94 protein-coding genes and 1 tRNA gene (2 of these 95 only partly in view) are annotated in these 115,343 nt (G+C 69.2%); 56 read left to right on the top strand and 39 right to left on the bottom strand.

Translation table 11 applies throughout. The annotated features are described in order from the left end of the window. A protein-coding gene (locus H4281_RS19895; protein WP_182892431.1) for a nuclease crosses the window boundary here: on the top strand, positions 1-261 show its 3' portion. Its footprint begins 615 nt before the window's first position; 261 of the gene's 876 nt are visible here — the last part of the coding sequence; its start codon lies off the left edge, out of view; the stop codon is at positions 259-261. On the opposite strand, the gene H4281_RS19890 is transcribed toward H4281_RS19895, so the two are convergent. Together H4281_RS19890 and H4281_RS19885 are read right to left on the bottom strand one after the other, a co-directional pair. Further along, entirely contained in the window at positions 221-1,390 is a 1,170-nt protein-coding gene (locus H4281_RS19890) for a GyrI-like domain-containing protein (protein WP_182892430.1), read from the bottom strand. The genes H4281_RS19895 and H4281_RS19890 overlap by 41 nt on opposite strands. A 10-nt stretch (positions 1,391-1,400) precedes the next feature. Next, the gene (locus H4281_RS19885) at positions 1,401-2,138 is read right to left on the bottom strand and encodes a phosphotransferase family protein (RefSeq protein WP_182892429.1); all 738 of its coding nucleotides are present in this window, start codon (positions 2,136-2,138) and stop codon (positions 1,401-1,403) included. Between the two features lie 282 nt (positions 2,139-2,420). Here H4281_RS19885 and H4281_RS19880 point away from each other — a divergent pair, with 282 nt between their 5' ends. Continuing rightward, complete coding sequence (locus H4281_RS19880) at positions 2,421-5,180, top strand: BTAD domain-containing putative transcriptional regulator (RefSeq protein WP_182892428.1); 2,760 nt, start codon at positions 2,421-2,423, stop codon at positions 5,178-5,180. Here H4281_RS19880 and H4281_RS19875 read toward each other — a convergent pair. Continuing rightward, positions 5,177-5,701 carry a M15 family metallopeptidase gene (locus H4281_RS19875; protein ID WP_220507467.1) on the bottom strand — a complete coding sequence of 175 codons (525 nt, stop codon included), beginning with the start codon at positions 5,699-5,701 and terminating at the stop codon, positions 5,177-5,179. The two genes, H4281_RS19880 and H4281_RS19875, sit on opposite strands and share 4 nt — an antisense overlap. A gap of 88 nt (positions 5,702-5,789) precedes the next feature. Here H4281_RS19875 and H4281_RS19870 point away from each other — a divergent pair, with 88 nt between their 5' ends. Together H4281_RS19870 and H4281_RS19865 are read left to right on the top strand one after the other, a co-directional pair. Further along, entirely contained in the window at positions 5,790-6,464 is a 675-nt protein-coding gene (locus H4281_RS19870; protein ID WP_182892426.1) for a response regulator transcription factor, read from the top strand. Continuing rightward, positions 6,461-7,573, top strand: a complete 1,113-nt coding sequence (locus H4281_RS19865) for a sensor histidine kinase (protein WP_182892425.1) — start codon at positions 6,461-6,463, stop codon at positions 7,571-7,573. Before H4281_RS19870 ends, H4281_RS19865 begins: the two co-directional genes overlap by 4 nt. Here H4281_RS19865 and H4281_RS19860 read toward each other — a convergent pair. Genes H4281_RS19860 through H4281_RS19845 form a run of 4 tightly spaced genes read right to left on the bottom strand, consistent with a single transcriptional unit; the run spans position 7,523 to position 11,274 of the window. Beyond that, positions 7,523-8,620 (bottom strand): UDP-N-acetylglucosamine--N-acetylmuramyl-(pentapeptide) pyrophosphoryl-undecaprenol N-acetylglucosamine transferase, encoded by a 1,098-nt coding sequence (locus H4281_RS19860; RefSeq protein WP_182892424.1) that lies wholly within the window; start codon positions 8,618-8,620, stop codon positions 7,523-7,525. The two genes, H4281_RS19865 and H4281_RS19860, sit on opposite strands and share 51 nt — an antisense overlap. After that, entirely contained in the window at positions 8,620-9,228 is a 609-nt protein-coding gene (gene vanX / locus H4281_RS19855) for a D-Ala-D-Ala dipeptidase VanX (RefSeq protein ID WP_182892423.1), read from the bottom strand. The genes H4281_RS19860 and vanX overlap by 1 nt, the downstream gene beginning before the upstream one ends. Further along, positions 9,225-10,262, bottom strand: a complete 1,038-nt coding sequence (gene vanA, locus H4281_RS19850) for a D-alanine--(R)-lactate ligase (RefSeq protein ID WP_182892422.1) — start codon at positions 10,260-10,262, stop codon at positions 9,225-9,227. The genes vanX and vanA overlap by 4 nt, the downstream gene beginning before the upstream one ends. Continuing rightward, the gene (locus H4281_RS19845) at positions 10,255-11,274 is read right to left on the bottom strand and encodes a D-isomer specific 2-hydroxyacid dehydrogenase family protein (protein WP_182892421.1); all 1,020 of its coding nucleotides are present in this window, start codon (positions 11,272-11,274) and stop codon (positions 10,255-10,257) included. The genes vanA and H4281_RS19845 overlap by 8 nt, the downstream gene beginning before the upstream one ends. Before the next feature lie 341 nt (positions 11,275-11,615). Between H4281_RS19845 and H4281_RS45630 the strand changes: the two genes are divergently transcribed. The 6 genes from H4281_RS45630 (at position 11,616) to H4281_RS19815 (ending at position 21,076) form a co-directional block, all read left to right on the top strand. After that, positions 11,616-15,425, top strand: coding sequence for a tetratricopeptide repeat protein (locus tag H4281_RS45630; RefSeq protein WP_182892420.1), 3,810 nt, complete (start codon positions 11,616-11,618; stop codon positions 15,423-15,425). Positions 15,426-15,583: 158 nt separating this feature from the next. After that, entirely contained in the window at positions 15,584-16,558 is a 975-nt protein-coding gene (locus tag H4281_RS19835; protein WP_182892419.1) for a hypothetical protein, read from the top strand. Positions 16,559-16,690: 132 nt separating this feature from the next. Beyond that, the gene (locus H4281_RS19830; RefSeq protein ID WP_182892418.1) at positions 16,691-17,767 is read left to right on the top strand and encodes a hypothetical protein; all 1,077 of its coding nucleotides are present in this window, start codon (positions 16,691-16,693) and stop codon (positions 17,765-17,767) included. Beyond that, positions 17,767-18,906 carry a toxic anion resistance protein gene (locus H4281_RS19825; protein WP_182892417.1) on the top strand — a complete coding sequence of 380 codons (1,140 nt, stop codon included), beginning with the start codon at positions 17,767-17,769 and terminating at the stop codon, positions 18,904-18,906. Before H4281_RS19830 ends, H4281_RS19825 begins: the two co-directional genes overlap by 1 nt. Then, on the top strand, positions 18,903-20,513 hold the full coding sequence (locus H4281_RS19820; RefSeq protein WP_182892416.1) for a vWA domain-containing protein: 1,611 nt from the start codon (positions 18,903-18,905) through the stop codon (positions 20,511-20,513). The genes H4281_RS19825 and H4281_RS19820 overlap by 4 nt, the downstream gene beginning before the upstream one ends. Beyond that, positions 20,510-21,076: a hypothetical protein gene (locus tag H4281_RS19815; RefSeq protein ID WP_182892415.1), complete on the top strand. Its 567-nt coding sequence runs from the start codon at positions 20,510-20,512 to the stop codon at positions 21,074-21,076. Before H4281_RS19820 ends, H4281_RS19815 begins: the two co-directional genes overlap by 4 nt. Here the strand turns inward: H4281_RS19815 and H4281_RS19810 are convergent. The 5 genes from H4281_RS19810 to H4281_RS19790 all read right to left on the bottom strand — a co-directional run bounded on the left by H4281_RS19810 (position 21,030) and on the right by H4281_RS19790 (position 26,325). Then, positions 21,030-23,204: an AfsR/SARP family transcriptional regulator gene (locus tag H4281_RS19810; RefSeq protein WP_220507466.1), complete on the bottom strand. Its 2,175-nt coding sequence runs from the start codon at positions 23,202-23,204 to the stop codon at positions 21,030-21,032. The genes H4281_RS19815 and H4281_RS19810 overlap by 47 nt on opposite strands. Positions 23,205-23,382: 178 nt before the next feature. Then, positions 23,383-23,778 carry a hypothetical protein gene (locus H4281_RS19805; protein WP_182892413.1) on the bottom strand — a complete coding sequence of 132 codons (396 nt, stop codon included), beginning with the start codon at positions 23,776-23,778 and terminating at the stop codon, positions 23,383-23,385. Between the two features lie 134 nt (positions 23,779-23,912). After that, complete coding sequence (locus H4281_RS19800) at positions 23,913-24,569, bottom strand: response regulator (protein WP_182892412.1); 657 nt, start codon at positions 24,567-24,569, stop codon at positions 23,913-23,915. Then, complete coding sequence (locus tag H4281_RS19795) at positions 24,566-25,720, bottom strand: sensor histidine kinase (RefSeq protein WP_182892411.1); 1,155 nt, start codon at positions 25,718-25,720, stop codon at positions 24,566-24,568. The genes H4281_RS19800 and H4281_RS19795 overlap by 4 nt, the downstream gene beginning before the upstream one ends. Further along, positions 25,717-26,325, bottom strand: coding sequence for a DUF1453 family protein (locus tag H4281_RS19790; RefSeq protein WP_182892410.1), 609 nt, complete (start codon positions 26,323-26,325; stop codon positions 25,717-25,719). Before H4281_RS19790 ends, H4281_RS19795 begins: the two co-directional genes overlap by 4 nt. A gap of 223 nt (positions 26,326-26,548) precedes the next feature. Between H4281_RS19790 and H4281_RS19785 the strand changes: the two genes are divergently transcribed. Continuing rightward, positions 26,549-27,172 (top strand): VC0807 family protein, encoded by a 624-nt coding sequence (locus H4281_RS19785; RefSeq protein WP_182892409.1) that lies wholly within the window; start codon positions 26,549-26,551, stop codon positions 27,170-27,172. Here H4281_RS19785 and H4281_RS19780 read toward each other — a convergent pair. Then, the gene (locus tag H4281_RS19780) at positions 27,157-27,603 is read right to left on the bottom strand and encodes a MarR family winged helix-turn-helix transcriptional regulator (protein ID WP_182892408.1); all 447 of its coding nucleotides are present in this window, start codon (positions 27,601-27,603) and stop codon (positions 27,157-27,159) included. The two genes, H4281_RS19785 and H4281_RS19780, sit on opposite strands and share 16 nt — an antisense overlap. 47 nt (positions 27,604-27,650) lie before the next feature. On the opposite strand from H4281_RS19780, the gene H4281_RS19775 reads away from it, so the two are divergent. Further along, the gene (locus H4281_RS19775) at positions 27,651-28,106 is read left to right on the top strand and encodes a nitroreductase family deazaflavin-dependent oxidoreductase (protein ID WP_182892407.1); all 456 of its coding nucleotides are present in this window, start codon (positions 27,651-27,653) and stop codon (positions 28,104-28,106) included. After that, positions 28,103-29,290 (top strand): FAD-dependent oxidoreductase, encoded by a 1,188-nt coding sequence (locus H4281_RS19770; protein WP_182892406.1) that lies wholly within the window; start codon positions 28,103-28,105, stop codon positions 29,288-29,290. The genes H4281_RS19775 and H4281_RS19770 overlap by 4 nt, the downstream gene beginning before the upstream one ends. Here the strand turns inward: H4281_RS19770 and H4281_RS19765 are convergent. From H4281_RS19765 to H4281_RS19755, 3 genes are read right to left on the bottom strand one after another with little or no spacing between them, the layout of a single operon-like run. Next, complete coding sequence (locus H4281_RS19765; protein ID WP_182892405.1) at positions 29,257-29,865, bottom strand: CPBP family intramembrane glutamic endopeptidase; 609 nt, start codon at positions 29,863-29,865, stop codon at positions 29,257-29,259. The two genes, H4281_RS19770 and H4281_RS19765, sit on opposite strands and share 34 nt — an antisense overlap. Beyond that, complete coding sequence (locus H4281_RS19760) at positions 29,862-30,758, bottom strand: NAD(P)H-binding protein (RefSeq protein WP_182892404.1); 897 nt, start codon at positions 30,756-30,758, stop codon at positions 29,862-29,864. Before H4281_RS19760 ends, H4281_RS19765 begins: the two co-directional genes overlap by 4 nt. Before the next feature lie 37 nt (positions 30,759-30,795). Beyond that, on the bottom strand, positions 30,796-31,254 hold the full coding sequence (locus H4281_RS19755; RefSeq protein WP_182892403.1) for a MarR family winged helix-turn-helix transcriptional regulator: 459 nt from the start codon (positions 31,252-31,254) through the stop codon (positions 30,796-30,798). Positions 31,255-31,311: 57 nt separating this feature from the next. Between H4281_RS19755 and H4281_RS19750 the strand changes: the two genes are divergently transcribed. The 5 genes from H4281_RS19750 (at position 31,312) to H4281_RS19730 (ending at position 35,414) form a co-directional block, all read left to right on the top strand. Further along, positions 31,312-31,659 carry a hypothetical protein gene (locus H4281_RS19750; protein WP_182892402.1) on the top strand — a complete coding sequence of 116 codons (348 nt, stop codon included), beginning with the start codon at positions 31,312-31,314 and terminating at the stop codon, positions 31,657-31,659. A gap of 73 nt (positions 31,660-31,732) precedes the next feature. Continuing rightward, positions 31,733-32,647, top strand: a complete 915-nt coding sequence (locus H4281_RS19745) for a 3-oxoacyl-[acyl-carrier-protein] synthase III C-terminal domain-containing protein (RefSeq protein WP_237598249.1) — start codon at positions 31,733-31,735, stop codon at positions 32,645-32,647. Positions 32,648-32,659: 12 nt separating this feature from the next. Further along, positions 32,660-33,946 (top strand): type III PLP-dependent enzyme, encoded by a 1,287-nt coding sequence (locus H4281_RS19740; protein ID WP_182892400.1) that lies wholly within the window; start codon positions 32,660-32,662, stop codon positions 33,944-33,946. Further along, the gene (locus H4281_RS19735; RefSeq protein ID WP_182892399.1) at positions 33,946-34,728 is read left to right on the top strand and encodes a beta-ketoacyl-[acyl-carrier-protein] synthase family protein; all 783 of its coding nucleotides are present in this window, start codon (positions 33,946-33,948) and stop codon (positions 34,726-34,728) included. The genes H4281_RS19740 and H4281_RS19735 overlap by 1 nt, the downstream gene beginning before the upstream one ends. A 41-nt stretch (positions 34,729-34,769) precedes the next feature. Then, positions 34,770-35,414: a LuxR C-terminal-related transcriptional regulator gene (locus H4281_RS19730; protein ID WP_182892398.1), complete on the top strand. Its 645-nt coding sequence runs from the start codon at positions 34,770-34,772 to the stop codon at positions 35,412-35,414. Between the two features lie 69 nt (positions 35,415-35,483). Here H4281_RS19730 and H4281_RS19725 read toward each other — a convergent pair whose 3' ends face one another. After that, a complete protein-coding gene (locus H4281_RS19725; protein ID WP_182892397.1) occupies positions 35,484-36,764 on the bottom strand; it encodes a sensor histidine kinase in 1,281 nt (426 codons plus the stop codon). Between the two features lie 138 nt (positions 36,765-36,902). On the opposite strand from H4281_RS19725, the gene H4281_RS19720 reads away from it, so the two are divergent. The 11 genes from H4281_RS19720 to H4281_RS19670 all read left to right on the top strand — a co-directional run bounded on the left by H4281_RS19720 (position 36,903) and on the right by H4281_RS19670 (position 56,754). Then, a complete protein-coding gene (locus tag H4281_RS19720; RefSeq protein WP_182892396.1) occupies positions 36,903-37,700 on the top strand; it encodes an ABC transporter ATP-binding protein in 798 nt (265 codons plus the stop codon). After that, the gene (locus H4281_RS19715) at positions 37,700-40,273 is read left to right on the top strand and encodes an ABC transporter permease (protein ID WP_182892395.1); all 2,574 of its coding nucleotides are present in this window, start codon (positions 37,700-37,702) and stop codon (positions 40,271-40,273) included. The genes H4281_RS19720 and H4281_RS19715 overlap by 1 nt, the downstream gene beginning before the upstream one ends. A 91-nt stretch (positions 40,274-40,364) precedes the next feature. Further along, on the top strand, positions 40,365-42,041 hold the full coding sequence (locus tag H4281_RS19710) for a phytoene desaturase family protein (RefSeq protein WP_182892394.1): 1,677 nt from the start codon (positions 40,365-40,367) through the stop codon (positions 42,039-42,041). Between the two features lie 25 nt (positions 42,042-42,066). Next, positions 42,067-42,354 carry an acyl carrier protein gene (locus tag H4281_RS19705; protein WP_182892393.1) on the top strand — a complete coding sequence of 96 codons (288 nt, stop codon included), beginning with the start codon at positions 42,067-42,069 and terminating at the stop codon, positions 42,352-42,354. Next, positions 42,347-42,907: a DUF2786 domain-containing protein gene (locus H4281_RS19700; RefSeq protein WP_182892392.1), complete on the top strand. Its 561-nt coding sequence runs from the start codon at positions 42,347-42,349 to the stop codon at positions 42,905-42,907. The genes H4281_RS19705 and H4281_RS19700 overlap by 8 nt, the downstream gene beginning before the upstream one ends. After that, on the top strand, positions 42,904-44,124 hold the full coding sequence (locus H4281_RS19695; RefSeq protein ID WP_182892391.1) for an acyl-CoA dehydrogenase family protein: 1,221 nt from the start codon (positions 42,904-42,906) through the stop codon (positions 44,122-44,124). The genes H4281_RS19700 and H4281_RS19695 overlap by 4 nt, the downstream gene beginning before the upstream one ends. After that, complete coding sequence (gene sbnA / locus H4281_RS19690; protein WP_182892390.1) at positions 44,115-45,095, top strand: 2,3-diaminopropionate biosynthesis protein SbnA; 981 nt, start codon at positions 44,115-44,117, stop codon at positions 45,093-45,095. The genes H4281_RS19695 and sbnA (H4281_RS19690) overlap by 10 nt, the downstream gene beginning before the upstream one ends. Continuing rightward, positions 45,092-54,769 carry a non-ribosomal peptide synthetase gene (locus H4281_RS19685; protein WP_182892389.1) on the top strand — a complete coding sequence of 3,226 codons (9,678 nt, stop codon included), beginning with the start codon at positions 45,092-45,094 and terminating at the stop codon, positions 54,767-54,769. Before sbnA (H4281_RS19690) ends, H4281_RS19685 begins: the two co-directional genes overlap by 4 nt. Positions 54,770-54,774: 5 nt before the next feature. Then, a complete protein-coding gene (locus tag H4281_RS19680) occupies positions 54,775-55,575 on the top strand; it encodes an ABC transporter permease (protein WP_182892597.1) in 801 nt (266 codons plus the stop codon). A gap of 17 nt (positions 55,576-55,592) precedes the next feature. Then, positions 55,593-55,796 (top strand): MbtH family protein, encoded by a 204-nt coding sequence (locus tag H4281_RS19675; RefSeq protein ID WP_182892388.1) that lies wholly within the window; start codon positions 55,593-55,595, stop codon positions 55,794-55,796. A 1-nt stretch (position 55,797) separates the two neighbouring features. Continuing rightward, a complete protein-coding gene (locus H4281_RS19670; protein WP_182892387.1) occupies positions 55,798-56,754 on the top strand; it encodes an ATP-binding cassette domain-containing protein in 957 nt (318 codons plus the stop codon). A 9-nt stretch (positions 56,755-56,763) separates the two neighbouring features. Here H4281_RS19670 and H4281_RS19665 read toward each other — a convergent pair whose 3' ends face one another. From H4281_RS19665 to H4281_RS19620, 10 genes are all read right to left on the bottom strand, one after another. Continuing rightward, positions 56,764-58,062, bottom strand: coding sequence for an MMPL family transporter (locus tag H4281_RS19665; protein ID WP_182892386.1), 1,299 nt, complete (start codon positions 58,060-58,062; stop codon positions 56,764-56,766). A gap of 119 nt (positions 58,063-58,181) precedes the next feature. Then, positions 58,182-59,159 carry a 2,3-diaminopropionate biosynthesis protein SbnA gene (sbnA, locus tag H4281_RS19660; RefSeq protein ID WP_182892385.1) on the bottom strand — a complete coding sequence of 326 codons (978 nt, stop codon included), beginning with the start codon at positions 59,157-59,159 and terminating at the stop codon, positions 58,182-58,184. After that, complete coding sequence (gene sbnB / locus H4281_RS19655; protein ID WP_182892384.1) at positions 59,159-60,196, bottom strand: 2,3-diaminopropionate biosynthesis protein SbnB; 1,038 nt, start codon at positions 60,194-60,196, stop codon at positions 59,159-59,161. Before sbnB ends, sbnA (H4281_RS19660) begins: the two co-directional genes overlap by 1 nt. A gap of 38 nt (positions 60,197-60,234) precedes the next feature. Next, on the bottom strand, positions 60,235-61,605 hold the full coding sequence (locus H4281_RS19650) for a preATP grasp domain-containing protein (RefSeq protein ID WP_182892383.1): 1,371 nt from the start codon (positions 61,603-61,605) through the stop codon (positions 60,235-60,237). Between the two features lie 70 nt (positions 61,606-61,675). Continuing rightward, a complete protein-coding gene (locus tag H4281_RS19645) occupies positions 61,676-62,410 on the bottom strand; it encodes a beta-ketoacyl-ACP reductase (RefSeq protein WP_182892382.1) in 735 nt (244 codons plus the stop codon). Then, a complete protein-coding gene (locus H4281_RS19640) occupies positions 62,407-63,483 on the bottom strand; it encodes a beta-ketoacyl synthase N-terminal-like domain-containing protein (RefSeq protein WP_182892381.1) in 1,077 nt (358 codons plus the stop codon). Before H4281_RS19640 ends, H4281_RS19645 begins: the two co-directional genes overlap by 4 nt. Beyond that, complete coding sequence (locus tag H4281_RS19635; RefSeq protein WP_182892380.1) at positions 63,480-64,727, bottom strand: beta-ketoacyl-[acyl-carrier-protein] synthase family protein; 1,248 nt, start codon at positions 64,725-64,727, stop codon at positions 63,480-63,482. Before H4281_RS19635 ends, H4281_RS19640 begins: the two co-directional genes overlap by 4 nt. 5 nt (positions 64,728-64,732) lie before the next feature. Next, positions 64,733-64,984 carry an acyl carrier protein gene (locus H4281_RS19630; RefSeq protein ID WP_037812007.1) on the bottom strand — a complete coding sequence of 84 codons (252 nt, stop codon included), beginning with the start codon at positions 64,982-64,984 and terminating at the stop codon, positions 64,733-64,735. A 171-nt stretch (positions 64,985-65,155) separates the two neighbouring features. Then, a complete protein-coding gene (locus H4281_RS19625) occupies positions 65,156-65,908 on the bottom strand; it encodes an AfsR/SARP family transcriptional regulator (protein ID WP_182892379.1) in 753 nt (250 codons plus the stop codon). A 1,605-nt stretch (positions 65,909-67,513) separates the two neighbouring features. Beyond that, positions 67,514-67,586 (bottom strand) — tRNA-Ala (locus H4281_RS19620). An 846-nt stretch (positions 67,587-68,432) separates the two neighbouring features. Between H4281_RS19620 and H4281_RS19615 the strand changes: the two genes are divergently transcribed. From H4281_RS19615 to H4281_RS19605, 3 genes are all read left to right on the top strand, one after another. Next, positions 68,433-70,112: a pectate lyase-like domain-containing protein gene (locus tag H4281_RS19615; protein WP_512698990.1), complete on the top strand. Its 1,680-nt coding sequence runs from the start codon at positions 68,433-68,435 to the stop codon at positions 70,110-70,112. A gap of 108 nt (positions 70,113-70,220) precedes the next feature. Continuing rightward, a complete protein-coding gene (locus H4281_RS19610; RefSeq protein WP_182892377.1) occupies positions 70,221-71,873 on the top strand; it encodes an NAD(P)/FAD-dependent oxidoreductase in 1,653 nt (550 codons plus the stop codon). Next, positions 71,870-73,297, top strand: a complete 1,428-nt coding sequence (locus H4281_RS19605) for an ATP-binding protein (protein WP_182892376.1) — start codon at positions 71,870-71,872, stop codon at positions 73,295-73,297. The genes H4281_RS19610 and H4281_RS19605 overlap by 4 nt, the downstream gene beginning before the upstream one ends. Positions 73,298-73,597: 300 nt before the next feature. Here H4281_RS19605 and H4281_RS19600 read toward each other — a convergent pair whose 3' ends face one another. Beyond that, positions 73,598-74,101: a DUF2993 domain-containing protein gene (locus H4281_RS19600; protein ID WP_312872142.1), complete on the bottom strand. Its 504-nt coding sequence runs from the start codon at positions 74,099-74,101 to the stop codon at positions 73,598-73,600. 1,040 nt (positions 74,102-75,141) lie between these two features. Between H4281_RS19600 and H4281_RS19595 the strand changes: the two genes are divergently transcribed. Genes H4281_RS19595 through H4281_RS19585 form a run of 3 tightly spaced genes read left to right on the top strand, consistent with a single transcriptional unit; the run spans position 75,142 to position 77,126 of the window. Beyond that, the gene (locus tag H4281_RS19595; RefSeq protein ID WP_182892375.1) at positions 75,142-75,765 is read left to right on the top strand and encodes a pentapeptide repeat-containing protein; all 624 of its coding nucleotides are present in this window, start codon (positions 75,142-75,144) and stop codon (positions 75,763-75,765) included. Between the two features lie 48 nt (positions 75,766-75,813). Further along, the gene (locus H4281_RS19590) at positions 75,814-76,413 is read left to right on the top strand and encodes a sulfite oxidase-like oxidoreductase (protein ID WP_182892374.1); all 600 of its coding nucleotides are present in this window, start codon (positions 75,814-75,816) and stop codon (positions 76,411-76,413) included. After that, positions 76,383-77,126 (top strand): ferredoxin reductase, encoded by a 744-nt coding sequence (locus H4281_RS19585; RefSeq protein WP_182892373.1) that lies wholly within the window; start codon positions 76,383-76,385, stop codon positions 77,124-77,126. Before H4281_RS19590 ends, H4281_RS19585 begins: the two co-directional genes overlap by 31 nt. Before the next feature lie 13 nt (positions 77,127-77,139). Here the strand turns inward: H4281_RS19585 and H4281_RS19580 are convergent, their stop codons facing one another. Further along, the gene (locus tag H4281_RS19580) at positions 77,140-79,812 is read right to left on the bottom strand and encodes a helix-turn-helix transcriptional regulator (protein WP_182892372.1); all 2,673 of its coding nucleotides are present in this window, start codon (positions 79,810-79,812) and stop codon (positions 77,140-77,142) included. Continuing rightward, positions 79,809-80,951 (bottom strand): Hsp70 family protein, encoded by a 1,143-nt coding sequence (locus tag H4281_RS19575; RefSeq protein WP_182892371.1) that lies wholly within the window; start codon positions 80,949-80,951, stop codon positions 79,809-79,811. The genes H4281_RS19580 and H4281_RS19575 overlap by 4 nt, the downstream gene beginning before the upstream one ends. Before the next feature lie 304 nt (positions 80,952-81,255). Between H4281_RS19575 and H4281_RS19570 the strand changes: the two genes are divergently transcribed. From H4281_RS19570 to H4281_RS45215, 4 genes are all read left to right on the top strand, one after another. Next, entirely contained in the window at positions 81,256-82,602 is a 1,347-nt protein-coding gene (locus tag H4281_RS19570; RefSeq protein WP_220507464.1) for an IniB N-terminal domain-containing protein, read from the top strand. Between the two features lie 97 nt (positions 82,603-82,699). After that, entirely contained in the window at positions 82,700-84,472 is a 1,773-nt protein-coding gene (locus tag H4281_RS19565) for a dynamin family protein (protein ID WP_182892369.1), read from the top strand. 542 nt (positions 84,473-85,014) lie between these two features. Then, positions 85,015-86,214: a GTPase gene (locus tag H4281_RS19560; RefSeq protein WP_182892368.1), complete on the top strand. Its 1,200-nt coding sequence runs from the start codon at positions 85,015-85,017 to the stop codon at positions 86,212-86,214. A gap of 203 nt (positions 86,215-86,417) precedes the next feature. Continuing rightward, positions 86,418-86,525, top strand: coding sequence for a capsid/nuclear shuttle family protein (locus H4281_RS45215; protein WP_220507463.1), 108 nt, complete (start codon positions 86,418-86,420; stop codon positions 86,523-86,525). Between the two features lie 233 nt (positions 86,526-86,758). Here the strand turns inward: H4281_RS45215 and H4281_RS19555 are convergent, their stop codons facing one another. Further along, on the bottom strand, positions 86,759-87,145 hold the full coding sequence (locus H4281_RS19555; RefSeq protein WP_182892367.1) for a pyridoxamine 5'-phosphate oxidase family protein: 387 nt from the start codon (positions 87,143-87,145) through the stop codon (positions 86,759-86,761). Positions 87,146-87,244: 99 nt separating this feature from the next. On the opposite strand from H4281_RS19555, the gene H4281_RS19550 reads away from it, so the two are divergent. The 5 genes from H4281_RS19550 to H4281_RS19530 are packed head-to-tail and all read left to right on the top strand — an operon-like array spanning position 87,245 to position 92,440. Further along, positions 87,245-88,192 carry an ABC transporter substrate-binding protein gene (locus tag H4281_RS19550; protein WP_182892366.1) on the top strand — a complete coding sequence of 316 codons (948 nt, stop codon included), beginning with the start codon at positions 87,245-87,247 and terminating at the stop codon, positions 88,190-88,192. Further along, positions 88,179-89,072 carry an amino acid ABC transporter permease gene (locus H4281_RS19545; RefSeq protein ID WP_182892365.1) on the top strand — a complete coding sequence of 298 codons (894 nt, stop codon included), beginning with the start codon at positions 88,179-88,181 and terminating at the stop codon, positions 89,070-89,072. The genes H4281_RS19550 and H4281_RS19545 overlap by 14 nt, the downstream gene beginning before the upstream one ends. Then, on the top strand, positions 89,065-89,832 hold the full coding sequence (locus H4281_RS19540) for an amino acid ABC transporter ATP-binding protein (protein WP_304504539.1): 768 nt from the start codon (positions 89,065-89,067) through the stop codon (positions 89,830-89,832). Before H4281_RS19545 ends, H4281_RS19540 begins: the two co-directional genes overlap by 8 nt. Further along, positions 89,829-91,553, top strand: coding sequence for an aminotransferase class V-fold PLP-dependent enzyme (locus tag H4281_RS19535; RefSeq protein ID WP_182892364.1), 1,725 nt, complete (start codon positions 89,829-89,831; stop codon positions 91,551-91,553). Before H4281_RS19540 ends, H4281_RS19535 begins: the two co-directional genes overlap by 4 nt. Next, positions 91,553-92,440: an aminoglycoside phosphotransferase family protein gene (locus H4281_RS19530; RefSeq protein WP_182892363.1), complete on the top strand. Its 888-nt coding sequence runs from the start codon at positions 91,553-91,555 to the stop codon at positions 92,438-92,440. Before H4281_RS19535 ends, H4281_RS19530 begins: the two co-directional genes overlap by 1 nt. Here the strand turns inward: H4281_RS19530 and H4281_RS19525 are convergent. Then, complete coding sequence (locus H4281_RS19525; RefSeq protein WP_182892362.1) at positions 92,400-93,566, bottom strand: macrolide family glycosyltransferase; 1,167 nt, start codon at positions 93,564-93,566, stop codon at positions 92,400-92,402. The two genes, H4281_RS19530 and H4281_RS19525, sit on opposite strands and share 41 nt — an antisense overlap. A 285-nt stretch (positions 93,567-93,851) precedes the next feature. On the opposite strand from H4281_RS19525, the gene H4281_RS19520 reads away from it, so the two are divergent. The 6 genes from H4281_RS19520 to H4281_RS19495 all read left to right on the top strand — a co-directional run bounded on the left by H4281_RS19520 (position 93,852) and on the right by H4281_RS19495 (position 99,010). Next, on the top strand, positions 93,852-94,754 hold the full coding sequence (locus tag H4281_RS19520; RefSeq protein ID WP_182892361.1) for an ABC transporter ATP-binding protein: 903 nt from the start codon (positions 93,852-93,854) through the stop codon (positions 94,752-94,754). Next, entirely contained in the window at positions 94,751-95,485 is a 735-nt protein-coding gene (locus H4281_RS19515; protein WP_182892360.1) for an ABC transporter permease, read from the top strand. Before H4281_RS19520 ends, H4281_RS19515 begins: the two co-directional genes overlap by 4 nt. 54 nt (positions 95,486-95,539) lie before the next feature. Continuing rightward, positions 95,540-96,187 carry a hypothetical protein gene (locus tag H4281_RS19510; protein ID WP_182892359.1) on the top strand — a complete coding sequence of 216 codons (648 nt, stop codon included), beginning with the start codon at positions 95,540-95,542 and terminating at the stop codon, positions 96,185-96,187. After that, positions 96,180-96,485, top strand: a complete 306-nt coding sequence (locus H4281_RS19505; protein ID WP_116205832.1) for a winged helix-turn-helix domain-containing protein — start codon at positions 96,180-96,182, stop codon at positions 96,483-96,485. Before H4281_RS19510 ends, H4281_RS19505 begins: the two co-directional genes overlap by 8 nt. A gap of 1 nt (position 96,486) precedes the next feature. After that, on the top strand, positions 96,487-97,806 hold the full coding sequence (locus H4281_RS19500) for a DNA polymerase IV (RefSeq protein ID WP_182892358.1): 1,320 nt from the start codon (positions 96,487-96,489) through the stop codon (positions 97,804-97,806). Between the two features lie 79 nt (positions 97,807-97,885). Next, positions 97,886-99,010 (top strand): CapA family protein, encoded by a 1,125-nt coding sequence (locus tag H4281_RS19495; RefSeq protein ID WP_370648243.1) that lies wholly within the window; start codon positions 97,886-97,888, stop codon positions 99,008-99,010. 229 nt (positions 99,011-99,239) lie between these two features. Here the strand turns inward: H4281_RS19495 and H4281_RS19490 are convergent, their stop codons facing one another. Both H4281_RS19490 and H4281_RS19485 read right to left on the bottom strand, forming a co-directional pair. Further along, a complete protein-coding gene (locus tag H4281_RS19490) occupies positions 99,240-100,262 on the bottom strand; it encodes a family 2 encapsulin nanocompartment cargo protein polyprenyl transferase (RefSeq protein ID WP_182892356.1) in 1,023 nt (340 codons plus the stop codon). Then, positions 100,259-100,549 (bottom strand): hypothetical protein, encoded by a 291-nt coding sequence (locus tag H4281_RS19485; RefSeq protein ID WP_182892355.1) that lies wholly within the window; start codon positions 100,547-100,549, stop codon positions 100,259-100,261. Before H4281_RS19485 ends, H4281_RS19490 begins: the two co-directional genes overlap by 4 nt. Before the next feature lie 230 nt (positions 100,550-100,779). Here H4281_RS19485 and H4281_RS19480 point away from each other — a divergent pair, with 230 nt between their 5' ends. The 3 genes from H4281_RS19480 (at position 100,780) to H4281_RS19470 (ending at position 104,466) form a co-directional block, all read left to right on the top strand. Then, a complete protein-coding gene (locus H4281_RS19480; RefSeq protein ID WP_182892354.1) occupies positions 100,780-101,541 on the top strand; it encodes a bestrophin-like domain in 762 nt (253 codons plus the stop codon). Positions 101,542-101,544: 3 nt separating this feature from the next. Next, positions 101,545-102,810 (top strand): DUF6923 family protein, encoded by a 1,266-nt coding sequence (locus tag H4281_RS19475; protein WP_182892353.1) that lies wholly within the window; start codon positions 101,545-101,547, stop codon positions 102,808-102,810. Positions 102,811-102,900: 90 nt separating this feature from the next. After that, positions 102,901-104,466 carry an esterase-like activity of phytase family protein gene (locus tag H4281_RS19470; RefSeq protein ID WP_182892352.1) on the top strand — a complete coding sequence of 522 codons (1,566 nt, stop codon included), beginning with the start codon at positions 102,901-102,903 and terminating at the stop codon, positions 104,464-104,466. Positions 104,467-104,472: 6 nt separating this feature from the next. Here H4281_RS19470 and H4281_RS19465 read toward each other — a convergent pair whose 3' ends face one another. Together H4281_RS19465 and H4281_RS19460 are read right to left on the bottom strand one after the other, a co-directional pair. Then, entirely contained in the window at positions 104,473-105,486 is a 1,014-nt protein-coding gene (locus tag H4281_RS19465; protein WP_182892351.1) for an autoinducer 2 ABC transporter substrate-binding protein, read from the bottom strand. 98 nt (positions 105,487-105,584) lie between these two features. Beyond that, positions 105,585-106,889, bottom strand: coding sequence for an alpha/beta hydrolase (locus H4281_RS19460; protein ID WP_182892350.1), 1,305 nt, complete (start codon positions 106,887-106,889; stop codon positions 105,585-105,587). 122 nt (positions 106,890-107,011) lie between these two features. Between H4281_RS19460 and H4281_RS19455 the strand changes: the two genes are divergently transcribed. Continuing rightward, positions 107,012-107,470, top strand: a complete 459-nt coding sequence (locus H4281_RS19455; RefSeq protein WP_182892349.1) for a DUF4396 domain-containing protein — start codon at positions 107,012-107,014, stop codon at positions 107,468-107,470. Positions 107,471-107,474: 4 nt separating this feature from the next. Here the strand turns inward: H4281_RS19455 and H4281_RS19450 are convergent, their stop codons facing one another. Then, a complete protein-coding gene (locus H4281_RS19450) occupies positions 107,475-108,149 on the bottom strand; it encodes a DUF8814 domain-containing protein (RefSeq protein ID WP_312872141.1) in 675 nt (224 codons plus the stop codon). A 154-nt stretch (positions 108,150-108,303) separates the two neighbouring features. Next, positions 108,304-111,180, bottom strand: coding sequence for an AfsR/SARP family transcriptional regulator (locus H4281_RS19445; RefSeq protein ID WP_182892347.1), 2,877 nt, complete (start codon positions 111,178-111,180; stop codon positions 108,304-108,306). A gap of 705 nt (positions 111,181-111,885) precedes the next feature. On the opposite strand from H4281_RS19445, the gene H4281_RS19440 reads away from it, so the two are divergent. Then, positions 111,886-113,865: a S53 family peptidase gene (locus H4281_RS19440; RefSeq protein ID WP_182892346.1), complete on the top strand. Its 1,980-nt coding sequence runs from the start codon at positions 111,886-111,888 to the stop codon at positions 113,863-113,865. A gap of 53 nt (positions 113,866-113,918) precedes the next feature. Here H4281_RS19440 and H4281_RS19435 read toward each other — a convergent pair whose 3' ends face one another. Further along, entirely contained in the window at positions 113,919-115,139 is a 1,221-nt protein-coding gene (locus tag H4281_RS19435; RefSeq protein ID WP_182892345.1) for an MFS transporter, read from the bottom strand. Between the two features lie 102 nt (positions 115,140-115,241). Here H4281_RS19435 and H4281_RS19430 point away from each other — a divergent pair, with 102 nt between their 5' ends. Further along, positions 115,242-115,343: the start of a purine-cytosine permease family protein gene (locus tag H4281_RS19430; protein ID WP_182892344.1), read on the top strand. 1,272 nt of this gene lie beyond the right edge of the window; 102 of the gene's 1,374 nt are visible here — the first part of the coding sequence; the start codon lies at positions 115,242-115,244; the stop codon falls past the right edge of the window.

Raw genomic sequence — 115,343 nt, 5'->3', positions numbered from 1 at the left:
CGGCTGACCAGTCGCGCCCAATTGCGCGACGACGTGGTGCTGTTGCCGAAACTGTTCCGCCGTTTGGTCGATTACCTGAGCCTCGACGAAACCGACGGGGTCTCGCTCGCCGGGTTCGCGGACTACGTCGACACCCGCAACGATCGGCTTTTCACCATCCCCGACGGGCACGCGACGGAACTCCACACGCTCCTGTCCGTCCGGCGGCAGACGCTGAAGCTCACGACTCCGCCGGAGCGGATCGTGTTCGAAGAGGCTTGACCGGCTGCCGCAGAACGGTCTTCAGCTTCTCGGGCGCGGTGCGGCGCGGGTCGCTCAGGTAGACCTCGTGGTGGTCGCCGTTGAAGGTCAGGTCGTGCTCGGGCAGGTATTCGTCGTGGAGCCGGTGCAGGGTGGGCGTTTCGTCGTCGTACGAGCCGAGGTGCAGGATCTGGACGCTCGTGCCCTCGGTCAGCGTGCGCAGCTGAACTCGGGCGAGCGCGGGGTTGTCCTTCTTCTTCGCGACGCTTTCGGCGGCTTCGCGGACCATCTCCTCGGTGACCCAATCCGGCTGATTGATCATCATCGTCCAGTCCCACTTCGCCTTTTCCCGCGTGAGGAAGACGGTGGGGTCGTCGGCGCGCCACAGCCCTTCGAGCGGTCCGACGACGAAGTCCCGGCCGAGGGTTTTCTTGCTGGCGAACTTCACCGAGTACGCGATTCCGTACAGCGCTTCGACCGCGTGCGTGTACTCCGGCGCCGTGTTCGGGTCGCCGTGGCCGTCGACGGCGAGATACTGAAGCGCGGGTACGTCCACGACGGTGAAGTCCTTTGAAGGCGGCGCGTACAACGTGCGGTGGGCCTTCTTGACGTCGTACTTCTCCATCGCGGTCTCCTTGCTGAGGACGCTCTCGGTCCAGGTGAGGTCGGCCGTGAGCATCGCTTCGCTGTAGTCGAAGATCGCCGCCGCGGCGTCGGGCAGGGGTTCTTGGCGGGTGCGCGTCGCCCGCACCTCGGCGAGTTGTTCGCGTACCGCGGTGAGCCGCGCGGTCAGTCCGGAATGCACGTCTGCGTCCGGCAGGCCTGGGCTGTTGGCCATGGCGATGAGGACGCGCGCGTGGACCGGCGTGAGGGTGGTGAGCGCTTCACGGGTGGCGTCCGCGCAAAGTTCGACGCCGGACGGCGTGGCTTGGAAGGTCGCGCGCGATTTCCCGGAGCGCGGGCCGCCGGTGGCTTCGATCAGGCCGCGTTTGGCCAGTTTGTCGAGGACGTAATAGATCGAGGAGAAACCGAGCGCGGTCCAGGCGCGGATGCCGCGTTCCTCGATCACCCGCTCCAGTTCGTAGCCGTGCCGGGGCTGCTCGACGAGCAGGCCGAGGACGGTCAGTTCGGCGTCGGTGAGGGCAGGCACGCCAGCTATTCTAGTACTGGAATAGCTGTGCCTCCAAGACCGCGACCTCCGGAGCCGGGTCGAAGCCGTGGCCGATCAGCCAATGGACCACCCGGAGGCTGCGCAGCGACCACCACGCGCGGAGTGCGTCGAGGTCGACGTCTGTGCCATAGCCGGCCAGGACGTCGGAGAGGTGTTCCTGGTGGGCGAGCGTCAGGGCGGCGAGGTCGAAGAGGGCGTCGCCCTGGGCGGCCTCGGACCAGTCGAGGATGCCGGTGACCTCGTCGCCTTCGACGAAGACGTGGGCCACCTGCAGATCGCCATGGGTGAACACCGGGGTCCACGGCCGCAGCGCCGCCTTGGCGATCTGGTGGTTGCGGGTGACCAGGCCGGCGGGGAGGGCGTCGTTCGCGATCAGCCACGCGCATTCGCGGTCGAGGTCGGCGGCGAGTTCGTCGGGGTTCCAGCCGGGGGACGGCGGCAGCGGCGCCTCGTGCAGTTTCCGGGCGGCGGCTCCCGCGGCGGCCCAGGCTTCCGAGGACGCGGCCGACGGTGTGCCGGGGCGGCCGAGTTCGCGTCCGCGCAGGGCGGCGAGCGCCAGCACGGGCGGTTTCCGCCACCGGATCTCCGGCGTCGGGACCGGGGCCAGCGCCATCGCCGCGACCTCGGCGTCGGCGCGCGCCTGATCGGTGTCGACCTTCAGGAACACGTCGCCGACGCGCAGGGTCGCGCGTTCGTGGTGGGCGACGATGATTTCGACTTCCTCCATGGCCGCGATTGTCACGAAGACGATCACTCGCGTCGCCCGGTTTTTTCCGGCGAACGGCGGCGAGTACCCCCAGCACCCACCCCTCCCCAGAGGATGTCCGCCCGGCCCCACCGCGTCGGCCCGCAGGCCGGCGACCAGGTCCCCACCTCGGGGGCCGGACGTGGTTCCCACCCTGCCCGGAGCCGTCCCCAAGCTGTCCCCGGTCTGTCCTTTCGGCATCCCCGGTGCCGGTGACCTGCGCGGGTATGCTCGGACCCCGGAGCGGAGGAGGGGAATCGCGGAATGGATTTTCGCGTGCTCGGAGCGCTGGAAATCCAGACCGGAGCCGATCGGGTGACGGTGCCCGGCGCGCGCCACCGCCGCGTGCTGGCCTGTTTGCTGCTGTCGCCGAACTCGGTCGTCCCGCTGCCGAAGCTGATCGAGGCGACGTGGGACGGCGAGCCGCCCGCGACGGCCACGAAGCAGATCCAGAACTGTGTCTCGGTGCTCCGAGAGCGGCTCGGCGATGCCAAACAACAGCTCATCGTCACCGACGGCTCGGGCTACCGGATCGCGGTCGATCATCGGCAAGTCGACTGGCTTCGGTTTGCCGACGCCGTTGCCGCCGCCCGCCAGTCGGCGGAGGCCGGAGCGCTGGCCGAGGGGGTCGAGAAAGTCCGGTCGGCGTTGCGGCTGTGGCGCGGTCCGGTGCTGGACGGGCTGGACGCCGCGGCGCTCGCCGGGCGTGCGGCGCGGCTGGAGGAACAGCGGCTCGACGCGGTGGAGCTGTGCATCGACTGGCAGCTGAAACTCGGGCAGCACCGCGAGGTCGTGGACGAGCTGGGGGCGATCGTCGAGGAGCATCCGCTGCGGGAACGGCCGTACGCGCAGCTGATGCTCGCCCTGGATCGCAGTGGTCGGCAGGCGGACGCGCTCGCGGTGTTTCAGCGGTTGCGGACCCAGCTCGCCGAGGAACTCGGGGTCGATCCCGGCGCTGAGGTGCGCCGGTTGCACGAGCAGATCCTGCGCGGCGAGACGGAACAGCCGGCGGTCGCGGAGCCGGTTCGGGCGGAGCGGCCGTCGAGCCAGCTCGATCGGGCGGCCGAGGAACTCGCGGCGGCGATCGTCCGCCAGTGGACCGCGGAGACCGAGATCCGTTCGCTGCACCGTCCGGAACCGGTGCCGCTGACCTGGACGAGCACCGAACGTCCGGTGGCCGCGGCCGCGCCCGCGGTGCTCGGCCGGCCCGGCGATCCGGACCGGCTGACGTTCAGCGGCGATCTCACCGACGTCGTCGCGAAGTTCCGGCAGGTCCCGGCGCGGCAACTGGTCGTGCTCGGCGAACCGGGCGCGGGGAAGTCGGTGCTGGCCATCCTGCTCACGCTCGGGCTGCTGGCCGACCCGCCGCCGGGCGAACCGGTGCCGGTGCTGCTGCCGCTGTCGTCGTGGAATCCGCGCGAGGAACACCTGCACGGCTGGCTGGCCCGGCGGCTGGCCGAGGAGTATCCGGGCCTGGCCAACACCGGCGCGTACGGAAAGGGCGCGGCGCTGCGGCTGGTGCTCGAAGGCCGGATCATCCCGGTGCTCGACGGTCTCGACGAGCTGGCTCCCGGACTGCACACCGCCGCGATCGACGCGCTGGACCAAGCCGTCTCCGGAGGCCGTCCGCTCGTGGTGACCTGCCGCAGCACCGAGTACGAGGCCGCGGTCGAGCAGTCCGGGACCTTTCTGTCGCGCGCGGCGGTGGTGGAGATCGAACCGGTCGAGACCGAGGACGCGATCGACTTCCTCACCGCACGGCAGCGCTTCGGCGAAACCCGCTGGGATCCGGTCGTCCGGCAGTTGCGGCGGCAGCCGGAAAGCCCGCTGGCGCAGGCTCTTCGCACGCCGCTGATGGTCGATCTGGCCAGGACGGCGTACGCGCATCCCTCGACTGATCCCGGCGAACTCTGCGACCCGACAAGGTTTCCCGACCGCGCGGCGATCGAGGGACATCTGCTCGACGAGTACCTGCCCGTGGTCTACACCTCGCGGCCGGCCCCGCCCGCCCGGCTCGACCGGCCGACCCGCCCGCGCGATTACCCGGCGGAGCAGGCGCAACGCTGGCTGAGCTTCTTCGCCCGGCAGCTGGAACGCGACCAGAGCCGCGACCTCGCGTGGTGGCAGTTGGATCGTGCGGTGCCGAGGCTGGTCCTGGGGCTCTGCCTCGGCTTGCCGCCTGCGTTGCTGTTCGCGCTGACCGGCTGGATCGCCGCGGGTCCGGTGATCGGGGCGATCTACGGGCTGTCGTTCGCGGTGGCCGGTTGCGTAACGCATACGGTCGGCAGCCGGCCGGGCCCGTTGCGGGTGGAGGCGCGGTTCCGCGGGACCGCGGGCCGTTTCCTGCGCCGGTTCGCGGTCGGGGTGCTGATCGGGGTGTGCCTCGGACTGGCGTGGTCGCTGTCGGCCGGGGTGATCGCCCTGCTCGCGGTGGTGTTCGGACTGGCGATCGGGGTGCACGTCTGGCTGGACACGCCGCTCGAGGCGAGCCGGGTGTCGAGTCCGGCGAGCGTGCTGCGCAACGACCGTGCCGCGACGCTGTCGTTCACCTTGTCCTTCATCGTTTCGCTGGGCTTGTTCTACGGGATGGCGTTCGCCTTCACGAAGGAAACGCGGTTCCTCGGCGTCTTCAACGACCATTACGACCTGGCGCTGGCCTTCGCCGGCGGGCTGGCGTCGGCGTTGCTGGGCCGGTTTTTGGTGCGGAGTCCGGGAAGCCTCGCTTACGGCCTCGCTGGCGTGCTCATCGGCGGCCAGGTCTTCTCGCGGGCGTCGAGCACGGCGCAGGCGGTGGCGGCCGGTGTGGTGTTCGGGTTGGCCGTGGGGCTGAGTGTGTGGATCGCGCGGGCTTGGGGCGCCTACACGTTCAGCCGGTTGTGGCTGGCCTCGCGGAAGCGGATCCCGTTGGATCTGATGGGTTTCCTCGACGACGCGCATCGTCGTGGTGTGCTGCGTCAGGTCGGTGAGGTGTACCAGTTCCGGCACGCGCGGTTGCAGGAACGGCTAGCGGCGGATCCGGCTTAACGCTGCAATCTCGGGTCCTGCGAAGGGTCGGCGTACATCGGCGGGCAGCCCTGGTCGATGGCCTCCGGACGCAGTTCGTAGTGCCACGGTTCGTTGCGGTAGATCTGGCACAGTCCATACGCGGCACCGTGTTCCGACAGCCACGCCGTCGCTTCGGAGGGGCCGAGGTCGATCGCGTTCCCCAGGACGTGCGCGGACCGGTCGGCGGTGGCTACCCAGCGGGCGGCTTCCTGTTCCGAGCCGTACTTGGCGATCGCCTTGTGCCGAAGCTGATTCTGGTACGCCGGGGAACGCCAGCCGCTGTTGACGCGGAACTCGACGCCGTCGTTCGCGGCGTCCTTCGCCGCCCGGCGCAGCGCCTCCAGGAACACCGGGTCGAGATTGGCCACGGCGGGAATCTCGGCGAACACTGTCGTGCCGGACGGGACGGCTCCGTCGGCCTCGCTGAGCGCGCCACGACGGCGAAGCACGCGGCGGACGGTTCGCCGGAAGGGACTTCGTGCTGATTCGCTGCGGGTCATGGCGTTCAGCCAAGGCGAACCGGTGTTGCCGGCGCGTACGCGGTTTCGGATATGCCAGCGATACGCGCCTGCTCGTAGCATCGAGATCATGCGTGTGCTGATCGTCGAGGACGAGCCCTACCTGGCCGAGGCCATCCGGGACGGGCTGCGCCTGGAGGCGATCGCCGCCGACCTCGCCGGGGACGGGGACACCGCGCTGGAAATGCTGAGCGTCAACGCGTACGACATGGCGGTGCTCGACCGGGACATTCCCGGGCCCTCAGGCGACGAGATCGCGAAACGCGTCGTCGCGTCCGGCAGCGGCATGCCGATCCTGATGCTCACCGCCGCCGACCGGCTCGACGACAAGGTCTCCGGTTTCGAACTCGGCGCCGACGACTACCTCACCAAACCGTTCGAGCTGCGGGAACTCGTGCTCCGGCTGCGCGCGCTCGACCGCAGGCGCGCGCACAACCGGCCGCCGGTGCGCGAAATCGCGGGACTGAAGCTCGACCCGTTCCGCCGCGAGGTCTACCGGGACGGCCGGTACGTCGCGCTGACCCGGAAACAGTTCGCCGTCCTCGAGGTGCTCGTCGCGGCCGAGGGCGGGGTGGTCAGCGCCGAGGAACTGCTCGAACGGGCCTGGGACGAGAACGCGGACCCGTTCACCAACGCCGTCCGCATCACGGTTTCGGCGCTGCGCAAACGGCTCGGCGAACCGTGGCTGGTCGCGACCGTCCCCGGGGTCGGCTACCGGATCGACGACGGGGCGGAACGCGGATGATCCGCGAGCCGGGGATGAGCGTCCGGCTCAAACTGACCCTCAGCTACGCCGGATTCCTCATGCTGGCCGGGACGCTGCTGCTCGGCGCGGTGGGCTTCTTCCTGCTGGACTACCAGGACCGGGCGCTGGAGGTCATGCCGGTGGTGATGGCCCCGTCCGGCCGCGACCTGATCAAGGATTTCGCGCCGGACGCGGCCGTCGTGATGCTGCTCCTGCTGATGTTCGGCCTGCTGGGCGGCTGGATCCTCGCCGGGCGCATGCTCGCCCCGCTGAACCGGATCACCGCCGCGACCCGGCAGGCCGCGACCGGCTCGCTCGCCCACCGGATCGAATTGGAAGGCCGCGACGACGAGTTCCGCGAACTCGCCGACAGCTTCGACGCCATGCTCGCCCGCCTCGACGCGCACGTCGCCGAACAGCGGAGATTCGCCGCCAACGCCTCGCACGAACTGCGCACCCCGCTGGCGATCACGCAGAGCCTGCTCGAAGTCGCCCGCGACGACCCGGAATGCGATATCGACGAGCTTCATGAGCGTCTGCGCGTCGTGAACACACGGGCGATCGAACTCACCGAAGCCTTGCTGCTGCTCAGCCGCGCGGATCAGCGTTCGTTCACCCGGGAGCCCGTCGACCTGTCGCTGCTGGCGGAAGAAGCCGCCGAGACGTTGCTTCCCCTTGCCGAGAAGCACGGCGTGACCATTGAGACCTCCGGTGATGTCACTGCCGTGCACGGGTCTCGGGCACTGCTGCTGCAACTGACGACGAATCTGCTGCACAACGCCATCGTCCACAACCTGCCGGAAGGCGGGACCGTGCGGCTCCGCACCACCGCCTCCGCGACGTCGAGCACGCTCACGGTGGAAAACACCGGGGAGGAAGTCAGCCCGGAGCGGATCTGGACGTTCACCGAGCCGTTCCAGCGCGGCACCGAGCGGATCCGCCGCGATCATGCTGGGGTCGGGCTGGGGCTGGCGATCGTGAAGAGTCTCGCGCGGGCGCATGACGGGACGCTTTCTCTCGCGCCGGGTGCCGCGGGCGGGCTTCGGGTGACGGTGCGGCTACCTGGCGGGTCGACGTCGTTCGGCGATCGTCAGGACGTGCCGCGCTAGGACGGTGTCCGCGTTGGGCGCACCGGTCGCGGAGGCGCGGGCGGACATCGCAGCTAGGCGGACCGGGTCGGTGAGGATCGGGAGGAGGGTGGTTTCGATCCAGGTCGGGGTGAGGTCGGCGTCGTTGACGAGCAGTGCGCCGCCTGCCGCGACGATCGGTCCGGCGTTCAGCCGTTGCTCGCCGCCGCGGTCGGGCAGCGGGACGAACGCGGCGGGGAGGCCGACTGCGGCCAGTTCGGCGCAGGTCATCGCGCCGGAACGGCAGATCGCGAAGTCGGCGGCGGCGTAGGCGTGCTGCATTTCGTCGACGAATGGCAGGACGACATACGACGGGTCTTCCGCTTCGACGGTGTGCCGCGGGCCGGTGATGTGCAGGACTTGCACCCCGGCCGCGCGTAGTGCGGCTGCTGCGCCGGAGGCGGCGGCGTTGATCGTGGTGGCGCCTTGCGAACCGCCGGTGACCAGCAGGACCGGGTCGTCGGGGTTGAGGCCGAACCGGCGTCGGGCTGCTTCGCGGGTTGCGGGACGGTCGAGTCCGGTGATCGCCGGGCGCAGCGGGATGCCGATCGCGGTGCCGTGTTTCAGCCGGACGTCCGGGGAGGCGGTGTACACGTGCGGCGTCAAAAGCGCGGCCATTCGGTTGGCTGCTCCCGGGCGGATGTTCGCCTCGTGGATGACGATCGGCAGCCGTCGCTGGCGGGCGGCCAAGCAGGCCGGGGCGGCGACGTAGCCGCCGAAGCCCACGACGACGTCTGCCCGCACCTGGTCGAGGATCGTCCCGGCGGTCCGGATCGACTCGCGCAGCCGGGACGGGATGTGCAGAAGGGCGCGGGTCGCCTTGCGCGGCAACGGGACTGGCGGGATGAGTTCCAGCGGGTAGCCGCGAGCGGGGATCAGCACCGTGTCCAGACCGCGGACGGTGCCGAGCGCGGTGATCTCCGCGGCAGGCTCCAACCGCCGTAGCGCGTCGGCGAAGTTCATCGCCGGTTCGATGTGCCCGGCCGAATGGCCTCCGGCGACGACCACGCGTGGTGCTCTGATGTCCATCAGGCGACAAGGAAGTCGAAGTACGTGTCCGGATAAGGCTCGTCCTTCAGCGTGTAGTGCCACCACTCGGACTCGTAGGCGGCGAAACCGCAGTCCTCCATGATGGAACGCAGGTGCTGCCGGTTCGCCGTCTCGGCTGCGGTAATGCCTGGCGCGCCGTGGTGCGAGACGGCGTCCATCAGGTCGAAGCCGCCGCCCATGGGGACGAGTTCGCCGGTGTCCAGGCGGTACAGGGTCAAATCCGCTGTGCTGCCTCGGGTGTGGCCGGATTTGGTTGCCACGTAACCGTTTTCGAACATCTCCGCACGGTCGAGGTGCGGGTAGTGCTGGCGCTTCTTCCGGCCGTCTTCCGGCTGTTTCGCCCAGCGCAAGAAGCAGTTCACGGCGCGCTGCGGCCGGTAGCCGTCCCAGATCAGCAGGCCGAAACCCAGTGTCGCGGCTTTCTCCCGCGCACTTCGCAGCGCGTCGCACAAGGCGTGGGTGCCGACGATCCGGTTCGCCAGGTAGCCGTCCACCGGTTTGCCGGTGAAGTTGTCCCAGGTGGCGTACTTGGCGTCCCAGCGGATCCCGGGCACGGCCTCGTCCAGGAAGGCGAAACCGGGCTTCATCGGGGCGTCCCGGCCAGCGCGAGCGACACCATCCGGTCGAGCATTTCGGAGAACGAGAGCCCGGCCGCCGCCATCATCCGCGGGTACCGGCTGTAGGAGGTCAAGCCGGGGAAAGTGTTGACCTCGTTGAGCATGGCGGTGCCGTCTTCGAGCAGGAACAGGTCGACGCGGGCGAGTCCCTGGCAGCCGAGCGCGCGGTAGACGGTCCGCGCGGTCGCCTGGACACGGGCGCGCGATTCCGCCGGGATGTCCGCGGGGACGAGGATGGTCGAGTTCTCGGAGCCGCTTTCCGGGTTCTCCTCCTGGTGGATCTTGAAGAACCCGTGCGACAGCCGGATCTGGTCGGGCTCGCCGACGATCAGGTCCGCGCCGTTGCCCAAGACCGCACATCCGACCTCGCTGCCCTCGACCGCTTCCTCGATCAGCAATTTGGAGTCGAACCGCGCCGCCTCCGCGATCGCACCCGGCAGATCTTCCTCGCGCGAGACCTTGGTGACGCCGAACGACGAACCGGACCGGGCCGGTTTCACGAAGACGGGGTAGGAGAACTTGCTCGCGTCGACGTCCTCGTCCGCGGTGCCGGCCCAGAAATTCGGCGTCGCGACACCCGCGCTGCCGACGACCAGGTACGCGAGGGATTTGTCCATGCACAGCGCGGAACTTTGCACGTCACAGCCCGCGTACGGGATTCCGGACAGTTCGAGCAGACCCTGCATCGCGCCGTCCTCGCCGAGCTTGCCGTGCAGCACCGGCAGCACCACGTCCAGCCGGACCGGCTCGTACTCGCCCTGCTCCTCGACAAGCAACCCGCGGACGCTCCGGTCCGGCGACAGCATCGCCGGGCGACCGCTGTCTTCCCATGCTTCGCCGGGGCCGTCGCACAGCTTCCACGCGCCGTCCTTGGTGATCCCGACCCAGTACGGTTCGTATTTTTCCGGGTCGAGGTTTTTCGCGACCTCTCGCGCGGATTTGACCGAGACGGGGTGTTCCTCGGAGATTCCGCCGAAGACGACGCCGACCTTGAGTTTAGCCATGGTTTGTCCAGCTTTCGAAATTCAGGCAGTTGAGGAGACTGTTTTCCACCGCGTCGCGCAACGCGTGGTCGGTGTGGTACGCGGTGTGCGGGCTGATCAGGACGTTCGGCAGCTTCTGCAGCCGCGCCAGATTCGTGTTCTCGAGGGGTTCGCGGCGGCAGTCGGCGTAGAACATCCCTTCCTCCCCTTCGAGGACGTCCAATGCCGCGCCGCCCAGCCTGCCGCTTTCCAGCGCCGACAGCAGGGCTTCGGTGTCGATCAGCCCGCCGCGGCCGGTGTTGACGACGATCGCGCCGGGTTTCATCTGCTCGATCCGGCGCTGGTCCAGGAGACGGCGGGTTTCGGGGGTGAGCGGGGTGTGCAGCGTGACGATGTCGCTCTGCCGCAGCAAATCGTCGAGGGGAACGTAATCGGCCGACGTCCGGGGGCGGAGATCGTAAGCCAGCTTCTGCCCGCCGAAACCCCACAGCCGGTCGATGACCGCCGCGCCGATCCGGCCGGTTCCGATGACGCCCACGGTGAGGTCGCGCAGTTCTTTGCCTGGCGTAGGGCTCAATCGGTAATCGTGCGCGTCCGTCCGGCGGATGAGGGATTTCGCGTTGCGGATCGCCATCAGCATCAACATGAGCGTGTAATCGGCGACGCTGTCGGGCGAGTACGCGACGTTTCCCACCGAGATCCCGAGCTTCTCGGCGTACGCGACGTCGAGATGATTGCAGCCGATGCTCCGCGTGGAGAGATACTGGACGCCGATCTCGCTGAGCGCGTGCAAGGTGTCATTGGTGATGCGCGTTTTGTGACTGATGCTGACACATCGATTCCCGGCGGCGAGTTCGACCGTGGCTTCGGACAACGCCGCCGAGGTGACAGTCGGTGTCACCCCCAACCGGGACACCGCCTCCTCGACCAGGGCGGCTTCGTCGGGCCCGCAGCCGTAGATCGTGATCCCGGCCGCCGGAACCAGCGATCGGACCCGAGGGCCCGCGGCGCGTGCCGGTTCGCGGTAGGTCATGGCTGCCAGTCAAGGCAGCGGCATGTTGCCAGCACGTATGCGGTTTCCGATACACGGACGATATGCGGCACCGGGGCGAGGGAAAACCGCACTGGAGACGGTGGTTCTCGGCGTGATGGCGAGAAATCCGGGAGCTGCACCACTGTTTTCGCATCGCAGGGGCTCCGACGCGGCCTTCCTGGCGCTCGGGTGCGATGGCGGGGAACTCTTGTACATCGGCAACGAGCCGTGCGACCGTTGAGCGGACGGAGCGATCTGCCCGGACTGTGCCGGTCGCCCGTGGTGGCGGGCCGGTGGCGGCTCTGGGGGCGAGAAGGGCGGACGCGCAGGGGAGATCGGCAGTGACGGCGGTCGTGGCAGTGCATGTCCCGCGCCGGGCGGTTCTGGACGTCGTGTTCGTCCATGGGCTGGACGGCGATGCCCGCGCGTCGTGGCGCTGCGGCGGCGACGGCACGTTCTGGCCGCGGTGGCTCGCCGCCGACCTCGCGGGCGTCGCTGTCTGGACCCTGGGGTACGACGCCTGGTCCAGCGGATGGCGCGGCCAGTCGATGCCGGTGCCAGACCGTGCGGTCAACCTGATGGCGCAGTTGCAGAACGCGGGCCTCGGCGAGCGTCCGTTGTGCTTTGTCACGCACAGCATGGGCGGCCTGCTGGTCAAGGAGATCCTGCTGCACGCGGCGGAGAGCCGGACCGATTTCGCGTGCTTCGCCGCCGCGGCGAGGGGCGTCGTCTTCCTGGGCACGCCGCACACCGGATCCGGGCTGACCCGGGCGGTGGACGCGCTGGGCGTGCTGTACCGGGGCACGCCCGCGGTCGAAGACCTGCGCCGCAACAGCGCGTACCTGCGGCAGCTCAACGACCGGTACCGGGATTGGGCGGACGAGACCGGGATCGCCAATCTGGTGTTCTTCGAAACGCGCCTGACGCGGCGGGTCCGGGTGGTGGACGAGGCGTCGGCCAATCCGGGCCTGCCGAGGGTCCGGCCGATTCCGGTGGACGCGGACCACGTCGGCATCTGCAAGCCCGCGGACCGCGCTTCGCTCGTCTACGGGCAGGTCAAGCGGTTCGTCCTCGGTCTCCTGCCCGGCCGAGGGAACGGCCAGGCGCCGCCGGCGGCGGTGCACCGGACGATCCTCGTCGCCGACGTCGAAGGGTTCAGCGACCGGAGCCGGACCAACCGGAACCAGCTGTCCGTCCGGGACACGATGTACCAGACCCTGCGCCGGGCGTTCCGGAAAGCCGGCATCCCCTGGGAGGCGTGCTACCACGAGGACCGCGGCGACGGGGTGCTCGTGCTCGCCCCGCCGGAGGTGCCGAAAGCGGCCTTCGCCGAAGCGCTTCCCAGCGCGATCGTCGAGACGCTGGAAGTGCACAACCGGGTCGCCGACGCGGGGGAAGAGATCCGGTTGCGGCTCGCGGTGCACGGCGGCGAGGTCCACTATGACCAGCACGGCGTGACCTCGAACGCGGTCGTGCTCGCGTTCCGGCTGGTCGAGTCGGCGGCGTTGAAGTCCGTGCTGGCCGGGTCCTCGAGTGTTCTCGCGATGATGGTTTCGCCGTGGTTCTTCGACGAGGTCGTGCGGCACAGCCAAGGCAGCCGTGCGGAGACCTGGCGGCCCTTTCCGGTGTCGCTCAAGGGAAGCGAGACGACCGGCTGGACGAGCCTGCCCGGCGACCCGTGGCCGGCCGGGGAGCCGCCGGCCGTCGCCGAGCCCGCTGACCAGCCGGTCCCGCACTCGTCGCCGCGAGCCGACCGGGAAGACGGATGCGTTCAGCTGGCGAAACGGACGCTTCCCCGCGACGCTCCCGCGTTCACCGGCCGGACCGCGGAGCTGGAGAACGTGCTCAAGGAGATCACCGACGCGGTCCATCCCGGCTGCATGGTCGCCATCCACGCGATCGACGGGATGGCCGGGGTCGGGAAAACCGCGCTCGCCGTGCACGCCGGACACCTTCTCGCGGAACGGTTTCCGGACGGTCAGCTGTTCCTGCGGCTGCACGGGCACACCCCCGGCGAACGGCCCGTGGGACCGGCGGACGCGCTCGCGTCGCTGCTGACCATGATCGGCGTGACTGTGCGGCAGATGCCCGCCGGGCTCGACGCCAGGGCGGCGCTGTGGCGGGATCGGCTGGCGGACAAACAGGTGTTGCTGATCCTGGACGACGCGCTGAGCCACCAGCAGGTCGAACCGTTGCTGCCCGCGGCTGCCGGAGCACTGGTGATCATCACCAGCCGCCGCAGGCTCACTGCCCTCGACGGGGCGGTTTCGGTCGCGCTGGACGTCCTGCCCGCCGAGGAAGCGTCCGCGTTGTTCGTGCGATTGTCCGGCCGGTCCGTCCGGCCCGAGGAGAGCGAAGCCGTCGAACGGGTGGTGCGCCTGTGCGGTTGGCTGCCGTTGGCGGTGACCCTGTTGGCGGGACGGCTGCGCAGCCGTCCACAGTGGACTGTCAAGGACCTGGCCGACGAACTGGATTCGACGCACGACCGGCTGGGCAGGCTGCGGGCCGAGGACATCGAGGTAGCCGCGGCCTTCGACCTGTCCTACCGCGAACTCGGCCCCGGCCAGCAGCGGTTCTTCCGCCGCATCGGGCTGCACCCCGGCCCGGAACTGGACGCGCACGCGACCGCGGCGATGGCCGACCTCCCGGTGGCCGAGGCCGGCGCGCACCTCGGGGCCCTCTACGACGACCACATGCTCGAAGAGCCCGCCTTCGACCGCTACCGGATGCACGACCTGATCCGCGAGTACTCCCGGAACCTCAGCAACGCCGACGACCCGCAGGAGACCGAACGGGCCGTCTGCAGGCTGTTCGACTACTACTGCGACACGGCTGCCGACGCGGCCGCGCACATCGCCAAGGACGTCACCACCGACGGCCTCCGCGAAGCCCGCTCACCCCGGCGACGGACGGCGCGCGGCACCCGGGTGGGCAGCAGCATCGAGGCTTGGCGATGGATGCGCGTCGAGGCGGTGAACCTGCTGGCCTGCGCGGACCACGCGATCCGGCATGGCTGGCATCACCACGTCGTTGACCTGTCGGCGTGCCTGGCCAAGTTTCTCTACGTCGCCGGGCCATGGGACCGGGCGTTGCGGCTGCACCAGTCCGCGGTGCGCGCGGCGGAACACAACGGCGACGAGGCAGCTCGGGCGCATGCGTTGAACCATTTGGGAGGTGTGCAACGACGCATCGGCGATTACACCTCCGCGGCGACCTCGCACGCGGCAGCCCTGGAGAGTTACACCGCACTGAGAGACGAGGCGGGGCAGGCCGCCGCGCTCGGTCAACTCGGCGCGGTCCGGCGCTGTCTCGACGACTACCCCGGTGCGGCCGAAGCTTTCCAGCGTGCGCTCGCCATGCTGCTGAAGCTCGGTGACCGCAGCGGGGAAGCCCACGCCCGCAACGAACTCGGCATCCTGTATCTGGTCAGCGGCGACTACCGGGCCGCGGTCGGCTCGCACGAGCACGCGCTCAGCATTTACGAGGAACTGGACGACCTCTTAGGGCAGGCGGACGCCTGGAACGAGCTGGGCGTCGCACGGCGGGCGATCGGCGATCTCCCCGGTGCGGTCGACGCGAACACCCGCGCGGTCGGGGGCTTCCGCAGGCTCGGCGACGGCTTCCACGAATCGTTCGCGCTGAACAGCCTCGCCGTCGCCTGGCGGATGATCGGCGAACCGCGGAAAGCGGTCGACGCGCACCACGAGGCGCTGGCCATCTCCCGCTCGCTGGGCGACCGGCTGGGCGAAGGATTCGGGCTCAACGAACTCGGTGCGGCCCTGCGTCTGGTCGGGGAGCTCGAGGCCGCGGACCAGTGCCATGCCGAGGCGCTGGACATCTTCACCGAGCTGGGCAACCAGCTCGGCAAGGCCGAGACGCTCAACCACATGGGCGCGCTGCTGCTGGCGACCGGGCAGGTGGGGGAGGCGGGCGCGCGGTATCGGAGTGCGCTGCCGTTGGCCCGTGAGGTGAACAGCCCGCTGGAAGAGGCCCAGGCGCTGGCGGGGCTCGGCCGGTGCGCGGTTTCGCGAGGCGATCAGGACGGCGCGCGAGAGTGTTTGCGTGCCGCGCTGGAGATCTTCGAGCGCATCGGCTCGTCGGAAGCGGAGCCGGTCCGGGACTTTCTCCGCCTCGACCTCAACCCGAGCTGAGCAGCCACGCTGGTCCTCGTGACGGTGTACGAGCTGGAAGAGGACGCCGCTTGATTTCTCCGGCCGGACCGGCGGGTTCGCGCGGAGACGTCGGCGGGAGCGGCGGCTCGCGGGAAACGCGGTGGAGCGAGCGGACGTCGGGATGGTCGGATACCGCGGTGAACGAGCGAGAGCGGAAGAACGCGGCGCGGCGGGCGGCGGTCTTGGCTCTGCCGGCCGTCCAGGCCTGGCATCACTCGCGAATCGTGCCGCCGCGGCAGGGGGACGTGCGGATTTCGGAGTCGATCGGGCCGTTCGGTGAGTTGATGGCGGTGTGGTCGGCTCCGGCGGATCGCACGGCGAGGTTTTCGGAGGTGCGTCCGGTGCGGGTGACTGTGCACGTGCCGGAGATGGCGGTCGCCGCGCGGATTGCTGATCTCCGGCTGGCGCATCCGTCGGTGCAGCCGCTGCCGGAGGGCCGTGTGCTGCTGGTCGACGCGCGGTGCGCCTGGCGGTCCGAAGGGCCGGACCGCAATGCGGTCGTCTACGACTGCGACGGCGAGGCAGTAGCCGAGCAGACTTTCGGTGACGGCATCGACCACGTGCAAGCCACCCGGAACGGCGAGATCTGGGTCGGCTACTTCGATGAAGGCGTCCTCGGCTCGCACGGCTGGGGAGTCGATGGCGCCGCGCCTCCCGTCGGCCGGAGCGGGCTGGTCCGGTTCTCCGCCGACTTGACCGAGCAATGGCGTTACCCCGATTCCGCGCGGCTGGTGTGGGGCCGCATCTTGGACTGCTACGCCCTCAACGTCGACGGCGAGACCGCGTGGGCGTGCTTCTACACCGAATGGCCCATCGTCCGGATCCACGACGGCAGTGTGACCGGCTGGCACAACGAAATCCGCGGTGCCGCCGCCTTGGCAGTGCGTGGTTCCCGGCTGGCGTTGTACGGCGGTTACGAGCCCGTCCGGGATCGGCTGGTCGCCGGGGTTCTGGGCGACAATGAGTTCCGCGTGACCGGGGAGTACCGGCTCGTCCTGCCGGACGGCGGGGAAGTCCCGCGCGAGGCCCGGGTTTTCGGGCGGGGCGCGGACTTGCACATCGTGACCCGGCACGACTGGTACCGGCTCAGTCTCGAAGACCTTCCCGCGTAAGAAAATCCCCGCCGCCGCGGCCATCCCGTCACCGCGCCACCGGAACCCCGGGTGTTCATCGACCGTTCACGCCGAAACTCCCGTGCGGCGCGTCAAAAGATGAAGGATTCGAGGTGACGTGGGGGAGGGTTCGTGAAGCGCCGGTTGTCGATCGGGCTGGCTGTGGTTTTGGTGCTCGCCGTGGCGGGAGTGGTCGTCTGGGGGCGTTCCGGCGGCGACCAGGCGGGCGGCGGCGGGCTGACCGTCGTGCGCGGGGTGATCGGGTCGGAGAAGCAGGCCTTCTTCACTGATCAGCGCGTGGTGGACGCGTTCGCCAAGCAGGGGCTGAAGGTCGAGGTCGACACCGCGGGGTCGCGCCAGATCGCCACGACCGTCGACCTCGCGAAGTACGAGTTCGCGTTCCCGTCGTCCTCGCCGGCCGCGCAGAAGATCCAGCGCGACAAGAAGGTCACGACGGTTTACACGCCGTTCCAGTCGCCGATGGCGGTCGCGACGTTCGAACCGATCGTGCAGCTGCTGAGCGGCAACGGCGTGGTGCACAAGGGCGCGGGCGACTACCAGGTGCTCGACATCGCGAAGTACCTCCAGCTCGCGGGCACCCGCTGGGACCAGTTGCCGAACAACACGGCCTATCCGGTGCGCAAGAACGTCCTCGTGACCACAACCGATCCGCGCGAGTCGAATTCCGCGGCGATGTACCTGTCCATCGTTTCGTTCGTGGCCAACGGCAACAACGTCGTCTCCGGCCCGGACCAGGAGGCGAAGGCCCTGCCGCAGGTCGCGAAGTTGTTCCTGGACCAGGGGTACACGCAGAACAGCACCGAGGGACCGTTCGAGGACTACCTGTCCGCGGGCATGGGCAAGACGCCGCTCGCGTTGATCTACGAATCGCAGTACGTCGACCGGGTGCTGCGGAGGGACGGTTCGATCCGTCCGGACATGCGGATGCTTTACCCGGCGCCGACGGTGTATTCCAAGCATACCCTGGTTCCGTTCTCCGCCAACGGAAACAAGGTCGGCCAGCTGCTGTCGACGGATCCGGAACTCGGCAAACTCGCCGCCGCGTTCGGGTTCCGCACGACGAATCCGCAGGTGTTCCGCGAGGTTGCCGCGCAGGCCAAGGTGCCGGGCGACCTCGTCGACGCCGTCGAGCCGCCGAGTTTCGAGACGCTGGAGCGGATGCTCGACGCGATCCAGAAACAGTACTGATGGACGAATTCACCCTCACCCCGCCGGAGCCGGTGGCGGCGGTCCCCGCGGAACGTGCTGCGGGGCTTATCGTGCTCGGCGACGATACGAGAGCGCAGATCTCCGAGCGGGCGGACGAATTCGCCGCGCGGCTCGAAGCGCTGGACGTCAAGTCTCCCGAATTCACGGCGTTGCTGGACGAAATCCTCGCGGTCGGCGAGGCGGACATGCGCACGGCGGCGACGGTCGCGGGGACGATGCTCGACCGCTCGGCCAAGGCGCTCGACGCCGCTCGTTCACCGCACCAGGAAGTGACGGCGAGCTTGACCGAGTTGCGCGCTACGGTCGCGGGACTCGATCCGGCGAAGCTGCCGGTCACCGGCCGTAAACTGCTCGGGATCTTCCCCGCCGCAGCCAGTGCGAAGCGGGCGCTCGACCGGTACCGGGCGGCGAATGAGCCGGTGAACGCGCTGGTCCGCGAGTTGCGCGTGCGGCAGGACGTGCTGCGACGCGACAACGCGGCGATCAAAGGCGAGCGTGAGCGGCTTTGGGCGACGCTCGGCAAGCTGGCTGAAGCGGCCGCGTTCGCGGAGGCGGTCGACGGGGCGATCGATCGGCAGGCGGGCGTCTTCGACCTCACGGATCCCGCGCACGCCAACGCTTTGCGGGCCGATTTGCTGTATCCGATTCGTCAGCGGCACCAGGATGTGCTCACGCAGCTGGCGGTGAGCGCGCAGGGATATCTCGCGCTGGATCTGGTGCGGCGGACCAATGACGAGCTGATTCGCGGCGTCGAGCGGGCAGCGACCACGACGGTTTCCGCGCTGCGCGTCGCGATGTTGGTGAGTGCCGCGTTGGCGAACCAGCGGGACGTACTCGATGAGGTCAACGCGTTGCAGGCGACCACGAACGGGCTGCTTCGGGCGAACGCGGAGCTGTTGCGGTCGCAGAGCGAGGAGATCCGCAAGGCTTCGAGTGATCCGGCGGTCGCGGCGGACACGCTGCGCGAGTCGTTCGACCGGATTTACGCGGCGTTCGACGCGATCGACGGGTTCAAGGCCGAAGCGGTGTCGCATATGGCGTCCACTGTGGATTCTCTGTCCGGGGAGTTGCGCCGCGCGGAAGATCGGCTGCGCCGGTCGCACGAGGGGGAGCTGTGAGGAAACTCGGCGTACTGGCGCTGGCCGCGGTGCTGCTGGCTGGCTGTTCGTCGGCCGGATCGACTGACCCGGGCCAGCCCTCGGCGGACACCTTGCGGGTGTTCGCGGGCAGCGAGCTGGCCGATTTGCAACCGGTGCTCGACGAAGCCGCGAAGGCGACCGGGGTACGGGTCAAATTCACTTTCACCGGCACGCTGGAGGGCGCGGACGCGCTCGCGAAGGGCAGTGTCGACGGCAAATACGACGCGGTGTGGTTCTCCTCGAACCGTTATCCCGCAGGAATTCCCGAAGCGAACAAGCGGCTCGGCAACCAGGCGAAGATCATGCGTTCGCCGGTCGTGCTGGGGCTCTCGGCACCGGTCGCGCAGCGGCTCGGGTGGGACAAGAAGGCACCCACCTGGGGCGACATCGCCGTGGCGGCGGGAAAGAAGGAGTTCAGCTACGGGATGACCGACCCGTCGGCGTCGAACTCGGGTTTCTCCGCGCTCGTCGGGGTCGCTTCGGCGCTCGCCGGTGCGGGCGCGGCTGTCGACGCGAAGCAGGTCGAGGCCGTAACGCCGCAGCTCACACAATTCTTCAGCGCGCAGCAAATGTCGGCGGGCTCGTCGGGCTGGCTGTCCGACGCGTTCCAGCGGCGCGCGAGCGGCCAGGATCCGGGGCAGAAGGTCGACGGGCTGGTCAACTACGAGTCCGTGCTGCTGTCATTGAACGCCTCGGGCAAGCTGCCCCAGCCGCTGACGCTGATCTACCCGACGGACGGCGTCGTCACCGCCGACTACCCGCTCACCCTGCTCAACGGTGCGAGCGACACTGCCCGTGCGGCACACCAGAAGCTCTCGGACTACCTCCGGACGCCCGATGCGCAACGCAAGATCATGACCACCACGCAACGTCGTCCGGCCGTCCCCGGCGTGCAACTCGGGCAGCAGTTCGCTTCGCACGACCTGGTGGAGCTGCCGTTCCCCGCCACGCAGCAAGCCGTCGACGCGTTGCTTTCGGCCTACTTCAGCAAGATCCGCCGCCCTTCGCGCACGCTGTACCTGCTGGACACGTCGGGGTCGATGCGGGACGGCCGGATCGAGGCGCTGCGTTCGGCGTTGACCGGACTCACTGGTGCGGACAGTTCGCTGGTCGGCCGTTATCGGCAGTTCCGCAGCCGGGAAGAAGTCACCATGCTGCCGTTCAGCACGCAGCCCGGGACCCCGGCGACGTTCACCGTCCCCGCGCAGTATCCGCAGCCCGAACTGGCGAAGATCAAGGACTACGTAAGCGGCCTGACCGCGAACGGCGGCACGGCCATCTACGACACTCTCCAGCACGGCTATCAGGTGCTGGAGCCGCTGGTGGCGAAGGACCCGGACCGCTTCAACTCGATCGTGCTGATGACCGACGGCCAGAACGAGAGCGGCTCGGACCTCGCCGCGTTCAAGGCGGCGTTCGGCTCGCTGCCGCCCGCGATGCGGCAGATCCCGGTCTTCACGGTCCTGTTCGGCGAGGGCAGCGGCGACGAACTCGGCCAGGTCGCCGCGCTGACCGGCGGGAAGGTCTTCGACGCCAGGAACGTGCAGCTGGCCAGCGTGTTCCAGGAGATTCGCGGGTACCAATGAGGCGCTGGTTCTCCTCCACCAAGAACATCTTCGGCTGCGTCGGCGCGCTGGTCGGGCTGCTGCTGTACGTGCTCGGCGTGATCGGCCCGTTGTGGCTGATGTTCGTGGTGCTGGCCGTGCTGTACGCGGCGGGCGCGCTGCTCGGCCCGCCGGAGAAGGTGCGGCTCGTCGTGGACCCGTCGGTGGAGGCGGCCGAGGTTCGCTCGTCGCTGGCTGAGCTGGTGCGGACGGCCTCCGGACGTCTCCCGGAGTCCACTGTGGACTCCGTGCGGCGGGTGGCGGAGATGCTGTCGGATCTGCTGGCGGATCCTGTCCGGTTGGCGGCGAGCCCGGAGGTGCAGCATCGGGTGTTGTTGCTGGCGCGGACGGATTTGCCGCTGTCGGTGCAGACGTATCTCAATCTTCCGAAGTGGTTCGCGACGCATCGGTCGGAGGCAGGGCAGGAGTTGGCGACGCAGCTGGGTCTGATCGAGCGTCGGGCGCATCAGTTGGCGGAGGAGTACTACGCGACAGAGGTCAACCGGCAGAAGGACCAGACGCGCTACCTCGGCGAGGAGTCGTAGCGAGATCAGCCGGGGCCTGCCACCGCGCGAGACGGTCGTAGAGGCGCGACAGCCGGGCGTGGAAGGTCTCCAACGCCCAGGCCAGCTTCCAGCCAGCCGGGTTGAGCGTCGTCGCGGTGTGCTGGGCGGCGAGCAGACAGGCGTGTTCGGTGTTGCACCAAGCCAGCGCCGCCAGCGCGTCGGGCAGGGGATGGGGGAGGACGTCCGGCGCGGGCGGGTCGAGCGGGACTGAGTCCTGCCGCGGGTTCAGGAGCCGGTCGGCGGCGTGGGCGGTGTGCGTGTAGAAGTACAGGATTCGCTGCAGCGCCGCGTCGCGGGTGTCTTCGGTGAGGGTGTGCTGGGCGGTGTCGCCGGCGTAGAGGCGCACCAGGTCGTGCATCCGGTATCGGCCCGGAACGTGTTGCTGCACCAGGGAAGCGATCTCCAGTTCGCGCAACACCGTGCGCAACTGGGCGGCCGGGAACGCCGCCAGAGCTTCGGCGGCGGCGAGGCTGATGTCGGGACCGGGCGCGACGCCCAGCAAGCTGAACAGGCGCGTCGCCTGCGGGCTGAGGGCACGCACTGACCACGACAGCACCGCGCGCAGATTCACGCGCAGGCCACCGGCGTTCAAGCCGTCCAGGCGGGCCGAGGCGTCGCGAAGTTCTTCGGCGAGCACGGCCAGCGGGAACGTCGGGTGGTGCTGGGCGCGCGCGGCCACGATGCGCACGGCCAGCGGCAAACCCGTGCACATCGTGAGCAGGTCGGCGACCGTGTCGGGTTCGGCGGCCAAGCGGTCTGGGCCGAGGTGCCCGGCGAGCAGTTCGCGAGCGTCGGGGTCGGGGAGTACGTCCAGGTTGAGCAGGTGCACGCCGTACAGCGCGGCGAGGCCGACCAGGTGGCGGCGGCTGGTGATCAGGACCGCGCAGGTCGGAGTGCCCGGCAGCAGGGGCGTGACCTGGTCGATGTCGCGGGCGTTGTCCAGCAGGAGCAGCATCCGCTTCCCGGCGAGCAGGCTGCGGTACAACCCGATCTGCGCTTCGAGGTCGGCGGGGATCGCGCAGGAGGCGACGCCGAGGGCGTCCAGGAAGCCGCGGATCGCCTCGGCGGCGGACATCGGCTGTCCGGCAGGATCGAAACCGTGCAGGTCGACGTGCAGTTGCCCGTCGGGGAAGCGGCCGAGCCGCTGGTGTGCCCAGTGCAGCGCCAGCCAGGTTTTGCCGATTCCGCCGGTGCCGCCGATCGCGACGGTTCCCGCCAGGTCCATGTGCCGGTCCAGGTGGACGAGTTCGGCGCTGCGGCCTGCGAACAGCCGGGGCGGGCACGGCAGTTGCCGGGGGACTGGCGGCCGCGTCGCGGGTTCCGGTGCGGGCGCGGCCAATGCGGGGTCGGCGGCGAGGATCTGCTCGTGCAGCCGGCGCAGCGGACGGCTGGGGTCGGTGCCGAGTTCGTCGGCAAGAACCCGTTGCAGGCGGTGGTAATGCTGCAACGCCTCGGCTTGGCGGCGGCTTCGGTAGAGGGCCAGCAGGTACTGTCCGGCGAGGCGTTCGTCGAACGGGTGGCTCGCGGTGCCGGCGGCGAGTTCGGCGAGCAGTTCGGCGTGTTTGCCTTGGCGCAGCCGGATGTCGGTCAGATCCAGCCGGGCGGTTCGCTGGCGGGCGGTGAGCGCGGCACGCAGCGCGCACAGCCACGGGATGTCGGCCGCGGCGGCGAGGTCCGAGAAAGGTTTGCCCTGCCACAACGACAGCGCCTGTTCCAGTGCGGCCGCGGCACGGGTATCCGCCTCGTCCGGATTGTGGTGCTGCGCGGCGCGGGCTTGGGCCAGCAGCGCGTGGAAGCGGTGCAGGTCGATCGCGTCCGGTTCCACGGAAAGCCGGTAACCGCAGCCGTCGCGGGTGAGCGCGACCTCCGGAACCGGAGCGAGCGCCCTGCGCAGCAACGGAATGTTGTGCTGCACCGCCCGGCGCGGCTGCCGGGGGAGCGCGCCGTCGGGCCAGACGCGGTCGATGAGCTCGTCCATCGCGACCGTCTGGTTGGCCTCGATCAGCAGCACCGCCGCCATGCAGCGCAATTGCGGATGGCCCAGTTCGATCGCGCGGTCGTCCACCGTCACGCCAACTGGGCCGAGCAGACGGAACCGTACCGTCATCGTGATCACCCGTGAGCCGGTCGCCGGACCAGGACATGCTGTGTCTAGCGGCCTTCGCCGGGGCCGGGCAACGGCCGGGGCGGATCTGCGGCACTACGGCCGAGCAGTTTCGGCCAAGCGGACCGGAAACACGTCCGGGGGCGGCCCGCCGGATGGCCGCCCCCGGACGTTTTCCGCGCTAAGCCAAGGCTTCCCAGTTAATGGTCCGCAACGGGACGCCCGGGCACGAAAGAACGAAACGGTAAGTGTTGCCCGCGAACATGACCGGGCCGTTGATCCGGGCATTGTTCGAGCAGATGAGGTAAACCCGCATCACCCCGACCCGGACCGAACAGCTGACCGCGACGTCGTGGAACGGAGCACGCGAGAAATAGTTGCAGTTGAACACCGGCGGTGTGGTGTTCGGAGCGGCGAGCGCGGCCGCTGAGCTGAGGGTTCCGGTCTGCGTGCTGTCCGCCGGGGCCGCGGTGGCGACGCTCGCGCCCGCGAACAAGGCGGCGATTGTCAGTGCGATGGCGATGAACGGCTTGGCCGCTCTTCGGGAAAGGGAATCCGGACCAGTGAATCGGAGCATGGTGAATATTCCTTCGCGCCTGGGCGGCACCTCGGACGGTGCGCCTCGCGCACCATGCTGTCCGGTCGCGGCGTCGCGGATGCGGCACCGATGCGTCATCGCGGAAAGCGCGAAGAATCCTTGCCGTGCCTGAGTTATCGCTGACGCTGGCCGTTCTGATAGTTGAGTGCGTAGCGGACCGCGTCGGCACGAGAGTGGAAACCGGCTTTGGCGAAAAGGTTGTTGATGTGGGTTTTCACCGTGGCCTCGCTGATGACCAACGCGGCCGCGATTTCCGGATTGCGCAGGCCGTCGCCGATCAGGCCGAGGATCTCCCGTTCACGTGCGGTCAGCGCCAGATCCGGTTCCGCGGGCCGGGCCGGTTTGGCGGCCAGCGCGAGCAGCCGCCGCTGCACCTCGGGCGCGAGCACGGTCTGGCCCTGCGCCGCGGTGCGCACGGCGTGCAGGATCGTGGTGCGGTCCGCTTCTTTGGTCAGGTACCCGCTCGCGCCCGCCTGCAGCGCGGCCAGGATCGATTCGTCGTCGTCGAACGTGGTGAGCACGAGAACGGTGGTGTCCGGCTGGGTTTCGCGGATCTTGGCGGTCGCGCCTACCCCGTCCAGGACCGGCATGTTGAGGTCCATCAGCACGACGTCCGGACGGTGTTCCTGCGCCGACTTCACCGCTTCCGCGCCGTTGGTCGCGGTCGCGACGACGTTGACGTCCTCGGCGAGGTCGAGCATGACCGCGAGCGCTTCGCGGACAGTCGCCTGGTCGTCGGCGACGACGAGGGTGATCGGGCGGTCGGTCATCGAGGCAGCTCCAGTTCCACGGTCCAGCCGTCGCCGGCCGGGCCTGCTCGCAGGGTGCCGCCGAGCAGGGCGGCCCGTTCGCGCATCCCGACGAGCCCGACCCCGGACCCGCCGGCCAGTTCGGCGCGCAGCGGTTCGGTCGCGGGCCCGTTGTGCACGGTCAGCCTGACATGATCGGCCGCGAAGGCCAGCCGGAGGCTGCGAGCCGCGCCCGGCGCGTACTTGGCCGCGTTGGTCATCGCCTCCTGCGCCGCCCGGACCATCGTGTGCGTGGTCTCCGGGCCGACCGCGCCGGCTTCGCCCTCGACCACGAACTCGGCCGACGCGTGGTCGGCGAGTTGGCACAACGTCTCAGACAGCGGCAAGGTGTCTTCGCGCAGCGCGTGCACCGCGCGGCGGGTCTCGCTGATCGAGTCGACGGCGATGGCGCGGGCCTTGCGCACCGCGGCGGCTGCCTCGTCGTCGCGGCCGCTGTCGCGCAGTGCGTCGGCCATGTCCAATTGCAGGGCGATCCCGGAGAGCGAATGACCGAGGACGTCGTGAATCTCGCGCGCGATGCGGCCGCGTTCGACGAGTGCTGCCTCGCGGGCTTCGGACTCGCGGGCGCGCTGCGCTGATTCGGCGGCGAGCTGGGCGTTGCGGATGGCGTCGAGACGGTCGTGGTGCGAGATGCCGACCGCGACCGGCAGGCCCACGGTCAGCGGTACCCACACCGGCCACACCGGGAAGCCCGGCGACAGCTCTCCGACCGTCCAGGTCGCGGCGACCGCGATGACCGCTCCGGCGACCGCGATGGTCACCGCGGCCCGGCGGGACGCGAGCTTGATTCCCGAGGCGGACGCGGCGACGAACGGGAACATCGCGGCGAACGTTCCGTGCGCCAGCGGCAGGAGCAGCGCGCCGAACAGCATGTACGCGCCCATCACGGTGATCTGCCGGTTCTCGGCGATCCGGGCCCAGGGCAGCAGCGAGACGATCCCGGCGACCGACACGAGGACGAACAGCGCCAAGGCCAATGGCCGGTACGCGATGGTCGCGTCCGGCCATTGAACCGCGGTGCAGGCGATCGCGGTGAGGACGAGGAGGGGCTGGATCAGGTCGTCCCGGTGCTGCCCGAGACGGGACAGCGACCGCTGGTCCGGCGTGCTCATGGGACCAGGTTCCTCCTCGTCTGGCCGGCGTCGTGCGCGGACTGAGTGTTCCACTCGGCGGGGCGGCCGGTGAGGTTGCGCTGGATGTTGTCCAGCATCGGCGAGGTCTTGCCCGGCGCGCCGTCGCTGCCCTGGGTCCACATGACCTGGTGCCCGGCGCGCAGTGCGCGGTAGAGCACGACCAGCCCCTCGGCGAGGATGCCGGCTCCGATGGTGAGCAGCATGCTGTTGGAGACGCCGCCCGCGTCCTGCGGGTCGAACGCGTCGAGCGCGAGGTTCACGCCGATCTTGACCACGATGTTCGCCACCCACAGCCCGACGGTGACCGGCGTGTAGCGGACGAAGGCGGTGCCGTCGCGCCGGGAAATCCGGACGCTGACCCCGCGCAGGACGCCGAGTACGACGCTGATCGCCGCGGTCCCGACGAGGAAGACCAGCGAGGCAGCGGTCTTCACCTCGCCGGACACCGTGCTGAGGCCGACGACGGACAGGATCGCGGGCAGGATGAGCATCTGCTTGGCCTGCGCGGGTTCGCCGATCAGCCGCCGCACCATCAGGTAGCCGACCGCCGCCACGATCAGGACGATTTCCACGGGACCGCTCATGGGTTGTTCCTGCCTTTCGAGTTCGTTCCGATGCCGAGAAAACTACGGCGGAACGGCGGCGGAGTCGTGAGGTGCGCGGCGTATCCGCGGGTGGAGAAATCCCTCCACCCGGCCCTGGATTTCTCCACCCGGGATACGCCCTCGGCCGCAAGACGGCGGCGGGCGGCGACCGTAGCGTTTTCCGTGCGAATCCCAGCAACCAAGCCAAATCGGGGAGTACGGCATGACCACGCACGCCCGCACGATGATCACCACGCTGTTCCTGGACGTCGGCCTGTCCGTCGTCGCCTACTTCGCCGCCAACCTGCTCGGTGCGAGCGCGTACGTGTCGCTGCTGATCGGCACGATCGTCGCCGGAGTGCGGACGGTCTGGGTCGCGGTGGCGCAGCGGCGGCTCGACCTCTTTTCGTCATTCCTCATGCTGCTTTTCGGCCTCGGCCTCGGGCTGAGCTTCCTCACCGGCGACCCGCGAATGCTGTTGGCGAAGGAATCGGTGACCACCTTCTGCGCGGGCGTGGCTCTGATCGGCAGCTGCGTGCTCAACCGGCCGCTCGCGTACTACGCGGCACGACGCTTCGCGCAGCAGGCCGGCGGCGAGCAGCAGCGCGAATTCGAGGCCGCCGCGGGCGACGCGACATTGCGGCGGCGGTGGTATCAGGTCTCGTTGGTGTGGGGCGTCGGGTTGACCGCCGATTCCGTGCTTCGCATCGTGGGCGTCTACACGCTGCCGTTCGACACGGCGGCGGCTTGTTCGCAGGCGTTGATGGTCGTCGCGTTCGCGGGGTTGATCGGGTGGACGCTGCTGACCCGGCGGCGGGGCGAGCAGGCGGTTCAGCGTCCGTCGTAGTTGCGCATCGCCGCCGCGACGTCGTCGAGGAAGGACAGGACGACCGGGACGTGTTCGGGCTCGAGCCGGTCGGTGATGGTTTCGATTTCGCCGAGCAGCGGACCCAGCGCGTTCCGGACGTCCTCGCGGGCGTGGCCGGTGGCTTCGAGGTGAACCCGGCGCCGGTCGGCCGGATCGGCGTGGCGGGCCAGGTGCCCGGCGGCGGCGAGCCGGTCGACCAGCACGGTCGCGGACGCCGAGGTGATGCCGAGCCGGTTGCCCAGTTCGCCGGGCCCGAGCGGCTCCGGACTGGAGACGACCTGGTCGAGGGCCTGCACGTCGGTGACCCGAAGCGACAGCTTGCGCGCCAGCGCCGCCTGCATGCCCCGGCCAGCCTGCAACAGCCGCCGCACCGCCAGGGAGATCTCCCGCGCCGCCTCCTTGTCCGCCACGGCCGAATATTAGCTAGAAATTCTAGTCGTGGGCTACACTAGGGCATATGGCTAGAAAATCTAGCGAATTGGCCCAGGTCAACGCCGGGATGGCGCGGAAGCTGCTCGCCGCCGAGCCGGATCCGGTCCCGGAGGGCGGTTACGGGCTTCGCGTGCTCGAAACGACCGGACGCCGCAGCGGCGAGGCCCGGCAGACGCCGCTCGGGGTGCTCCTGCTCGGCGGCACCCGCTACCTGGTTTCGCCGGATGCGAACCGCGACTGGGTGCGCAACCTCGTCGCGACTCCGCAGTGCCGCGTTCGGGCGGGCGGGGTCGACGAAAACGTTTGCGCACAGCCGGTCGACGGCGCCGACGCGGTGTCGGTGATCTCGGCTTACCTGAACGCGGTGCGGGCGCCATGGGCGCTCGCCGCGTTCCCCGTCGGTCCCGCCGCGTCCGCGGCCGAAATCGCGGCGCGGCTGGATTCGCTCGCGGTGTTCCGGCTCGAACCGGGGGCGAAATGACGGACGTGGTCGTCGTGGGCGGCGGGCCCGGCGGGATGATGCTCGCCTACCTGCTCGGCCGCGCCGGAATCCCGGTCACGCTGCTGGAGGCGCACCAGGACTTCGACCGCGACTTCCGCGGCGATTCGCTGCACCCCTACACCCTCGAACTGCTCGACCGCCTCGGCCTGGCCGACCGGCTGCTCGCCCTTCCGCACCACAAAGCGCGGTTCTTCCGCTTCCACACTCCGGCCGGGTCGATCACCACCGCCGACTACGGCAAGCTCTCCTCGCCGTACAACTACGTCGCCCTGATGCCGCAGGCGCACTTCCTTGGCTTCCTCGCCGCCGAAACCGCCGCCCTGCCGAGCGCGAGCGTGCGCACCGGAGCCAAAGTCGTCGACCTGAACCGCGACGACGACGGCCGGATCACCGGTGTCCGCTACCGCGACGACACCGGAACCCACGACCAGCCCGCCGCGCTCGTGGTCGGCGCGGACGGCCGTTTTTCCCGGATCCGCCGCCTGGCGGACGCTCCCGCCCGCTCCCTCGGCGCGACCACCGACCTGCTGTGGTTCCGGCTGCCGCACCGTCCCGATGACCCGCCGGACGCCGACGTCGACCTCTTCTTCGGACGGCACCACTACGTCGGCCTGCTCGCCGGGACCAGCGGCTGGCAGGTGGGATACAGCCTGCCCAAGGGCGGCTACGCCGAAGCCCGCGAACAGGGCGTCGGCCCGATCCGGACATTCCTCGCCGAGCAGGTGCCGTGGCTGGCCGACCGGGCCGAGTTGCTGACCGATTTCGGCCAGACGACCCTGCTGTCGGTCGACATCTCCCGGGTGGAGCGCTGGTGGCGGCCGGGTCTGCTGCTCATCGGCGACGCCGCGCACGTGATCTCGCCGGTCGGCGGCAACGGAATCCTCATGGCGGTCCAGGACGCCGTCACCGCGGCCAATCACCTCGTGCGGGATTTGTCCGACGCCGCCCTCGCGCGGATTCAAGCCGAACGCGAACCCGCGATCCGGCAGGTGCAGGCACAGCAGGTCCGGCTGGAACAACGGGCCGCTCGCGCGAGGGAGCGCGGTCGTCCGGCCGCTCCTCCGTATCGGTTGCTGCGCCTGCTCACCGGCATCCCGGGCGCCCGCGCCCGCGCCGCCCGGGCCAACGCCTACGGACCTGCTGCGCCCGTGCTGGAATCCTGAGGCGGGAAAAGCCGGGGCAGGAAGCCGATCATCAACGCGGACCAGGTCACGTGCGTCAGCAATGGTGCTTGCACGCCGCCGCCCCGACGGCGCTGCAGCGTGAAGAGCGTTCCCATGGTCGCTGACGCCAGCACCAATGCCGGATTCCGCGTTGCCGTCGTCGAGAGCACGTACAGCGCGGTCGATTCTCGCGCCCCGAACGCGTCGTAAAGCGCGCCGCGGAAGAAAACCTCTTCGGCGGCGCCGGTTACGAGCGCGGTTGTCACGACCGTCGGCGTCGAACCGTGATGGGCGTGGCCGAGCACGCCGGTGATTGCCCGGCGCAGCAACGGAATCCGGCGAGCGACCAGCGCGCAGCCGTAAAACACCCCGAACGCGCCCGCGCCCGCCAATACCGGCTGCACGACGCCGGTGCGACCCCGTGGCACCGGCCCGGCCGCGCGCGCTCCGGCGAACCAGGTCGCCGCGACCGACGCGGTCAGCGCGTGAAACCGGCGCGACCCCGGCTTGCTCGCCAAGGACGCGCCGAGCAGCCCGGAACCCGCCGCGGTCACCGCCGTCAGGAACGCCTTCACCTGGTCCGCCGTTGCCGCGCTCGTTCGCCCAGTGCTTGCAGCACGGCGTCGTTGTAGCTCGTCGGCTCGAATTCGACGATGCGGCGGATCGCGTCGTCGCGGACGACGACCTCGTTGCCCATCGAGTCGATCAGCGCGCGGCCGGTCGTGGCGTCGATGTCGGTGACCAGCGAAAGCCAGTAGGACGACAGCCGGGGCGTGAGCAGCGGGACCGGCACGATCGCCAGCATCCTGCCCTCGATCACCGCGACACGCTGGAGCATGTCCCGGTAGGTCAGCACTTCGGGGCCGCCGATGTCGAACGTCCGGCCCTCGGTCTCGGGATGCTCCAGCACGCCGGCCAGGTAGCGGACGACGTCGGCGAGCGCGATCGGCTGCGTGCGCGTGCTGACCCAGCGCGGGGTGATCATCGCGGGCAGGCGTTCGACGAGCTGGCGGGTCAGCTCCCACGACGTCCCGCCGTGCCCGATGACGATCCCCGCGCGCAGCACGGTCACCGGCACCCCGGTCTCCGCGAGCAGCCGTTCGACCTCGCGCCGGCTGGCCAGATGCGCGGACAGCGAGTCGGCGTCGTCGCCCAGACCGCCGAGGTAGACGATCCGGCGCACTCCCGCTTCCGCCGCGGCGCGGGCGAACGCGCGGGCCGCGTTGGCGTCGCGCTTCTGGAAATCGGTGCTGTCCAGGGAATGCACCAGGTAGTAGGCGGCTTCGACGTTCTTGAGCGCGTCCCGCAAGGAACCGATGTCGGCGACATCGCCGTAGACCGGCTCCCCGGCGCCGCGGTACTGCTCGGGACGGCGGGTCATGGCGAGCACGTCGTGCCCGGCGTCTTTCAGCGCCGGGCACAACCGTTTGCCGACGAACCCCGAGGCCCCGGCGACCAGTACGCGCATGCTTGCGACGGTAGCCGGGAGAGCGGAATTCCGCTGATCACCGCGGCCCGGGGCGCTGCCGGTCCGTCATGAGCCCTTCCATCAGCCGCGCGAGCGCCTCGTCCAGCTGGCCGCCGAGCCGAGCGCCGAGCCGAGCGGCCAGTTCGGCGTCGACGGCCGCCGCGCGCGAACCCGTCTCGGCCAGCAGGGATTTCCCCGCCTCGGTGACGGTGAGGATGTGCTTGCGCCGGTTGGCCGGGTCCCGCTGCCGCTCGATGAGGTCGCGCTGCTCCAGCTGGTCGGCCAGCCGGACGACCAGGCTGGGGCTCACCCGCATGAGCCGGGCGATGTCGTCCTGGGTCCGGGCGAAGCCCTGGTCGACCATGGCGAGCGTCCCGAGATGCTTGGGCGTCAGCCCGCTTTCGCGCAGGTGCTCGGCGAAGTCGTTGGCCAGGTCGGTGCCGAGCACCATGAGCCGGAAGGCCGAGGTCTCGGGCAAAGAGCTGTCGGTCGCCACGCCGGTACTCTATCATCCGTGAACAGTTCAAACTGTAAATAGTTTATGAGTGAGGTAATGATGATCGTCTTGGCGGTGGCCAATGCCGTGCTCGCGGCGGTCAGCGTTGTTTTCGCGGTGGTGGCGGCAGTGCGACCGGCGGCGTTGAGCCACAGCGAGGTGCCGACGGACGGCGAGAAGTTCTACGGATGGATGTACGCGGTCAGAGCCGTGCCGCTGGGCTGTGCGGCCGCGGTCGTGCCGCTGATCTGGTCTGGACCAGTCTGCGCGGTGGTCCTGATCGCGGCCGCGGTCGCGCAGGCAGGCGACGTCGCAATCGGGGTGACCCGGCGGGAACGGGGCATGATCGCGGGAAGTTCCGTGGTGGGCGCAGTGCATGTGCTCACCGCTGTCGTGCTGTGCTGAGCGAAGCGGGCTGAAAGCCGCGCGTCAGCGTCACGTCAGTGCCGGTTGGGACGCTGTCGGGGTGACGTGCCTGATGTCTGTGTCCAGTTACCTGCCCGCCGCGGTGCCGATCGCGACGCTGCAGGACGCGCTCGGCCTCACCGACGCCCAGTTGCGCAGGCTGCATCGCATCTACGGGTTGTCCGAGGTTTGCCGGTCGCCCGAGTCCGAGGCCGAGATGCTGCTCGGCGCGGTCGCGAAGCTCGACGGGTTCGCCGGAGTCGAGGAACGCGTCCGCTATGTGCTGCGGCCGAAAACGGTGCCCGCGGCCTCGCCGTTTCCGTTCGATCCGCTGGCCGAGGTGCAGCAGCGGCTGGGACTCCGGAACGCACTGGCTTTCACGGTTGCTGATCACGCGTGCGCGTCCGGGCTGCTGGCCCTCGACCTCGCCGGCGCGCTGCTCGAACAGGACGGCGACCCGGACGCGCTGGCGTTGATTCTCGCAGGGGAGAAGGCGTTCACCCCGGCCGCGCAGATCATCCCGGACGTCGCGGTGATGGGCGAGGGGACCGCTGCGGTGCTGGTCGCCCCTGGCGGGCAACGGGATCGGCTGCTCGGCTACGCGACGACGACGCTCGGCGGCCCGGGCGGCGAGGTCATCACGAACGAAGAGCAGAACAAGGTCTTCCGGCAGATTTATCCGGACGCGCTGGGCGACGTCACCCGCGCCGCGCTCGAAGCCGCCGGGTGCGCGGCGAGCGATCTCGCGCTCGTCCTTCCGCACAACGTCAACAAGGTTTCGTGGATCCGCGCGGCGGAGGCGATGGACGTGCCGCGGAAACGGATCTTCCTCGGCAACGTCCCGCGCACCGGCCATTGCTTCTGCGCGGACCCGTTTCTCAACTACCACACCGCGTCCCGGCTCGGCCTGCTGAACCCGGGCGAGCGCTACCTGATGGTTTCGGTCGGCCTCGGCTCGACGTTTTCCGCGATGGTCTTCGAACACTAGGAGCAGAACCTGATGAGTACGGAACTCGAGATCGAGGGCGTCGGGATCACCGAGCTGGCGGACCGTTACGGCACCCCGCTGTTCGTGTACGACGGCGGCGAGCTGGCCGGCCGGATGTCCCGGCTGCGCCGCGAACTGCACGACAGCATGGAAGTCTTCTTCTCGCTGAAGTCGAACCCGAACGTGTCGATTCTGGCTGTGCTGCACGACAATGGGGCCCGCGCAGAAGTGTCGAGCCTCGCCGAACTGCGCACCGCGCGCCGTGCCGGAGTCGAGCCGCGCGACATCATCTTCCTGGGCCCGGGCAAGAGCAAGGCGGAACTCGAAGCCTGCCTGGACGAGGACATCGCGGCGATCGTCTGCGAATCCTTCGGGGAACTGGCGTTGATCGACCAGCTCGCTGCGGCGCGCGGAGTGCGGGCGCGGGTGGCGTTGCGGGTCAATCCGAGCTTCGCGGTCAAGGGCTCCGGGCTGACGATGGGCGGGAAGCCGCGCCAGTTCGGCATTGACGAGGAACAGCTGTTCGCCGCCGAGGACCTGGTTTCCCGGCACGCGAACGTGAAGATCATGGGCGTCCAGGTCTACATGGGCACGCGCATCCTCAGCGAGGAATCGGTGGTGGAGAACACCACGCGCATCTTCGCACTGGCCGAGCAGCTGTCCGCACGGCTGGGCTTCGGGCTCGACCTCGTCGACGTCGGCGGCGGGCTGGGCGTGGCGTACTTCGACGGGGAACGCGACCTCGACCTCGATCTGCTGACCTCGCGGCTGAACCCGGTGATCGACGAGTTCGCCACGCGGCATCCGGACACGCGGCTCGTGATGGAGCTGGGCCGCTACCTCACCGCGATGAGCGGCACTTACGTCGTGCGCGTCCGCTACGTCAAAACCTCGCTGGGACAGAATTTCGCGGTCGCCGACGGCGGCACCAACCACCACATGGCCGCGGTCGGCATCGGCTCCTACGTCAAGCGTGATTTCCCGATGCGGCTGCTCAACCGGATCGACGAACCGGCCACCGAAACCTGGCAGATCACCGGCCCGCTGTGCACCCCGAACGACGTGCTGGGCAAGAAAGTCCCGCTGCCGCCCGTCCGGCCGGGCGACCTGATCGGCGTGGAACGCTCCGGCGCCTACGGTCCGAGCGCGTCGCCGGTGCTGTTCCTCAGCCACGGCTATCCCGCCGAAGTGTTGATCCACGATGGACAGTCCTATGTGATCAGTGAACGGGACCAGCCGGAGGACCTGTTGCGCCGCCAGCACCTGCACCGGCTTCCGGTTCCCGCGGTGGAGGGCTGATGTTCAGTGCCGGCGCTCCTGTGGCGGCCACGCGCACCTCGCCGTTCGCCGTGTTGCCGATGGGGCTGAAAACCGTGCTGCACCGGCGATTCGAGTCCGGCGCCGACCGGCTCGACGGCCCGATCATGACGCGGTACTTCACCGATCTGGCCGCCGGACACGACGTCGGCTACTCGCCGGACCTGGTCGCTCAGGCGCAGGGCAACACGTTCATTTCCCTGGCCCGGGAATTGCTGCACGGCCAGGTGCGCGAGCCGATCGACCTGGTCGTCGTCGCCCACGACGGCCCCGATTTCGACCCGCGGCTGTCCGCTCCGGTCAATCTGACCGCGGTGCTGCCGGGCGGCCCGATGACGTACTCGGTTTCCGGACAAGGGCCGCTCGCCGGATTCCTCGCCCTGCGGGTGGCCGCCGGCTACGTGCGCCGGAAGCCGATGCACCGCGTGCTGATCCTCGTCATGGAGCAGCGAGGAATGCCGTACGCCGGAGTACGCCCGCCAGCGGACGCGGCGACCGCGCTGCTGTTCGAGTCCGGGACCGGTTCCACTCGCGTCGCGGTGCTGCCCGGAATCGACCCGGCCGCCGCCCGGGCCGAGGCCGATCGGCTCGCGCCAGCCGACCGTTACGGACCAGGTTTGACCGGCGGACCGGTCACCGAAGGACGCTCCGCCACCGCCCTGTGGGCCGGACCGCCCGCGGTGCTCGCCGATTACGACCCGATTCGCGGAACTCTGGGAATTTGCGCCTTCGCCCGGGAAAGCGAGCCGTCCGCGCCCCTATAATCAGGAGCGGAACTGCCGCGGCGAAGAAAAGGTGAAGCTCTGTGCGCGTGGTCATCGGCGAAGACCAGTTCCTGCTCCGCGACGGGCTGGTCCGGCTGCTCGAAGCGCACGGGATGACGATCGTCGCGGCGCTCGACAACGGGCCGGATCTGCTGAACGCGCTGGTCACGGAGAAGCCGGACGTCGGTGTGGTCGACATCCGGCTTCCGCCGTCGTTCACCGACGAGGGCCTGCGCGCGGCGATCGAGGCGCGCCGCCAGGTGCCCGGGCTGCCGGTGCTGGTGCTGTCGCAGTACGTCGAACGCTTGTACGTCAACGAATTGCTGGCCGACGGCGCGGGCGCGGTCGGCTACCAGCTCAAGGACCGGGTGCTCGACGGCGACCATTTCGTCGATGTGCTGCGCGGGGTCGCGGCGGGCAACACCATGATGGATCCCGAGGTGGTGTCGCGGCTGTTCACGCACAACACGCGCGACCGTGCGCTGGAAAGCCTCACCCCGCGGGAAAACGACGTGCTCCGGCTGATCGCCGAGGGACGGTCCAACAGCAACATCGCCGCCGAGCTGTTCGTCACCGAGAAGGCGGTGTCCAAGCACATCAACAACATCCTGGCCAAACTGCAGCTGCCGGTGTCGGAGGACAGCAACCGCCGGGTGCAGGCGGTGCTCGCCTACCTGCGCCACTGAGCACTCAGCCTGCCGGCCGCAGGGGTGCTTTCACGCACCGGCAAGCCCGGGGAATCCGGGCGGACGCGTTCAGCCGACCGGGCGGCAGGGGATTTCGATGACCACCGAGGTCGGCCCGCCGAGGGGGCTGAGCACGGTGAGGAATCCGTCCAGCGGCGCGAGCCTGCGTTCGAGTTCCCGCAGGCCGGTGCCCTTGGCCGGGTCCGCGCCGCCCTTGCCGTAGTCGGTGACCGTGATGGACAGCCGTCCGCCGGAATGGTGCACGTCGATTTTCCCGGAATCCGCGCCGGAATGCTTCATCGCGTTGTTGAGCACCTCGGAAACGGTGAAATACGCGGCCGTCTCGACGGCGGGCGCGAATCGGCCGGGAAGGTCGACGGTGGTCTCCATCTCGAGCGCCGACTCCATCCCGAGTTCGCGGACCGCGTCGGCGAGACCGCGGTCGACCAGTACCGGCGGCTGGATCCCGCGCACCAGATCACGCAGTTCCTGCAGTGCTTTCACCGAACTCGCCTTGGCCTCTTCCAGCAGGCTCTTCGCGGCTTCCGGCTGCCGTTCGGCGAGTTTGGCCGCCGCGTCGAGCGTCATCCCCATCGCGACGAGGCGGGCTTGCGCGCCGTCGTGCAGATTGCGTTCGATCCGGCGCAGTTCGAGCGCCTGGTGGCCGACCGCGTCGTCGCGCGTGGTGGTGAGGTGCTGGACGCGCTGGGCGAGGACCGTGCTTTCGGACGGGGAAAGGAATTTGGCCGCCAGCGCCGCGTGCAGTTTCAGCAGGTGCGGGGCGGCCCACAGGACGAGCGGGAAATGCAGCAGGCCCAGCACGACCGCGATCCAGGCGACGGCCGGGTTGTCCACCGGCAGCGCCACATACCAATCGCCGAGCCACAAATCGTCCAGAACCGGGTAGAGCAACGGCATCAGCAGGCCGCGCACGCCGTCGGCCACGAGGGCGAGCGGGGCCAGCGTGAGCAGGCAGCCGATCGTGCAGTCCACCAGCAGCCAGGCCGTGTCCCGCCAGGTGGCACGGTCGGCGAGCAACCGCGCGAACACCTGAAAGAACCGGGTTCCCTCGGGCAGCGGGAGGTACGGTTCCGGCACCTCCCGTCCGGTCCAGGCGCCGTGCAGTTTCCGCTGCAGATTGGCGACCGCGCGGACGGCGTAGACCACCGGCGGGATCAGGAACACCCCGACGCCGACGCCCAGCAGGGAAGCGGCGCAGGCCAGCAGCGCGAAAAGCACCACCTCGACCGGTGCGAGCAGGCCCAGCGCGGTGCTGTGCAGCACGGCGCGGCCGCCCCGCGCGAACCAGGGCTTCGGCGCCGCCGGCTCGCGGGCATCGGTGGAGGGCATGTCCCGATTATGTGCTGTTCCGGGCTTTCCCGGCAGGGGTGCTAGGACCCGTCCGGATCGAAGAGTTAGCACCATCGGAATCCGGCGCCGGCGCTCGTAGCTTTCTTCCATAGCCCGACGCGCCTGGGAGAGTGACCGATGTACCAGTCCGGACAGTCAAGCACGGATGCGGTGACGCTCCGCTCCGTCACCAAGTTCTACGGAGGGAACCGGGCCCGCGTCGTCGCACTCGACGGGATCTCGGTTTCGTTCGCGCGCGGGAGTTTCACCGCGGTGATGGGACCGTCCGGTTCGGGCAAGAGCACGCTGCTGCACTGCGCGGCGGGGCTCGACCAGCCGGATTCGGGCACGGTCGTGCTGGCCGGCCAGGACCTCGGCCGGCTCGACGAGGCGCAGCTGACCCGGATGCGCCGCGACCACATCGGGTTCATTTTCCAGCAGTTCAACCTGCTGCCGTCGCTCGACGTAGTCGACAACGTCACGCTTCCGCTGCGGCTGGCCGGCAAACGGGCCGATCCGGCGCTGGTGAACCGGATCATCGAGCAGGTCGGGCTCGGCGGACGGCGCGGGCACCGCCCCGGTGAGTTGTCCGGCGGCCAACAGCAGCGCGTGGCGATCGCCCGCGCGCTGGTCAGCCGTCCGCATGTGACCTTCGCCGACGAGCCGACCGGTGCGCTGGACACGACGTCGGCGAGCGAGATCCTGGATCTGCTGCGCACCGCGGTACGGGCCGAGGGGCAGACCATCGTGATGGTGACGCACGATCCGGTCGCCGCGTCCTACGCCGACCGGGTGCTGTTCCTCGCCGACGGGCAGTTCGCCGGCGAGTTGCACGAACCGACCGTGGACGAGGTCGCGCGCGGGCTGACCGCGTTGAGCTCACGCACGACGCGGCTCGGCCGCGACGGCCGGAACACCGTCGGGACGGTGCGCTGATGCTGCGCCTTGCCCTGAGCACGCTCCGGTTCCGCAAGGCCGGATTCACCGCGACGTTCGTCGCGCTGCTCGTCGGCACCGCGATCGTGATGGCGTGCGGCGGGCTCATGCAGACCGGGATCTCGCCGCGGGTGCCGCCGCAGCGGCTGGCCGAGGCCCCGGTGGTGGTCGCGGGCGACCAGCACTACAACCTGCCGCCGACGAACCCGGGCACCGAGGACGAGGACCACGAGTCCGCGACCTTGCCCGAACGGGTGCGTCTTGACGCGTCGCTCGGGGCCAAGATCGCGGCCGTTCCCGGCGTCGCGAAGGTCATTCCCGACGTGTCGATCCCGGCGACGCTGCCCGCGGATCCCGACGTGAAGCTGGTGCGCGGCACCGCGTTGGGTCACGACTGGGCGACCGCCGAGCTGGCCCCGTATTCGCTCACCGACGGGCGGGCTCCGCAGCACAGCGGCGAAGTCGTGCTCGACCAGTCGACGGCCTCCGCCACCGGAGTCGCCTCGGGTGGTTCGGTGCAGATTGCCGTGCGCGGCGGCGTTCGGTCCTTCCACGTGGTCGGAATCGCGGTCGCGAGCGGGAAAATGGCGTCTGACGCGGTGTTCTTCTCCCACGAAGACGCTCTCGCGCTGACGCCCGCGAACGGGCAGGTCGACACGTTCGGCGTGCTTCCCGCCGCGGGCACGGACCCGGCCGCGTTGAGCACTCAGATCGGGAACGCGGTGCGGGACCAGCACGCGGTCGCGCTGACCGGCGTGGCACGCGGGACGGCCGAGTTCGCGCAGGCGAGCGACGGCGGCGAAATCCTGGTGATCCTGGCCGCGGTGTTCGGCGGGCTGGCCGTGCAGGTCGCGTTGTTCGTGGTGGCCAGCACGCTGGGCCTGTCGGTGCAGCAACGCCGGCGCGAGGTCGCACTGCTGCGTGCGGTGGGTGCCACGCCGAAGCAGGTCAGCCGCATGATCACCGCGGAATCGATGGTGATCGGCGTGCTTGCGACGGTTTTGGCGGCCTTCCCGGGTGAATTGCTGGGGAATTGGCTGTTCGACCGGCTGTCCGGATTCGGCGTCTTCGAACCGGTGCTGGCGTATCACCAGGACTGGATTCCGACCGCGGCGGGCGTTCTCGTCGGCCTGCTGTCCGCGTGGGGCGCGGGTTTCGTCGCGGCGCGGTACGCCGGGCGGACGCGTCCGGTGGAGGCGATGCAGGAACTGGTCTCGCCGAAGCGCTGGCTGACGTCGTTCCGGCTCTGGTGGGGCATCGGCAGCCTGGTCGGCGGCGTGGCGCTGGCGTACCTGACGATCACCGTGATGGACGGGCCGCTCGCGGCCAGCACGGCCGGACCGGCGGTCACGCTCGTCGCGGCGGCGGTCGCGCTCTTCGCGCCGGGGATCACCCGGGCGATGGTCGCGGTGCTGCGGATTCCGGTACGGGCGGTGAGCGGGCTGTCCGGCTATCTCGCGATGGCCAACGCCCGGGTGCGCTGGCTGCCGATGTCCGGTGCGGTCGTGCCGGTCATGCTCGCCACGACGCTGGCCGTGTTCATGCTCTATTTCCAGACCACGCAGGTGGAATCGGCGAAGCAGAAGTACGCGTCGAACCTCTCGGCGGACGCGGTGGTCACGTCGTCGACCGGCGACGTCAGCACCGGGTTGCTCGGCAAGGTCCGGTCGCTGCCCGGGGTCGGGACCGCGTCGGCGTACGTGACCAGCAAGGGCTACAACGAGAAGCCGTCGGACTCGAGCCAGGACGAGGACGGGCTCGCGCTGACCGGGGTCACCGGTGACGCGGTCGCGAAGACCAGGGCGTCCGAGGTCGCGACCGGCTCGCTGGACGCTTTGCAGGGCAACACCATCGCGCTTCCGGTCGACAACGCGACTCGGCTGCACGCGAAGGTCGGCGACGAGATCGGACTGCGGCTCGGCGACGGTGCGCAGGTGCGGTTGCGGGTAGTGGCGACCCTGCGGTCCGCTCCGTCCTTCGCGACGGCGTTGATGCCTGCGGGCACGCTTGCTCCGCACACAACCGACGGGATCGCTTCGCAGGTGCTCGTCACCGCGGCGGCGGGCACGAGCGTCTCGGAGCTGATGAGCACGCTCGACGGGATGGCGCAGGCTTCGCCAGGGGTGCAGGTCGCGAACCGGGACACGCTCACCGCCAAGTTCGTGCAGGAACAGGAAGCGAACGCCTGGGTCAATTACCTCGTGGTCGGCATGATCCTGCTCTACGCGGCGATCTCGGTGGTGAACACGCTCGTGCTCTCGACCGCGCACCGGCGGCGCGAGTTCGGCCTGCAACGGCTGGCCGGGTCGAGCCGGAGCCAGGTGCTCGGCGTGATGGCCGTGGAGGGGATGGTCGTCGCGATCATCGGCGTCGTGCTGGGCACCGCCGTGTCGCTCGCGATGCTGGTCCCGTTCAGCCAGGCCGTGTCCGACAGCTGGCTGCCGTATGGTCCATTGTGGATTTATGCGGTGGTGGTCTTGCTCGCGGTCGTGGTAAGCATGGTCGCCACGCTCTTCCCGACGTGGCTCGCGGTCCGGGGGAAGACCTCGATCGCCATGCTCTCTCCTGAATAGGTGACCCCTGGGCGGCCGCCCGCCGCTGACTGCCCCCAGCTGTCAGCGCGCGGTCAGCCCGGGGTCACCGCCCCGCCGTAGCGTCACCGGCATGAGTCCGAACGAGGCGGGAAGCTCCTCCTGGGACGCGATCGTGATCGGGTCCGGGATCGGCGGCCTCGTCTGCGCCGGCTACCTCGCCGCCTTCGGCCGCCGGGTCCTGGTGCTCGAACAGCACGACGTGGCGGGCGGCAACTGCCACATGTTCCGGCGGCGGCGCGCGTACGAGTTCGACATCGGCGTGCACTACCTCGGCGACTGCGGGCCCGGCGGGCTGCTTCCGTCGCTGCTGGCCGGGCTGGGCGTCGGCGACCGGGTGCGGTTCCGCCGCCTCGACCCGGACGGTTTCGACCGGATCGTGCTGCCGGGCGTGCGCTTCGACGTGCCCGAAGGCTGGTCCCGATACGGGGATCGGCTGCTCGAAACCTTTCCGGCCGAAGCCGCGGGACTTCAGGAGTACCTGTCGATCTGCGGCGAGATCGCCGCGTCGGCCCGGTATTCGGCGAGCGCCCGGCCGGTCTTGGGCGGTTCGCCCGCGGTGGTGCGCTGGAGCCGCCGCGGCCTGAGCCGTCTTTTTGACCATTGTGGACTGTCCGCGGCCGCTCGCACGGTGTTGGCCGCGCAGTCGGGCAACTATGCTTCGTCGCCCGCGAACACCGTTGTCGCGGCGCACATTCGCATGCTCGACGACTACCTGACCGGCGGCGCGTACTACCCCGAGGGCGGCGGTCAGATGCTGGCCGCCGCGCTGGTTGAACAGCTCGAAACGCACGGCGGCCAGCTGCGCACCAAATCGCGCGCCGCACGGATCCTGATCGAGCACGGTCGCGCGGCCGGTGTCGAGCTGACCGACGGCGAGGTGCTGCGCGCGCCGCTCGTGGTGTCCAATGCGGACTACCGACGCACCGTGCTGGAGCTGTGTGGCGGCCGGGAAAACTTCCCCGAAGGCGTTGTCCGGCGCACCGAAGACGCGGTCATGCGGCTGCCGCTGGTCACCAGTTATGCGGTCGTGGCAGCGGAACTGCCCGAAGCGTCCGAGGCCAACATCTGGTACTGGCCGAGCGGCGACGTCGAAAGTGCTTACGCCCGAACGGAAGCGGGTCAGTTCGACGAGCTGCCATTCGTGTTCATCTCGTCCGCGTCGCACAAAGACCCCGGCAACACGGCGGTCTGTCCGCCCGGACACACGAACCTCCAGATCATGACCGCATGCCCGCCCGGCTACGCACCGTGGGGCGTGCCCGACGGACCTGCATCCGGGCTCCGCTACCGGCGCGTGGCCGAATACCGTGCGGCCAAAGAGAAACTCGCCGCCTGCTTGCTCGACCGCGCCGAAGAGGTGCTCGGCCCGTTCCGGGACCGCATCGTCTACCTCGAATCGGCCACCCCGCTCACGCAGGAGCGCTACACGCTGGCCACCGGCGGCGCCGCGTACGGACTCCAGTCCTGGGGCCCGCACGGCCGGCGACCGGACGTGCGGACCGCGGTCGAAGGACTGTTCGTCGCCGGACAGGACGTCCACGGCGGGGGAGTCGTCGGCGCCGCGGTCGGCGGTGCGCAGTGCGCCGAAGCGATTCTCGACCGGCCGGTCCTGGCCGAAGCGTACGACGGCGCGGTCTTCGCCGACCGCGCCCTGCTGCCCGAACGCGGCCACGACTGGGATCCGCTGCGGATTTCCCGCGGCCAGGCCCGCCGCGACGCCCGCGGATTCGCTCCGACGGCGCGCTGAACCCCGTGTAAGGAGAAGGAGAGCCATGACTGAGACAGTCCAGACCACCGAGACCGCGCAGACCCTGACCGAGGACCGCGTCGTCGAAGGCATCACCGGCGCACTGGGCGCGGTGCTCGAACGGGACGTCGCCGACCTGTCCGAGGACACCCGGCTGTCCGACGCCGGCCTCGATTCGACCGGTGTGCTGGAGCTGCTGATGCAGCTCGAGGACACGTTCGGCATCGAGTTCGACACCGAGAACCTGGAGATGCAGCACTTCGAATCGGTGCGTTCGCTCGCCGCGTTCGTCATCGCGGAAATCCGTGCCTGACCCGGTGCCGGGGCAGCAGTGCCGGCGCGTCGCCCGCGAGCAGGGCGTCGCGCCCGCGCTCAAGCTGCTGCGGACGACGCGCCGGAACAACGCGATCGGGGCGGTGCCGGCGGGAGACCTGCCCGCCGGGACGGAGCTCCTGCGGGAAGCGGATCTTCCCGGCGGCGCGGTCGCGTTCGCCCGGGGCCTGCCGGGCGCGCCCGCGGGTCTGGACCTGGTGTGGATGCGGCTGGGGCTTTCCCAAGGGCTGCTCGACGAGTGCCTCCGGTACTTGGGCGAGCGGCGTTCGGGGGAGGAGTCGTTGCTGCGCAAGCAGATGATCCAAGACTGCCTCGCGACTGCGTTGAACGGGCAACTGGCGGTGGAAGCGGATCTGCTGGCGGACGGGAGCATGGCTGCGGCGCGGGTGCGGTATCTGCATCAGCTGCTGTCCGATGTGGACCGGAAGCTGCTCGGGTTGCTGGGGGCGAAGGGTTTCCTCGCCGGCGGGCCGGGTGAGGTCGCCGACGTCTCTGAACTGCTTGCGAGCGTGCACGAAATGGGGACGACGTGACGGGCACGGTGCTGACCGAACCCTTGCTGGCGCTGCGGGATCTCGCCGCCGAGTGGGCGACCGGCCTCCGTGTCGCCGGTGCGGTGCTCGACCGCGATCCCGAGGCCGTCGCCCAGTTCGCCGACCTGCCCGCGGTGCGCTGCATGGCGCAGCTGCTGGTCCCGGGGGAGTACGGCTCGGAGGGCATCAACGTCGCCGGGCGCCGGTTCCACGGGATGACCGCGCTCGAACGGACAGTGCTGCTGGAGGAGTTCGCCCGGGGCGACGCGGGCGCGACGCTCGCCGCACCGGGCGCGTCCATGTCCGGCGTCCTGCTCGACGTGCTCGGCGACGACGAGCAGAAAGCCTGGTTCTACGGCAGGCTCGTTGACCGTCCAACGTGGACATTCTTCGCCCTCACCGAACCCGACGCCGGTTCCGACGCGAACGCGCTCACCACGAGCCTGACTCCGGGTCCAGACGGCGATTTCGTGCTGAACGGCCGGAAACGGTATGTCGGCAACGCTTCCCGCGCAGGCATGGGCGTCGTCTTCGCCCGCACCGCACCCGGCCCGCTCGGCGTACGCGCGGTCCTCGTAGACACCGCTTCCCCCGGCTTCCACGCCGAACCGCTCGGCATGCTCGGACTGCGCGGCGCACGGTTCTGCGCCCTCGAGTTCGACAACCTGCGCATCCCCGCGAACCGGGTGCTGGGCCGCCATCTTTCCCCGGCCCGGCGCGGAATGTGGGCCGCCACCTTGACGTTCAACCGGCTTCGTCCCGGCGTCGCGGCGATCGCGATCGGCATCGCGCGAGCGGCGCACGAGTACGTCCGGGCGGAAGGCGGCCTGCTCACCGGCGGCGCGGCGGCCGAATGGGATCAGCTGGGCTACCGGATCGAGAGTGTCCGGAACCTGGTGCACCTCGCGGCGATGGAGGTGGACGCGGACGGCAGCCGCGGCGGGCACCTCGCCTCGTCCGCCAAAGCCGAGGCGAGCAGGCTCGCCGAGGACGCGACCAGGGCGGCCTGCCGGTTCTTCGGGCCGAGCGCGCGCTGGACGCATCCCTTGCTGGACAAGCTGGTTCGCGACGCCCGCGGCGTCGAGTTCATGGAAGGCGCCGCGAACATCCAGAAACTCATCGTCTTCACCGGGCTGCTCGCCGGCAAAGTCGGCCAGGGCGAGTCGTTCCCGGCGCTGAACGCCCTCTCGGGCACCGGAGGTTTGCCGTGCGGGTGATATCCGCCCCTCAGGAGTTCACCGTCCCGGATCTCTATGTCGACCTGCGCCGGTTCGTCGGCCGCGACCTGTTCGTCAAGTGCGAGGGGTTCAACTTCGCCGGGTCGATCAAGCTCAAGGCCGCGCTGGAGATCGTCGAGCGCGCCGAACGCGACGGCACGCTGCGTCCCGGGCAGACGATCGTCGAGAGTTCGTCCGGCAACATCGGCGTCGCGCTCGCGATGGTCGCGGCCAGCCGGGGATACCGGTTCATCTGCGTCACCGACGACCACTGCACGCTGTCCGCCCGGCAGTTAATGCAGAACTACGGCGCCGAGGTCCGCGTGCTGACCGAACCGCATCCGGTCGACGGGCTGGTCGGCGCGCGGCAGCGGCTGGTGGAGAGCCTCTGCGCGGAGCACGAGGACTACGTCTGGCTCGACCAGCACACCAACCCGGGCAACTGGACCGCGCACTACCGGACCACCGGCCCGGAGATCCTGCGCATGTTCCCCGGCCTCGACGTGCTCTTCGTCGGCACCGGCACGGCCGGGACGCTGATGGGCTGCGCCCGGTACCTGCGCGAGGCGCGCCGGTCGATCCGCGTGGTCGCGGTGGACAGCGTCGGCTCGGTGAGCTTCGGCGGACCGCCCGGGCCGCGGCAGATTCCCGGGCTCGGCTCCGCGATCCGCCCGGCGCTGCTCGACGAGTCCTTGGTGGACGACGTGGTGCACGTCGAGGAAACCGAAACCGTGGAGATGTGCCGGACGCTGGTGCGGCACGGGTTCCTGTTCGGCGGCTCGACCGGCACCGTCGTCGCCGGAGCGCTCTCCTGGCTCGCCCGCGAGGACCGCGACCTGACCGCCGTGGCCATCTCGCCGGACCTGGGCGACCACTACCTGGACACGGTCTACCGGGACCACTGGGCCGCCGACGCGCTCGGCCGCGTGCCCGGGCAGACCACCGACCGACTTTCCGAGGTGCCGCGATGACCGCTGTCGAGACCAGCCTGCCCCTGTCCACGGCCCAGACCGACGTCTGGTTCGACGAGCAGCTGTCCGGAGGCGGCCTCGCCTACGCGATGGCCGACTACCTGGACATCTCCGGCGACCTGGACGTGACCGTGTTCGTCGAGGCGTTCCGCCTGCTCACCGACGAGGCCGAATGCTTCCGCGCGCGGTTCTTCGAGGTCGACGGCGAACCGCGGCAGGTAGTCGAACCGCTCACCGAGCTGCCGGTCAGCTTCCTCGACCTCTCCGGCGAACCGGACCCCGAGGCGGCCGCGCTCGCGTGGATGCACGAGGACCTGGCCCGGCCGTTCTCTGTCACCGATTTCCCGCTGTTCCGCGCCGCGCTGCTCACGCTCGGCCCGCGCCGGCGGTTCTGGTATCTCACCACCCACCACCTGGTGGGCGACGGGTTCAGCGCCGCGATCTGCCACCGCCGGATGGGCGAGCTGTACACCGCCGTGCTGACCGGCAACGAGCCCGAGGGCCGTCCGCTTCCGCCGTTCCGGGACCTGCTGGAATCCGAACTCGCCTACCAGACCTCGACGCATCTGGGCCGCGACCGCGAGTTCTGGAGCAGCCACTTCAGCACGGTTCCGGACCTGATCAGCCTGTCCGGCAAGGAACCCGCACCGGCGCGCGGATTCCTTCGCCGCACGCTCGCCCTGCCCGCCGACGCGGCCGCCGCGGCGCGGAAGGCTGTCGCGCAGGCCGGAGTGACTCTGCCGACCTTCCTGCTGGCCGCGATGGCCGCCTACACCGAGCGTCTTTCCGGGATCCAGGACCTGATGCTGACCGTCCCGGTCGCCGCCCGCGCGGGGGTCCGGACGCGGACGATTCCGGGGATGATGGCGAACTACCTGCCGTTGAAAATGCAGGTCACGCCCGCGATGACCCCGGAGGTGCTGCTGAAGCAAGCCTCGCGGGAGCTCGCCCGCACGCTCAAGCACCAGCGGTACCACGTCAACCAGATCCGCCGCGACATCGGCGTGCGCAGCGACGAGCGGCGTCCGTTCGGCGGGCCCTTCGTCAACGTGCTGCCCGCGGACCCCGGGCTGCGGCTGGGCGACTGCGTGACCCGGGTGCGGAACCTGTCCACCGGGATCACCAACGACCTGTCGATCACCGTCCTCGACGAGCCCGGCGGCGGGATCGAACTGCACCTCAACGGCAACCCGGATCTCTACGACGAGTCCGGAGTGGACACTCACCTGCACCGGTTCGCCGGATTCCTGGACCGCTTCGCGCGCGCCGACCCGGAAGCGCCGCTCGCCCGCATCGATGTCGCCGATGCACAGGAGCGCGAGGAACTGCTCACCGCCGGGTCGGGCGCTGCCGGCCCGGTGGGCGCGGGTGTGGTGGAGCGGGTGCGCGCGCAGGCTCCGGACGCGGTGGCGGTGGTCGATGCTGCCGGATCGGTGAGTTACGCGGACCTGGTGGGGATGGCCTCGGCGTTGTCGCGGCGGTTGCCTGCCGGGCGTGTGGTCGGGGTGCTCGCTGGTCCGGGGAGTGGTTTCATCTCGGCGGTCCTCGGCGTGCTCGGTGCCGGTGGTGCGTACGTGCCGTTGGATCCGACGTTGCCGTTGGCGCGGTTGCGCGATCTGGTGGCGGACAGCGGCGCGGCCTGTGTGCTCGCGGCACCGGAGTTCCGGGATGTCGCCGCAGAGCTGCCGGTGGACGTCGTTGAGTTGGACGGTGTCTTAGACACTGAGCTGGCACCGGTGGTCGGCGCGGGCGACGACGTGGCGTACGTGATCTTCACGTCGGGTTCGACCGGTCGGCCGAAGGGCGCGATGGTTTCGCGGCTCGGGATGATGAACCACCTGCTGGCGAAGGTGGAAGACCTCGGGCTCAGTGCGGCCGATGCGGTGGTGCAGAACGCGCCGCTGACGTTCGACGTGTCGGTGTGGCAGATGCTCGCGCCGCTGGTGGTCGGCGGTCAGGTCCGCGTGGTGGACCGACGGGTCGCGGCGGATCCGGAGGCGCTGTTCGGGTTGGGCATGTCCGTGCTGGAAGTCGTGCCGTCGTTGTTGCGGGCGGCGTTGGACTTCTGGGACGCGGGCGGTCCGCCGGAGCTGGCAGGTCTTCGATGGCTGGTGGTGACCGGCGAGGCGTTGCCGCCGGACCTGTGCGTCCGGTGGTTCGGGTACTTCCCCGAGATCCCGCTGGTGAACGCCTACGGCCCAACAGAGTGCTCGGACGACGTGACGCACGCGGTTCTGTCCACTGTGGACGACGTACGCGGGCTGCGGACGCCGATCGGTCTTCCGGTGCGGAACACCCGGCTGTACGTCCTGAGCGACGAGCTGCGACCGGTCCCGGCAGGCGCGGCAGGCGAACTGTATGTCGGCGGTCTGGTGGTCGGCCGCGGTTACGTGGGTGACCCGGGCAAGACGGGTTCAGTGTTCGTCGCGGACCCGTTCGGCGAGCCGGGAACCCGGATGTACCGGACCGGCGACCGCGTGGTGCGCCGCGCCGACGGGGCGTTGGAGTTCATCGAGCGCCGCGACTTCCAGGTCAAGATCCGCGGTCACCGCATCGAACTCGGCGAGATCGAAGCGACCCTGCGCGAGCTGCCGGAGATCGCCGACGCGGTCGTGGTGGTGCGCGATGATTCCGGGACCAAACGGCTCGCCGCGTATCTGGTCGGCACGGAGCCGGTCGACGTCCCGTCCGTGCGCAGCGAACTGCAGCAGCGGCTGCCGGATTACCTGGTGCCGCCCGCGATGGTCGTGCTCGACGCGATGCCGCTGACCGTCCACGGCAAGGTCGACCGGGATGCGCTGCCCGAGCCCGATTTCGCCGCCGAAGCGGTCGGCCGGGCCCCGCGCAACGCCGTCGAGACGATCCTGTGCGACGTGCTGGCCGAGGTGCTGACGGTGCCGAAGGTCTACATCGACGACAACTTCTTCGCGCTCGGCGGCGACAGCGTCAGCTCGATCCAGGTGGTCAGCCGCGCGCGCAAGGCCGGATTGATCATCACCCCGCGCGATCTGCTGGAAGCCCGCACCCCGGCGGCGATCGCGGAAAACGCGGTCCCGATCGGGGACGACGTCGCTCCGGAACCCGGCGCCGCGCTGGTCGAACTCGAACCCGGCGAACTCGGCGAACTGCGGGCCGGGCCGGTCGAGGAAGTGCTTCCGCTCGCGCCGTTGCAGCAGGGCATGCTCTTCCACGCCGAGCTGGATGCCGAGGGCGTCGATTTCTACGCCGTGCAAGCAATCGCGGACCTCGAAGGACCGCTGGACACCGCTGCCGTCCGAGACGCCTGCGCCACGCTGCTCACCCGGCACACCGCCCTGCGCGGCTACTTCCGGCGCCGGCGCAACGGGGAACCGGTGCAGCTAGTCGCCGAATCGGTCGAGCTGCCGTGGACCGAAATCGACCTGACCGTGTTGCCAGAAGAGGACCGCGAGGCGGAACTGCGGCGACTGGTCGAACAGGACCGGTTGCGCCGCTTCGACTTGGCCCACCCGCCGTTGGTCCGCTTCACGCTGATCCGCGTCGCCGCCGAGCGCTATCGGTTCCTGTGGAGCGCACACCACATCGCCACCGACGGCTGGTCGGTCCCCATCCTCATCGACGAACTGGCACAGCTCTACGCAGGCGGCGCGACAACGTCGTTGCCCGAGGTGCCGCAGATGCGCGACTACCTCGCCTGGCTGTCCCGCCAAGACGAGGAAGCCGGACGAAAAGCCTGGCAGGACCTGCTCGACGGCCTGCCCGGCCCGACCCGCGTCGCACCCGGCCTGCCCGCCGCCGCGAGCCTGCCCGCGACTGTCGAGTCAGCGCTGTCCGAAAGCGACACTGCGCACCTTTACGCCTGGGCACGGGAACACGAGGTGACCGTCAGCACGATCGTGCAAGCCTGCTGGGCGATCCTGGTCGGCCGCTTGGCCGGGCAGCAGGACGTGGTCTTCGGCGCCGTGGCCTCCGGACGTCCCGCGGAACTGCCGGGTGTCGAAACGATGGTCGGCATGTTCGTGAACACCGTGCCGGTCCGGGCCCGCCTCGACCCGGCCCGTCCGGTCCGCGAACTGCTCGCCGAACTGGGCCGTCAGCAAGCATCGATGGTGTCCTACCAGCACATCGGCCAAGCGCAATTGAGCGGAGCCATCCCCGACAGCGGCGAACTCTTCGACACCGCAGTGGTGTTCGAGAACGTCCCCGCCGGCGACGGCGGCCCAGTGGTGAAACTCGGCGAGGACGTCCGCGTAGTCGATGCGGTCACGCTCGACTCACGGCACTACCCGCTCAGCCTCGTGGTGGAACCGCATGCCGCCCTCGTCTTCCGCTTCGACTACCTCCGCGAAGCATTCGGAGACGACCGCGTCCGCGAACTGGCGCAGCAATTCCGGTCGCTGCTCGACACGGTGCTCGGCGACCCGGACCGTCTGCTGGGCCGGATCGACGTGGTGGCCGAACCGGCGCAGACCTTCCTGCTCGGCGCGACCGGCCCGGTCGGTGCGGGCGTGGTCGAGCGAGTGCGCGCGCAGGCCCCGGACGCGGTCGCCGTGGTCGACGACTCCGGTTCGGTGACCTACGCGGAACTGGTCGGTTTGGCTTCGGCTCTCTCTCGGCGGTTGCCTCGGGGACGGGTAGCGGGCGTGCTCGCCGGTCCCGGGATCGGCTTCGTCTCCGCGGTTCTCGGCGTCCTGGGCGCAGGCGGTGCTTATGTGCCGCTGGACCCGACGGCGCCGCTCGCCCGCCTGAAAGGCTTGGTGGAGGACAGCGGCGCGGCGTGCGTGATCGCGGCCCCGGAGTTCCGGGAGATCGCGGCGAGCCTGCCGGCGGACATCGTCGAGTTGGACAGCGTCTCAGACGTTGATCTAGCGCCGGTGGTCGGTGCTGACGACGACGTCGCGTACCTGATCTTCACCTCCGGCTCCACCGGCCGTCCCAAGGGCGCGATGGTGTCTCGCCGCGGGATGGTCAACCACTTGCTGGCCAAAGTGGAAGACCTGGCGTTGAAGCCGTCGGATGTGCTGGTGCAGAACGCGCCGCTGACGTTCGACGTGTCGGTGTGGCAGATGCTCGCCCCGCTGATGGTCGGCGCTCAAGTCCGAGCAGTCAGCCGCGAGACGGCGGCGGATCCGGACGCGTTGTTCGGCTTGGGCATGTCGGTGCTGGAAGTCGTGCCGTCGTTGCTGCGGGCGGCATTGGACTTCTGGGACGCGGGCGGCCCACCGGGCCTGACTGGTTTGCGGTGGCTGGTCGTGACCGGCGAAGCATTGCCGCCGGACCTGTGCGTGCGCTGGTTCGGGTACTTCCCGGACATCCCGATGGTGAACGCCTACGGCCCGACCGAGTGCTCGGACGACGTCACGCACGCCGTCCTGTCCAGTGTGGACGATGCGCAGGGCTTGCGCGTGCCGATCGGTCTCCCGGTGCGGAACACCCGGCTGTACGTGCTGGGCGACGAGCTGCGTCCGGTCCCGCCCGGTGCTGCCGGAGAGCTGTACGTCGGCGGCCTCGTGGTCGGACGCGGTTACGTGGGCGATCCGGCCAAGACGGGCTCCGTGTTCGTCGCGGACCCGTTCGGCGAGCCAGGCACCCGGATGTACCGCACCGGCGACCGCGTGGTCTGCCGGGCCGATGGCGCGCTGGAATTCGTGGAACGCCGCGACTTCCAGGTCAAGATCCGCGGTCACCGCATCGAACTCGGCGAAATCGAGGCGGGTCTGCTGGCGCAGGAATCCGTCACCGACGCGGTAGTCGTCGTGCAGGGCTCCGACGCGGCCAACCGGCACCTGGTCGGCTACGTCGCGGGAACCGCCCGTCCCGAGGACCTGCAAGCCCAGCTGGCCGAACTGCTGCCCGCGTACCTGGTGCCCAGCGCGATCGTCGCACTCGACCGGCTCCCGCTCACCGCGCACGGCAAGGTCGACCGCAAAGCCCTGCCCGCACCGGAGAACCTGACGAGTCAAGAGAAACGGGGCCCACGCACCCCGGTCGAGGAACAGCTGACCCGGCTGTACGCCGAGGTGCTGGGGTTGCCCGAAGCCGGTATCGACGACGACTTCTTCGAACTCGGCGGCCATTCCCTCCTGGCCACCGCGCTGGTCAGCCGGATCCGGTCGGAACTGAACGTCGAACTTCCGCTGCGGGACCTGTTCGAGGCGCGCACCGTCGCCGCGCTGGCCGGACGGCTCGCGTCGGCAGGCCAGGCCCGCGCGGCGTTCCGCAAACTGGACCGTCCCGATCCGTTGCCGTTGTCTTACGCGCAACAACGCATGTGGTTCCTGAACCGGCTCGAAGGCGAACACGGCGGATACACCATCCCCCTCGCCGTGCGGCTTTCCGGAGAGCTGGACCGCTCGGCGCTCGCCGCCGCCGTCGACGATCTGACCGCCCGCCACGAAATCCTGCGCACGGTCTTCCCCGACACCGACGGCGTCCCGTTCCAGCGGGTCCTCGACGCGGGGGAGTCGCTGCGCGCCGCTCCGATGCCCAAGGACCTCGCCGCCGCGCTGGCCGAGGAAGTCGCCCGCGGCTTCGACCTGGCCGTCGACCTCCCGTTGCGCAGCAAACTGTTCGGTCCCGATCGGAACGGCGATCACGTCCTCTTGCTGGTCCTGCACCACATCGCCGGAGACGCCTGGTCCGTCGACGTGCTCGCCCGCGACCTCGCCACCGCCTACGAAGCGCGGCTGTCCGGAAATAGTCCACAGTGGACCGAGCTGCCCGCCCAGTACGCGGACTACTCGGTCTGGCAGCACTCCCTGCTGGACGACCCCAAGGACGGCGAATCCGCTCGCCTGCTGAAGCACTGGCGGGAAGCGCTCGACGGAATCCCCGGCGAACTGGCGTTGCCGGTCGACCTGCCGCGCCGCGCCTCCGCCGGCTACCACGGCGGAACCATCGAGTTCGAGCTGTCCGCCACCGTGCATCGGGCGCTCGCGCGGCTCGCGCACGAACAAGGGGCGAGCCTGTTCATGGTCGTCCAGGCCGCGCTGGCCACGCTGCTCACCCGGCTGGGCGCGGGCACCGACATCCCGCTCGGCAGCCTGGTCGCCGGACGCCCGGACGAAGCGGTGCACGACCTCGTCGGCTTCTTCGTCAACACGCTCGTCCTGCGCACCGACACCAGCGGCGATCCGCGCTTCGCCGAACTGGTCGGGCGAGTCCGCGACGCCGATCTCGCCGCGTACGCCCACCAGGAGCTGCCCTTCGAACGGCTGCTGGAGGCGACACAGCCGGCAAGGTCGATGTCGCGGCAGCCGTTGTTCGGAGTGCTGCTGTCCTTCTACGACGTTCCGCCGTCCGAAGTCAGCCTCGGCAGTCTGACCGCGCGACCCGAAATGCTCGCCCCGACGCACAAGAAGTTCAAGTTCGACCTGACCTTCCAGTTGGGCCAGCACAAGGGCGAGCGCGGTCTGGAAGGCACGCTCGAATACAACGCCGACGCGTTCACCGCGGAAACCGCACAACTGCTCGTCGACCGTTTGACGCTTCTCCTGACGGCCGCCGCGGAAGACCCGGAGCAGCCGCTGAGCCGGATCGACCTGCGCACTTCCGGCGAGCGGGCCACCGCAGCCGGGCCGGCTCCCGAGGTTCCGGACGGCCTGCTGGTGCCGGGCGACATCGGTCTGCGCGAGGAAGCCAACCGGCTGGCCCGGGCCTTGCACGCACAGGGCGCGGGTCCAGGGGAGACGGTGACCGTCGACCTGCCGCCGGGCCGCGACCGTTGGGCAGCGATCTTCGCCGTCCTCGCCATTGGCGCAGCCTGGACGCCGAGCGGACCGTCTCGCTACACAGTCCCCGCGGACGGGTCCGGATTCGCCGACACCGACCTCGAGGTGGCGCTGTCCGGGACGGAGCTGGCCTATCGCGGAGAAGCGGTCTTCAGCCGAGACGCGCTGGCCGCGACGATCGCCGCCCTGCTGGCCGAGTTGCCGCTCACAGCCAGCGACCGCGTCCTGGCACCAGACACCGAGTTCGCGCTGCCGGTCGTGCTGGCCGCGTTGCACGTCGGCGCGGTGGTGACTGTCGCGCCCGCCGCCGAGATCGCGGAACTCGCCTCGTCGGTGGACCCGAGTGTCGTGGTCGTGACCCCGAGCATCGCGAAGATGCTGACGCTGCGTCCGGGCACCCGGGTGCTGAACTTCGGCGAAGAATTCCTCGACGGAGCACTCAACTGCGAGGGCACCGCCGAGTCCGGCTGGCTCTCGCTGGTCAACGGACGCCCGTTCGCGCACAGCCACGCCGACGTCCTCGATCAGAGTCTGCAGCCGGTGCCGCGCGGTGGCCGAGGAGAGCTGTACTTGGCTGGCGCACCCACGGGTCTCCCCGCCCGAATCCGCTTGGACGGAACCGTCGAAGTGCTTCGCGAGGCCCAGGTACGCGGCTTCGCTATTCCGCTCGGGCAGATCGAAGCGGCCCTGCACCGCCAGCCCTCGGTCGCCGCAGCTGCCGTCGTCGCCGAGGACGACTTGGTCGCCTATGTCGTCCCGCAATGGGAACGCGGCGTCGACCCGCTAGCCCTGCGCGAAGCACTGGCCGCCGAACTCCCCGACTACCTGATCCCGACCGCCTTCGCGGAACTGGACACCATCCCCGTCGCCCCGGACGGCACGCTGGACCGTTCTGCGTTGCCCGCTCCGACCGCGCAAACCAGCCAGGACACCAGCGAAACCGTCGAACTGCTGCGCACCGCGTTCGCCGAAACCCTCGGCATCGCTGACCTCGACGTCCAGACCGGCTTCTTCGAACTGGGCGGCAACAGCCTCCAGTCCGTCCGGCTGGTCGCGCTGGCCCGGCGAGCCGGACTCCGGTTGACGGTCGCCGACATCCTGACCCACGGCAGCGTCGAACGCCTGGCCGCGCTCGCCGAACGAGCCGAACCGGAGCTCGCGGACCTGCCGGACCCGTTCGCGCCAGTGCTGCCGATCCGCCCGACCGGGTCGAACCCGCCGCTGTTCTGCCTGCACGCCGGACTCGGCCTGAGCCTGCCCTACCTCGGCCTGGCCGCCCACCTGCCAGACCGTCCCGTCTACGGCCTGCAATCGCCCGGAATCAGCGGCGCCGAACAGTTCCCGGACTCGGTCGAGCAGGTCGCCGAGGACTACCTGAAACACCTCCGCCGCATCCAGCCGCACGGCCCGTACCACCTGCTCGGCTGGTCCTACGGCGGTCTGCTGGCCTTCGAACTGGCAGTACGCCTGGAGTCCGAAGGCGAAACGGTCGGCTCACTGTCCATCTTGGACAGCTACCCGCAGGACGGTGCCGAAGCAGCACCGTCCCGGCACGAACTGCTTGTCGACTTCCTGGAGCACATCGGCTTCCACGACACCGACGCCGGTGTCGAGCTGACGCCAGCCGACGTCATAGCCGTGCTGCGCCAGGGCGACAGCCGGCTGGCCGACATCGGAGAGGAACGCATGACGCGCGTCCTCGCCGTGATGGACAACAACGCCGCGCTGGCCCACCGGTACCGCCCGGCGCGATTCACCGGCGCGGTCGAACTGTTCGTCGCCGCCGAGGGGCTGACCGACACGGAAGTGGCGGAGCGAGCAGGCCGCTGGGTGCCGCACGTGTCCGGTCCAGTGCGGGCGCACCGGATCGAGTGCGGTCACGAATATCTGATGGACCCGCGGCCGCAGGCGGAGATCGGTGCCGCGGTGGCCGGAACGCTGGCGAGCAACGAGGAGTCGCAGTGACCGCAATGACCACCCCGAGCTCTCCGCGGGCAGCGGCGTTCGTCGAGACCTTCGCACTGGCGGGTCGTCGATTGACCCACCTGCGCAAGGTGCCGGGCCGACTGCTCGCGATCACGCTGAACTCGCTGATCACCATGCTGGCCATCGGCTATGTCTTCAAAGGCGCGGTGAGCGTCGAAGGCGGCGGCAGCTACCCGGAGTTCCTCTTCCCGGCCGCGCTGATGCAGGTGGGCCTCGCCGGTGTCGCGCCGACCGCGATCGCGGTGGCGATGGACCTCAAAGGCGGCCTGACCGACCGGTTCCGCTCCCTGCCGATCTCCCGTCCCGCCGTGCTGTTCGGCCACACCATCGGCGACGCGCTGGTCGGGTTCGTCGCGCTGGCGATCGTCGCCGGGATCGGGCTGGCGGTCGGCGGCCGCGTGCACGCCGGATTCCCCGCGCTGCTCGCCGGATTGGCCGTTCTCGCGCTCTTCCTCTACGTGATGATCTGGGTCGGCGTGCTGCTCGGGCTGACCATGGGCAATCCCGAATCCATCGACGGCGTCGGCGCGGTGCTGACGCTCGGGCTTTCCTTCCTGTCCAACGCGTTCATGGCGGTCAGCCAGCTGCCGGCGTGGGTCCGGCCGATCGCCGAATGGAATCCGGTCAGCTCCGTCACCACGCTGTGCCGCCAGCTGTGGGGCGTGCCGGTGCCCGCGGACGATTCGTTCCCCGCCCAGCATCCCGGCGTCGTCGTCGCGGTGACGCTGGTCGTGCTCTTCACCGCGGCGACCCTGCTGAGCTTCCGCCGTTACCGCCTCGCCTAACCGATCCGGAGTATGCGATGACAAACCCGTTTGACGACCAGAACGGCGCTTTCCTCGTTCTGGTCAACGACGCCCAGCAGTACAGTCTTTGGCCGTCCTTCGCGGAAATCCCGTCCGGCTGGCGGGTTTCGCTCGGCGAGAGCAGCCGCGAAGAAGCCCTCGCGCACATTTCGGGCCACTGGACCGATCTGTCGCCCGAGAACATCCGGGAAGCAGGCTGACATGACAGCGCACGGAGAACTCGCGATCGAAGCCGAAGGGCTCCGCAAACGCTACGGCGACCACGAAGCGCTCGCCGGCGTCGACCTGGCCGTTCCGCCCGGCACGGTGCTGGGCTTGCTCGGCCCGAACGGCGCGGGCAAAACCACCACCGTCCGGATGCTCGCCACCTTGCTCCCGCCGGACGGCGGCCGCGCGTTGGTCGCCGGACACGACATCGTGCGGGAACGCAAACAGGTCCAGCGGCACATCGCGCTCGCGGGCCAGTACGCCGCCGTCGACGAACTGTTGACCGGCCGCCAGAACCTGGTGCTGCTGGGCCGTCTTCTGCACCTCGGCCGCCGAGGCGCACGCGCCCGCGCGGGCGAACTGCTGGAGCGGTTCAACCTCGCCGAGGCGGCCGACCGCGCGGTCGGGACGTACTCCGGCGGGATGCGTCGCCGCCTGGACCTCGCGACCTGTCTCGTGGCGCGTCCTTCGGTGCTCTTCCTGGACGAACCGACCACGGGCCTCGACCCGGCGAGCCGGATGGGCTTGTGGACGATGGTCCGCGAGTTGGTCAGCGAGGGCGTGACGGTCCTGCTCACCACGCAGTACCTCGAGGAAGCCGACTACCTCGCCGACCGGATCGTGGTCATCGACAAGGGCCGGAGCGTCGCGGAAGGAACCGCGGACGAACTCAAGCGCAAGGTCGGCCGGGAACGGCTGGAAGTCGCAGTCGCCCACCCCGAAGGTCTCGCGGACGCGGTGGCGGCGCTGACGCCGGTCGCGGTAGGCGTCCCGGTCGTCGACGAACGCCGGTGCAGCATCTCGCTCGAACTGCTCGACGAGAGCGGCGGGATCGCCGCGGCGGCGAACGCGTTGCACGAACGCGGCGTCGCGCTGGCGGACTTCGCGCTTCGCAGGCCCACCCTCGACGAAGCCTTCCTCGACCTCACCGGACACCCGACCACCGGGTGATCTCCCGGCTCACTTACGCGCAGCCCCCGGCCCGGTCCGCCGCCACCAGCGGACCGGGCCGGCCAGCGAGAGCAGCAAGGGCAGCAGCACCAACCGGATCACCAGCACGTCCATCGCCAGCGCCGCGGCGGCCGCCCAGCCGAACTCGCTCAGCTCGCCGGGCCCGGCGATCCCGAGAGCGCTGAAGATCCCGATCGACACCACGCTCGCACTGGAGATCGCCACGGTGCCGCGACGCAGTCCCTCCGCGAGGACGTGCTGCGGCGACATCCCGGTCAGCGCCTCGACGCGGAAGTGGTGCAGCAGGCAGACATGCATGTCAGTCGTGGGCGCGGCGAGCACGGCCACCAGCGCCACTGGCAGCCACGTCGGAGTCGGCGGGGCCATGCAGGTGAGCATGGTCAGCGCGAAGAGCGCGGACAGTACTGAAAGCACCGCGGTCGTCAGTGCGACCACCACTGGCCGGAAAGCCGTGATCACAGCCAACGACGTCAGCCCGATCAGCAGCGCCAACGGCAACGGCGGCAGCGTCGGCGATTCGAGGTAGCGGTAGACGACGTAGCCGAGCGCCGCGGCAGTGCAGACCAGCGCGCCGATGAGTCCCGCTGCGTTGCGGTAGCGCCAGGTCGCGGGCAGGCGGGCGACGAACCGGGGCAGCCAGTGCCACTGGAACGACCTCTTCACCGGAAGCGCGATCCGGGTCAGCAGCACCGGGAGCAACGTCAGCGCCGCGGCGGCTTCCACCACCACTACGAGGACCACGGCGGCCGCCAACCGCATGACTTGCGGCTCGCCAGTGAGATACAGCCCGGTCATCGCGGAAAGCATCGCGAGTCCGGTGACGAGTGCGGTCCGTCCGGCGGTCGAAGCGACGATCTGCGCGGTATCGGACGCGTCGTGCTTGCCCGGCGGCATCTCCTGCTGCCTGCGGACCGCGAACAGCAGATGGTTGGCCGCGCTCGTGATGCCGGGCAGGAGAACGAGGTTCCAGCTGCCGAGCGAGCCCGCTCCTTCGGCCGCCGTCAGCAGCACTCCGAGCGCGCCGGCCCCGACGGTCGCGAGATATCCGAACGCGATCGCGGCCAGCCGCAGCGAACCCAGCACCAGCAGCAGCAACAGCGCGGTGAGCAGGCACCCGACCGCGAGCACGGAACCGGCCGGCGGGAATCCGGTCTTCGCGGAGCCGCCGATCGCGGCGGCGAAATCCTCGCTCGCCGCCACGACCAGGAACAGCAGCCACGCGCACAGGACCGGGCCGGGGCGTCCGGCACACCAGCGCGCGAGACGGAGCAGAGGTAGCGTTCGCAATGCCGCACTCCTTGGGCCGCTTCAGGCCTCCCGCCGCGCAGGCGGCAAGCCGGACGGTCTAAGGATGGCTCCTCGTGATCGTGCGCACACTGGGCGTGGCACCTCGATTTCGAGTGGTACTAGCTCCCGAGCGCGGCGGGCGGGGCGAGCGCCGCGTCTCCGTAGAGATCGGCCACCCACTGGTCGTGGTAGACCGTGTCCAGGTAGCGGTCGCCGAGATCGGGGGAGACCGCCACCGCGGTAAGGCTTTCGCCGCGCTCGTGCCGGTCGAGCCAGTGCAGCGCCCCGGCCACGACGGTGCCGGTCGAGCCGCCGAACAGGAACCCCGCCCGGACGAGCCTGCGGCACATCCGCACGGTGGCGAGCTCCGGCACGTGCACCACATCGTCCACATAGGACTCGTCGAGCAGCGCGGGCCGGACTCCGGTGCCGAGACCGGGGATCATCCGCGGGGCGGCCGGGGTCCCGAAAGTCACCGAACCCACGGTGTCGATGGCCACCACGCGCATTCCGGGGCAGTGCTCGCGCAGGTAGCGCGCGCAGCCCATCAGGGTGCCGGTCGTGCCCGCTCCGATGAACGCCACGTCGGCGCCCGGGAACGAGTTCGCGATCTGCGGTCCGGTGGTGCGGTAGTGCGCCTGCCAGTTCCCCGCGTTCGCGTACTGGTTGAGCCACACCCGGTCGCCGCCCTCGGCGCACAACCGGCGCACGTGCGCGATCCGGGTGCCGAGCAGTCCGTCTTCCGGATGCGGTTCGGTGATTACGTGCACCTCGGCGCCCAGCGTCTGCATCAGCTGCCGGGCGCCGAGGGTACAGCGTGAATCGGTGACGCAGACGAACCGGTAACCCCGGCTGGCGGCGACGAGGCTCAGCGCCACCCCGAGGTTGCCGGACGAACTCTCCACGAGGGTCGCGCCCGGCCTCAGCGTGCCGTCCAGCTCGGCCGCGTCGATCATCTCGGTCGCGGCCTTGATCTTGATCGAACCGGCGAAGTTGAAGCCCTCGCATTTGAGGTAGAGCGATCGCCCTGTACACCCGTTCAGGTCGACGAACAGGTCGTCGACGTTGAACTCGTGCGGACTGGTGATGATGGGCATCAGCGCTTGCCGTAGCGGTCGAGTTCGAAGAAGAAGTCGCCGACCTCGTGCAGTTCGCCGCGGCGGCGCAGTTCGTCGAGGACGTGCTTGCCGACCGCGAGGTCCAGCACGCCGAGGCCGAACGGCGAGAACACCAGCGGCCGGTCAGCGTCCAGGGCGAGCGCCCCGGTCATGACCTCGAAGAGGGTGCCGTCGAGGAAGTCGCGGTTGCCGGTGGCCTGTTCGGCCAGGTGCACCGAGGTGCTGGCCTTGAGGCAGTGCTCGACGTCGTCGACCACGTTGGCCGACGCCAGGACGACCTCGGTGGACAGGTCGCGCAGCGAAACGTTCAGCACGAGCGGGTTGTGCGCGAACCAGGCCGGATCGTGCACGTGCGGCTCCCCGGCGACGGTGGCGAACACGATCAGGTCGCTGCCGCGGATCAGCTCCTCGGCGCTCTCGCGCACCGCGATCCCGCTCGTGCCGGTGCTCTCCAGATAGCCCTGGAAGCCCGCGGCGTGCTCGGCGGAGAGGTCGAACACCGCGGTCTCGTCGAAGTCCCAGCCGGTGCCGAGCAGGAACCGGTGCACGTAACGCGCGATGAGCCCGGTGCCGACGAACCCGAGCCGCCGCGGCCGTTCGCCCCGCCTGCTGAGCCAGTCGGCCGCCAGCGCCGCCGACGCCGCGGTCCGGCTGGCGCTGATGATCGAGCTTTCCATGCAGGCCAGCGGGTAGCCGGTCGCCTGGTCGTTGAGGATCAGCACGGCCGAGGCGCGCGGCAGGCCGGTGCGGACGTTCTCCGGGAAACTGGAGATCCACTTGACCCCGTCCACCGCGACCTCCCCGCCGACCGAGGCGGGCAGCGCGATGATCCGCGCGGACGGCCGGTCCGGGAACCGGAGGAAATAGGAGGGCGGGTTGACGGTCGCCTGCTGCCCGTGCAGCCGGTAGGCCGCCTCGATCAGTTCGGTCAGCTGCTTCTCGGCGCCGTCGAGCACCTGGTGCACCTGTGCTCCGGACACGACGGCGAACTCCGGAACGGTAGCGGTTTCGGTCACAGAACTTCCTTATTCTTCGGCTGGGCGGAAACTGGAGCTCAGTCCTGCTGCAGGACGGCAAGAGCGCGCTCGACCCGCGCGTCGATCCGGTCGACCTCGGCGGCCGAATCCCCGATGAGCACGCCGTAGAGGCGGCCGGCGAACGGAGCCCCGTCCGCGGTCTGCGCCCCGGCGTTGACGGTGGCGAAGTTGTTCACCAGCAGGCCGCTGCCCGTGCCGTCGAAAAGCAGGTCGCCGAGCACGTCGCGGACCCGGTCGAAGCCGACGCTGGCGCCGAGCCGCAGCGAGTAGTGCCGGGCCATCGCGGTCTCGCCCGCGGTGACGAAGCGTTCCTGGAGCGGCACCTGATAGGTGGACATGTTGTTGCGGGCGTTGATTTCCAGCACCGGGAAGATGCCGCCGTCCGGTTCGACGATCGCGTCCACCCCGACGACGCCGTAGTAGCCGTCGGCGGCGAGCTGCCCGCCGAGCGCCCGCGCCGCGGACCGGATGATCTCCAGCTGGGCCTCGTCCAGCCTCGGCGGAATCCGGTGTCCTTTGTGGACGCCGTTCTCGGTGATCAGCTCCTTGACGAAGTCGAAGTGCACCGAACCGTCGCGGCTCACGGTGAACTGGTAGTTGAGGTCGGCGCGCTTGTCGACCCACTCCTCGACCACGAACGCGATCCGGTCCCGGCCGTTGCGGCGGGCGGTCGCGGAGATCATCCGGCGCAACCGGTCGAGCCTGCGTTCGTCGGAGACCACCGAGATGCCCTTGCCGGAAACCCCGAACGCCTCCTTGACGACGACCTTTCGCCCGGTGGCGAGCACGGCCCCCGCCGCGGTGACGGCCTCGTCGAGCAGTTCGAGCGTGTCGCACGCCCAGCCGTTCGGCTGCCGCAACCCGAGCTTCGTCGCGACGCGGCGGCTGTAGATCTTGCTGTTCACCGCCTTGCACCTCGCCGCATCCGGAGCGGCCAGCGGCAACCCCGTCGCGGTAGACAGTTCTTCCTCCACCGCGGAGACACCGTGCGCGAGCAGATGCGCTTCGCCGGTGCGCAGCGCGGACAACGCGGCGATCAGCCACGGATCGTGCAGCGCGTCCTGGCTGACCGTGCGCGCCGGGTCCGGATCCGCGATCACGTGGATCTGCGGCAGATCCAGACCGAGCCCTTCCAGATAGCTGCGGTAACCGGGGTCCGGCGCGTGCTTGAGCACCACGTGGTCCCGCTTCCCGCCCAGCAGCAACGCGAACTCGTCCATGCTGTTGACGACCGCCATGCCGCCTGGGGCGGACACCCGGGGCAGCCCCTGCTCGTCGCGAGCCCACTGTTCTTCGACCTCGAAGTTGCCGACGAACACCAACGGGCGGTCGGCCGTGCCCAGAACCGCGGTCTTGAGCCGCGGGATGAAACCGTTGTCGGCGCTCATGACGTCCTTTCGCCAGCGCACGGATAGGACGCGGCACGCGCTGCCAGCGCTGCCGCGAGGGGGAGATCAGCTAGACGACGAAGCCGCCGTCGACCTCGAAGACGCTGCCGGTGATGTAGGAAGCGCGCTCGGAAACCAGGAAAGACACCAGGTCCGCGACTTCTTCGGGCCTGCCGAACCGGCGCAGCGGGACAGCCCGCAGCATCTTCTCGCGGGTCGCTTCGCTGAGCTTGCCGAGCATGTCGGTCTCGATCAGGCCCGGCGCGACGGAGTTGACCCGCACCCCGTACCGGCCGACTTCCTTGGCCAGCGCCTTGGTGAAGCCGAGCACGCCGCTCTTGGCCGCGGAGTAGTTGGTCTGCGTCGGATTGCCGTGCACGCCGGACACCGAGGACAGCGTCACGACGCTTCCGGCGCGGCGTTTGATCATCCGGAACACCGCCGGGCGGCACGCGTGGAAGACGCCGTCGAGGTTCGTGCGCAGGACACTCGACCAGTCCGGCTCGGACATCAGCGCGAGCGAACCGTCCCGGGTGATCCCCGCCGACGTGACCAGCGCGTCCGGCGCGCCGAACTCGTCAGCCGTGCGCTCCACCCACGCCGTGACCGCCTCGCCGTCGGCCACATCGACCTGGCTGGCCTCGACCCGGACACCCAGATCAAGGACTTCTTTGACGAGAACGTCCGCCGCGGTTCGGTTGCTGTGGTAGCAGAAAGCGACGTCGAACCCGTCCTGCGCCAGGCGGAGCACGACGGCCCGGCCGATCCCGCGGGAGCCGCCGGTCACGAGCGCGGTTTTGCTCATCGCGCACCGCCGAGCTGCAGCAGCGCGGCGGCCACCGAACCGTCGTCGTCGCAAGCGGTCACGACGATGTGGTCCTGCTCGCCGTGATCGGCTCCGTCGGCGATGCTGAGCACCGACGCCAGTCCGAACAACGCGGTCGCCGCGGAGGTGTCGCCGATGAGATCCACCGGCGGCACGCGATCCGTCACTTCGTCGCCGAACAACTGCCGCAGAGTCGCGTCCTCGGGACGGTCTGCCCCTGCGGGGAAACCGCTCCCGACTGCCGCCCACACGCGGCCCGCGTCGACGCCACACCGTTTCAGCAGCGAGGACACGGTGGCGTGCAACGTTCCGGAGAGGTCGCCGTCAAGGCAGATCCGCGAGTCGATGCCGGTGAGCGTCGCCAGCACGCTGCGCGGATCGGCCGAGTCCGCCGGTTCGAGCAGGAACATCGCACAGCCTTCGCCGAGCGTCGCCGCCCCGCCGCGCCGGTGGTGTTCAAGCCAGGACCGGGCGTCGGAATGCTCCTCGGCCGCACCGCACAACACCTGAGCCGCGCGCTCGGTCATCAGCAGCCGGCGCGCGTAGTTCAAGGCCTGCAACCCAGTGGTGCGCCCCGCGGCGATCGTCGCGTTGGGCCCCTTGAGCCCGTGCCAGATCGCGGCCTGCCCAGCCGCGCAGTTCATCACCGTGCCGGGAACGGCCGCGGGCTCGACGTGGTCGGGCTGCTCGGCGGTGACCGACGCGCGGGTGAAGTCCATCATGCTCTGCGCGCTGCCGGTCGTGGTGCCGAGCACGAACCCGATGTGCTCGCGGTCCCCGTCCGGAACCAGCTCCATGTCGGCGAGCAGCTGCTGCGCGGCCGCGACGGTCAGCCCGCTGACCCGGTTCATCGCCCGGGTCTTCTTGCGGCCGAACCTCTCGCGCACGTCGAAACTGGGCACGACGGCCGCGGGATCACCCGGCCCGCCGGGTTCGAGGACCGGCTCGCGCCGGGAGCGAACGCCGTCGGCGAACGCTTCCCGGCCGTAGCCGAAGGGAGAGATGGCGGTCCAGGCCGAGATGACCGGACGGTGCCGAGCAGATGCGGTCATCGCAGGTCCTTCTCTCGGGGTTGCCGTTCGTACCTGCCGAGCAGGACCACGGCGTTGTTGCCGCCGAAGGCCCAGCCGTTGTTCTGCACGATGTCGAGGTCGGCGTCGACGGATTCGTTGGGCACGCAGTCCACCGGGCAGTCCGGGTCGGTGTCGCGATGGTTGATGGTCGGCGGGATGAACTGCTCGGTGAGCGCGATCGAACACCCGATCGCGGCCAGCGCGCTCGCCGCGCCCATCGAATGCCCCAGCATGGATTTCATCGACACGGTGCGCGGCGGCTTCGGCCCGAACAGGTCGCGGATCGCCGCGGATTCGGTCATGTCGTTGGCTTTGGTCCCGGTGCCGTGCGCGGAGATCAGGTCGATCTCGGCGGGTTTGACCCCGGCGTCGGCCAGCGCGAGCTCCATGCAACGGGCGATCCCGGCCTGATGCGGCGCCACCGGATGATGCGCGTCGCAGGACATGCCGTAGCCCAGCACTTCCGCGTAGATCCGCGCACCGCGAGCGAGCGCGGAGTCAAGGCTCTCCAGCAGAAGAATGCCCGCGCCCTCGCCGGTGAGGATGCCCATCCGGTTGCGGTCGAACGGACGGCAGCAGTCCGGAGCGATGCTGCGCAACCGGTAGAACGAGGTGAACGTCTTGCGGCACAGCGCGTCGGCGCCGCCGCAGAGGGCGAACTCGGCGTCCCCGCACCGGATCGCGTCGAGCGAGTTGCCGATGGCGTAGTTCCCCGCCGAACACGCCGTCGCGATGGTCCCGGTCTCGACATCGGCCAGTTCGAGTTCGCGCGCGATCGACGTGGCCAGCCGTCCCGCGGAGGTGCGCCGCACCAGCTTCGGGTCGAGACCGGCCAGCCCCGCGGAGAGTTCCCGCGCCACCAGGCCGTCGAGTTCGTGCGCCTCGCCGTCGGTGCTGCCCACCGAGACGAGCGTGCGCGCGGCGCGCAAGGTTTCCAGCGGCAGCCCCGAATCCTCGACGGCGAGCCGGGCGGCCGCGGTGGAGAAACGGCTCGCCCGGCCGAGATCGCCCGGGTCGAGCGTGCGGATCCACCGCGCGGGCTCGAAGTCGGCGACCTCGCAGCCGTTGTCGTGGGCGAACCCGGTGGTGTCGAACACCGAGATCGGCCGGACGTTGCTGCGCCCGGCGCGCAGTGCCGAGGTGAACTCCCGGACCCCGATGCCGATGCTCGACACGACACCGCATCCGGTGATGACCACCCGTCGTCCGATGCTCGTCGACATGGTCTCTACCAGCTCGCGGATTCCGAGACGACCTCGTACACCGCGCGCAGGTTGGTCATCCGGGCGAACTGGGCCTGGTCGATCGTGACGCCGAACTTCTTCTCCAGCGCGGCCAGCACGTCCATCAGCGACAGCGAATCGGCCTCGTGGTCGTCGGCGAAATCGCTGGTTTCGGTGAGCTCCGCGTCGTCGAGTTCGAGGTGCGTGCAGACGATCTCGCGGATCTGCTGCATGCGTTCGGAGACGGCTGTCGTCATGGGGGTCACTCCCGATCGTCAGGGACCGTTACAAGGGATCGGCCCGAAAACTAGCGGCGAGCAGTGACACCCTTCTGACAGCGCCCTGACGCGAGTAGCCCCGTAGGCGCGGTGTCAGCAGGCGGTCATCGGGGACTGCCATGCTGACGCCGTGGAAGAGAAAACGACGGGTCAGTCGAGAACCTGGTCCTGCATCAGGATGGACTGGTACAGCCGGCGCAGCCCCGGCCCGGGCTCCAGCCCGAGTTCGGCGCCCAGCCACTTGCGGGTGCTGTGGAAGACGGAGACCGCCTCGCCCTGCCTGCCGTCGCGGTAAAGCGAGATCATCAGGTACTCGCTGAGCCGCTCGCGCGCCGGGTTCTCCGCGACGAGTTGTTTCAAGTCGTGGGAAAGCCCGTGGTGCTCCCCAACCTGAAGCCGCGCGGAGATCAAGTCCTCCTGCACGGTAAGCCGATGCTCGTTGAGCTGCTCGGCAGCCATCCGGCAGCGAGTGCAATCGGCGACGTCGAGCAGCGCCGGCCCGCGCCAGAGCCGCAAAGCTTGCTCGAAGACCGTGATGGCACCACGCGGATCCTGCCCGAGCAACGCGGTGCCACGCTGCGCCAAAGCGGAAAACCGATGCGCGTCGACAGCCTCGGCAGGCACGGTCATCAGATACCCGCTGCTGACCGTGCGCACCACCTCGCGCTCGCCGGTCACGTTGAACACGAGCTTCCGCAACCGCGCGATGTTGGCCTGCAAAGCATTGCGCACGTTGGACACGGGTTTGTCAGCCCACAGCTCGTCCGCGAGCGTGTCCAGGGACAACGGAACTCCCGGCGACAAAGCCAGCAACGCCAGCACAGTCCGCACCTTTCGCGACGCGACTCCGTGTCTGCGGCCGGCTTGCCTGAGCGTCACCGATCCCAATAGCTCAATTTCCATATCTACCCCTGAGGAAAAATAGCCCGTCTCAAGTGACCCCACGCACCGAGCTGTCGGCCGAGCCGAGCATGTCAGACATTGAAAAGTCGGTCTACCTCCGATTGGGGTAATGAGTTGGCGTCATGCGCGACAGTTTCCCGGCGGCAATAGGAAGGCCGTTCCCCATTTGTTGCCCTCGACCTCCCGATGGTGGTGCTGGCACCAGGTGCGACAGTGGTGTTACCTCCACCAGAACCCCCTTCTGCGGCGAATACCTTGTCGTACTCGCCGGTACGGTGTTGAATCAATTAACGCGGCTGGGCGGAGCCGCATTTTCCGGCATGCGGTGAGTTCTATTTGCAGTTCCGGGCAACATTTCTGCCCGTTGCTGCCGAGTCGGCGAATGGTTATTTATTAGCGGCCTGGCGACGCAGGGTGTTTCTGTTGTTCCCCAGGGTTGCGCCAAGGCATTCGACATCATGAACGCCGCCGCTCGCCCTCTCGACTACTGGGACAGAATCCTTCTATTGCGCCAGTGTGCAATCCGCGACATCGACCGGTCGGGTCGTAACAGGGAAATTTTGCGAACTTCCGCCCTTTCGACGCAGTCCCGGCCACCTCCGCGCGCGGCCGATCCCCGCCCTCTTCCACCGCCGGGTCCCGCCCCTGCCCGAACCCGGGCTCCGACGAGATCGCGAACCACTGAACCAATCTTGTCGCTTCCCCGGTCGCGGCCGCGCCAGGTGCGAACGAGCCGGAACGAGATCACCAACGCCGTAATCGTCTCCTACTTGCCCTCAGCGCGGACTGTCGCGCGCATCCCGTCTGAGACCATCCGAAATCGGGTCTCCGCGAAACGCGACCTCACTACGAACACCGCCGACCAGCCCCACGCCGTCACGTCCGGATCGCACCCAGCCGGCGATGCACCGCGCCCAACACCCGCGTTAGCCGCCAACCCGCCTGAATCGGCACCCCGAGAATGCGCTCTCCCAACCGCGCTTCCTCGACGACCGCGGTCAAGCCCATGAACCGGCCAGCAACCAATGCCTCCCACGTGCCGCCACCTCGCCCAAGACGCCCCCTCCGGCCTGAGGGCGCGCTCCCGCCCGACAGTCCTGCCGTGCCCATCAGCCGACGTCTCCCATCGAGACCGCCATCGGGTTCCCGCCCGGACGCCGCAGTCGCCCTTGGACGAGCCTCCGTCTTGCGAGAAGAAGCGGCCATCTGCCCGCGGCGCGGCAACCCCACGCGCCTTAGCCGTAATGAACCCGCTAGCCGCCGCGGCAACTAATGCGACTTATCGCCCGCAGCCTGTCTGAAGAGGCGTCTCCAGACATCGCGACCACCTGCTTCAGCACAATGCCGTTGGACGAGATCATCGCCCTCGACGCCGCCGCACCAACACTGGTCACCCGACCGCGACCATGCCCGGCAAGCAGCAACCGCCGTCAACGAACTTCCCAGCCCGATCGCCGAGCTTCCGACGCCAACCCGCAGTCCAGCAGCACCAGCCCCGGGCAATCGACCGTCTAGCGGACCCGGCCGCATCAATTCATGCCCACGAATGCAAAAAACCCTCCGGCCAACCTGAACTGCGTGGCCGAAGGGTTCCTATGCAACTTGTGGAGCTAAGGGGACTCGAACCCCTGACCCCCTCACTGCCAGTGAGGTGCGCTACCAGCTGCGCCATAGCCCCGAAGCAGAGGTGAACTCCGCATCTCGTATGGACATACAGTACACCCCGCCTTCGGCTCCTTCGTCAGGGGGTCGGTTAGGCGTCGCGGCCACGCCAGAACGGCGCGCCAAGCTGGCCGAACCTGCATCTCCACTGCCCACCCTGGGCGCATTAGTGCAGGTCGACTGCCCTTCCTGACTTTTCTTCAGGTTTGCGTTGAGTGTCAGTGTGTCCGCGATTACATTCCTCCGCAGTCGCGACCTTCGAGCCGACTCCCGCCACGAGGCGAACCGCACCCCCGGCCAAGGTCGCTCGGCCGCCTGTCTCGGCAAGGAGGTGACGATGAATCCCGAATCACGGAGAGTGGCCGCTCCGCCGCTGACACCTCCGAGTTCGACCGCCTACCTCCCCGGCCGGAACAGCGGAACGCCGCCTCGGCAGCCCCTCGATGCCCACACTGACGCATGGCCCGCCCAAACCGAGACCGCGAACGCCCAACGAGCCGCTACTCGGCTGCTCGTCACGCCCGCCCCGCTGGCCCGCCCGTACACCGGCACCGGAACAAACGCGCACGATTGGCACTTCCACCTCACCCGCAAGGGCGATGCAGAGACGACCACCCGGCCCCCGCGCCCTGCGTCGTCGAAGGACAAGAACGCCTCGGAAACCAGCTGTGCCGCAGTCCCGCCGCGACTGCCGTCCACCGAGCTTGACCCGCAATGGCCAGCACATCCGACCGCTGCGGTTGTCGATCTTGCCCCCGGCCGAGACCGCGAACCCCGTCCGGCCGGGTTGGCTGCCGACCGCGAGAAGCCGCAGCAGCACGGCCATCATGACGCCGCCAACGAGTCGTTCACACTGATCTCCGTGGGTGGCACTACTTCTCCGCCGCCGGGACAAGTGGACCTGGGGCCGAACGTCGTCGTTTTCGAACCGTCGATGCCGAGCGAGAGCATCCAGCGCAAGCTGGACGCGATCTTCGCGGAGCAGGAGAAGAACCAGTTCGGCAGTCAGCGCTACGCGGTGCTGTTCAAGCCCGGTGCGTATTCCAACGACGTGAACGTCGGCTTCTACACCCAAATTCTCGGACTGGGCAGCACCCCCGACGCCGTGACGATCAACGGCGCGGTGCACGTAGAGGCTGACTGGTTTCCCCCGAACAACGCGACCCAGAACTTCTGGCGCGGCGCGGAGAACCTGTCCGTGAACCCGGTCGGGGGCGCGGATCAATGGGCCGTCTCGCAGGCGAGCCCGTACCGGCGCATGCACGTCCGCGGCGACCTTCGGCTCGACGACGGCGGCGGCTGGTCGAGCGGGGGCTGGATCTCGGACACGAAGATCGACGGCCAGGTCCGTTCCGGATCGCAGCAGCAATGGATCTCGCGCGATTCGCACTTCGGCGGCTGGACCGGGTCCACTTGGAACATGGTGTTCGTCGGAGTGAACGGCGCTCCCGCCGGCACCTTCCCGGACCCGCCGTACACGACGATCGACCAGGCCCCGGTCGTCCGCGAGAAGCCGTGCCTCCAGATCGACGAGTCCGGTCACTACCGGGTGTTCGTGCCCGCCCTGCGAAGCAACACCTCCGGGGTCACTTGGGAACACGACAGCGCACCAGGTGTCGCGTTGCCCATCGACCAGTTTTTCATCGCGAAGCCAGGCACTACCGCGTCCGAGATGAACGAAGCTCTGCGGGCGGGCCAGAACCTGCTGATCACCCCAGGCGTGTACCACCTTGATCAGCCGCTCCAGGTGACTCGCCCGGACACCGTCGTCCTCGGCCTTGGCATCGCGACCTTGATCCCAGACGGCGGGATCACTGCGATCAACGTCGACGACGTGGACGGCGTAAAGATCGCCGGCCTGCTGATCGACGCCGGAACGACCTCGTCGGCCACGCTCATGCAGGTCGGCGATCCCGGGTCGGACGCCGACCATTCGGCGAACCCGACCTCGCTGCACGACGTGTTCTTCCGCGTCGGCGGTGCCGCCGCGGGCAAAGCGCACACCAGTCTCGTCGTCAACAGCAACCAGGTGATCGGCGACCACCTGTGGCTCTGGCGAGCCGACCACGGCGCCGACGACAGTCACGTTGGCTGGAGTTTCAACACCGCCGACACCGGCCTGGTGGTGAACGGCGACGACGTGACCGTCTACGGGCTGTTCGTCGAGCACTTCCAGAAGACGCAGGTGACCTGGAACGGAAACGGCGGGCGCACCTACTTCTTCCAGAACGAGATGCCCTACGACGTCCCTGACCAGGCAGCCTGGATGAACGGCGGGAGTGCGGGCTACGCCGCGTACCAGGTCGCCCCGGACGTGACCAGCCACGAAGCCTGGGGCCTTGGCAGCTACTGCTTCTTCAACACGAACCCGTCGGTGTCCTGCTCGCACGCTTTCGCCGCTCCGGACGCTCCCGACGTGCGGTTCCACGGCATGGTGACGGTGTCGCTCAACCACCAGGGAACGATCGCCCATGTGATCAACGACGTCGGCGCGACCACCCAGGCGGGGACGAAGCCGGTCAACTTGGTGCGCTATCCGTAGCCGCCACCTGAGCAACCGGTGCCCGCCGCGGTGGCGGCCGCGACGGGCACCGGTCCCTGATTCTGTTGTTTGCCGCGACAGCCGACGGGACACCGTAGGCTGTGCCGTGTGAGCCAGCCGATCCTGATGACCGTCGACGACGACCCCGCCGTTTCGCGGTCGGTGGCGCGCGACCTGCGTCGCCGCTACGGCAAGGACTACCGCGTCATCCGCGCCGATTCGGGTGCCGACGCCCTCGACGCACTTCGCGAGATCAAGCTGCGCGGCGACGCCGTCGCGGCGATCCTCGCCGACTACCGCATGCCGCACATGGACGGCATCGTCTTCCTGGAGAAGGCGATGGACCTCTTCCCGAACGCCCGGCGCGCGCTGCTGACGGCCTACGCCGACACAGACGCCGCGATCCAGGCGATCAACCTGGTCGACGTCGACCACTACCTGCTCAAGCCCTGGGACCCGCCCGAGGAGAAGCTGTACCCGGTCATCGACTCGCTCGTCGAGACCTGGCTGGCGGTCGGCGATCGGCCGGTGGAAGAGACGAAGCTGATCGGGCACCGGTACTCGGCGCCGTCGTTCCGGATGCGCGACTTCCTGGCTCGCAACGCCGTCCCGTATCGCTGGTACTCGGTCGACGACGAGGAAGCCGGCCGTATTCTCCAAGCCGCCGGCGCGTGCGAGACCGACATCCCGGTCGTGGTGACGCCGGACGGCACGGTGCTGAAACAGCCATCGGGAAGCGAGATCGCCGATGCGGTGGGCCTTTCCACGCAGCCCGCGCAGGACTTTTACGACCTGGTGGTGATCGGCGGCGGTCCGGCCGGACTCGGTGCCGCGGTGTACGGCGCTTCCGAGGGACTGCGGACCGTGCTGGTCGAGCGCAAGGCCACCGGCGGCCAGGCCGGAACCAGCTCCAGGATCGAGAACTACCTTGGCTTCCCGGACGGAGTGTCCGGCGCGCAGCTCACGGATCGAGCCCGCCGCCAGGCGCAAAAGTTCGGCGCCGAAGTGCTTACGGCCCGCGATGTCGTGGGTCTGGAAGCGCGCGGGTCGAGCCGGGTCGTGACCTTCGGCGACGGATCCGAGATCGCCGCGCACTCCGTGATCCTTTCCAGCGGCGTTAACTACCGAGCGCTGGAAGCCGAGGGAATCGCGGAGCTGACCGGCCGAGGTGTCTACTACGGCTCTGCCGCGACGGAAGCACCTGAGTGCTCGAACGACCACGTGTACATCGTCGGCGGTGCGAATTCCGCGGGCCAGGCGGCGGTGTTCTTCGCCCAGCACGCCACCGACGTGACGCTGCTGGTGCGCGGCGCGTCGCTGGAGTCGTCGATGTCGCACTACCTCATCGAGCAGATCGCTGCCATCGAGAACGTGCACGTCCGCACGCACACGACGGTGATCAAAGCGCACGGGGACGATCACCTCGAGTCCATCACGGTCTGCAAAGACGGCGTGACCGAGAAACTGGACACGGAACACCTCTTCATCTTCATCGGAGCCGCTCCGCGCACGGAGTGGCTGGGAAAGAGCGTCCTCAGGGACGCCCACGGATTCGTCCGGACCGGCCCAGACCTCGTGGAGGACGGACGCAGGCCGCCGGGATGGACCCTTGACCGCGATCCGCATTACCTGGAGTCGTCAGTGCCCGGCGTGTTCGTGGCCGGAGACGTGCGCTCGCAGTCGGTGAAACGCGTGGCGTCCGCCGTCGGCGAGGGTGCGATGGCCGTGACCCTGGTCCACCGTTACTTGGAGGAACAGTGACTCAGCCCGCCTTGCCGCGCGAGGAACTCCGCGGCCTGTTCTTGTTCGAACACCTCTCCGACGCGCAGCTCGACTGGATCGAGCAGAACGCGGTGCGCGAGGAGTTCAAAGCTGACTCCGTGGTGATCCGCGAGGGCGACCCGGCCACGTGCTTCTACGTTCTGCTCAACGGCGCGCTGCGGATGACCCGTGTGGTGGCCGGCGCCGAGGTCGAGATGAAGAGGTCCGATCAGCGCGGTTCCTACTGCGGTGCAACGCAATTCCTGGCCTACCAGGACAGCGAAGCCACCTACGGCGCGACGATCTACGCCGTCAGCGACCTGACCTTCCTCACGCTCCCCGCCGCGGAGTTCGCCGTCGAATTCCGGCAATGGTTCCCGATGGCGGCGCACCTGCTGGAGGGGATGTACCTCGGCTGGCGCAACACCGACGCGCTGGTGTCGTCGCGCCGCAGGCTCGTCGCTCTCGGCGAGTTGTCCGCGGGGCTCATGCACGAACTCAACAACCCGGCCGCAGCTGCGGTACGAGCCACTGCCGCGCTGCGCGAGCGAGTCGCCGGCATGCGGCACAAGCTGGCGATCCTGGCGAAGAAAGACATCGACCCGGACCTGCTCGAACTGCTCCTCGACGTGCAGGAACGCTTGGTAAAGCAGGTCGGCGACGCGCCCAAGCTCTCCGCGATGCAGCAAGCCGACCGCGAGGACGAGATCGGCGACTGGTTCGACGACCACGGCATCGACCAGGGCTGGGACCTCGCCAGCATCTTCGTCGCCGCCGGGCTCACCCCGACGAATCTCGACCATGTGCTGGAGTCGGTGGGCGAAGGACTGCTCGACGGCGCGATCCGCTGGCTCGCGTACGCGCTCGAAACCGAGATGCTGATGGGCGAGATCGAAGACTCGACCAGCCGGGTTTCCACGCTCGTGGGCGCGGCGAAGCAGTACTCGCAAATGGATCGCGCCCCGCACCAGTTCATCGACGTCCATGAAGGACTCAACTCCACGCTGGTGATGATGTCGGGCAAGCTCGGCGAGGGCATCCGCGTGGTCAAGGAATACGACTGCTCGATCGACCGGGTTCCCGCCTACGCAGCCGAACTGAACCAGGTGTGGACCAACATCATCGACAACGCCGTCGGCGCCATGGGCGGCGAGGGAACGCTGACCCTGCGCACGTGGCAGGTCGGCAAGCAGGTGCGGGTCGAGATCGGCGACACCGGGCCGGGGATCCCGGAAGAGGTGCGCCAGCGCATCTTCGAACCGTTCTTCACGACCAAAGGCGTCGGCGAAGGAACTGGTCTCGGGCTGGACATCTCGTGGCGGATCGTCGTGGAACGGCACTCGGGCGACATCAAAGTGACGTCGGAACCGGGTGACACGCGGTTCGAGGTCTGCCTTCCGGTGGAGGAGCAAGCGTCGCTCTGAACGCGCGCTTGCCCGTGGATGTCCGGCACGGCGCCGGGATCTTCGGGTTCTTCGGAGCAGTTCTGCGGTGGTTGTCATCGGTGGTCTCCCCTCGGAGCGAACTGACGGCTCGATTCCGAGGTTAGCCGAGCGCACCGACAAGATTTCGGGCTGTTTTCGAGTTTCCCTTGTGCCCCAACGGTTTTCGATTTTTCCCTGATCGGGTGATGATTGCGAACGCGTGTTCGAGCACTCTGGAACACGGCAGTGCCGCGTCCATTGCTCGGGCCCAGAAGGGGTCCGGTGGGCGCCGCCGCCGGTTCAGGGGAGGGACCGTGATCCGAATCCGGGAAGTGTCAGTGTCATTGCCGCTGTCGTCAGCCAGGTCAGCAAGTCCGGCAGCGGAATCCGGGCGAGCCGTCCAGGCCATTCGTCGGCTGCGATCGTCAGCGCGAGCTCGTCTTCAGCAGGCCGGATTCCGTTCAGGCGCAAGCCTTTCGGCAGATCCGGGAGGGGAAGCACGATCGGCCGGATCCGCTTCGGCGGACGCCTCGTCCATCGTCCGAGGCGGAGTGCGGTCGGGGTCAGCACTATCGCGTCGTCTTCGATGCCCGCGACGAGAGTCAAGCATCCCCAGTGCGGATGCTTCCGCCAGCGCACCCGGAACCCTTCCGGATGCGGCGTCGCGATCAGGTCCGGACGTGCCGCCGCGACCCGATCCCGCACCACGGTCCCGCTCACTTCTATCTCGAGTTCGACAGATCCGGGAATCGCCGCTGGCGAAGGCAATCCTCGAAGCCGCACGTCTTTGGCGAGCACGGTCACGCGTCGCAACGGAATGCGTTCTACGTCTGGCTGCGCAGGCGATCCGACACTCGGCGGAGTTGCCGGGCCAGCTTCGCGACCGGTGGACGCCCTTCCGGACCCGCGTCGAGAAGTCGGTCGTTCTGATTCGTGCGGTCCGGCCTTCGTTGCGTCAGATCCCGAGATGGGGTTCGATGCTGCGGCACCAGGTGTGGCTTCCGCGCTTCGGCGATTGCCTTGCGCCTGAACGGAAGCCGACGATGCCGTGTTCTCTCGTGGACCGGATGGGCGTGCGTCAATTCGGTCGTCGGCGGACTGCGCGATCCGACCAGCCGCAAGCCCGGCCGCGTCCGGCGGGCCGTCTGTCTTGTTTGTTTCGCCGGCGGGGGACCGAGTGCCCGTCGCAGCAGGCATGCCGAGCGCGTCCGCGGTGGTCGGGTCCGTCGTTTCGCCACGCGCGTTCGACGCTGCTCCGGCCGCTGCGGTTCGAGACGAGCGGGCAGTGCGGGCCAGGCTGCCAGCGCCGTGCTCAACGGGGGCCGCCGAACTGTCCGGAACGGGCCAGTCGACGTCTTCCGCGACAATGCGAACGTCTCCGACTCGACCAGTGGCCAGCCGAAGCGAGTCCGCCGGATAGTCGAGTTCGGTGAGCGTCAGGCCGACTTCGTGGCCTTGCACCGTGGTCGTAAGGCGACGGCCCACTAGTTGCTCGGTGACGGTCCGGGCGAGCGCGGCCGGGGTCGCGGGCACTGCGGGCAGCAGTGCCCGGCCCGCGGCGGCCAGGCCCGACAGTTCGGGCCAGGGCATCCAGGCATCGAACCATCGGCCTTCGCTCATCAGGCCATCGTATGGCTGTCCTGAGGAGACCGCTCCTCGCTGTGGCACGGGCCGCGTAACGGACAGGAAGGGGTCGATCACCCGAGCCGCCCGAGCAGCCATCGGCCCGGCAGATGCTGCGGTCTCGGTGATCCTGCTCGCCACCAGCCGGAACTCCGAAGCACCGAGCCGCTTGAGGTCGCGTCCGGCACCCGATCGGCAGGGCGGCGAACTAGGCTCGACGAATGTCTGAACACGACCACGAACCGTCCGACATCGAGACGGTCGAAGACCGCGTCTACCGGCGCGAAGACTGGTACGCGGAGGAGTTCACCGCACGTCAGTTCGTGCGCTGTGAGTTCCACCAGGTCGATCTCACCGAAGCAGTCACGCGCGGTGTCTCCTTCCTGGACTGTGTGTTCGGAAACGTCCAGTTCAACGCTTCCCGGCACACCGACTCTGCGTTCACCGGCTGCGTGTTCAAAGGGTGTAACCTGTTCGATGCCGAGTTCACCGGATGCAAGCTGGTCGGCAGTCGATTCCAAGACTGCGACCTGCGGCCGTTGCGCGTGACCGGCGGAGACTGGTCTTTCGTCGGCTTGAACGGTGCTGACCTGCGTGGAGTCACGTTCCAACAGGTGCGGATGCGCGAAGCGGACCTCACCAAGGCGAAGTGTTCGGGAGCAGTGCTCACCGACGTGGATCTGTCTGGCGCAGAACTGCAGGACATCGACCTCGTGCGCGCCGAACTCCGGGGAAGCGATCTGTCATCCCTTGACCTGACTCGGGCGTTGCTGACCGGCGCGATCGTGTCCCCGGAACAGGCGGCGGTACTCGTCACGTCGCTCGGGCTGCAGGTACGCGGGTAGTCTCGCGTCTGGGGAACCGAACCGTCGGGTATGTCCGGAGGGAGCGCGATGGGAGTCGTCACACCAGGCTTCACCGGACGCGCCCGCGGTGCCAACCCGCGGCTGCCGCCGGGGCAGTATCTCGCCGAAGACTTCCCGGTTCTCTCGGCCGGGCCCACCCCTCGAGTGAGCACCGAGCGGTGGGAGTTCGCGGTAGTGACCGAGCGCGGCGAACGTCGCTCATGGTCGTGGCCGGAACTGATGGCGCTGCCGAGCGAGAAGATCACGGTCGACATCCATTGCGTCACCCAATGGTCCAAACTGGACACTCATTGGCGCGGCGTCCCAGTGGAAGCGCTCGTCGGAGATCTCGATACCGCCGCTGATTACGTTATGGCGCACTCCTATGGCGGCTACACCACAAACCTGCCGCTCGCGGATCTCCTCGGCGGACAAGCCTGGATCGCCTACGAATACGGCGGCAAGCCACTCACTCCGGAACACGGAGGCCCGGCTCGGCTGTTGGTGCCGCATCTGTACCTCTGGAAGTCCGCGAAGTGGGTGCGCGAGCTGCGACTCGCAACGAAGGACGATCCGGGCTTCTGGGAAGCGGCCGGCTATCACGACTACGGAGATCCATGGCGAGAACAGCGGTATCAGGGCGACTAGCGTGGCGCGTCGCCCGGCTCGCCGAGATCCGGCAGGAGACACCGACGGCGCGCACCCTGGTCTTCGACATCCCAGGGTGGCCCGGTCATCTCGCGGGACAGCACGTTGACGTTCGCCTTACCGCAGCTGACGGCTATACGGCACAACGCAGTTACTCGCTCGCTGCACCGGCAAACGGAGACCGGATCGAACTAACCGTGCAACGGGTAGCCGACGGTGAAGTGTCCGAACACCTCACCGGCCCTTACGCGATCGGTGACCCGGTCGAAATTCGCGGCCCGATCGGCGGCTGGTTCGTGTGGCGTCCCGCCGACTCGGCACCGGTGCTGCTCGTCGCCGGTGGTGCGGGCATCGTCCCGCTGATGTCGATGGTCCGGGCTCGTCGCAAAGCTGGCAGCAAAGCCTTGTTCCGGCTGGTCTATTCGCTGCGCACCCCGGCGGAGCTGTACTACGCCGAGGAACTCCGCCGACCCTATGCAGGCTTGGACATCACTTACGTCTACACGCGGGAGCTCCCGGAAGGGCGATCCGGCATTCCGCGGCGCATCGACGTCGCGACATTGAACACCGCTGCGTGGCCCGCTGACTTCGGTGCGACCACGTACATTTGCGGGCCGACCGGGTTCGTAGAGACCGCCGCGGACATCATGCTCGCGCTGGGACATTCGCCGCAGTCGATTCGGACCGAGCGTTTCGGCCCCAGCCGGGACTGAGGCCGTCCACGATTCAGTGCACGGTCGGGTTGGCGAGGAGTTCGCGCAGGGTCGCGAGCAGTTCGCGACGGTCTGAGGCACCGAGCTTGCCGCGAATGCGGGCCATGTGGTGTTCGACAGTCTTGCCGGAAATGAAGAGTTTGCTACCGGCTTGTTTGTAAGTCAGGCCGTCGACTACCAGACGGGCGACCTCAAGCTCGCGTTCGCTGAGTGCGCTCAAGCCGGTCGCCACGCCTGGTGCCGGAGCGGCGGACTCAAGACGTCCGGTCGTGCCCTGGAACTGCCGAGCCGCTTCGAGCAGTTGGACCATCGCCTTGCGGTCAGAGGTGCGGATCGCGGCTTGGCCGGCCAGCCGGGCCGCGTCCCAGCACAGGTCCAGTTCATGAAGTTCCGCGGCGGCTGCGGAGATTTCTCCTGGATCGAACGTGCCGCTGAGCACCGCAAGCCAGCACCCAGCGGCGCGGGCGAGCGCGGCTGGGTAGCGGCCGCAGTCGGCGAAGCGGTTCAGTGCGGCCAGTTGCTGTTCCGCGGTGGTGCGGTCTTCTGTGGTGATCGCGGCGTGCAATTCATGCCAGCACAGCGAGACCGTCCACAAAGGAGGATTACCGAGGCGGTCGAGCATCGCGTGCGCGCGTTCTAACCGACGGGAAAGCTTGGCGTGTGCACCAGTCCGAGCGGCTGCGATTGCCAGTTCTCCCAACGGCAGCAACGTGAACAAGTCCACTTGCTGACGCATGGACGCCTGATACGCCCGCTCCCACGACTGTTGCAATCCGACCAGGTCGCTCGCTCGCCGGGCGAGGCCGAGTTCCAGCGTCGCGAAGAACAATTCGTCGCGAGCCTCAAGTTTGGTGCCAGCGACGGCGTCGCGGTGTTCCGTCGCGGCGGCGAGATGGCCGCCGGTCATCGCGACCCAGCCGAGTAGCAGCCGGTGCCGGGTGGCGAGCAAATCGCCGCCGACGTTGCTGGCTAGTGCTCGTTCAAGCACCGACTCTGCGAGCGCCAGTTCGCCTGAGTGCAGGCCCGCGAGCGCGGCGAGTGCCGCGGGGCTGTCCGGAAGCGGTGCGCCGCCAACTGCCGGTTCGAGCATCGCTGCGGCACCTACGAGCGTCGGCAACGCCTCCGTTCCGCAACCTAACACCGATTCCACGATCCCGCTTGCTGTTCGTGCAGCGGCACCGGTGAACAACGTCGGCGCGGCACCCGGCATCGGGACGTTGGCGACAGCTTGACCGTCGGTCGCCTGGCCGGTTCCGACGAGTGCGATCGTGGCGAACGCGTCCACCGCACCGGGGCCTGCCCAGCGATAGCTTTCGCCATTCGGTTGGGACGGCGTAGGGAACGAGGTATTGCTGTTGGGGGCGTAAGCGGTCGGTGTCGCGGAAGCGGGGTCGGCGGCAGCGTCTGCGCGGTGGGGGAGCGCGAAGGCTTGGGAATCTGTCGAGTTGGCTGATGGCCGCTGGGTTGCCGCTTGGTGGATCGTCGCCGCGTCGGCCGGACTTTCGTTGTCTGGCCGGGTGGAGTCATGGCCGCCGGAGTTGGCTGCCGGAGCGGTCGCGTGGTGGCGAGACCAGCTGTCCGTGGCTGCGGCCCAGCGGTACAGCTCCGCAGTTCGGGCCAGTTCGCCGCGGTGGGCGAGGACTGTCGCGGCGATCTCGGCACCGGCGGCTCGTGCTTCGGGGTCTTCGCCGGACAGCATGCCGTCGCCTAGGCGGAGGGCAGTGTCCAGATCTCCGGACAGTGCGGCGGCGCGGGCCCAGCCCGTAGTGGTCGCGGCGTCGCGGGCCCCAGCGTCGGCTGCGGCTTCGAAGAGCCGTGCGGCGTGCTTTGGGTCGGTGGGGAGTGCTTCGCTCGCGGCCGTTGCGAATGCGGTTGCTGCGGAGGCACCGGAACTGCCGGCGTCGAGCAGAGACGTCGCGAGGTCAAGTACGGGCAGGCCCCGAGTCAGCTGTGCTTCCACCAGTTGCTGCAACACCGCTAGACGTCGAGCGGGTGGTCCGTAAGCGCGTACTGCTTCGGCGGCGGCAGGCAAGAGAATGTCTTCGGCGTCGAGGAGGCCGGTCGCGCGGGCGCCGTCGACGACTTCGGACAGTTCGTCTGGTGTGCGCTCCAGCAACGAACACAGCAGGTCGAGGTTGCGGGCCGCGCCGGCTTCGGCGGCGATGAGGTAGCGGAGGACGTCGTCGTCGAGCGCTGCCAGTTCGGCGCGGAAGTCAGCGAGACGGGCGGTTACTACCCGCTCCACGAGACGGGGGACACCACCGGTGCTGGCGTGCAGGGCGGGGGCGTCCGCTGTGCGGCCGGTGAGTTGTTTCGCGAGCTTCCCGACTTCGTCGACAGTCAACGGCGGCAGCAGCAGCGTTTCACCGAGAGACCGCAACGCTTGCGCGCGGGGGTTCGGACGGTGTGCCACGACGAGCGGTCCCTCTTTGGCGGCCGCGAGCATGGTGAGCCTGGTCAAGTCTTCGTCGTCGAGCTGGTCTGCGTCGTCGACGACCGTGGCCTCGACACCTGCTTCGCGGTAGCTGCGATCGAGCGCGCCCAACAAGGCGGTCTTGCCGTAGCCGCCGGGTGCGACGACCACGAGCCGGACTGGGGCCGCGGGGGCGTCGGCGAGTTGTTCGAGGAGGCGGCGGGCTGCGGGGTGGACGGCGTCGTTGCCGGTTTTCGCCAGCAGTGCGTTCAACAGTGACCTTCACCGGAGGGAGCTGCGGCTGGGTGGGCGCACGAGCTCAGGACAGGGGGACGGGGAGAAACGGGTTCCTTGTCGGCGGTCGCTTCGTGGGACGTGAGGACCGCGATCAGGATCGAGGAGCTGATCGCCAGCACTGCCGCCGCGGCGGCGAGCGGTCGCCATCGACGCAACAGTTTGGCAGCCCCCTCGGGCTCCGGCAGCGTGAATGGCGTGATCTCCACCGGCGGCCGCTCGGGTCTTTCCGGAAGTTCGGGTTCGCGGTCGACTCGCGGCAGCAGGGTGGTTTCGGGAGCAGGGGCTTCCCGTCGCGCGAGAGGCCTCGTCCGTTGGCTGGCGAGGATCCCGGCGCCGATGGCAGCCGTATCCGCAGGTTGCGGGCCGGTGAAGAACGGACAGGGCAGACGTCCAGGGCGAGTGCCCGGGCCGGGTTCGCCGCAGAACACCAGGCCGGCCAGCGACTCGGGGGCGACGTTGGCCGCCTGCGCGAGACCGAACGCGGTCTTGACCGCGGCACCCGGCGCGACGCCCTCGGTGCTGTTCCGGGCGATCCAACCGCTGGCTCCTGAGGCGGTTGCCAAGGTGACGGTGACGCCGTCCGGGCCGAACTCGCACACCGCCGCTGTCCGGTCGCCCGCACCGGGCTCCGGGAGATGGGCGTAGAGCGCGGCGACCGCGCTGGGAACGAGCGTGACAGCGGCGAAACCGGACTCTGCAAGCGACTGGCGCAGGAGTTCGCGTCGGTAACCGCCCCAGTCACCGGGGTGGGTGACGACGAGTTGGCGCGGCGGTCCGCCGGTCTGGCCGGCCGCGACGTCGGCGATGCCCTCGATGAAGACGGTGGTCAGGGACTCCGGGGTGAACGGTTCGCTGCCGATGAAGACCGGCACGTCGTCGCCGATGCGGCGGTGGAAACCGGTGATCAGGCGGGAAGGAATGGCGGCACCGGCTTGCGTGGCCGCGTCGCCGGTGAGCAGGTAACCCTCGTCGTCGAGGAAGAGCGCGGTCGCGGTCGCCGGCGACGTCTCGCCCAGCCACAACGGCTCGGGATCCTCCCACCGGTCACCTTGCCTGCGACGGAGCGCGGCGTGGGTCCGGGCAGCGCCGAGGTCGATGCCGAGCACGTAGGGCACCGCCGCTTCCTCCCTTCGTCGCAGTCAGGGTTCGGCCAAGGGGCGTAACTCACTGAACGGATACGCATCCTCACCCGTTCGGGTCAGACGGGCAAGAGTGGGGTGGGATTTAACCCAACCGGGTTCAGCGTGTCCGATCCCCTAACTCCCTAACGATCTCATATCGACCCCCTAACGGCTGAGCGAGGCGCGACTGGGTGTAAACCCCGATGTGAGCGGGGGTGCCCCGTCCCTACCTTGGGCGCCACGCCCGGCCGGGGAGGGCCGGGCATTCCCCGTAATCACTACAAGTGGAGATCCCCCCATGGATTCGGTGCAGACTCTGCACGACTTCACGCTCACCTTGCTCCAAGACCCGTCCGCGCTCGCCGCTTTCGGCCAGGACCCGCAGGCCGCGCTGGCCGCCGCTGGGCTGGGCGACATCAGCGCCGCCGACGTGAACGAGGTCGCGCCGCTGGTACTCGACTACGTGCCGGTGGACCACCTGGCCTCGCTCGGACATCTGCCCCAGGCGGGCGACCTGACCACTGAGCTCGGCGAGGGCCCGCAGGGCGCGATCGAGCAGCTGCAGGCACTCACCGCTTCGCTCGGCGTCTCGGCTGGCGGCGCCGCGGCGTCCGCGGGTACGCCGGGCCTCGGCGAACTGCCGGCGGTGCCGGGTGTGGGCGAGCTGCCCGGTCTCGGCGAGCTGCCGGGCGCGGGCGCGCTGCCTGCTGTCGGCGACCTCCCCGGTCTTGGCGAGCTGCCCGTCGTGAGCGACGTGGCCGGCGCTTCGGCGCTGCCCGCCGCCGGTGAGCTTCCGGGCCTTGGCGAGCTTCCGGCAGTGCCGGGCCTCGGCGAACTCCCGGGCGTCGGCCAGCTGCCGGGTCTCGGCGAGCTGCCGGGTGCCGGTGCTCTTCCGGGCGTCGGTGCGCTTCCTGGTGTCGGTGCGCTTCCTGGTGTCGGCGACGTCGCCAGCGCGGTTCCGGCCGTTCCGGCGCTGCCGGTGGCCGGCGAGCTGCCGTCGGTTCCGGCTGTGCCGGGCGTCCCGGCCGTTCCGGGGCTGCCCGCGGCACCGGGTCTGGGCGACGTGCAGAACGCTGCCGCGTCCGTCACCGCGCTGGTGCAGAACCCGACCAGTGCACTCGCCCTGGGCAACGACCTGGCCAGCGGCCTGGACTCCAGCGCGGTCGCGCAGGCGAGCGGGCAGGCGGCCACCGCGGCTGACGGCGCCATCTCGCAGGTGCAGCACGTCGGCGGCGAGCTCGCGGCGGCTTCCCCGGTGAACGTCAGCGATCTGCCGGTCGCGAACTCCGCCGCGCAGGTCGCCGACCACGCGACCGAGGCGGGCGGCGGGATCGCCGGGCACGTCAGCGACGCTGTCGGGACCGTCACCGAGAACGTCGGCAGCCTGAGCAACACGCTCAGCGCCGACGGGCTGAACCACGCGGTGAACGGTGTGACCCAGCAGGCGCACTCGCTCATCTCGCACGGCGAGTCCGAGCGTTCCGACGCCGCGACCGAGACGCACACCGGGACCGACGCGGGCGTCGGCATGGTGCACGACACCGTCTCGACGGTCTCCGACCTCGGGCACCAGGGCCTCGGCCTTGACCTGCACGCCGGTGCGGAGACCTCGCACGGCGGCGGTGAGCTGCACCTTTCCCTCTGAGCAAGGGTAATTCGGGGGTGGCTCCGCGGTCTGGGTGCGACCGCGGAGCCACCACCCGGTTCGGATACTCCCCGTACACGGGGGACACTGGTTCGCCGTGACGGCTCCAGCTTGGCTCGAAGTGCTCGCCGAGACCTCGGATGCCTGCCGGACGCACGGCCGCGAAGACCTGGCGCAACGCCTTCGCCGGCGTCAGGACCGGCCGCCGGGGGGCACGCGGGTCGCTGTGCTCGGATTTCCCAAGCAAGGCAAGGGCTACCTGGTCAACGCGGTGCTCAACGCGCCGGTCTGCCCGGTCGGCGACGCGGCGACCCCCGCGGTGCCGATCGAAGTCGGGTACGCGGCCGAACCCGGCGCGACGCTCGTCGGACGCGCCGACGAACGCGTCCCGGTCGAGATCGAGAAGCTGACCGGCGAGGTGGGCGCCCGGCCGGCCGGGTCGCTGCGGAAGGTCGAGGTCGGGGTTCCGCGCGATCTGCTGTCCGCGGGCTTGGTGCTCATCGACACCCCGGCGATCGGCGATCCGAGGTCGCCGCGCACAGCTGCCGCTCTTGACGTTCTCGCGGACGCCGACGCGGTCATTCTTGTCTCAGACGCAGCCGCTCCGCTGGATCAGGCCGAGCTGGCGTTGGCCCATCACATCCGGACGTGGTGTCCGCACGTGGTCATCGCGCTGACCAAGATCGACGTCAGCGCCGGATGGCGGACGGTCGCCGAACAGAACCGGACCGCGCTGTCCGCTGCGGGGATCGATTCGCCGGTGCTGCCGGTGTCGGCGACGGTTCGTTTCGCGGCGGCCAAGGGCGGCGATCAGGACCTCAACGTGCGGTCTGGGTTCCCGGAGCTGCTTTCCTGGATCGCGACGCAGGTTTCGCGACCGGCGGAGAGCACGGCCGCGTTGCTCGCGGCGGTGAGTGTGCGCGCAGCGGCGGCCGAACTGGTCGAGACGTTGCGGGCGCGCGCCGAGGCAGCGGGGCAGGAAGCAGGCGTTGACCAGACGACGTTGCTGCAACGTTCGCAACGTCGCGCCGACGAGCTGCGCCGACGCAACAGCCGCTGGCAGAACTTGCTGGCGGACGAAATCGCCGACCTGCAGTCCGACGCCGAATACGACCTGCGCGAACGTACTCGAAAGATCGTCGAGACCATCGACGAGACCTTCGACCGCGGGGACCCGGTGAAGGTGTGGGACGAGTTCGGGCCGTGGCTGGACAGCACGCTCGCGGAAGCGGTCGAGACGACCTACACGTTCGCGGCCGAACGCGCGGAGTGGATCGCACAAGCGGTGGCGGTGAGCTTCGGCGCGCAATACGACCTGCCGGAACTGGCCTTGACCGACTCCGGCGCGGACCGGATCGCCGAGGTGCGGCAGCCGCGGATCGAGCGGTTCAAGATCGGGCAGAAGGCGTTCACCGGCCTGCGCGGTTCGTACGGCGGCGTGCTGATGTTCGGCCTGGTGACCGGGCTCGCGGGGCTGCCGTTGATCAACCCGGTGTCGATCGGCGCCGGCGTCGCGTTCGCCGCGAAGACGATCAGCGACGAGGGCGGCATGCGGCTGCAACGTCGGCAGGCGGTGGCCAAGATGACCGCGCAGCGGCACGTCGACGACGTGTTCCTGCGGTTCAGCAAGGAATGCCGCGACGCGATCCGCCACGTGCAGCGACGGTTGCGGGACCATTTCACCGAGCTTGCCGACAGTCTCGCCGACGAGCTGACACGAGAACGCGAGATGATCATCGCCGGTTCGGCCGAACGGGAACGGCGCAGCGCGGCGCTGCGGCGCGAGATCGACCGGCTCGCGGGCTTGCACAAGCGGGCCGGGGAGTTGGGGATGCTGGCTAATCGGGCGCCCAAGGAGTTGCCTGCGTGACCTCCGCGCCGTGGGCTTGGTTCTGGCGGGCGTTCGCGGCTAGCGGGAGCAGTGGTGGTGGCCGACCAGCTGCGGAGGAGTTGTCTGCGTGGCTTCGACTTGGCGGGCCGCGCATGGTGCGCTTTTGGCGGTGCTGGCGGCTTTCCGCGGGCTGATGGTGCTGGTCGGAGGAGACACGGTTTCTGAGCGCTGGCGGCCTCATCCTTAGCCCTGCGCGGACTTCCGCATTGTGGGAGTGAGTTGGTCTTTGGCGCGGTTGAGGCGTTTGCTGCAATAGGGCTGGAGCAAGTCGGGTGTGGGTGCGATCGGTTAGTGACGGCATGCTCCGGCTGGGTTGCATCGCTCCAATCGCGGGAGATGCGGCTGCTTGGCGGAAGGTTCAGTCGTCGGGAAAGCGCCGTTCTTGGGCGGTTGAGGGTGTTTCGGGAGATAACGGCTGGGCTGGTGAAGGTGGGCTTGGGCCTCGGTGAGCGGGACGTTGCCGGGTAGTCGAGGATGTTCGGGGCTGTGCCGGGTGAGTCGAGCGAGGAGTGGTGTCGCGCGTGGTTGAGGACGTTCGGGCGCTTCTGGTGGATGCTTGTGCGTACTACCGCGACAGTCCGAGGGCTTCGGCGTTGCTGGGGGAAGCGCTAGATCATCTCGACGAGCCGCTTCGGGTGAGCATCGGAGGGGCTGCGGGGACGGGGAAGTCCACGTTGGCTGCGGCGTTGGGGGATTGGCCGACGCGGGCGTTGCGCGATCTGGAGTTTCTCGATGCGCCGCCTCCGTCGACGCTCACTGACGCATCCGTACGGCTGCTACGCCACCTTGAGCCCGAACAGTTGGCGACGCTGCGCCCGACAACGCCTTCAGCGTTCGCGCGGCAGACGGCCGTTGACACGATCCTTGTGCTTGCGCGCGCGGACGAAACCGGCGCAGGGCGGATCGACGCACTGCTTACTGCGAAGCAGATTGCGCGGCGCGCGTGGCGCGAAGACCCGCTGTGTAGTGGGTTTCAAGGCGTGATCGCTGTGGCGGCGCAGCTTGCGTACGGCGCGCGCGCGTTCACTGACGACGAGTTCGAGCTTCTCGCGGCCTTCGCGGCCGTGCCTCGTGAGGAGTTGGAGCGGTATCTGCTCTCAGTGGATTCATTTACTGATCCGGCGTTTCCGGGGCCGGTGGCGGTCGAGACGCGACGGTCGTTGGTGGTGCGCTTCGGGCTGTTCGGGGTGAAGCTTGCACTGACGTTGATCCGTACCGGCTGTGATGACCGGGTGAAGCTGTCGACGGAACTGGTGCGGCGCAGCGGTCTTGGCGAGCTACGCGACACTATCGCGGGTTGTTTCGCAGCGCGTGCGGACGCGTTGCGTGCGCGGACTGCGTTGATTCGGCTGGAGACTGTGTTGAACGCGGAGCCCCGACCGCACAGTGATCGGCTTGCGGCGCGGGTTGAGCGGTTTTCGGCTAGCGCACATGACTTCCGCGAGTTGTGGCTGATCGCCGACATTCGTGGCGGGCGTACGGCTTTGGCGGGGGAGTCGGCGGAAGAAGCTGTGCGGTTGCTGGGCGCGGAGGGGACGGCGTCCGAGGAGAGGCTGGGGCTTGAGGCGGGTACGGATCCGCGCGAGATGTACGAGGCCGGTCTTGACGCGGTGATGCGGTGGCGGCATGAGGCGGAGCGGCCGGACCGGGCGTTGGCGGAGCGGGCTGCGGCGCAGGTTGTGGTGCGCAGTGCGGAAGGGTTGCTGGCGCAGTTCGTGTGACTGGGGCAGTCGTCCGGGGCGATCGCCCAGGACGGTTGGCTGAGACGGTTGACGGGGCGCTTGACCGACGTTGCCGACCAGCGTGGCTGAGCGGGGCGGTTGACTGAGATGACTGGCGGGGGCAACTAGCCGGGTTTGGCGACCAGGGCGACCGCCCGGGACGACTGACCGAGGCGACTGACCGAGGTGACTGACCGGGATGTATGACTGGGACGGTTGCCTGGGGCGACTGGCTCGGCGTGGATGACTGGGGCAGTCTCCTGCGGCAGCCGACCGGGTCGATGCCTGGGACGTTCGACCTAGGCGATTGACCGGGGCGACTGACCCGGGCGGACAACCAGGACGGTCGACCTGAACGACTGACTCAAACCCACCGGCTGACCGGCTGGGGGCCACAGGTCGGGGCGACTAACTAGGGTGCCTGACCAGAGTGATCAGGCCGGGCGACCGGCCAGGGCGACCGGCCAGGGCGACTGATCAGGGCGACCGGCCGGGGCGGTTGACCAGGGCGACCGACCGGGGCGATCGCCTGGAGCTCGGAATCTCAGGCGTTGCCCAGCACGCGTCCGATGGTGAGCTCCAGGACCACTCGCTGCGGGTTTTCCCGCGGCGTCCGGTACCGCTGGGCGTAGCGTTCTTCGGCGTCGCGGACGGAAGCAGCGTCGTCGAGGAGGCGGATTCGGCCTTCCAGCGTGGACCAGGTCCGGCCCTCGAACTGGCACACCGCGGCGGCCAAGCCCGAGTCGCCGGCGGCGCGGATGAGGCGGGCCTTGTACGAGGTCCCGGAGGCGATCACGCGGGCGATGCCTTGTTCGAAGTCGACCGTCACGCCGACCGCTACTACGTGCGGTGTTCCGTTGGGGCGCACTGTCGTGAGCGACGCGAGCCGCCGTTCGGTCCAGAACTGGCGGAAGCTCTCGTCGAGGGTCATGTCCGCACGCTAGACGAGACAGAATTTCAACTGCTTGTTGACCTCTTTAACAACCAGTTGTAGCGTCCCGCGGAACCAACGACGTCCTGGAGGATCCGCATGTCGTCGCTTCGTTCCCGTGCCTGGCAGGCCGCGCTGCTGGGCGGTCTGCTCGTGTTCGCTGCCGCCTGCGGAGGAGGTCCCGACGGGGCCGGCGGCGGGCAGCAGCAAAAGCCGAGCGCTGTTCCGGACAACACTGCGTTGCTCGGGGCGATCAAGGCCGACCCGCAGCTCGCCGGAGGGCTGCCGCCGGCTGTTGCGCAGGCCAAGACGTTGCGGCTGGCGTCCAATATCCAGTCCGCGCCGAACAACTTCTACGCGGCTGACGGCAAGACGCCGATCGGCTACGAGGTCGATCTGGCCAAGGCGGTCGGGGCGAAGCTCGGGGTGACTGTCGCGTACCAGGACCTGGCGTTCGGTTCGCTGATCACGAGCCTGCAGTCCGGCCGCGTCGATCTGACCATGGCCGCGATGAACGACACCAAGGAACGCCAGCAGCAGATCGATTTCGTCGACTACTTCTCGTCCGGCATCACGATCATGATCCGCAAGGGCAACCCGGACGGCATCACCGGGCCGGACACGTTGTGCGGCAAGAACGTGGCAGTCGTACAGGGCACCAGTCACCAGAAGTTCGCCACGGCGCAGAGCGCGAAGTGCACGCAGGCGGGCAAGCCTGCCATCACGGTCACCGCGACTGACAGCGACAACCAGAACCAGAACCAGCTGCGCACCGGTCGCGTCGCGGCGATTCTCAACGACCTGCCGAGCGCGGTCTACATCTCGCGCACCGCGGGCGACGGCAAGTTCTTCGAGGTCGTGCCCGGCCAGCCGATCGAAGGCGGGCCGTACGGGATGGGCTTCGCGAAGAACAACTCGAAGCTGCGCGACGCCGTCAAGCAGGCGTTGCAGTCGCTCGTCGCCGATGGCACGTACGGCAAGATCCTGCAGTCCTGGGGCGTCGAGCAGGGCGCGATCAAGGAGGCGGCCGTCAATGGCGGAAGCTGAACCGCTGCCGATCGTCCGGCTGCGGCACTGGGGTCGCTGGGTCAGCGCGGCGGTGATCGTCGCACTGCTGGTGCTGCTGGGTTTCGCGCTCGCGCAGGCGCAGATCGAGTGGGGTTCGGTACCCGACTTCGTGTTCTACCGCGTGATGGCGCTCGGCCTGCTCAACACGGTCGTGCTGGCGGTGATCGCGCAGGCGATCGCGATCGTGCTCGGCATCCTGATCGCGTTGCTGCGGCTCAGCGCCAATCCGGTCGCGAAATGGTTCGCGGCGGCCTACATCTGGCTGTTCCGCGGGCTTCCGGTGCTGTTGCAGATCCTGATTTGGTACAACCTGGCGCTGATCTTCCCGACCGTCTCGATCCCGCTGCCGTTCGGCGGCTACCTCGTCCACGAGCCGACGAACGTGCTGATCAGCGCGTTCACCGCGGCGCTGCTCGGGCTGGCGCTGAACGAGAGCGCGTACATGGCGGAGATCGTCCGCGCCGGGCTGACCAGCGTCGACGCCGGGCAGACCGAGGCGGCGAAATCCATCGGCATGACGCCTGGCGCGACACTGCGCCGGGTCGTGCTGCCACAGGCGATGCGCGTGATCATCCCGCCGACCGGCAACGACTTCATCAACATGCTCAAGGGCACGTCGATGGCTTCGGTGATCGGCGTGACCGAGTTGATCCACGCGGCCAACAACATCTCGTCGAACAACCTGCTGGTGATGGAAACGCTGATCGCGGCGGCGATCTGGTACATGGTCGTGGTGACTGTGGCCGGTGTCGGCCAGCATTACCTTGAACGATCGTTCGGGGCAGCTGACCGAAGTCCCGTCGCGCGGGTCGGGAAGGCGTTCAAGGGGATGCCGCTGGTGAGGGGTGCGCGTGTCTGAACCGCTGCTGAAAGCTGTCGGGGTCCGCAAGAACTACGGGCACACCGAGGTGCTCAAGGGCATCGACCTGGAGGTCCGCAAAGGACAGGTGGTGTGCCTGCTCGGGCCGTCGGGAGCGGGGAAGAGCACGTTTCTCCGCTGCCTCAACCATCTCGAGACGATCGACGGCGGCCAGGTCTGGGTGGACGGCGAGCCGATCGGGTTCAAACTGCGCGGCGGCAAGCTGTACGAGCTGCGGGAGAAGGACGTCGCGCGGCAGCGCAGGGACATCGGCATGGTTTTCCAGCGGTTCAACCTGTTCGGGCACCGGACGGCGCTGGAGAACGTGGTCGAGGGACCGGTGCGGGTGCTCGGCGCCGACCCGGCGCAGGCCCGGAAAGAGGCGCTGGACCTGCTCGACCGGGTCGGGCTCGCGGACCGAGCGGGCGCTTACCCAGGGCAACTGTCCGGCGGGCAGCAGCAGCGCGTCGCGATCGCACGGTCGCTGGCGATGAAGCCGAAGCTCATGCTGTTCGACGAGCCGACGTCCGCGCTGGACCCGGAGCTGGTCGGGGAAGTGCTCGCGGTGATGGGTACGTTGGCTCGGGAGGGGATGACGATGGTGGTCGTGACGCACGAAATGGCTTTCGCCGCGGAGGCCGCCGACGAGGTGGTGTTCCTCGCTGACGGCGCGGTGGTCGAAACCGGGCCGCCGGAGCGGGTGCTGAAGTCCCCGGAACACGAGCGGACGCGGCAGTTCCTCGCGCGGGTCCTCTCGTGACCCGCATTCCGCCCCGGTACCTGCTCCAGTTCGACGAGCCCGCGGGCTACCTGGACTTCGCGCGGTTCGGGCCGCCGTCGCACGCCGTCTTAGACACCACCGCGCGGCTGCTGGAGGCGACGACCAAGGCCGGTCCGTCCACTGTGGACGAGCTGATGCGGCAGGAAATCCGGGCGAAGGCGGCGGCAGCACGGCTTTGCGGCAGCGACACCGACCACACCGTGCTGCTCCCGCACACCAGCCTCGGCCTGTTCCAGGCTGCGTTCAACAGCCACGGCGAAGTACTCGTGTCGGCCGCGGAGTTCCCGGCCAACACGTACCCGTGGGCGCGCGCCGAGCAGGCCGGACGCGTACGGATGAGGAGGCTAGAAGGCGGTTACGTCACCGCCGACCGTCTCGCGGAAGCGCTCACGCCGGAAACCGCTGTCGTTTCGGTGAGCGCGGTCGATTTCCGCACTGGTTACCGGGCTGACCTCGCCGCATTGCGCGAGGTGGCCGGCGATCGGCTGCTGGTGGTCGACGGGATCCAGGGCTTCGGGGTCGTCGACGCGCCGTGGGAGGTCGCCGACGTGCTCGTGGTCGGCGGGCAGAAGTGGCTGCGAGCGGGCTGGGGCACCGGGTTCGCGGTGCTGTCGGACCGGGCGCTGGCGCGGATGGACCCGATCCTGTCCGGCTGGACCGGCGCGCGCGACCCTGGCTTGTTCGACAACGAGATCCACCCGGCCGACCCGACCGCGGCGAGCTGGTCGATCTCCAACCTCAGCCCGGTCACGTCCGGCGCGTTCGCGGCGGCGCTCGAACTGGTCGAGGAAACCGGCGTCGCGGCGATCGCGGGCCGGATCGACGAACGCGTCGGCGAACTCGAGGAGGTGCTGCGCTCGTTCGGCGCGGAGATCGTGTCGGCGACCGAACGGCGGGCCGGGATTCTTGCGTTTTCGTTGCCGGACAAGCCCGCCGAGCAGGTCGGGGCGGCGTTGACGGCGGCGGGGATCGCGGCGACGGTGCGTCCGGAACACGTCCGGTTGTCGCCGCACGCGTCGACCCCGGCCGCGGCTGCCGAACAGGTGCGGGACGCGCTGGAAACGCTGCTGCGGCCGCGCCGGGTCGTGCCGGTCGCGTCGGCTGCGGGCACCGCGACGCATGAGCTGCTCACCGCGCTGATTCCGGCGGTGGACGGGCTGGCGGCGATGCTCGGGCCGGGCAACGAGGTGCTGCTGCACGACCTGTCGCGGCTGCCGGATTCGATCGTCGCGATCGCGGGGAAGCTCACCGGTCGTTCGGTCGGCGGGCCGATGACGGATCTGCTGCTCGGGCTCGTCCGGCGCGGCACGACGCAGGACCTGACCAACTACCGCACGCACAGTCCGGATGGTCGCGAGATCCGTTCGTCCACGTTGTTTTTGCGTGACGCCGAGGGTACGGCGATCGGGTGCCTGTGCGTGAACAGCGAACTGCCCGCGGCGGCGCAGACGTCGGAGGAACGGCGGGAGGAGACGTTCCTGCCGGACGTCGACAGCCTGCAACGGTTCCTCGTCGGACGCGCGATCGGGAAGTCCGGGATTCCGGTGGAGCTGATGAAGAAGCGCCACAAGTCGGCGGTGGTCCGGGAGCTGGACGAGGCCGGGTATTTCCTGATCAAGGACGCGGTGGACCACCTGGCCGCGCAGCTCGAGGTGACGCGGTACACGATTTACAACTACCTCAACGAGATCCGGGCCTGATGAGCGTCGTCGTACCGGCCAGGTTGGCGAAGGCGGTGCGGCGGCGCGAGGGTGCCGCGGCTGAGGCTTGGCTACGGGAACTGCCGGGGTTGGTCGAGGATGCCTGCGTGAGGTGGGACTGTCAGATCGCGGGCTCTCCGCTGCACGGGGAGACGGCGTTGGTGCTGCCCGTCGAATGCGCCGGGCAGGCGGCCGCGCTCAAGATTTCGTTTCCTCATCAGCATTGTGCGGCGGAAGCGGCGGCGTTGAAGCACTTCGACGGTGCCGGGGTGGTTCGGCTGCTGGAGGCTTCTGCTGACAGCAACACGCTTTTGCTCGAACGCGTCGGTCCCGCGACACTGGAGACAGTACGAGTGGAGGAAGCGACCGAGATCGCGGGCGAGTTGGCCCGTCGGCTGGCGGTGCCCGCCCCGGCCGGGACTCGGGCGCTCTCCTCGACAACCGGGCCGTGGCTCGCGCAGCTGGATCAGCAGGCGATGCCAGGTTTGCTGCCGAAGCGCGAGGTTGATCGGGCGCGGGAACTGATCGCGTTCCTCGCCGATGACCGGACCGGCACGATGCTGCACGGTGATCTGCATTTCGGTAACGTGCTGCGGGCGCGACGGGAACCGTGGCTGGCGATCGACCCGATCGGGTGGCGCGGGACGGCTGCGTTCGACGCGTTCACCGTTGTCGCGAGAAGAAGACGGGCAGATGACCTGACCGCGTTGATCACCCGGTTTTCCCGGGCCGCACAGACAGATCCGGGCCTGGCAGCGCGTTGCTGCCAGGCCCGGGCGGTCAGTGCTTATCTGCACCAGGAACACACTGGCGGCGCATGGTTCGACCGCGACGTGCTCCTCGCACTTATTTCAGGAACTTCTCCACCGCGTCCGCGGCCGCGGTAATCCCGCCGTTGGCACGGATTTCCGAGCGCAGCTCAGCCAACCTCGCGGCAACGTCCGATGAACTGCTGACTTCATCGACGGCTTCGCGCAGGGACTTGGCGGTCACCTGGTCCGCGGGCAGATGCTTGCCGACTCCCAACGCTTCCAGCTGCGCGGCGTTGCCGAACTGGTCGACGGCTTGCGGAATGGCGACCGTCGGGACGCCGTACCACAGGGATTCCGTGCAGCCGCCCATGCCGGCGTGCGTGATGAAGGCGGACGCGACGTCGAGAATCGCCAGTTGCGGCACCGTTTCGTGCACCTCGACCGACTTCGGCAGCGGGCCGAGATCGTCCTTCGAGACGTGCTTGCCGATCGAGAGCACGACGTGCCAGTCCTCGAATTCGGTGATGCAGTGCCGGTAGACGTCCAGCTGGTCGTTGTACGCGGTGCCGAACGACACGAGCAGCACGGGTTTCCCGTCGGACGGCGGTGTCCAGTGCTCCGCAGCGCGCGCCGGGTCAAGGCACGGGCCGACGAACTGGACGCGGTCCTCCGGCACGCGGTCGGCGTTCGGCTGCATCGCGCGCGGGATCAGCGACAGGATCGGCACCGGTCGCGCGAGCCACGTCCAGGCGTCTTCGGTGACTCCGTTTTCCGCCAGCCACTCGGTGAATGCCCGGTCGTAGTCCACTCCGGACGGTGAGGTGCGGATCGGGTCGAGGACGTCGGCGAGTTCTTCCTCGTAGCCGTCCCAGGCGACGTAGGCGGGGGAGAGCTGCACCGCGGGCACGTCGTAGCGGAGGCCGAGCAGCGGGGCGCCAAGGCCGCCGATGTCGTAGAGCAGCAGGTCCGGCCGGTCCTGGTCGAAGGTTTCGATCAGCCGCGGGTGGATCGCGATGGCCTCGTCGAGGAAGACGCGCATCGCTTCGGCCGGGTCTTCCGGCCATTCCGCGTCCGGACCGAGCGGGAAGATCGTGGGATGCGCGACGACGTCCGCGCCGGTCGCTCCGACCAGTTCGGCGAGCGGTTCGCCGACGACGTAGCTGACCCGGTGCCCGCGTCGCACCAGTTCGCGGACGATCCCCAGCGACGGGTAGATGTGGCTCGGCGCGGAACAGCCGACCACGACGATGTGCTTGCCCATGAGGCGAAAGTGTCCTTTCCGGACGAGATGCGGTCCGGCACGCGGAACGGGAGCCGCCCGATGGCGGGCGGCCCGGAAAGTCGTGCCGGGATCAGGACAGGCGGCGGCGGGCGAAGATCGTCATGAATCCGGACGGTAGTGCGGCTGGTCGCGGGGAGCAACCGGATTAGCCGGGCATAGCCGCCAGGCACTTGCCACCGTGAACGACTCGGCATCGCCCACTACTTTTCAACACAACCAACTTTGTGTTACAAAGTTCAGGACAGCGAAGCACTGGGGGACGAGATGACGGAAGCGTTCAGGCTGACCGGCCTGGTGAAGCAGTTCAAGCAGGTCCGCGCGGTCGACGGCGTGTCGATGACGGTGCGGCGGGGCGAGGTCGTCGCGCTGCTGGGGCCGAACGGCGCGGGCAAGTCGACCACGATCGACATGCTGCTGGGGCTCGCCTCGCCGGACGAGGGGAGCGTGCGGGTGTTCGGCGGTGCGCCCCGGGCGGCGCTCGACTCCGGGCGGCTCGCGGCGATGGTGCAGAACGGGTTCCTGCTGCGGGACGTCACACCGGCCGAGCTGGTCGAGTTGCATCGGTCGATGTTCGAGAATCCGCTGCCTGCCAAGGAGGTTTACGCGCGGGCCGGGATCGGGGAGTTCGCCAAGCGGCGGTGCGGGAAGTTGTCCGGCGGGCAGCTCCAGCGGGTCCGGTACGCGCTCGCGCTCACCGGCGACCCGGAGCTGCTGATCCTCGACGAGCCGACGGCGGCGTTGGACGTCGACGCGCGGCGCGAATTCTGGGCGTCGATGCACGAGTTCACGGCGGCTGGGAGGACCGTTCTGTTCGCGACGCACTACCTCGCCGAGGCGGAGGACTACGCGGACCGCGTCGTACTGATGCGGCACGGGAAGGTCGTCGCGGACGGCGCAGTCGACGAGGTGCGCGCGAATGTGTCCGGGCGAGTGATCAGGGCAGTCGTACAGGGCGCCCGTCCGGAAGCCTTGGCCGCGCTCGACGGGGTCGCCAGTGCACGCGTACAGGGCGATCGTACGGAACTGGGCTGCACGGACTCCGACCTGGCGATCCGGGCGTTGCTCGCGGCGTTTCCGCAGGCCAGCTCGATCGAGATCACCTCCGCGGGGCTGGAGGAAGCCTTCCTCGCCCTCACCTCCGACGAGCCGCAGGGAGCGCTCCGATGAACCTCGTCTACCTCCGGCTGGAGATCCTGCGCATCGTCCGCAGCCCGCAGTTCGCGTTGTTCACCATCGTGGTTCCGCTTGGCATGTTTCTCCTGTTCGGCGGGTTGTTCGGCGATCAGGTCGGGCCGGACGGCATCAAGGCGAGCGTCACCACGATGATCAACATGGGCGCGTACGGCGCGATGAGCGGCGCGTTGTTCACCGGCACCCGCGTCGCGACCGAGCGAACGGACGGCTGGCAGCGGCAACTGCGGCTCACGCCGATGCGCGGGCCCGGCTATCTCGCGGTGAAGATCGCGTCCTCGATGGCGATGGCGTTGCCCGTGGTTCTGGTGATCTTCGTGGCTGGTGCGTTGCGCGGAGTGCAGTTGACGCCGGCGCAGTGGCTGCTCAGCGGGCTCTCGTTGTGGCTGGGCGCGCTGCCGTTCGCGGTGCTCGGGCTTCTGCTCGGGTTGTTCGGCAAGGGCGACACAGTCGGCGCGATGACCGGCGCGTTGATGCTGCCGCTCGGCGTGTTCGGCGGGTTGTGGATGCCGCTGTCGATCTTGCCGGAATGGATGTCGGCGCTCGCGCATTTCTTCCCTACGTACTGGCTCGGCCGCGTCGGCACGCTCCCGGTGGATCACGCGGGCGGGCTCGGTCTCGCGGTCGGCGTGCTGGCAGCGTGGCTGGTCGTGCCCGCGCTCGTGGTGGTGCGGCGGTTCCGGCTGGGCCCGGTGAAGGTCGCGTGACGTGTTAGCTTCCGTGCTGCATGAGGGGTCAGTACGGGGGAAGGGCGGTCCGGGGTGAACGACGACGCGGGGGACCCCGTCGAGGACGAAGGCGAGTCGCTGTCCGTGGCGGAGTCGCTCGAGCTCATCGCCCGGCAGAACGAACGGACGCGCCGGGAGCTGCGAGTCAGCCCGGCGCGTCTGTTCGCCGTCTGGGCCTTCGCCTGGCTGGTCGGCTGGGGGCTCGTCTACCTCTCCGACGGGCGATCGGCGGCGCTCATGCCCGGCTGGGTCGCGGGGATCGTCGTCGCGGTGCTCATGGTGGGCGCGATCGGTTACTCCGCCTGGCACGGCAGCAAAGGCGGCCGCGGGATTCGCGGGCCGTCGCAGCGGATCGGCGCGATGTACGGCTGGGCGTGGATGATCTCGTTCGCCGGGATGAGCCTGATCGACATCCGGATCACGAAACTCCTCCCCGAGGGCTCGGATCTCGTTCCCCTGCTGTGGTCCGGCACCTCGCTGCTGCTGACCGGTGCGCTCTACCTGGCCGGCGGGACGCTGTGGCAGGACATGCGGCAGTACTTCCTCGGGGGCTGGATCATCGTGTGCAGTGGGGCGAGCGTCTTGGTCGGTGTGCCAGGCAACTTCCTCGTCCTTTCGCTCGCGGGCGGCGGCGGATTCGCGGTCGCGGCGCTGGTCTATGTGGTGCGGCCCCGTGACTGAGCTGCCGGAGCTCGACCCCGTCATCCACGCCCAGGCGCGGCTGCGCGTCACGGTCGCGCTCGCCGGGCTCCGTCCGGCCGACCAGATCACCTTTCCCCGGCTGCAGCAGCTGCTGGAGATGACCGCGGGCAATCTCTCGACGCATCTGCGCAAGCTCGAGGACGCCGAGTACGTCGAGATCACCAAAGCTTACGAGCACCGCACGCCGGTCACGCTCGTGCGGCTCACGAGCAAGGGCCGCGCCGCGTTCGAGAGTTACACCAAGGCGTTGCAACGGCTCCTGGACGCTGGAACCTGACATGTCTCGCTGGGTCGTGCACTTGGACCTCGACGCGTTCTACGCCTCCGCCGAACAGCTCACCCGGCCGACGCTGCGCGGACGCGCGGTGGTGGTCGGCGGTACCGGACACCGCGGTGTCGTCGCCGGGGCGAGCTACGAATCCCGCGAGTACGGCGTGCGGTCGGCGATGCCGATGTCCCAGGCTCGGCGGCTGCTCCCGGCCGGCGGCGTGGTGCTGCCGCCGCGGTTCCGGTTGTACGAAATCTTGAGCAAGCAGGTTTTCGATGTCGTCGGCGAGGTCGCGCCGGTGCTGGAACGGATTTCCCTCGACGAGGCGTTCGCCGAACCGCCCGCGCTGGCTGGTGCGTCGGTCGAGCAGGTGACCGGGTGGGCCGAGGAACTGCGGGCGCGGGTCCGGGAGCGGACTGGGCTCACTGCGTCGATCGGGGCGGGGACTGGCAAGCAGGTCGCGAAAATCGGCTCGGATCGCGCGAAGCCAGACGGTTTGCTGGTCGTGCCTCCCGGGACCGAACGCGAGTTTCTGGCTCCGCTGCCGGTGCGCGCGTTGTGGGGGATCGGACCGGTCGCGGAAGCCAAACTGCGCACGATCGGTGTCCTCACCTTGGGCGAGTTGGCGGCGTTGCCCGAGCCGGACGCGGTGTCGACGCTCGGTGGCGTGGTCGGCCGCGATTTGCGGCGGCTGGCGAGCGGATTCGACGACCGTCCGGTCGCGGAACGGGGCGAAGCCAAACAGGTGAGCGCGGAGACGACCTTCGACGTCGACGTGGTCGATCTCGTCCGATTGCGCGCCGAGGTAAGGAAAATCGCGGCTGGTGCGCACTCCCGGCTGGTGAAGGCGGGGCGCGTCGCGCGCACGGTGGTGATCAAGCTGCGGCATACCGACATGAGCACGGTGACCCGCTCCGAGACCACCGCGTCGCCCACCGATGACCTCGAACAGCTTGCCGCTACTGCGGAACGGCTGTTGCTCGACCCGCAGGAGTTCGGCGGAGTGCGGTTGGCGGGCGTCGCGTTCAGCGGGCTTTCAGTGCCGCATCAGGACGCGTTGTTCAGCTTGACCGTGCCCGCCGCGACGGAGGAGCCGGTGGTCACTTCGGCGCCGTCGCCGGGCGGGAGCGCGCCAGTGTCGTCGTCGGGATGGCGCCCGGGCGACGACGTGGTGCATGCCGAGTTCGGCACAGGGTGGGTGCAGGGCGCGGGGCACGGCCGGGTGACGGTCCGGTTCGAGACGCGCACGTCCGGTCCAGGCGTCGCGCGCACGTTCGACCAGACCGACCCGGCGCTGGCTCGCGGACAGCCCGCCGACTGCCTAGCCTGAGCGTTTCCCCTGGTCACGACCGGGGTGTTAACCCACAAGAGTGATGAGGAAGGATGTGCCGGGCAGCCGGGCAAAGGGGATGATCATGACGAACACGCGCCGCGCCGCCGCCCTCGCCGGGGTCGCGCTGATGCTGACGGCGTGTGGGAGCGAAGCCGCCCCGCAACGGTCCTCGGCCGGACCGGCATCGTCGTCGGCGGCCGCTTCGCCGGATTCGTTCACCGTCGTGGCGACCGGGGACGTGCTGATCCACCCTCGGCTCACCGAGCAGGCCGAGGCGGACGGCGGCGGGAAGATCGACTACCGGCAGCTGTTCGCCGGGGTCAAACCGCTGGTGTCCGGTGCGGATCTGGGGATCTGCCACCTCGAAACGCCGCTCGCGCCAGAAGGCGGGCCGTACAGCGGGTATCCGTCGTTCAGCGCGCCGCCGGAGATTGCGGACGCGTTGAAGGACACCGGATACGACACGTGCTCCACCGCGTCGAACCACACGCTCGACCAGGGCGCGGCGGGTGTGCAGCGGACGTTGGACAAGCTCGACCAGACCGGGTTGAAACACACCGGGTCCGCGCGTTCGGCTGAGGAGGCAGGGAAGCCGCTGATCCTGGACGTGCACGGGGTGAAGGTCGCGCAGTTGTCTTACTCGTTCGGGTTCAACGGGATCAAGCGGCCTGCCGGGAAACCTTGGCTGGCCAACGAAATCGACCCCGACGAGATCCTCGCCGCGGCGCGCGAGGCGAAGGCGGCCGGGGCGGAGGTCGTGATCGCGAGCCTCCACTGGGGCGTCGAGTATCAGCATGACGTGACTGCTGAGCAGAAGCAGTTGGCGCAGAAGCTGACGGCGTCGCCGGATCTCGACCTGATCGTCGGGCACCACGCGCATGTGGTGCAGCCGTTCCAGAAGGTCGGCGGCAAGTGGGTGGCGTTCGGGCTGGGCAATGAGGTCGCGCGGCACGACGAACCTCGCGGGTCCACGGAGGAAGGGGTCGCGGCCCGGTTCCGGTTCAGCCGCGCCGGCGGGAAGTGGACGGTGGACAAGGCCGAGTACGTGCCGACGCTGATCGACCTCGGGCCGCCGATTCGGTTGCGCGACCTGACGACTGCGCCGCCGAGCGAGCGAGGGAAGGAAGCGCTCGCGAATACCGACGAGGTGGTGCTTTCCCGGGGCGCTGGGGATGACGGGTTGAGCCGACTGGGGCGGTGACGGTTTCCGGGTCGGTGGCGGCCTAGGGCAGTGGGGGTTGCTGGGCGCTGCGCTGTTGTGCGCTCGATGTTGTGGCGGGCGATGGGTTCGATGCGCTTGTCGTCGCTGTGGGGTGAGCCTTGCGGTGTGCCCAGGGCGATCGTCCTGGGCGGACGATCGGGTTGGGCGGCTGTCTTCGTTGGGCGTTCGCCAGGTTCAAGTTGTTGTCTGGGGCGGACGATCGCCCGAGTCAGTGGTCTCGGCGGGTGATGAGCTGGGCGATCGCGGTCAGTTCGGCCGTTGGCCGGGGGGCTGGGTTGGCGGCGGTCAGGGCGGCCAGCGCGTCGGTGAGCAGTTCGTCTGCTTGGGCGTGGCTCCAAGAGCGGCCCCCGGCTTCGTCGACCAAAGCCGCGGCTTTGGCGAGGCGGTCGTCCGGGAGTGGCTGTCGGTACAGCATTGCCAGTTCCTGTCCGGCTGACGTGCCCGAGGTGAGCGCCGCGACCACGGGGAGGGATTTCTTGCGGCTGCGCAGGTCCGAGTAGACCGGCTTGCCGGTGACTGCTGGGTCGCCCCAGATGCCGAGCAGGTCGTCGACGTGTTGGAAGGCAAGGCCTAGCGATCGGCCGAAGCGGCCGAAGCGTTCGACGTGCTCGCCGCGGCCTCCGACGACCAGTACGCCGAGCGTGCATGCCGCGCTCAGCAGGGCCGCCGTTTTGCCTTGGGCCATGCGGACGCATTCCGCTACTTCGACGTTCGTTCGCTGTTCGAACGCCAGGTCCTCGTGCTGGCCGTGCAGCAGGTCCAGTACCGCGGTGCTCAGCAGGCGGGCGGCGGCTGGGCCGTCGGGGGACAGGACGTCGAAGGCCAGTGCCAGCAGGGAGTCTCCGGCCAGCACCGCTTGCCCGGTGCCGAAGACGGTCCACGCGGTGGGGCGATGGCGCCGGGTGCGGTCGCCGTCCATGACGTCGTCGTGCAGCAGGGAGAAGTTGTGGGCCAGTTCGACGGCCACCGCCGCGGGGATCGCGTCTTCCGGGTCTCCGCCGCAGGCCTCCGCGCACAGCAGCACCAGGGCCGGGCGCAGGGCTTTGCCTCCGGCGGCGCTGGTGGCGGTTCCGGTTTCGTCCCACCAGTCGAGGTGGTAGCCGGCGATCCGGCGCATCGACACGGGCAGCCGGTCGACCGCCGCGCGCATCGCGGGTTCCCAGCGGCTCCGGCTCCAGTCCAGCACCTCGGCCACGGAGCGGGCCCCGGTGCGCGCGTCCACCGTCGTCATCGTTCTTCCGCTTCCGGGCGCAGCACGGCGGCCACAGTGGACAGTGCGGAGGGGCTCGGGACGATCACTGCGAAACCACCTAACGTCGAAAACGCCGGAACCCGGCGGAGCGGTGTTTTCCGGGAGAGGAATGCGAAATCGTAAGCGGCGCCGCGCATCAACATAGCAAGGCGGATGATCTCGACAATCACTCGATCGGGTAACCGCGTCCGATTCACCTGTTTGCCGAAGCTCCTTTTCGGGCATTGCCGGTGCTGTTGTCCGGTCGACAACGAGAGGCGCGTCACCGTGGGTCCGCTGCCGTAACCCGGTCGAGTGCGCACCACCGGTATCCGAGCAATTTTCCCTTGCTGAGCAAGGGCAATCGGGGGTACGCGTGGCCGGGACGCTGCTCCGATCCGGCGAACCGCGCGGGCGGTGGACGGCCACCCGGCTGAATCGCGGGTTTCGCCGTTGTCCGTTCCGGAATCGGCTGGATAGCGTCGGCCAGCGTATTTCCCCGCGCGAAAGGAACCGGATGAACGTCTACGTGACCGGGGTGTTCTGGGTCGTCGGCGCGGCGATCGCGGCCGCGGTGATCGGCTATCTCGTCCGGCGCTTCGGCTGGGACGAGGGCCGCCGCGACAACAACGACGCCGCGGGCCAGGTGTTCACCATCGTCGGCGGGCTGCACGCGGTGCTGGTCGCCTTCGTGCTGATCTCGCTCTTCGACGCCGTCACGGCCACGCGCGAGGGTTCCTACACCGAGGCGGAGGGCCTGGTCGCCGCCACCTGGTCGGCTCAGGCACTGCCCGGCGACACCGGCGAGCAGGTGCGGCGCCTGGCCATCGCGTACGCGACGACGGTGTCGAAGCAGGAATGGCCCCGGCTCGTCGACGACGGGCCGGTCCCGGACACCGGCTGGACGCAGCTCGACCAGATGCGCCGCGTCGTCGCCAGCGCGCAGGCCAGCGACGACTGGACGAACGACCGGAAGAAGGACGCCGCCGCCCAGCTTTGGCAGGTCTACCAAGCCCGCCAGACCCGGCTCACCGGCGCGGAAACCGACGGCGTCGGCTCGGTCATGTGGTTCGCGCTCATCCTCGGCAGCGTCATCTCGATCCTGCTGCCCAACCTCTTCGGCGGCACGCGGATGGCCGCGCACCTGGTGATCGTGTCGACGCTCGCCGGCACGATCGTCCTGCTGCTCTATGCGATTTACCAGCTGCAGAACCCTTATGCCGGCGGCGCGAACGTGCATCCGGACGCGTTCACCTCGGCGATCTCGCGGCTCGGCTGACCGGTGCGAGGTTCCCGGTACCTGACTGTGGTGGCCGCCGCGGCCGCGGTCGCCGGGCTGCTCGTCGCGTCCGGATGGCTGGCTCCGGCTCGCCAGCGCGCGGCCGCGACGTCCTGCCGGGTGCTGCAGGTCGAAAGCCGTGACGGGCAGTCGTCCGACATCGTGCGGTTGACCTTGCCCTCCGGCGCGCGACATCTGTTGCACCACAGTCCGTTCGCGCTGAATGCCATCGCGTATTCGGCCGCGCAGGACGTGACCTACGGCGTGGCCGACGGTCGTTTCCACGACGGCTGGCACGCGGTGCGGATCGACTCCGGAGGTGAGTTGACCGATCTCGGCGCGGTTGGGCGAGAAACGCACCATGGCGTGTGGAGCTGGGTCACTGGCGCGACGGCCGGGGCGATGTCCGGTAGCTCTTGGTACGTGAAGCGGGCGACCAGCCTGTACACAGTGGACGTTGACCCGCACAGCTCCGGTTACCTCACTGCGACCGGGCCGGTGTTGCTGCATCCGTGGTGGCTCGCGTCCGGCGTCGACGATTTCGCATACAACCCGGAAGACGGTCTGCTGTACGGGGTTTCGTCCGCTGCCGAGGGCGCGGTGGTCACGGTGAACCCGGTGAGCGGAACGGTCGCGAAGGTGCCGGGGGAGCAGTTTCCGGCGGCGACTTACGGTGCCGTCGTGTTCGGGCCGGACCACAAGCTCTACGCGACCGCGAACTGGATCGACGGGCGGAGCGTCACGTACCGGATGGACGGCGGTTCCGCGGTCGAGGTGAGCACAGGGCCGCCGTTGGTGATGTCCGATGGCGCCGGGTGTTTGGCGGAACCCCCGCCGCCACCGCCTCCGCCACCACCGCCTCCGTCGTCCTCGACCCCGCCGACGACCTCGTCCTCACCGACCACGACGCCGTCCTCGCCGTCCCCGACCCCGACCCCGTCGAGCTCGGCGAGCCCCACGCCGTCGTCCACCCCGGTGCCCCCGCCGCACCCATCGTCACCACCGTCCTTCCCGCCACCCACGACGCCGAGTCCGGTCACGCCTACCCCTACCCCGCAACCACCGGACGCGATCATCCAGCCGATCCCGATGCCCCAGCCCCCGGCACCGTCGCGCGCAGCCCCGGTGAAGGGCATCCCGAAACCGCCCGAGAAGCGCACGGCGAAAGCACGCGACAACGTCAAGAAGCAGCGACGCTGGGGTGTCGCCGCGGTCCTGCTGATCGTCGGAGGAGGTGCGGTAGCGGCTCGAGCACGGCGCGCTCGTTAACGCGGCGGTCGTCTCGATGACGGACGTTGTCCAACTCGGCCGTCAAGACTCCCTCCGGCGTCGAAACGACGCCAGAGGAGGAGAAAGCCGATGAAACGCGTGAAGATCGGGCTGGTCGCCGGGGCGCTGGTGCTGCCGCTGGCCGCCGCGGGCCCGGCCGAGGCCAAGGGCCGTCCGGACGACCATTACCGGGTGCGGGCCGGGCACACGCTGCAGGTGCGCGGCGACGCGCAGCGCGACGGTGCGGTGGTGCGGCACACCGATCCCGGCCACGGCGCGCTGGCCATCGGCCCGGACGGATCGTTCCGCTACACGCCCGCCGCCGGGTTCACCGGACGCGACACGTTCACCTACACCGTGAGCGACGCGGTCCGGCTGTACCCGACGGACTTGCCGCCGCTCGGCACCGTCGGCGGCGTCAAGATCACCGGCGGCGGGTACGGGTCCGCGCTGACTCCGGTGCCGGGTTCGCGCGACGAGTTCTACGGGCTCACCGACCGCGGGCCGAACGTCGACGCGCCGGACGGGTCCAAAGTGGAGCCGCTGCCGTCGTTCACGCCCGCCGTCGGCAAGTTCCGGCTCAAGGGCGGAAAAGCCGTGCTGGAGCGGAATATTCCGCTGCGCGCGGCCGACGGTTCGCCGTACAACGGCCAGGTCAACACCCTGGCGAACACCGGCGAGACCATCGTGGACCTCAACGGCGCGAAACTGCCCGCGTCGCCGAACGGCTACGACTCCGAAGGGCTCGTCGCGCAACGCGACGGGACATTCTGGGTGTCGGACGAGTACGGCCCGTTCATCACGCATTTCCGTGCGGACGGCCGGGCGATCGAGCGGCTCTCGCCCTTCGACGGTTCGCTGCCGAAGGAACTGAAGAACCGCGTGCCGAACAAGGGCATGGAGGGCCTCGCGCTCACGCCGGACGGCCGGACGCTCGTCGGCATCATGCAGTCCGCGCTGCAGCAGCCGGATCTCACGAAGAAGCCCAGCAAGGTACCCGCGCTGCGGATCGTGACGGTCGACCTGAAGACCCGCGCCACGCACGAGTACGCCTACCTGCTCGACAACCCGGACGAGACCAGCACCGCGGTCTCCGAGATCACCGCGTTGTCCGCGACCCGCTTCCTGGTGGACGAGCGCGACGGCAAGGCCGAGCCGGGCGCGTACAAGAAGCTGTTCGAGATCGACCTGAGCAAGGCGACCGACCTCGGACCGGCGGCGAAGGTGCCAGGCGCGACCTACGACGCGGTCAAGGGCGGGCTGCTCGTCGACGGCGGCAAGAGCATCGAGGCGTACGTCGGCAAGGCCACCACCGCGGAGGCCGCTGACGCGCTGGCGAAGGTCGGTGTGACACCCGCGGCGAAGAAGCTGTTCCTCGACGTCGGCGGCTTGGTGACCGGGCTCGACCCGAGCGGCGGCTTCTTCGGCCACGACAAGGTGGAAGGCGTCGCGACGACCGACGGCGGCCGCACCGTGGTGATCAGCAACGACAGCGACTTCGGCATCGACGGGGTTGCGAACTCGACGGCTCCGTACACCCTGCACGCCAAGGCGCAGCCGAATGGCCGTCAGGACGACGGCGAGTACCTGAAGGTGGACATGGCGAAGCTGCCGGCCCGGACGCGCACTCTGACGGTGACCGTCGACGTGCGCTGAGGACCCTCAGTACTTGAACTGATCCACGTTGTTCTGCGTGATCAGCAGGGGATCGCCGAGCAGGACCGTCCGGGTGGCCGCGTCGTAGCGCACCGCGGGGAGCTCCGGGCTCACGTTGTTCCTGGGCTTGAGCGGGGCGTCGGTCGCGAGCTGCTCGGCGGTCCAGGCGGTGAGGTAGCCGAGGGATTCGACGTTCCACAGCACCGTCATGGAGCAGGAACCGTCGACCAGGTACGGCTTCATCGTCTGCGGCGTGCCGGTGCCGACGGTGAAGACCTGGCCGATCTTCTGCTGATCACGCACCGCTCGTGCGATGCCGGGCGTCGCCGTGGTGCACTGCCCGATCATGCCGGTGAGTTTCGGATGCCGGTTGAGGATCTCCTTCGCCAGCTTCGTGGCGGTGGTGGTGTCCTCGTCGGCGTACACCGTCTCGACTAGCTTCGCCTGCGGATAGCGTTGTGCCGCATACGTTTTCTCGGCTTCGATCCAGGAGTTGAGGTTCGCTGCCGCGCGCCCGCACGAGACGATCGCGTACTCGCCGGTCCCGCCGGTCTTCTTCATCAGCGAGTCGACCAGCGCCGAGCCGATGCCCTCGGCCGTCGTCTGGTTCACGAAGACCTCGCGCTGGGAATCGGCGGCGTCGGTGTCGGTGGTGAGCACGTGGATGCCCTTCGCCCGCGCCTCCGCGATCGTCGGGGCCAGCTCCGCCGGATCGTTCGGGGCGACCGCGATGACGTCCACGCGTTCGGCGATGAGCTGGCGCAGGATCGCGGTTTGCGCGGCCGGGTCGACCGACGCCGGCGCGCGGAGGAACCACTTCGCGCCGAGCCGTTTGGCGGCCAGCATGCCGCCGGCGTTCATCGCGTCGAAGTACGGGATGCCGCCGATTTTCGGCACGAAGGCGATTTTCGCCTGCTCGGGGGCCGAGCCGGACAGGACCGGCGAGCAACTGCCCGCCAGCGCCGCCGCGGTCGCCACCAGCGCCGCGCCCAGCACGAGCGTTTTGGTCCGCCCTCGCATCCCCCACCGTTCCCCGGCTATGTGACCTGGCAGCCGAAGGTAGGGCCAGCGGCGGCAGGGGGTCAACCGAACGCGACCAAACGGTTACGCAAGCGAGTTCAACCGCCGGAAGGCGCAGCCTTCTCTCCGCCCGCCGGACACGTCCCGTCCTGGGGGAGTTCACCGGTCAGCAGGTAGTGCGCGGCTTTGTCGTCGACGCACGGGTTGCGCTCGTTGAGGTAGGCGGCGTGGTTGCCGCCGCCGTCGACGAGCAGTCTCGACCCGTGCAGCACCCGACGCATCCGCTGTGCGCCGGCCAGCGGTGTCGCCGGGTCGTCTTTCCCTTGCAGCAACAGGATCGGCGGCACCGGAGCAGAGCCGATCCGGACCTCCGGCGACGCCGGGACCTGCCAGAACGCGCACGGCGCGCTGTACCAGCTGTTGAGCCAGGCGAACAGCGGCGCGGACATCGCCGACTTCGCGGTGTCCGCGTGCCAGGTCGCCCAGTCGCGCGGCCAGCCCGTGTCGGCGCAGTTGTAGGCGAGCTGGCCGGGGTCGACCGCGTACCGCGCCTGTCCGGCGGCGACGTTCAGCCCGGCGGAATCCCCGCCGCGGTGGCTCGCGATCGCCTGCATCAGCGACGGCCAGGCCCAGTCGCCGTACATCGCGGACGCCAGCAGATCGTCCAATTCGGACACTCCGGTTTTGCCGTCCGCCGGTCGTGCCGCGAGTTTCTCGCGCAGTTCGTTCCACGCGGTCTTGACCGCGGACGCGGTGGCGCCGAGGTGGTACGTGCTGTCGCGCTCCGCGGTCCAGGCGAACAGTTGCTCGGCCCGCGCTTGCAGTGCGGCGTTTTGCTGGAACTGCGTTTGATACGTGGTGGCCGTCGGATCGACGACGCTGTCCAGGATCATCCGCCCGGTGTGCGCCGGAAACAGGGTCGCGTACGTGGCACCGAGCTTGGTGCCGTAGGAATAGCCGAGGTAGTCGATCTTGTCCTTGCCGAGCGCTTGGCGGATCCGATCCATGTCGCGCGCCGCGTTCTCGGTGGTGACCTGCGGCAGCAGGTCTTTCCCGTTCGCCGCGCATCGCGCCGCGATCTGCTTGGCGAAGCCCTCGCGTTTCCGCTCCTGCGGGAGATCGGCTGGTTGGTACGGCGAGGCCGGATGCGGCGCGAGTTTCGAGGTGTCGCCACAGGCAACCGGTGTGCTCGCCCCGATTCCGCGCGGATCGAAGCTGAACGCCGCGTACTGCTGTGCGACGTCCCGCGGCAGTTGACTGAACACGAGTTTCTCGGTGCCCAGCCCGGACGCGCCCGGTCCGCCAGGGTTCACCAGCAGGAAATGCGGCGCGCTGAGACTGCCCATGCCGGACACGGTGAGGGTGATCTGCTTCCCGTCCGGTTTCGCGTAGTCGAGCGGCACTCGCAGGCGTCGAGTTGATCACCACACTTCCGGTTATACCGATTCGCCGGAGCGGCCGGGCGACAGTCATCACATCGGGCGACCTTGCGGCATTGATACCCCTAAGGGGTATAGTCGCAGGCATGAACGAACACCGGCACGGAGCGTCTTGGTCCACTGCCGCTCAAGCGACGCTGCACTGCCTCACCGGTTGTGCCATCGGCGAAGTGCTCGGCATGGTCCTCGGTACCGCGCTCGGCCTGCACAACGCGGCCACTGTGGTGCTGTCTATCGTGCTGGCGTTCGTCTTCGGCTACGCCCTCACCATGCGCGGGGTGCTCAAGTCGGGTCTCGCGCTCGGTGCCGCCTTCAAAGTCGCGCTCGCCGCCGACACGGTGTCGATCGCGGTCATGGAGGTCATCGACAACACCGTCGTCGTGGCGATCCCGGGCGCGATGGACGCGGGATTGTCGAGCGGCCTGTTCTGGCTGTCGCTGGCGTTGTCGCTCGCGATCGCCTTCGTGGTCACGGTTCCGGTCAACAAGTGGATGATCGGCCGCGGTCGTGGGCACGCCGTCGTGCATGCCCACCACCATCACTGATGGTTCAGCAGGAGGGCACGGCCGCGTCGGCTCGGAGATAGGCCCCAGGCACGTAATGCCCGGGGCCTATCCGGCTCCAGCGTGCCGTGCCGTCTTGCACGGAACACTCGATCGGCACCTGAGCGGAGTCGGCGGCCAATCCGGCCGATGGCGCGTCGTTGCTCGCGGACGTGCGCACGACCAGCGGGGCGCCGCCGGTCACCACGCCGGTGGCCGGAGCGCTGCCGGTCCACAGGAAAGTGACGTCCACATAGCTGCTGCCGTTGAGCCCGAGTCCGTCCCAGAACGTGCCGTCGGCCAGGTCGAGACCGGCCGGATTGCGCACGGTGCGGCCGTGTTCGTCCTTGCCGCCGTTGAAACCGTCTTGGTACGCCGCTTGTGCTTCCGGTACGCCTTGCGGCAACGAACCGAATGCCGCGCGCCGGCCGGCGGGGTTCCAGTAATCGTCGTGTTCGTTCCATGGCCCGACATCCCACACCGGCGCGTACTCGCAGCGCGTGCCGTCGGTGCGGCACACCCGGACGGTGAAGGTCCCTCTTCCCTTGGAGGACACCGTTTTCGTGGACGGGAGCGCGACGAAGTGGTCTCGTTCGGTGATCCGGTGCCCGCTCGAGGTGGTGCCGCCGACGAGTCCTTCGCGGGTCGCGTAGAGGCGGTAGGTCAGTGGTCTTTCCAGCACTCTCCGGCCGTGCTTCGGTTTGGCCGAGGCCGGAGCTGGAGTCGACAAAGCGATAACTGTCACCGCAAGAAGGACGTGACCAGCCGCTTTTCTGGTGTTCATCAGCGCATCGTGGCCCGGCGCACGGGTTTGGCCGCGCAACCGGGCCCGCGCGTCAGGCGGACACGATCCGGTGCGGCCCGGTCTTGCGCGGCCGGTCGTCGACCGGGGTGTCGGCGGACAGCTCGCGGCGGATGGCCCGCGCGCGTTCGGCGTAGCTGCGGGACCGTTCCGGCTGGCTGAGCGCGGAGTGGAGCTCGCCGAGGAGCTGGGACGCGTGGGCTTCGGAGCGGCGGTCTCCGTTGCGGCGGTGCACGCTCAGCGAGTTCACCAGCAGCAGCTGCGCGTGCGCGAGATCGCCGCTGTACAGGCACAGTTCGCCCAGGTTCTGGTTCGCGTAGCCGACGCAGTGGTCGTCGCCGAGATCGGTGAACACGGCGATGGCGCGCGTGACGTGTTCGCGGGCTTCGGCGAGGTTGCCCTCGCGCTGGTGCAGGAGCCCGAGTCGTTGCAGCGCATGGGCTTCCCGGTGCCGGTCGCCGATTTCGCAGGACAGCTCCAGTGCGTCGGTGTACCAGCGGCGCGCGGTCGCGTAGCACTTGCGCGCGACCCAGATCGAACCGATCGCGATCCGGATCACCGCTTCGCCGTGCGGATCGCCCGCTTCGCCGAACAGCCGGAGCGCTTCGTGACAGGGTTCGAGCGCGCGGTCGGGTTGGCCTTGCATGCGCAGCACGGTGCCGAGGCCGGCGTAGGCCTCGCCGAGCCCTTGCTGGTCGCCGATCCGTTGGTACAGCTCGCGTGCCGCCTCGAAGGCGACCATCGCGTCCGCGTCGTTGTCTTGGTACAGCAGGACTTGGCCGAGGTTGCGCTGGACGACCGCCTCGCCGCGGATCGCGCCTGCCCGGCGCGCTGCTTCCAGAGCGATCAGGTGGGTGGCGTGCCAGTCGTCCTGGTGGCCGCGGAGGTCGAAGTACGGGGTGAGGGCCGCGGTGAGCCGCCAGGTCAGGTCGTCGAAACCGCGTTCGGCGGCGAGCCCGACGGCGGCGACGCAGGTGGCGCGTTCGGCGGCGAACCAGGCGGCGGGATCGGTCAGGAGCCGGTCGGCTTCCGGCGGCAGGGTCAGGTCGGTGTCGTCGTGGTACTGGCCGAAGAAGTGGATCGGCATGCGTTCGGCGGCTTCTACTGCCAGCGCCAGATATCCCTCCAGCACGCGGCCGATCGCGGTGCGGGTTTCGGCGGGCTCGGCCAGTTCCGCGGCGTAGACGCGCAGGAGGTCGTGCAGGCGGTAGCGCGGCTGTCCCGCGACGTCGGTGGCGACCAGTTCCACCAAGTGCGCGTCGACGAGCACGTCGAGGACGTCGTCGGCGGACGGGCGGCCCAGTACCGCGGCGACTGCCCAGGCGGGGAAGTGCACCGGGCCCAGCGCGCCTAAGCGGCGGAAGGCCGCGGCGGCGGACATCGGCAGGAGGTCGTAGCTCAGGGTCACGCTCGCCCGGACGGCCAGGTCGCCGACGCGCAGCTCGTCCAGGCGGCGGTGCTCGTCGTGGAGACGGTCGGCGAGGATGCGCAACGACCAGGTCGGCCGGTGGGTGAGCTTGGCTCCGGCTACCCGGATCGCGAGCGGCAAATGGCCGCATTGGCGCAGGATCGCCGCGGCGTCTTCGGGTTCGGCGGCTACTCGTTCGTGGCCGACGATGCCTTCCAGCAGACGCGCGGCTTCCGGTTCGGGCAGGAGGTCGACGTCGACCGGCATCGCGCCGGCGAGATCGGGCAGGCGGATTCGGCTGGTGACCAGTACGGCGGACGCGCCCGCGCCGGGGAGCAGCGGGCGCACCTGGGCGGCGCTGCCCGCGTCGTCCAGGACGATGCACATCCGGCGCCCGGCGAGCTGGGAACGCAGGAGCGCGGAGCGTTCTGGCAGGTCCCGGGGGAGGCCGGAATCGGGGATGCCCAGGGCGCGCAGGAGTTCGGCCAGGACGCTCATGGGCGAGCGTGGCGACGACGAGGTTCCGGCCAGGTCCACATGCAACTGTCCGTCCGGGAAAACGGTGCGGACGGCATGCGCTACCCGTACGGCGATTGAGGACTTTCCGACGCCTGGTGCGCCGGAGAGGACGACGATCGTGGGGCGTTCGGCTTCGGCGTGGTGGCGGAGTTTCGCGACCAGGTGCTCGATTACCTCGCTGCGGCCGGTGAAATCGGGCAGATCCAAGGGGAGCTGGCAGATCGGCGGGATTGTGGCGCAGGGGACTTCGAGGGTCGTGCGGAGTTCGCGGAGCGCTGCGCCAGGGCTCGCGGACAATTCGTCGGCGAGGGTTTGTTCGACCAGCTCGTACGCTTCCGCGGCTTCGGTGGTGCGGCCTGCGTCGCGTAGCGCGGTGATCAGGTGGTGCCAGAGTTCTTCGCGGAGCGGGTGTTCGGTGACGAGGGCGCGGAGTTCGGCGATGACTTCGTTGTGGCGGCCCAGATCCAGGCGGGCGCGCAGGCGCTGTTCTTGTACTGCCAGGCGTAATTCGTCCAGGCGGGCGACGGCGGGGCCCCAGGTGGGGTCATGCGGGAGGCCTTCCAGTACTTCGCCGCGCCAGAGGGAGTGGGCTTGGTCCAGCAGGGTCAGGGCGGTTTCCGGGTTGTCTTGGGATTCCCAGGCTTGGGTGGCCAGGCGGGTGAAGACCAGGTGGTCCAGTTCGTCTTCCGGGACGGTGAGGAGATAGCCCGAGGCGCGGCTGGTGATGCGGTCGGCCAGGTCGGGGGAGGTTTCCGCCAGGCGTCGGCGGAGGGAGTGGACGTAGGTGCGGATGTTGGCGGCGGCGGAGCGCGGGGCGGTGGTCGGCCAGAGGACTTCGACCAGGGCTTCGGTGGAGACCACGATGTTCGGCTGGAGGGCCAGTGCGGCCAGCAGCAGCCGGGGCTTCGGGCCGCCCAGCGGTACGGCCCTGCCCTCGGCGATGACCTCCAGCGGCCCCAGGATCCGGAAGGTCAGCGAAATCAATTTACCCGCCTTGGCGGCAAGGTCCCCATGGTCGGCATGCTAGGAGCGTTTGGGTCGGTTAGCTAGATCCACTGGGGGAGGAATACCCCATATGGGGTGATATCGGGGTGGATGTCACGGAGTGTTCGGCTGGGGTGGGGTGAATCGTTTTCATGTGCGCGACTTGCGGGCGGCTCGTCGCCTGGGGGCGACATTGCGCCCGGTTGGCGCACCGCCACCCCGAAGCTTGATTGTGCTGACGGTCCGGGGGTGCTTGTCCAGGCGGGAAAGATGCCCGGGCAAGCACCCCCGGACCGCAGGGAGGCTTCGTATCGGGGTGCGGGGGTCGGGCAGGGCGGCGCGATCGGTGGGTGCGTCGGCTGCGGTGGGTGCTGGCGGGCTGTGCGGACGTGGGCGATCCGGGCAGCCGGGTGAGTTTCTGGTGCCGGTGATCGAGATTGTGCGACCTTCGTAGGTGGTGTCTCGGGTCGCTCAGTGCTGCGAAGGGAGCGTGGGAAAACGGGCGTTCTTCTGATTTCTGGACATTCCGCTGTGGACAGTGCGGATGAAACGGACTTTGGCCGCAGCTGTCCCTTGTGTCGCGATGAGGGGAGCAGATAACGGTTCCGCACCGGGAAGCCGGACGCTTCCCTGGCGGGCGGGGGCAGTCCTAATCTCGTTCCGGCGGCAGGCGGGGTCGAGGCCGCGCAACACGAGGGAGTTGCTGTGCGTAGAAGCGTCACCATGTTTCTTTCGCTGGCGGTGGTGGGCGGTTTAGCCGCTTCGCCTGCCGTGGCGTCGGCTCAGGGGCGGGCGGACATTCCGCAATCGCATCCGGTTTGGGCCAATCCGCAGTCCAAGGTGGCCGACACGGCCGGGTCGTCCACTATGGACTTTCGGGTTTACTTGAACCTCAAGGACCAGGGCGCGGCCGAGGCCGCCGCGCAGTCGGTGTCCGATCCGAACAGTCGCGACTACCGGCACTATCTTTCGCCGGACCAGGTGCGGGACCGGTTCGCGGCCACCGACCAGACCGTTTCGGCAGTGAAGAATTGGCTGTCCGCAAGCGGATTCGGCATCGGCGAGGTGCCGTCCAACCGGGCCTACGTCGAGGCGACCGGTACCGCCGATCAGGTGCAGCGCGCGTTCGCCGTGACCTTGGGCAAGTACCAGGTCAAGGGGCAGACGTTGCGGGCGGCGGACAAGGACCTGTCCGTCCCGGCCGCGCTGGCGAACGACGTGCTCGGCGTCGTCGGCGTCGACCAGGCGACGAACCTGTTCAAACCGGACCACACCGACGGGGCGGACCCGACCGCGAAGAAGCAGTCTCGCGTGCAGGGCAGCCCGTCGACCGCGCCGCCGAGCAACGGGTTCCGCAATTCGGGGCCGTGCAGCGCTTACTACGGCGAGAAGACCGACACGACTGACCCGGCGTACAACGGCAAGCAGCTTCCGTACGCGCCGTGCGGCTACACGCCCGCGCAGTTGCGTTCGGCGTACGGGCTGGACCAGGTCGCGAAGTTCGGCGCGGACGGGCGCGGCACCACGATCGCCATTGTGGACGCGTTCGCGTCGCCGACGATCTACGCCGACGCCTCGGAGTACGCCAAGCGCAACGACCCGGCGCACCCGCTGACCCAGCAGCAGTTCAAACAGCACATCTTCCCGCCGAACCCGGTGCTCGAAGGGCCGGACCAGTGCGACGCTTCCGGCTGGTACGGCGAGGAAACCCTGGACGTCGAGGCCGCGCACGGGCTCGCGCCGGGCGCGAACATCCTGTACGTCGGCGGGCAGGACTGCGAAGACCTGTCGCTGGACACCGCGCTGAACTACGTCGTCGCGGGCCACAAGGCCGACATCATCTCCAACTCCTACGGCGACACCGGCGAGGACATCCCGGCCGCCGAGGTCAAGGTGTTCAACCACATTTCGCTGCAGGCGGTGCTCGAGGGCATCGGCGTGTACTTCTCCTCCGGCGACAACGGGGACGAGGTCGCGCGCCTCGGCACGCCGTCGCCGGACTTCTCCGCCTCGGCTCCGTGGGTGACCGCGGTCGGCGGCACGTCGCTGGCGGTCGGCAAGGACGGCAAGCGGATCTTCGAAACCGGGTGGGAGACCGGCAAGTCGACGCTGACCGACGGCGCCTACGCCCCGGCGTTCCCGGGCGCGTTCAACGGCGGCGCGGGCGGCGGCACGAGCCGGCTGTTCGGCCAGCCCTTCTACCAGAAGGGAATCGTGCCGGACGCGTTGTCCACGAAGAACCAGACCGGCGGCGCGAAGGGGCGCGTGGTCCCGGACATCTCCGCGATCGCCGACCCCAACACCGGCTTCCTGGTCGGCCAGACGCAGACCTTCCCGGACGGCGTCTACTACGACCAGTACCGGATCGGCGGCACGAGCCTCGCGTCGCCGGTGTTCGCGGGCGTGATGGCGGTGGCCGACAGCCTCGACCACTTCCACCACGGGTTCATCAACCCGGTGCTGTACCAGCTGACGTCGCGCACGTCGGCGATCAACGACGTGCAGCACGTCGACGGCGCGGTGCAGCGCGTGGACTTCGCCAACGGGGTCGACGCCTCGGCGGGGCTCAAGACCTCCGCCCGGGTGCTCGACTACCCGAACCTGACGATCCACACGACCAAGGGCTACGACGACGTGACGGGCCTCGGCTCGCCCAACGGCGTGGCGTTCCTGTTGCTGGTGTGACCGAGGGGTGAAGGAAGGGCCTGCCGGAATCCCCGGCAGGCCCTTCCTTGCGTTCACGGCACGCGGACCGGCGGGTGCCGCAGCGCGCGGACGGCGGGCGAGCGCAGCGGGCAGAGCGCGGCGACGGCGATGGCGATCCCGCCGACCAGCACCACCTGCGGCGCGCCGAACGCCGCCCCGAGCGGCCCGGCCAGCAGTTCGCCCAGGGGAATGCCCGCGTAGGAACCGAAATCGTCGAACGCGGCCATCCGCGACAGCAGATGCCCGGGGATGTTCTCCTGCATCGTCGTGTCCCAGGCGACGCTCATGACCCCCGCGCAGAATCCGGCGACGAACGTCGAGCCCGCCAGCACCGCGAAACCCGCGTGCAGGCCGAGCGCGATCAGCGGCAGCACGGTCAGCGCGGCGCTCACCAGTCCCATCGGCAGCAGCCGTCGCGGTGCGAGCCGGTACATCACCAGCCCGGACAGCAGCGCGCCCACCGCGCGCACGCTCAGCACCACGCCCCATCCGGCCGCGCCGATCGTGTCCTGCGCGATGCCCGGCCCTAGCACCAGCCAGCCGCCGGTGAACACGATGTTGTAGACGGTGAACGCGGTGACCACCCGCCACAGCCACGGGATGCGCCAGAACTGCCGCCAGCCGGTTCGCACACTGTGCAAGACGCTGTCTTGCACAGTGTGCTCCGCCGGGGGCAGCGTGATCGCCTGGTAGAGCAGGGCGGCGAGCACGAACGACACCCCGTCGGCGGCGATCGCCCAGCCGCCGCCGACCGTGCCGACCAGGACCCCGGCGACGGCCGGACCGGCCACCTTGGTGATGTTCCGTCCGGTGGCCAGCAGCGAGTTCGCCTGCCGCAGCGATTCGGCCGGGACGATCTGCGGCACGATCCCGCGCAGCACCGGCGTGGTGAACGCGGTGCAGACGCCGCCGAGGAACTCGGTGACGGCGAGGGCGGCCAGCGAGTAGTTGCCGGTGAGCAGGATGGTCGCGGCGACCAGTTGCGCCGCGCCCGCGCCGAGGTTCGACAGCCGCAGCACGCGGTTGCGCGGGAACCGGTCGCCGACCGCGCCGCCGACGAGCAGGAACGCCAGCAGCGGCACGATCCCGGCGGCGAGCACCACGCCGAGGTCGGTCGGGCTGCGGCTGCTGCCCAGCACCGCGAACGCCAGCGCGACCGGGGTCATGGCGCTGCCCAGCAGCGAGACCAGCCGCCCGGCGTAGAAAACGGCGAACGCGCGATGGCGCAGCGGACTGCGCGGTCCTTCCCCCATTGCGGCGATCTTGCCGAGAACGGGTCGGGAACGCCACAGAGTATTGGCGCGGCCGGGCACTCCGGTTCAGACTCACGGGTCAGCCGGGAGAAAGGGCAGCGCATGAGCGGGATCGACGCCGAGGTCTTCGGCGGCCGAATGCCATCTGGAGCAGGGGATTTCGCGATCGAAACGCACGGAATCACCCCGATCCCGCCCGCGAAC

This window comes from Amycolatopsis dendrobii (genome assembly GCF_014145675.1).
Taxonomy (GTDB): Bacteria; Actinomycetota; Actinomycetes; order Mycobacteriales; family Pseudonocardiaceae; genus Amycolatopsis; species Amycolatopsis dendrobii.
Note: the sequence above shows the minus strand (reverse complement) of the source record. Positions and strands in the feature narration are given on the sequence as shown.

What these genes read in the sequence shown, in the direction of transcription:
- H4281_RS19885 (WP_182892429.1), bottom strand. Translation starts at nt 2,138, where the DNA reads ATGGAGGAAGTCGAAATCATCGTCGCCCACCACGAACGCGCGACCCTG.
- H4281_RS19880 (WP_182892428.1), top strand. Translation starts at nt 2,421, where the DNA reads ATGGATTTTCGCGTGCTCGGAGCGCTGGAAATCCAGACCGGAGCCGAT.
- H4281_RS19875 (WP_220507467.1), bottom strand. Translation starts at nt 5,701, where the DNA reads ATGACCCGCAGCGAATCAGCACGAAGTCCCTTCCGGCGAACCGTCCGC.
- H4281_RS19870 (WP_182892426.1), top strand. Translation starts at nt 5,790, where the DNA reads ATGCGTGTGCTGATCGTCGAGGACGAGCCCTACCTGGCCGAGGCCATC.
- H4281_RS19865 (WP_182892425.1), top strand. Translation starts at nt 6,461, where the DNA reads ATGATCCGCGAGCCGGGGATGAGCGTCCGGCTCAAACTGACCCTCAGC.
- H4281_RS19860 (WP_182892424.1), bottom strand. Translation starts at nt 8,620, where the DNA reads ATGGACATCAGAGCACCACGCGTGGTCGTCGCCGGAGGCCATTCGGCC.
- vanX (WP_182892423.1), bottom strand. Translation starts at nt 9,228, where the DNA reads ATGAAGCCCGGTTTCGCCTTCCTGGACGAGGCCGTGCCCGGGATCCGC.
- vanA (WP_182892422.1), bottom strand. Translation starts at nt 10,262, where the DNA reads ATGGCTAAACTCAAGGTCGGCGTCGTCTTCGGCGGAATCTCCGAGGAA.
- H4281_RS19845 (WP_182892421.1), bottom strand. Translation starts at nt 11,274, where the DNA reads ATGACCTACCGCGAACCGGCACGCGCCGCGGGCCCTCGGGTCCGATCG.
- H4281_RS19825 (WP_182892417.1), top strand. Translation starts at nt 17,767, where the DNA reads ATGGACGAATTCACCCTCACCCCGCCGGAGCCGGTGGCGGCGGTCCCC.
- H4281_RS19815 (WP_182892415.1), top strand. Translation starts at nt 20,510, where the DNA reads ATGAGGCGCTGGTTCTCCTCCACCAAGAACATCTTCGGCTGCGTCGGC.
- H4281_RS19810 (WP_220507466.1), bottom strand. Translation starts at nt 23,204, where the DNA reads ATGACGGTACGGTTCCGTCTGCTCGGCCCAGTTGGCGTGACGGTGGAC.
- H4281_RS19805 (WP_182892413.1), bottom strand. Translation starts at nt 23,778, where the DNA reads ATGCTCCGATTCACTGGTCCGGATTCCCTTTCCCGAAGAGCGGCCAAG.
- H4281_RS19800 (WP_182892412.1), bottom strand. Translation starts at nt 24,569, where the DNA reads ATGACCGACCGCCCGATCACCCTCGTCGTCGCCGACGACCAGGCGACT.
- H4281_RS19795 (WP_182892411.1), bottom strand. Translation starts at nt 25,720, where the DNA reads ATGAGCACGCCGGACCAGCGGTCGCTGTCCCGTCTCGGGCAGCACCGG.
- H4281_RS19790 (WP_182892410.1), bottom strand. Translation starts at nt 26,325, where the DNA reads ATGAGCGGTCCCGTGGAAATCGTCCTGATCGTGGCGGCGGTCGGCTAC.
- H4281_RS19785 (WP_182892409.1), top strand. Translation starts at nt 26,549, where the DNA reads ATGACCACGCACGCCCGCACGATGATCACCACGCTGTTCCTGGACGTC.
- H4281_RS19775 (WP_182892407.1), top strand. Translation starts at nt 27,651, where the DNA reads ATGGCTAGAAAATCTAGCGAATTGGCCCAGGTCAACGCCGGGATGGCG.
- H4281_RS19770 (WP_182892406.1), top strand. Translation starts at nt 28,103, where the DNA reads ATGACGGACGTGGTCGTCGTGGGCGGCGGGCCCGGCGGGATGATGCTC.
- H4281_RS19760 (WP_182892404.1), bottom strand. Translation starts at nt 30,758, where the DNA reads ATGCGCGTACTGGTCGCCGGGGCCTCGGGGTTCGTCGGCAAACGGTTG.
- H4281_RS19750 (WP_182892402.1), top strand. Translation starts at nt 31,312, where the DNA reads ATGATGATCGTCTTGGCGGTGGCCAATGCCGTGCTCGCGGCGGTCAGC.
- H4281_RS19745 (WP_237598249.1), top strand. Translation starts at nt 31,733, where the DNA reads ATGTCTGTGTCCAGTTACCTGCCCGCCGCGGTGCCGATCGCGACGCTG.
- H4281_RS19740 (WP_182892400.1), top strand. Translation starts at nt 32,660, where the DNA reads ATGAGTACGGAACTCGAGATCGAGGGCGTCGGGATCACCGAGCTGGCG.
- H4281_RS19735 (WP_182892399.1), top strand. Translation starts at nt 33,946, where the DNA reads ATGTTCAGTGCCGGCGCTCCTGTGGCGGCCACGCGCACCTCGCCGTTC.
- H4281_RS19725 (WP_182892397.1), bottom strand. Translation starts at nt 36,764, where the DNA reads ATGCCCTCCACCGATGCCCGCGAGCCGGCGGCGCCGAAGCCCTGGTTC.
- H4281_RS19720 (WP_182892396.1), top strand. Translation starts at nt 36,903, where the DNA reads ATGTACCAGTCCGGACAGTCAAGCACGGATGCGGTGACGCTCCGCTCC.
- H4281_RS19715 (WP_182892395.1), top strand. Translation starts at nt 37,700, where the DNA reads ATGCTGCGCCTTGCCCTGAGCACGCTCCGGTTCCGCAAGGCCGGATTC.
- H4281_RS19710 (WP_182892394.1), top strand. Translation starts at nt 40,365, where the DNA reads ATGAGTCCGAACGAGGCGGGAAGCTCCTCCTGGGACGCGATCGTGATC.
- H4281_RS19705 (WP_182892393.1), top strand. Translation starts at nt 42,067, where the DNA reads ATGACTGAGACAGTCCAGACCACCGAGACCGCGCAGACCCTGACCGAG.
- H4281_RS19685 (WP_182892389.1), top strand. Translation starts at nt 45,092, where the DNA reads ATGACCGCTGTCGAGACCAGCCTGCCCCTGTCCACGGCCCAGACCGAC.
- H4281_RS19680 (WP_182892597.1), top strand. Translation starts at nt 54,775, where the DNA reads ATGACCACCCCGAGCTCTCCGCGGGCAGCGGCGTTCGTCGAGACCTTC.
- H4281_RS19675 (WP_182892388.1), top strand. Translation starts at nt 55,593, where the DNA reads ATGACAAACCCGTTTGACGACCAGAACGGCGCTTTCCTCGTTCTGGTC.
- H4281_RS19670 (WP_182892387.1), top strand. Translation starts at nt 55,798, where the DNA reads ATGACAGCGCACGGAGAACTCGCGATCGAAGCCGAAGGGCTCCGCAAA.
- sbnA (WP_182892385.1), bottom strand. Translation starts at nt 59,159, where the DNA reads ATGCCCATCATCACCAGTCCGCACGAGTTCAACGTCGACGACCTGTTC.
- H4281_RS19650 (WP_182892383.1), bottom strand. Translation starts at nt 61,605, where the DNA reads ATGAGCGCCGACAACGGTTTCATCCCGCGGCTCAAGACCGCGGTTCTG.
- H4281_RS19645 (WP_182892382.1), bottom strand. Translation starts at nt 62,410, where the DNA reads ATGAGCAAAACCGCGCTCGTGACCGGCGGCTCCCGCGGGATCGGCCGG.
- H4281_RS19640 (WP_182892381.1), bottom strand. Translation starts at nt 63,483, where the DNA reads ATGACCGCATCTGCTCGGCACCGTCCGGTCATCTCGGCCTGGACCGCC.
- H4281_RS19635 (WP_182892380.1), bottom strand. Translation starts at nt 64,727, where the DNA reads ATGTCGACGAGCATCGGACGACGGGTGGTCATCACCGGATGCGGTGTC.
- H4281_RS19630 (WP_037812007.1), bottom strand. Translation starts at nt 64,984, where the DNA reads ATGACGACAGCCGTCTCCGAACGCATGCAGCAGATCCGCGAGATCGTC.
- H4281_RS19625 (WP_182892379.1), bottom strand. Translation starts at nt 65,908, where the DNA reads ATGGAAATTGAGCTATTGGGATCGGTGACGCTCAGGCAAGCCGGCCGC.
- H4281_RS19595 (WP_182892375.1), top strand. Translation starts at nt 75,142, where the DNA reads ATGTCTGAACACGACCACGAACCGTCCGACATCGAGACGGTCGAAGAC.
- H4281_RS19590 (WP_182892374.1), top strand. Translation starts at nt 75,814, where the DNA reads ATGGGAGTCGTCACACCAGGCTTCACCGGACGCGCCCGCGGTGCCAAC.
- H4281_RS19585 (WP_182892373.1), top strand. Translation starts at nt 76,383, where the DNA reads ATGGCGAGAACAGCGGTATCAGGGCGACTAGCGTGGCGCGTCGCCCGG.
- H4281_RS19570 (WP_220507464.1), top strand. Translation starts at nt 81,256, where the DNA reads ATGGATTCGGTGCAGACTCTGCACGACTTCACGCTCACCTTGCTCCAA.
- H4281_RS45215 (WP_220507463.1), top strand. Translation starts at nt 86,418, where the DNA reads ATGACTGGGACGGTTGCCTGGGGCGACTGGCTCGGCGTGGATGACTGG.
- H4281_RS19555 (WP_182892367.1), bottom strand. Translation starts at nt 87,145, where the DNA reads ATGACCCTCGACGAGAGCTTCCGCCAGTTCTGGACCGAACGGCGGCTC.
- H4281_RS19550 (WP_182892366.1), top strand. Translation starts at nt 87,245, where the DNA reads ATGTCGTCGCTTCGTTCCCGTGCCTGGCAGGCCGCGCTGCTGGGCGGT.
- H4281_RS19545 (WP_182892365.1), top strand. Translation starts at nt 88,179, where the DNA reads ATGGCGGAAGCTGAACCGCTGCCGATCGTCCGGCTGCGGCACTGGGGT.
- H4281_RS19530 (WP_182892363.1), top strand. Translation starts at nt 91,553, where the DNA reads ATGAGCGTCGTCGTACCGGCCAGGTTGGCGAAGGCGGTGCGGCGGCGC.
- H4281_RS19525 (WP_182892362.1), bottom strand. Translation starts at nt 93,566, where the DNA reads ATGGGCAAGCACATCGTCGTGGTCGGCTGTTCCGCGCCGAGCCACATC.
- H4281_RS19520 (WP_182892361.1), top strand. Translation starts at nt 93,852, where the DNA reads ATGACGGAAGCGTTCAGGCTGACCGGCCTGGTGAAGCAGTTCAAGCAG.
- H4281_RS19515 (WP_182892360.1), top strand. Translation starts at nt 94,751, where the DNA reads ATGAACCTCGTCTACCTCCGGCTGGAGATCCTGCGCATCGTCCGCAGC.
- H4281_RS19500 (WP_182892358.1), top strand. Translation starts at nt 96,487, where the DNA reads ATGTCTCGCTGGGTCGTGCACTTGGACCTCGACGCGTTCTACGCCTCC.
- H4281_RS19495 (WP_370648243.1), top strand. Translation starts at nt 97,886, where the DNA reads ATGATCATGACGAACACGCGCCGCGCCGCCGCCCTCGCCGGGGTCGCG.
- H4281_RS19490 (WP_182892356.1), bottom strand. Translation starts at nt 100,262, where the DNA reads ATGACGACGGTGGACGCGCGCACCGGGGCCCGCTCCGTGGCCGAGGTG.
- H4281_RS19480 (WP_182892354.1), top strand. Translation starts at nt 100,780, where the DNA reads ATGAACGTCTACGTGACCGGGGTGTTCTGGGTCGTCGGCGCGGCGATC.
- H4281_RS19470 (WP_182892352.1), top strand. Translation starts at nt 102,901, where the DNA reads ATGAAACGCGTGAAGATCGGGCTGGTCGCCGGGGCGCTGGTGCTGCCG.
- H4281_RS19465 (WP_182892351.1), bottom strand. Translation starts at nt 105,486, where the DNA reads ATGCGAGGGCGGACCAAAACGCTCGTGCTGGGCGCGGCGCTGGTGGCG.
- H4281_RS19455 (WP_182892349.1), top strand. Translation starts at nt 107,012, where the DNA reads ATGAACGAACACCGGCACGGAGCGTCTTGGTCCACTGCCGCTCAAGCG.
- H4281_RS19435 (WP_182892345.1), bottom strand. Translation starts at nt 115,139, where the DNA reads ATGGGGGAAGGACCGCGCAGTCCGCTGCGCCATCGCGCGTTCGCCGTT.